General features: G+C 74.2%; 107 protein-coding genes, 4 tRNA genes, 1 pseudogene and 1 riboswitch (2 of these 113 only partly in view). Of the genes and pseudogenes, 17 read left to right on the top strand and 95 right to left on the bottom strand.

All coding sequences use genetic code 11. The features are described from left to right. From ASF47_RS04985 to ASF47_RS04820, 34 genes are all read right to left on the bottom strand, one after another. Window positions 1-243 carry the 5' portion of a quinone-dependent dihydroorotate dehydrogenase gene (locus ASF47_RS04985; RefSeq protein ID WP_235558629.1) on the bottom strand. Its footprint begins 828 nt before the window's first position, so 243 of the gene's 1071 nt are visible here — the first part of the coding sequence; it begins with the start codon at window positions 241-243; the stop codon falls past the left edge of the window. 10 nt (window positions 244-253) lie between these two features. Continuing rightward, window positions 254-3595 carry a carbamoyl-phosphate synthase large subunit gene (carB, locus tag ASF47_RS04980; protein WP_056862790.1) on the bottom strand — a complete coding sequence of 1114 codons (3342 nt, stop codon included), beginning with the start codon at window positions 3593-3595 and terminating at the stop codon, window positions 254-256. A gap of 1 nt (window position 3596) precedes the next feature. After that, complete coding sequence (carA, locus tag ASF47_RS04975) at window positions 3597-4781, bottom strand: glutamine-hydrolyzing carbamoyl-phosphate synthase small subunit (protein WP_056862789.1); 1185 nt, start codon at window positions 4779-4781, stop codon at window positions 3597-3599. A gap of 131 nt (window positions 4782-4912) precedes the next feature. After that, window positions 4913-7714 (bottom strand): ATP-dependent helicase HrpB, encoded by a 2802-nt coding sequence (hrpB, locus tag ASF47_RS04970; RefSeq protein ID WP_056862996.1) that lies wholly within the window; start codon window positions 7712-7714, stop codon window positions 4913-4915. Between the two features lie 1054 nt (window positions 7715-8768). Further along, entirely contained in the window at window positions 8769-10082 is a 1314-nt protein-coding gene (locus ASF47_RS04965; RefSeq protein ID WP_056862788.1) for a dihydroorotase, read from the bottom strand. Next, window positions 10079-11107, bottom strand: a complete 1029-nt coding sequence (locus ASF47_RS04960; protein ID WP_056862787.1) for an aspartate carbamoyltransferase catalytic subunit — start codon at window positions 11105-11107, stop codon at window positions 10079-10081. Before ASF47_RS04960 ends, ASF47_RS04965 begins: the two co-directional genes overlap by 4 nt. Beyond that, window positions 11104-11742 carry a bifunctional pyr operon transcriptional regulator/uracil phosphoribosyltransferase PyrR gene (gene pyrR, locus ASF47_RS04955; RefSeq protein WP_056862786.1) on the bottom strand — a complete coding sequence of 213 codons (639 nt, stop codon included), beginning with the start codon at window positions 11740-11742 and terminating at the stop codon, window positions 11104-11106. Before pyrR ends, ASF47_RS04960 begins: the two co-directional genes overlap by 4 nt. 155 nt (window positions 11743-11897) lie before the next feature. Beyond that, window positions 11898-12914: an NADPH:quinone reductase gene (locus ASF47_RS04950; protein ID WP_056862785.1), complete on the bottom strand. Its 1017-nt coding sequence runs from the start codon at window positions 12912-12914 to the stop codon at window positions 11898-11900. A gap of 93 nt (window positions 12915-13007) precedes the next feature. After that, on the bottom strand, window positions 13008-14471 hold the full coding sequence (locus ASF47_RS04945) for a MinD/ParA family ATP-binding protein (protein WP_235558628.1): 1464 nt from the start codon (window positions 14469-14471) through the stop codon (window positions 13008-13010). A gap of 126 nt (window positions 14472-14597) precedes the next feature. Next, window positions 14598-14807, bottom strand: a complete 210-nt coding sequence (locus ASF47_RS04940) for an I78 family peptidase inhibitor (protein ID WP_056862784.1) — start codon at window positions 14805-14807, stop codon at window positions 14598-14600. A 58-nt stretch (window positions 14808-14865) separates the two neighbouring features. After that, a complete protein-coding gene (locus ASF47_RS04935; RefSeq protein ID WP_082499979.1) occupies window positions 14866-15684 on the bottom strand; it encodes a DUF1206 domain-containing protein in 819 nt (272 codons plus the stop codon). A gap of 102 nt (window positions 15685-15786) precedes the next feature. Beyond that, complete coding sequence (locus tag ASF47_RS04930) at window positions 15787-17172, bottom strand: dihydrolipoyl dehydrogenase family protein (protein ID WP_056862782.1); 1386 nt, start codon at window positions 17170-17172, stop codon at window positions 15787-15789. An 87-nt stretch (window positions 17173-17259) separates the two neighbouring features. After that, on the bottom strand, window positions 17260-17667 hold the full coding sequence (nusB, locus tag ASF47_RS04925; protein WP_056862781.1) for a transcription antitermination factor NusB: 408 nt from the start codon (window positions 17665-17667) through the stop codon (window positions 17260-17262). Next, window positions 17667-18230: an elongation factor P gene (gene efp / locus ASF47_RS04920; RefSeq protein WP_056862780.1), complete on the bottom strand. Its 564-nt coding sequence runs from the start codon at window positions 18228-18230 to the stop codon at window positions 17667-17669. Before efp ends, nusB begins: the two co-directional genes overlap by 1 nt. A 116-nt stretch (window positions 18231-18346) precedes the next feature. After that, a complete protein-coding gene (locus tag ASF47_RS04915) occupies window positions 18347-18784 on the bottom strand; it encodes a type II 3-dehydroquinate dehydratase (protein WP_056862779.1) in 438 nt (145 codons plus the stop codon). Further along, complete coding sequence (gene aroB / locus ASF47_RS04910; protein ID WP_165699024.1) at window positions 18781-19896, bottom strand: 3-dehydroquinate synthase; 1116 nt, start codon at window positions 19894-19896, stop codon at window positions 18781-18783. Before aroB ends, ASF47_RS04915 begins: the two co-directional genes overlap by 4 nt. A 71-nt stretch (window positions 19897-19967) precedes the next feature. After that, a complete protein-coding gene (locus ASF47_RS04905) occupies window positions 19968-20489 on the bottom strand; it encodes a shikimate kinase (protein WP_308196067.1) in 522 nt (173 codons plus the stop codon). Next, entirely contained in the window at window positions 20486-21664 is a 1179-nt protein-coding gene (gene aroC / locus ASF47_RS04900) for a chorismate synthase (protein WP_200918943.1), read from the bottom strand. The genes ASF47_RS04905 and aroC overlap by 4 nt, the downstream gene beginning before the upstream one ends. Before the next feature lie 79 nt (window positions 21665-21743). Beyond that, complete coding sequence (locus tag ASF47_RS04895) at window positions 21744-22511, bottom strand: prepilin peptidase (RefSeq protein ID WP_056862778.1); 768 nt, start codon at window positions 22509-22511, stop codon at window positions 21744-21746. Next, window positions 22508-23347 (bottom strand): shikimate dehydrogenase, encoded by an 840-nt coding sequence (locus tag ASF47_RS04890; RefSeq protein WP_056862777.1) that lies wholly within the window; start codon window positions 23345-23347, stop codon window positions 22508-22510. The genes ASF47_RS04895 and ASF47_RS04890 overlap by 4 nt, the downstream gene beginning before the upstream one ends. 10 nt (window positions 23348-23357) lie before the next feature. Next, window positions 23358-24614 (bottom strand): endolytic transglycosylase MltG, encoded by a 1257-nt coding sequence (mltG, locus tag ASF47_RS04885; RefSeq protein WP_056862776.1) that lies wholly within the window; start codon window positions 24612-24614, stop codon window positions 23358-23360. Beyond that, complete coding sequence (gene ruvX / locus ASF47_RS04880) at window positions 24607-25101, bottom strand: Holliday junction resolvase RuvX (protein ID WP_056862775.1); 495 nt, start codon at window positions 25099-25101, stop codon at window positions 24607-24609. The genes mltG and ruvX overlap by 8 nt, the downstream gene beginning before the upstream one ends. Window positions 25102-25104: 3 nt before the next feature. Further along, window positions 25105-27777 (bottom strand): alanine--tRNA ligase, encoded by a 2673-nt coding sequence (gene alaS, locus ASF47_RS04875; protein WP_056862774.1) that lies wholly within the window; start codon window positions 27775-27777, stop codon window positions 25105-25107. Beyond that, entirely contained in the window at window positions 27777-28157 is a 381-nt protein-coding gene (locus ASF47_RS04870; protein ID WP_200918942.1) for a DUF6167 family protein, read from the bottom strand. Before ASF47_RS04870 ends, alaS begins: the two co-directional genes overlap by 1 nt. 10 nt (window positions 28158-28167) lie before the next feature. Further along, complete coding sequence (locus tag ASF47_RS04865) at window positions 28168-28728, bottom strand: hypothetical protein (RefSeq protein ID WP_056862773.1); 561 nt, start codon at window positions 28726-28728, stop codon at window positions 28168-28170. Window positions 28729-28750: 22 nt separating this feature from the next. Next, on the bottom strand, window positions 28751-30127 hold the full coding sequence (locus tag ASF47_RS04860) for a replication-associated recombination protein A (RefSeq protein ID WP_406603383.1): 1377 nt from the start codon (window positions 30125-30127) through the stop codon (window positions 28751-28753). Beyond that, window positions 30114-31337, bottom strand: a complete 1224-nt coding sequence (locus tag ASF47_RS04855; RefSeq protein WP_056862772.1) for an ABC transporter ATP-binding protein — start codon at window positions 31335-31337, stop codon at window positions 30114-30116. The genes ASF47_RS04860 and ASF47_RS04855 overlap by 14 nt, the downstream gene beginning before the upstream one ends. After that, window positions 31337-32434, bottom strand: coding sequence for an ABC transporter ATP-binding protein (locus ASF47_RS04850; RefSeq protein WP_056862771.1), 1098 nt, complete (start codon window positions 32432-32434; stop codon window positions 31337-31339). Before ASF47_RS04850 ends, ASF47_RS04855 begins: the two co-directional genes overlap by 1 nt. 11 nt (window positions 32435-32445) lie before the next feature. Then, on the bottom strand, window positions 32446-33468 hold the full coding sequence (locus tag ASF47_RS04845) for an ABC transporter permease (RefSeq protein ID WP_228943334.1): 1023 nt from the start codon (window positions 33466-33468) through the stop codon (window positions 32446-32448). A gap of 267 nt (window positions 33469-33735) precedes the next feature. Further along, window positions 33736-35499, bottom strand: a complete 1764-nt coding sequence (locus ASF47_RS04840; protein ID WP_056862770.1) for an ABC transporter substrate-binding protein — start codon at window positions 35497-35499, stop codon at window positions 33736-33738. 88 nt (window positions 35500-35587) lie between these two features. Then, window positions 35588-36619, bottom strand: a complete 1032-nt coding sequence (locus tag ASF47_RS04835) for an ABC transporter permease (RefSeq protein WP_056862769.1) — start codon at window positions 36617-36619, stop codon at window positions 35588-35590. 158 nt (window positions 36620-36777) lie between these two features. Then, entirely contained in the window at window positions 36778-38568 is a 1791-nt protein-coding gene (gene aspS / locus ASF47_RS04830; protein WP_056862768.1) for an aspartate--tRNA ligase, read from the bottom strand. After that, window positions 38565-39926, bottom strand: a complete 1362-nt coding sequence (gene hisS, locus ASF47_RS04825; RefSeq protein ID WP_056862767.1) for a histidine--tRNA ligase — start codon at window positions 39924-39926, stop codon at window positions 38565-38567. Before hisS ends, aspS begins: the two co-directional genes overlap by 4 nt. Before the next feature lie 5 nt (window positions 39927-39931). Continuing rightward, window positions 39932-40660, bottom strand: coding sequence for an MBL fold metallo-hydrolase (locus ASF47_RS04820; protein WP_056862766.1), 729 nt, complete (start codon window positions 40658-40660; stop codon window positions 39932-39934). A 141-nt stretch (window positions 40661-40801) separates the two neighbouring features. On the opposite strand from ASF47_RS04820, the gene ASF47_RS04815 reads away from it, so the two are divergent. After that, complete coding sequence (locus ASF47_RS04815; RefSeq protein ID WP_056862765.1) at window positions 40802-42031, top strand: DUF349 domain-containing protein; 1230 nt, start codon at window positions 40802-40804, stop codon at window positions 42029-42031. A gap of 123 nt (window positions 42032-42154) precedes the next feature. On the opposite strand, the gene ASF47_RS04810 is transcribed toward ASF47_RS04815, so the two are convergent. The 19 genes from ASF47_RS04810 to ASF47_RS04720 form a co-directional block, all read right to left on the bottom strand. Beyond that, window positions 42155-44404, bottom strand: a complete 2250-nt coding sequence (locus ASF47_RS04810) for a RelA/SpoT family protein (RefSeq protein ID WP_056862989.1) — start codon at window positions 44402-44404, stop codon at window positions 42155-42157. Window positions 44405-44674: 270 nt separating this feature from the next. Beyond that, window positions 44675-45235, bottom strand: coding sequence for an adenine phosphoribosyltransferase (locus ASF47_RS04805; protein WP_056862764.1), 561 nt, complete (start codon window positions 45233-45235; stop codon window positions 44675-44677). Continuing rightward, window positions 45232-46494: a protein translocase subunit SecF gene (gene secF / locus ASF47_RS04800; protein WP_056862763.1), complete on the bottom strand. Its 1263-nt coding sequence runs from the start codon at window positions 46492-46494 to the stop codon at window positions 45232-45234. Before secF ends, ASF47_RS04805 begins: the two co-directional genes overlap by 4 nt. After that, the gene (secD, locus tag ASF47_RS04795) at window positions 46494-48353 is read right to left on the bottom strand and encodes a protein translocase subunit SecD (protein ID WP_056862762.1); all 1860 of its coding nucleotides are present in this window, start codon (window positions 48351-48353) and stop codon (window positions 46494-46496) included. The genes secF and secD overlap by 1 nt, the downstream gene beginning before the upstream one ends. Before the next feature lies 1 nt (window position 48354). Beyond that, entirely contained in the window at window positions 48355-48684 is a 330-nt protein-coding gene (yajC, locus tag ASF47_RS04790; protein WP_056862761.1) for a preprotein translocase subunit YajC, read from the bottom strand. A gap of 204 nt (window positions 48685-48888) precedes the next feature. Beyond that, entirely contained in the window at window positions 48889-49905 is a 1017-nt protein-coding gene (gene ruvB, locus ASF47_RS04785) for a Holliday junction branch migration DNA helicase RuvB (protein WP_227489176.1), read from the bottom strand. A 49-nt stretch (window positions 49906-49954) separates the two neighbouring features. Further along, on the bottom strand, window positions 49955-50551 hold the full coding sequence (ruvA, locus tag ASF47_RS04780; RefSeq protein ID WP_056862759.1) for a Holliday junction branch migration protein RuvA: 597 nt from the start codon (window positions 50549-50551) through the stop codon (window positions 49955-49957). Beyond that, a complete protein-coding gene (ruvC, locus tag ASF47_RS04775) occupies window positions 50548-51183 on the bottom strand; it encodes a crossover junction endodeoxyribonuclease RuvC (protein WP_056862758.1) in 636 nt (211 codons plus the stop codon). The genes ruvA and ruvC overlap by 4 nt, the downstream gene beginning before the upstream one ends. A gap of 152 nt (window positions 51184-51335) precedes the next feature. Beyond that, window positions 51336-52103: a YebC/PmpR family DNA-binding transcriptional regulator gene (locus ASF47_RS04770; protein ID WP_056862757.1), complete on the bottom strand. Its 768-nt coding sequence runs from the start codon at window positions 52101-52103 to the stop codon at window positions 51336-51338. 81 nt (window positions 52104-52184) lie between these two features. Continuing rightward, window positions 52185-52784: a pyridoxal 5'-phosphate synthase glutaminase subunit PdxT gene (gene pdxT, locus ASF47_RS04765; protein ID WP_056862756.1), complete on the bottom strand. Its 600-nt coding sequence runs from the start codon at window positions 52782-52784 to the stop codon at window positions 52185-52187. Window positions 52785-52845: 61 nt separating this feature from the next. Further along, window positions 52846-53691, bottom strand: a complete 846-nt coding sequence (locus ASF47_RS04760; RefSeq protein WP_056862755.1) for a hypothetical protein — start codon at window positions 53689-53691, stop codon at window positions 52846-52848. Further along, the gene (locus ASF47_RS04755; RefSeq protein WP_056862754.1) at window positions 53688-54329 is read right to left on the bottom strand and encodes a TasA family protein; all 642 of its coding nucleotides are present in this window, start codon (window positions 54327-54329) and stop codon (window positions 53688-53690) included. Before ASF47_RS04755 ends, ASF47_RS04760 begins: the two co-directional genes overlap by 4 nt. Further along, on the bottom strand, window positions 54322-54948 hold the full coding sequence (locus tag ASF47_RS04750; protein WP_056862753.1) for a hypothetical protein: 627 nt from the start codon (window positions 54946-54948) through the stop codon (window positions 54322-54324). Before ASF47_RS04750 ends, ASF47_RS04755 begins: the two co-directional genes overlap by 8 nt. Before the next feature lie 175 nt (window positions 54949-55123). Beyond that, entirely contained in the window at window positions 55124-55717 is a 594-nt protein-coding gene (locus tag ASF47_RS04745) for a signal peptidase I (RefSeq protein WP_056862752.1), read from the bottom strand. Then, window positions 55717-56310, bottom strand: a complete 594-nt coding sequence (locus ASF47_RS04740; RefSeq protein WP_156697726.1) for an alternate-type signal peptide domain-containing protein — start codon at window positions 56308-56310, stop codon at window positions 55717-55719. The genes ASF47_RS04745 and ASF47_RS04740 overlap by 1 nt, the downstream gene beginning before the upstream one ends. Window positions 56311-56471: 161 nt before the next feature. Continuing rightward, window positions 56472-56918 (bottom strand): hypothetical protein, encoded by a 447-nt coding sequence (locus ASF47_RS04735; RefSeq protein WP_056862750.1) that lies wholly within the window; start codon window positions 56916-56918, stop codon window positions 56472-56474. Next, on the bottom strand, window positions 56915-57523 hold the full coding sequence (locus ASF47_RS04730) for a SipW-dependent-type signal peptide-containing protein (RefSeq protein WP_156697725.1): 609 nt from the start codon (window positions 57521-57523) through the stop codon (window positions 56915-56917). Before ASF47_RS04730 ends, ASF47_RS04735 begins: the two co-directional genes overlap by 4 nt. Then, complete coding sequence (locus ASF47_RS04725; RefSeq protein ID WP_056862748.1) at window positions 57516-58118, bottom strand: signal peptidase I; 603 nt, start codon at window positions 58116-58118, stop codon at window positions 57516-57518. Before ASF47_RS04725 ends, ASF47_RS04730 begins: the two co-directional genes overlap by 8 nt. 4 nt (window positions 58119-58122) lie before the next feature. After that, window positions 58123-58656, bottom strand: a complete 534-nt coding sequence (locus ASF47_RS04720) for an alternate-type signal peptide domain-containing protein (protein WP_056862747.1) — start codon at window positions 58654-58656, stop codon at window positions 58123-58125. A gap of 250 nt (window positions 58657-58906) precedes the next feature. On the opposite strand from ASF47_RS04720, the gene ASF47_RS04715 reads away from it, so the two are divergent. Next, window positions 58907-59791, top strand: coding sequence for a hypothetical protein (locus tag ASF47_RS04715; protein WP_056862746.1), 885 nt, complete (start codon window positions 58907-58909; stop codon window positions 59789-59791). Window positions 59792-59869: 78 nt separating this feature from the next. Here the strand turns inward: ASF47_RS04715 and pdxS are convergent, their stop codons facing one another. Genes pdxS through ASF47_RS04690 form a run of 5 tightly spaced genes read right to left on the bottom strand, consistent with a single transcriptional unit; the run spans window position 59870 to window position 63637 of the window. Continuing rightward, a complete protein-coding gene (gene pdxS, locus ASF47_RS04710) occupies window positions 59870-60784 on the bottom strand; it encodes a pyridoxal 5'-phosphate synthase lyase subunit PdxS (protein ID WP_056862745.1) in 915 nt (304 codons plus the stop codon). A 52-nt stretch (window positions 60785-60836) separates the two neighbouring features. Then, on the bottom strand, window positions 60837-61445 hold the full coding sequence (gene pgsA, locus ASF47_RS04705) for a phosphatidylinositol phosphate synthase (RefSeq protein ID WP_056862744.1): 609 nt from the start codon (window positions 61443-61445) through the stop codon (window positions 60837-60839). A 12-nt stretch (window positions 61446-61457) separates the two neighbouring features. Beyond that, on the bottom strand, window positions 61458-62294 hold the full coding sequence (locus tag ASF47_RS04700) for an inositol monophosphatase family protein (RefSeq protein WP_056862743.1): 837 nt from the start codon (window positions 62292-62294) through the stop codon (window positions 61458-61460). A gap of 3 nt (window positions 62295-62297) precedes the next feature. Further along, window positions 62298-62855, bottom strand: a complete 558-nt coding sequence (locus tag ASF47_RS04695) for an HIT family protein (protein WP_056862742.1) — start codon at window positions 62853-62855, stop codon at window positions 62298-62300. Further along, entirely contained in the window at window positions 62852-63637 is a 786-nt protein-coding gene (locus tag ASF47_RS04690; RefSeq protein ID WP_156697724.1) for a TetR/AcrR family transcriptional regulator, read from the bottom strand. The genes ASF47_RS04695 and ASF47_RS04690 overlap by 4 nt, the downstream gene beginning before the upstream one ends. A 128-nt stretch (window positions 63638-63765) precedes the next feature. Between ASF47_RS04690 and ASF47_RS21545 the strand changes: the two genes are divergently transcribed. Beyond that, window positions 63766-63903 carry a hypothetical protein gene (locus ASF47_RS21545; protein ID WP_165699018.1) on the top strand — a complete coding sequence of 46 codons (138 nt, stop codon included), beginning with the start codon at window positions 63766-63768 and terminating at the stop codon, window positions 63901-63903. A 64-nt stretch (window positions 63904-63967) separates the two neighbouring features. Here ASF47_RS21545 and ASF47_RS04685 read toward each other — a convergent pair whose 3' ends face one another. The 5 genes and pseudogenes from ASF47_RS04685 to ASF47_RS04665 form a co-directional block, all read right to left on the bottom strand. After that, window positions 63968-65701 (bottom strand): FAD-dependent oxidoreductase, encoded by a 1734-nt coding sequence (locus tag ASF47_RS04685; protein ID WP_056862741.1) that lies wholly within the window; start codon window positions 65699-65701, stop codon window positions 63968-63970. Between the two features lie 76 nt (window positions 65702-65777). Then, complete coding sequence (locus ASF47_RS04680; protein ID WP_056862740.1) at window positions 65778-66815, bottom strand: AurF N-oxygenase family protein; 1038 nt, start codon at window positions 66813-66815, stop codon at window positions 65778-65780. A 189-nt stretch (window positions 66816-67004) separates the two neighbouring features. After that, window positions 67005-68093, bottom strand: coding sequence for a hypothetical protein (locus tag ASF47_RS04675; RefSeq protein WP_056862739.1), 1089 nt, complete (start codon window positions 68091-68093; stop codon window positions 67005-67007). A 10-nt stretch (window positions 68094-68103) separates the two neighbouring features. Continuing rightward, window positions 68104-70098 (bottom strand): threonine--tRNA ligase, encoded by a 1995-nt coding sequence (gene thrS / locus ASF47_RS04670; protein WP_056862738.1) that lies wholly within the window; start codon window positions 70096-70098, stop codon window positions 68104-68106. 204 nt (window positions 70099-70302) lie between these two features. Continuing rightward, window positions 70303-71043 (bottom strand): annotated as a pseudogene (locus ASF47_RS04665) (NADPH-dependent F420 reductase); the annotation flags it as partial. 146 nt (window positions 71044-71189) lie between these two features. Then, window positions 71190-71252, top strand: a riboswitch (guanidine-III (ykkC-III) riboswitch). Window positions 71253-71263: 11 nt separating this feature from the next. Between ASF47_RS04665 and ASF47_RS04660 the strand changes: the two are divergent. After that, window positions 71264-71578: a DMT family transporter gene (locus tag ASF47_RS04660; RefSeq protein WP_056862736.1), complete on the top strand. Its 315-nt coding sequence runs from the start codon at window positions 71264-71266 to the stop codon at window positions 71576-71578. 429 nt (window positions 71579-72007) lie between these two features. Here ASF47_RS04660 and ASF47_RS04655 read toward each other — a convergent pair. Both ASF47_RS04655 and ASF47_RS04650 read right to left on the bottom strand, forming a co-directional pair. After that, window positions 72008-72082: transfer RNA gene (locus tag ASF47_RS04655), tRNA-Val, on the bottom strand. A gap of 88 nt (window positions 72083-72170) precedes the next feature. Next, window positions 72171-73010 carry an aminotransferase class IV gene (locus tag ASF47_RS04650; RefSeq protein WP_056862735.1) on the bottom strand — a complete coding sequence of 280 codons (840 nt, stop codon included), beginning with the start codon at window positions 73008-73010 and terminating at the stop codon, window positions 72171-72173. Window positions 73011-73204: 194 nt separating this feature from the next. Here ASF47_RS04650 and ASF47_RS04645 point away from each other — a divergent pair. The 3 genes from ASF47_RS04645 (at window position 73205) to ASF47_RS04635 (ending at window position 73457) form a co-directional block, all read left to right on the top strand. Next, a tRNA-Gly gene (locus ASF47_RS04645) sits at window positions 73205-73277 on the top strand. A gap of 33 nt (window positions 73278-73310) precedes the next feature. Then, a tRNA-Cys gene (locus ASF47_RS04640) sits at window positions 73311-73381 on the top strand. A gap of 1 nt (window position 73382) precedes the next feature. Continuing rightward, window positions 73383-73457: transfer RNA gene (locus ASF47_RS04635), tRNA-Val, on the top strand. Between the two features lie 106 nt (window positions 73458-73563). Here ASF47_RS04635 and ASF47_RS04630 read toward each other — a convergent pair. The 5 genes from ASF47_RS04630 to ASF47_RS04610 form a co-directional block, all read right to left on the bottom strand. Then, a complete protein-coding gene (locus tag ASF47_RS04630; protein ID WP_156697723.1) occupies window positions 73564-73848 on the bottom strand; it encodes a hypothetical protein in 285 nt (94 codons plus the stop codon). 111 nt (window positions 73849-73959) lie between these two features. After that, entirely contained in the window at window positions 73960-74292 is a 333-nt protein-coding gene (locus tag ASF47_RS20955) for a hypothetical protein (RefSeq protein ID WP_156697722.1), read from the bottom strand. A gap of 67 nt (window positions 74293-74359) precedes the next feature. Continuing rightward, a complete protein-coding gene (locus tag ASF47_RS04620; protein WP_056862988.1) occupies window positions 74360-75418 on the bottom strand; it encodes a potassium channel family protein in 1059 nt (352 codons plus the stop codon). Window positions 75419-75469: 51 nt separating this feature from the next. Further along, on the bottom strand, window positions 75470-76657 hold the full coding sequence (locus ASF47_RS04615) for a YihY/virulence factor BrkB family protein (RefSeq protein WP_235558627.1): 1188 nt from the start codon (window positions 76655-76657) through the stop codon (window positions 75470-75472). Window positions 76658-76810: 153 nt separating this feature from the next. Next, a complete protein-coding gene (locus ASF47_RS04610; protein WP_056862732.1) occupies window positions 76811-78208 on the bottom strand; it encodes a cation:dicarboxylate symporter family transporter in 1398 nt (465 codons plus the stop codon). Between the two features lie 191 nt (window positions 78209-78399). Here ASF47_RS04610 and ASF47_RS04605 point away from each other — a divergent pair, with 191 nt between their 5' ends. Further along, window positions 78400-80151 carry an ATP-binding protein gene (locus ASF47_RS04605; protein ID WP_235558626.1) on the top strand — a complete coding sequence of 584 codons (1752 nt, stop codon included), beginning with the start codon at window positions 78400-78402 and terminating at the stop codon, window positions 80149-80151. Next, on the top strand, window positions 80148-80858 hold the full coding sequence (locus ASF47_RS04600) for a response regulator (protein WP_056862731.1): 711 nt from the start codon (window positions 80148-80150) through the stop codon (window positions 80856-80858). Before ASF47_RS04605 ends, ASF47_RS04600 begins: the two co-directional genes overlap by 4 nt. Before the next feature lie 16 nt (window positions 80859-80874). Here the strand turns inward: ASF47_RS04600 and ASF47_RS04595 are convergent, their stop codons facing one another. The 3 genes from ASF47_RS04595 to ASF47_RS04585 form a co-directional block, all read right to left on the bottom strand. Then, a complete protein-coding gene (locus tag ASF47_RS04595; protein WP_056862730.1) occupies window positions 80875-81702 on the bottom strand; it encodes a hypothetical protein in 828 nt (275 codons plus the stop codon). 72 nt (window positions 81703-81774) lie between these two features. Beyond that, a complete protein-coding gene (locus tag ASF47_RS04590; RefSeq protein WP_056862729.1) occupies window positions 81775-82251 on the bottom strand; it encodes a hypothetical protein in 477 nt (158 codons plus the stop codon). A gap of 87 nt (window positions 82252-82338) precedes the next feature. Further along, complete coding sequence (locus tag ASF47_RS04585) at window positions 82339-83781, bottom strand: glycine hydroxymethyltransferase (RefSeq protein ID WP_056862728.1); 1443 nt, start codon at window positions 83779-83781, stop codon at window positions 82339-82341. 440 nt (window positions 83782-84221) lie between these two features. Here ASF47_RS04585 and ASF47_RS04580 point away from each other — a divergent pair, with 440 nt between their 5' ends. The 4 genes from ASF47_RS04580 to ASF47_RS04565 all read left to right on the top strand — a co-directional run bounded on the left by ASF47_RS04580 (window position 84222) and on the right by ASF47_RS04565 (window position 87778). Next, entirely contained in the window at window positions 84222-85955 is a 1734-nt protein-coding gene (locus ASF47_RS04580; RefSeq protein ID WP_056862727.1) for a nitrite/sulfite reductase, read from the top strand. Then, on the top strand, window positions 85952-86149 hold the full coding sequence (locus ASF47_RS04575; RefSeq protein WP_056862726.1) for a hypothetical protein: 198 nt from the start codon (window positions 85952-85954) through the stop codon (window positions 86147-86149). The genes ASF47_RS04580 and ASF47_RS04575 overlap by 4 nt, the downstream gene beginning before the upstream one ends. Then, window positions 86146-86892, top strand: a complete 747-nt coding sequence (locus ASF47_RS04570) for a phosphoadenylyl-sulfate reductase (RefSeq protein WP_056862725.1) — start codon at window positions 86146-86148, stop codon at window positions 86890-86892. Before ASF47_RS04575 ends, ASF47_RS04570 begins: the two co-directional genes overlap by 4 nt. A 142-nt stretch (window positions 86893-87034) precedes the next feature. Continuing rightward, entirely contained in the window at window positions 87035-87778 is a 744-nt protein-coding gene (locus tag ASF47_RS04565; protein WP_056862724.1) for a sirohydrochlorin chelatase, read from the top strand. A gap of 79 nt (window positions 87779-87857) precedes the next feature. Here the strand turns inward: ASF47_RS04565 and ASF47_RS04560 are convergent, their stop codons facing one another. From ASF47_RS04560 to ASF47_RS04500, 13 genes are all read right to left on the bottom strand, one after another. Beyond that, on the bottom strand, window positions 87858-88277 hold the full coding sequence (locus ASF47_RS04560) for a DUF3037 domain-containing protein (protein WP_235558625.1): 420 nt from the start codon (window positions 88275-88277) through the stop codon (window positions 87858-87860). Next, window positions 88274-89116, bottom strand: a complete 843-nt coding sequence (locus tag ASF47_RS04555; protein ID WP_235558623.1) for a HipA family kinase — start codon at window positions 89114-89116, stop codon at window positions 88274-88276. Before ASF47_RS04555 ends, ASF47_RS04560 begins: the two co-directional genes overlap by 4 nt. Beyond that, window positions 89113-89985: a PPK2 family polyphosphate kinase gene (locus ASF47_RS04550; protein WP_056862723.1), complete on the bottom strand. Its 873-nt coding sequence runs from the start codon at window positions 89983-89985 to the stop codon at window positions 89113-89115. Before ASF47_RS04550 ends, ASF47_RS04555 begins: the two co-directional genes overlap by 4 nt. Continuing rightward, window positions 89982-90476 (bottom strand): phosphoribosyltransferase, encoded by a 495-nt coding sequence (locus ASF47_RS04545; RefSeq protein WP_056862722.1) that lies wholly within the window; start codon window positions 90474-90476, stop codon window positions 89982-89984. The genes ASF47_RS04550 and ASF47_RS04545 overlap by 4 nt, the downstream gene beginning before the upstream one ends. Before the next feature lie 170 nt (window positions 90477-90646). Further along, the gene (locus ASF47_RS20540) at window positions 90647-91504 is read right to left on the bottom strand and encodes a regulatory protein RecX (RefSeq protein ID WP_082499975.1); all 858 of its coding nucleotides are present in this window, start codon (window positions 91502-91504) and stop codon (window positions 90647-90649) included. Window positions 91505-91506: 2 nt separating this feature from the next. Then, window positions 91507-92553: a recombinase RecA gene (gene recA / locus ASF47_RS04535; protein WP_056862721.1), complete on the bottom strand. Its 1047-nt coding sequence runs from the start codon at window positions 92551-92553 to the stop codon at window positions 91507-91509. 243 nt (window positions 92554-92796) lie between these two features. Next, a complete protein-coding gene (locus tag ASF47_RS04530; protein ID WP_235558622.1) occupies window positions 92797-94068 on the bottom strand; it encodes a sensor histidine kinase in 1272 nt (423 codons plus the stop codon). Then, window positions 94065-94748 carry a response regulator transcription factor gene (locus ASF47_RS04525; RefSeq protein ID WP_056862719.1) on the bottom strand — a complete coding sequence of 228 codons (684 nt, stop codon included), beginning with the start codon at window positions 94746-94748 and terminating at the stop codon, window positions 94065-94067. Before ASF47_RS04525 ends, ASF47_RS04530 begins: the two co-directional genes overlap by 4 nt. 2 nt (window positions 94749-94750) lie before the next feature. Continuing rightward, window positions 94751-95260 carry a hypothetical protein gene (locus ASF47_RS04520; RefSeq protein WP_056862718.1) on the bottom strand — a complete coding sequence of 170 codons (510 nt, stop codon included), beginning with the start codon at window positions 95258-95260 and terminating at the stop codon, window positions 94751-94753. After that, entirely contained in the window at window positions 95257-96465 is a 1209-nt protein-coding gene (locus tag ASF47_RS04515; RefSeq protein ID WP_056862985.1) for a molybdopterin-dependent oxidoreductase, read from the bottom strand. Before ASF47_RS04515 ends, ASF47_RS04520 begins: the two co-directional genes overlap by 4 nt. A 63-nt stretch (window positions 96466-96528) precedes the next feature. Further along, window positions 96529-97263, bottom strand: a complete 735-nt coding sequence (locus tag ASF47_RS04510) for a class I SAM-dependent methyltransferase (protein WP_056862717.1) — start codon at window positions 97261-97263, stop codon at window positions 96529-96531. Then, entirely contained in the window at window positions 97260-97970 is a 711-nt protein-coding gene (locus ASF47_RS04505) for a TIGR04282 family arsenosugar biosynthesis glycosyltransferase (RefSeq protein WP_235558620.1), read from the bottom strand. Before ASF47_RS04505 ends, ASF47_RS04510 begins: the two co-directional genes overlap by 4 nt. After that, a complete protein-coding gene (locus ASF47_RS04500) occupies window positions 97967-98623 on the bottom strand; it encodes a glycosyltransferase family 2 protein (protein ID WP_327138650.1) in 657 nt (218 codons plus the stop codon). The genes ASF47_RS04505 and ASF47_RS04500 overlap by 4 nt, the downstream gene beginning before the upstream one ends. A gap of 254 nt (window positions 98624-98877) precedes the next feature. Here ASF47_RS04500 and ASF47_RS04495 point away from each other — a divergent pair, with 254 nt between their 5' ends. Continuing rightward, on the top strand, window positions 98878-100287 hold the full coding sequence (locus tag ASF47_RS04495; RefSeq protein WP_235558619.1) for a hypothetical protein: 1410 nt from the start codon (window positions 98878-98880) through the stop codon (window positions 100285-100287). A gap of 64 nt (window positions 100288-100351) precedes the next feature. Here ASF47_RS04495 and ASF47_RS04490 read toward each other — a convergent pair whose 3' ends face one another. The 6 genes from ASF47_RS04490 to ASF47_RS04465 all read right to left on the bottom strand — a co-directional run bounded on the left by ASF47_RS04490 (window position 100352) and on the right by ASF47_RS04465 (window position 105242). Next, window positions 100352-101407, bottom strand: a complete 1056-nt coding sequence (locus tag ASF47_RS04490; RefSeq protein ID WP_056862715.1) for an NAD-dependent epimerase/dehydratase family protein — start codon at window positions 101405-101407, stop codon at window positions 100352-100354. Beyond that, the gene (locus ASF47_RS04485; protein WP_056862714.1) at window positions 101404-102237 is read right to left on the bottom strand and encodes an S-methyl-5'-thioadenosine phosphorylase; all 834 of its coding nucleotides are present in this window, start codon (window positions 102235-102237) and stop codon (window positions 101404-101406) included. Before ASF47_RS04485 ends, ASF47_RS04490 begins: the two co-directional genes overlap by 4 nt. A 152-nt stretch (window positions 102238-102389) precedes the next feature. After that, window positions 102390-102584, bottom strand: a complete 195-nt coding sequence (locus tag ASF47_RS04480) for a DUF3046 domain-containing protein (protein ID WP_056862982.1) — start codon at window positions 102582-102584, stop codon at window positions 102390-102392. A gap of 68 nt (window positions 102585-102652) precedes the next feature. Further along, the gene (locus ASF47_RS04475; RefSeq protein WP_056862713.1) at window positions 102653-103465 is read right to left on the bottom strand and encodes an ABC transporter permease; all 813 of its coding nucleotides are present in this window, start codon (window positions 103463-103465) and stop codon (window positions 102653-102655) included. Further along, entirely contained in the window at window positions 103465-104298 is an 834-nt protein-coding gene (locus ASF47_RS04470; RefSeq protein ID WP_082499974.1) for an ABC transporter permease, read from the bottom strand. The genes ASF47_RS04475 and ASF47_RS04470 overlap by 1 nt, the downstream gene beginning before the upstream one ends. Then, window positions 104298-105242: an ABC transporter ATP-binding protein gene (locus tag ASF47_RS04465; protein ID WP_442937556.1), complete on the bottom strand. Its 945-nt coding sequence runs from the start codon at window positions 105240-105242 to the stop codon at window positions 104298-104300. The genes ASF47_RS04470 and ASF47_RS04465 overlap by 1 nt, the downstream gene beginning before the upstream one ends. 170 nt (window positions 105243-105412) lie before the next feature. Here ASF47_RS04465 and ASF47_RS04460 point away from each other — a divergent pair, with 170 nt between their 5' ends. Together ASF47_RS04460 and ASF47_RS04455 are read left to right on the top strand one after the other, a co-directional pair. Further along, window positions 105413-110209, top strand: coding sequence for an Lhr family ATP-dependent helicase (locus ASF47_RS04460; protein ID WP_056862712.1), 4797 nt, complete (start codon window positions 105413-105415; stop codon window positions 110207-110209). Beyond that, a complete protein-coding gene (locus ASF47_RS04455; RefSeq protein WP_056862711.1) occupies window positions 110202-111014 on the top strand; it encodes a DNA-formamidopyrimidine glycosylase family protein in 813 nt (270 codons plus the stop codon). Before ASF47_RS04460 ends, ASF47_RS04455 begins: the two co-directional genes overlap by 8 nt. Before the next feature lie 34 nt (window positions 111015-111048). On the opposite strand, the gene ASF47_RS04450 is transcribed toward ASF47_RS04455, so the two are convergent. Continuing rightward, window positions 111049-111351, bottom strand: a complete 303-nt coding sequence (locus ASF47_RS04450) for a helix-turn-helix domain-containing protein (protein ID WP_056862710.1) — start codon at window positions 111349-111351, stop codon at window positions 111049-111051. A gap of 55 nt (window positions 111352-111406) precedes the next feature. Beyond that, a complete protein-coding gene (locus ASF47_RS04445) occupies window positions 111407-111979 on the bottom strand; it encodes a CinA family protein (RefSeq protein WP_082499973.1) in 573 nt (190 codons plus the stop codon). Between the two features lie 82 nt (window positions 111980-112061). On the opposite strand from ASF47_RS04445, the gene ASF47_RS04440 reads away from it, so the two are divergent. Further along, a complete protein-coding gene (locus ASF47_RS04440) occupies window positions 112062-113840 on the top strand; it encodes a glycoside hydrolase family 15 protein (RefSeq protein ID WP_056862709.1) in 1779 nt (592 codons plus the stop codon). A gap of 104 nt (window positions 113841-113944) precedes the next feature. Here ASF47_RS04440 and ASF47_RS04435 read toward each other — a convergent pair whose 3' ends face one another. Then, a protein-coding gene (locus ASF47_RS04435) for an ExeM/NucH family extracellular endonuclease (RefSeq protein WP_082499972.1) crosses the window boundary here: on the bottom strand, window positions 113945-114042 show its 3' end. The gene runs 2755 nt beyond the window's last position; only the last 98 of its 2853 coding nucleotides appear in the window; its start codon lies off the right edge, out of view; its stop codon occupies window positions 113945-113947.

Here is a 114042-nt window from a genome sequence, read left to right as displayed (position 1 = left end):
CTCGACGTGGCCGAAGCCGAGGCCCGCGAGGGCGTCGACGCCCACGGCGTTCTTGTCGAAGCCGGCCGCCAGGCCGAGGGCGTTGGGGAACTCCAGGCCCATCGCCCGCACCGGAGCGCCCGGCGACGGGAGCCGGGAGAGCAGCGGCGCCCCGGCACGGATGCCGGCGAAGCCGAGGTGGTGGGCCCGCTCGGGGTCGATGCGCGTCGCGAGGTGGTCGAAGAGCAGCGCGTAGGGCTTCACCACGGGGGCCTCACCGGCCCCGCTGCGACTCGTGCTGGGTGACCTGGGCCCACTCCTGCAGGCTGCGCACCCCGATGTCGCCGCGGCGCATCGCCTCGATGCCCTGCACGGCCGCGCCGAGGCCCTGGACCGTGGTGATGCACGGGACGTTGGCCATGACGGCGGCGGTGCGGATCTCGTAGCCGTCGAGGCGGGCCTGACCGCCCCCGCCGGCGCCGTAGGGGGTGTTGACGATGAGCTGGATCTCACCGTCGTGGATGAGCTGGACGGTGGTCTTCTCCCCCTGCGGGCCCGGGCCCTCGAAGTGCTTGCGCACGACGGTGCAGGCCACGCCGTTGCGGCGCAGCACCTCGGCGGTGCCCTGGGTGGCGAGGATCTCGAAGCCGAGGTCGGCGAGCACCTTGACCGGGAAGATCATGGAGCGCTTGTCGCGGTTGGCCATCGAGACGAAGACCTTGCCCTCGGTGGGCAGCGGGCCGAAGGCCGCGGCCTGCGACTTGGAGAAGGCCGTGCCGAAGTCGCGGTCGAGGCCCATCACCTCGCCGGTGGACTTCATCTCCGGGCCGAGCACGGTGTCGACCTGGGAGCCGTCGGCGGTGCGGAAGCGGTTGAAGGGCATGACCGCCTCCTTGACCGCGATGGGCTGGTCGGGCGGCAGGCTGCCGCCGTCGCCCTCGGAGCGCAGCACGCCGGCGGCGCGCAGCGAGGCCACGCTCTCGCCGAGCATGATGCGCGCGGCGGCCTTGGCCAGCGGGGTCGAGGTCGCCTTCGACACGAAGGGCACGGTGCGCGAGGCGCGCGGGTTGGCCTCGAGGACGTAGAGGATGTCGGAGCCCAGCGCGAACTGGATGTTGAGCAGGCCGCGCACGCCCACGCCGGCGGCGATGGCCTCGGTGGCCTCGCGGATGCGGGCCACCTCGTGCTCGCCGAGGGTGATCGGGGGCAGCGCGCAGGAGGAGTCGCCGGAGTGGATGCCGGCCTCCTCGATGTGCTCCATGACGCCGCCGAGGTAGAGCTCGGTGCCGTCGTAGAGCGCGTCGACGTCGATCTCGACGGCGTCGTCGAGGAAGCGGTCGACCAGCACGGGCGCGGCGCGGCTGATGAGGCCGGCCGCGACGTACTTCTCCAGGTAGGCCTGGAGCGACTCGTCGCCGTAGACGATCTCCATGCCGCGCCCGCCGAGCACGTAGGAGGGCCGCACGAGCACGGGGTAGCCGATCTCGGCGGCGATGCGCTGGGCCTCCGGGAAGGAGGTGGCGGTGCCGTGCTTCGGGGCCACCAGACCGGCCTCGGCGAGCACCCGCCCGAAGGCGCCGCGCTCCTCGGCCAGGTCGATGGCGTCGGGCGAGGTGCCGACGATCGGCACGCCCGCGGCGGCCAGGCCCTGGGCCAGGCCGAGCGGGGTCTGGCCGCCGAGCTGGCAGATGACGCCGGCGACGGGACCCGCGGCCATCTCGGCGTGGACGACCTCGAGCACGTCCTCGAGCGTGAGCGGCTCGAAGTAGAGCCGGTCGGAGGTGTCGTAGTCGGTGGAGACCGTCTCGGGGTTGCAGTTGACCATGACGGTGTCGTAGCCGGCCTCGGAGAGCGCCAGCGAGGCGTGCACGCAGGAGTAGTCGAACTCGATGCCCTGACCGATGCGGTTGGGCCCGGAGCCGAGGATGACCACGGCCTCGCGCTCGCGCGGCAGCACCTCGGTCTCCTCGTCGTAGGAGGAGTAGTGGTAGGGCGTGGCCGCCGCGAACTCCGCGGCGCAGGTGTCGACGGTCTTGTAGACCGGGCGGATGCCCAGCGCGTGGCGCACGCCGCGCACGACGTCGGCGCTCATGCCGCGGATCTTGCCGATCTGGGCGTCGGAGAAGCCGTGCCGCTTGGCCCGGCGCAGCAGGGCCGGGGTGAGCTCCTCGGCCGCGGTGACCTCGACGGCGACCTCGTTGATGAGGGCGAGCTGGTCGACGAACCACGGGTCGATGCCGGTGGCCTCGAAGATCTCCTCGGGCGTCGCGCCGGCGCGGATGGCGTCCATGACCTTGCGCAGACGACCGTCGTGGGGGGTCGCGATGACCTCGAGCAGCGCGGCCTTGTCGAGCTCGACGTGCTCCTGGTGCCAGTCGAAGACGGCGTCGGTGGACTCCAGGGAGCGCAGCGCCTTCTGCAGCGACTCGGTGAAGCTGCGCCCGATCGCCATCGCCTCGCCCACCGACTTCATGTGGGTGGTCAGGGCCGGGTCGGCGCCGGGGAACTTCTCGAAGGCGAAGCGCGGCACCTTGGTGACGACGTAGTCGAGGGTGGGCTCGAAGGAGGCCGGGGTGCTGGTGCCGTCGGGGCGGGTGGTGATGTCGTTGGGGATCTCGTCGAGGGTGTAGCCGATGGCCACCTTCGCGGCGATCTTGGCGATCGGGTAGCCGGTGGCCTTGGAGGCCAGGGCGCTGGAGCGCGAGACGCGGGGGTTCATCTCGATGACGACGAGCCGTCCGTCGCGCGGGTTGACGGCGTACTGGATGTTGCAGCCGCCGGTGTCGACGCCGACCTCGCGGATGATGCCGATGGCCATGTCGCGCATGTGCTGGTACTCGCGGTCGGTGAGCGTCATCGCCGGCGCGACCGTGATGGAGTCGCCGGTGTGCACGCCCATCGGGTCGAGGTTCTCGATGGAGCAGATGATGACCACGTTGTCGGCGGTGTCGCGCATGACCTCGAGCTCGTACTCCTTCCAGCCGAGGATCGACTCCTCGAGGAGCACCTCGGTGGTCGGGCTGGCGGCGAGGCCGGAGCCGGCGATGCGACGCAGGTCGGACTCGTCGAAGGCGATGCCCGAGCCGGTGCCGCCCATGGTGAAGGAGGGCCGCACGACGATGGGGTAGCCGAAGCGCTCGACCGCGGCGAAGCAGTCGTCCATCGTGTGGCAGATCATCGAGCCCGCCACCTCGCCGCCGAGGTCCTCGACGATCCTCTTGAACACCTGGCGGTTCTCGCCGCGGTCGATGGCCTCGATGGAGGCGCCGATGAGCTCGACGTCGTACTTCTCCAGCACCCCGGCGGCGTCGAGCGCCATCGCGGCGTTGAGCGCGGTCTGGCCCCCGAGGGTCGCCAGCAGGGCGTCGGGACGCTCCTTGGCGATGACTTTCTCGACGAACTCCGGGGTGATCGGCTCGACGTAGGTGGCGTCGGCGAACTCCGGGTCGGTCATGATCGTCGCAGGGTTGGAGTTGACCAGGACGACGCGGATGCCCTCGTCCTTGAGCACCCGGCAGGCCTGGGTGCCGGAGTAGTCGAACTCGCAGGCCTGGCCGATGATGATCGGCCCGGAGCCGATGACCAGGACGCTCGTGATGTCCTCGCGCTTGGGCATGTCAGTTGCCTCCCGTGCTCGCGGCGGTGGCGGACCCGGCGGCGGGCCGGCCCCGGGACTGCATGAGGTCGACGAAGCGGTCGAAGAGGTACGCCGCGTCGTGCGGGCCGGCCGCGGCCTCGGGGTGGTACTGCACCGAGAAGCCGAGCAGGTCGCCGTCGGGCGAGCGCAGCTCGAGGCCCTCGACGACGTCGTCGTTGAGGCACACGTGGCTCACCGAGGCCGGGCCCCAGCGGGTCGCGAACGCCTCGTCGTGGCCCACGCCCTCGGGCCAGGCCACGGCGAAGCCGTGGTTGTGGGCGGTGACCTCGACCTTGCCGGTGGTGCGGTCCATCACGGGCTGGTTGATGCCGCGGTGGCCGTAGACCAGCTTGAAGGTGCCCAGGCCCAGGGCCCGCCCGAAGAGCTGGTTGCCGAAGCAGATCCCGAAGTACGGCACGCCCGCGTCGAGCGCGGCCTGCAGCAGCTCGACCTGGCGGGTGGTGGCCGCCGGGTCGCCGGGGCCGTTGGAGTAGAAGAGCCCGTCGGGGCTCACCGCGAGCACGTCCTCGAGGGTCGAGGTCGCCGGCAGCACGTGCACCTCGATGCCGCGCTCGGCCATGCGGTGGGGGGTCATCGTCTTGATGCCGAGGTCGAGGGCGGCGACCCTCAGCCGGCACTCGCCGACCGCGGGCACGACGTAGGCCTCGGTCGTCGAGACCTCGCCGGCCAGCTCGCTGCCGGCCATCTCGCCCGAGGCGCGCACGCGCTCGAGCAGGGCGGCGGGGTCGCTCTCGGTGGTGGAGATGCCCACGCGCATCGCCCCCCGCTCACGCAGGTGGCGGGTCAGGGCGCGGGTGTCGACGCCGGAGATGCCGACGACGCCCTGGGCGGCCAGCTCCTCGTCGAGGGTGCGGCGGCTGCGCCAGCTGCTCGGCACGCGGGCGGGGTCGCGCACGACGTAGCCCGCGACCCAGATGCGGCGGGACTCGGGGTCCTCGTCGTTGACGCCGGTGTTGCCCACGTGAGGGGCGGTCATCACGACGACCTGGCGGTGGTAGGACGGGTCGGTGAGCGTCTCCTGGTAGCCGGTCATGCCGGTGTTGAAGACGGCCTCGCCGAAGGTCTCGCCCTCGGCTCCGAAGGCCTCGCCGTGGAACGTGCGGCCGTCCTCGAGGACGAGCACCGCGGGGGCATGCGTGGGCACGCCGTACCTCCTTCTCCGCCTCACGGGACGGATCGTTAAAGGATGTTCGAGCGGCGCCGAGCCTAGCAGCGGACGGCCCGTGCCCCGGGCCGGTGTCCGGGCCGTGGCGCGTCCCCCGGCTCCGGGCCGGGTCAGCGGCGCCGACCCGTGCCGCGGGTGGCGGGCGCGCTCCAGGGGTCGTCGGGCCAGGCGTGCTTCGGGTAGCGCCCGCGCAGCTCGGCGCGCACGGCGGGATAGCCGGTGGCCCAGAAGGACGCAAGGTCGGCGGTGATTGCGACCGGGCGACGGGCCGGGGAGAGCAGGTGCACCAGCACGGGCACCCGCCCGTCGGCCACCCGTGGGGTCTCGGCCCACCCGAAGGCCTCCTGCACGCGCACGGCGAGCACCGGCTGGTCCCCCTCGTAGTCCAGGCGCACCGCCGACCCGCTGGGCACCGTGAGCCGCTCGGGCGCCAGCTCGTCGAGACGCCCGGCCTGCGGCCACGGCAGCAGCCGGCGCAGCGCGCCCAGGACGTCGACGCGGGCCAGGTCGCGTGCCGTGCGCACGCGGGCCAGCTCCGGGCCCAGCCAGGACTCCGCGGACTCCAGCAGCGCGGCGTCGGAGACGTCGGGCCACGGCTCCCCCACCGCGGTGCGCAGGAAGGCCAGTCGTCGGCGCAGGGCGTGCGCTGCCTCCGACCAGGGCAGGGCCGCGAGACCGTCGCGGCGCAGCCCGTCGCGCACCGCGGCCGCCACGAGCTCGGCGGGCGGCCGGGCCAGGGTGCTGCTGGCCAGCTCGACGGCCCCGAGCCGGGTCACCCGGCGGGCCCGCAGCCGACCCTGCTCCCAGCGCACGTCGTCCTCCTCGCGCCACACCGGCGCGGCCGCCTCGAGCGCCAGGTCCTCGTCGAGCGGGGCCGCGGAGCGGACGGTGGCGTCGCGCTGGCCCGGGCGGCGGTCGACGCCCGCCACCGCGAGCCACTCCAGCCCGCGCAGGGCCGACTCGCCCCGGCCCAGCACCGCCCCGGTGCCGCCGACCATGACGTAGGCCTCCGAGCCGGCCCGCTTGCGGGCGATCCGGTCGGGGTGGGCCAGGGCGACGACCGCGCCCACGGCGAGGTCGTCGGTCAGCGACGGGGCCGCGGCGCCGCCACCGTGGTCGGCGGGCAGGGAGGCCCGCAGCCGCTCGGCTGTGGTGCGCCACGCGGCCGAGGCCGGGCCGCCCCGGCGTACGCCACGCAGCGCTGCGACCAGGTCGCCGCCGGGGGCCCGGACGTCGTCGGCCAGGAGGGCCACCACCTCGGCGGCCCGGCGGGCCCCCACCACCGCGGCGCCGTCGAGCAGGGCCCGCGCGAGCCGGGGGTCGGCGGGCACCCCGGCGATCGCGCGCCCACGAGCGGTGACGGCTCCGGCGTCGTCGACGGCGCCGAGGCCGGCGAGGGTGGCGCGGGCCAGCGCGAGCGGACCGGGCGGGGGCGGGTCGAGGAGGGCGAGGCCGGCGCCGTCGGGGACGCCCCACACGGCGAGCTCCAGGGCGAGGGCCGTGAGGTCGGCGGTGAGGATCTCCGGCTGCGGGTGGGCCTCGAGGTGGGCGTGCTCGGCCTCCGACCAGCAGCGCAGCACCGCCCCGGCGGCCTCGCGGCCGGCGCGTCCGGCCCGCTGCTCGGCGCCGGCGCGGCTCACCCGCACCGTGACCAGGCCGGCCAGACCGCGCGCGTGGTCGGTGCGCGGCTCGCGCGACAGCCCGGCGTCGACCACCACGCGCACCCCCGGCACCGTGAGCGACGACTCCGCGACCGCGGTCGACACGACGACGCGGCGGCGCTCCCCCGGGCTCAGCGCCCGGTCCTGCTCGACGGCCGGCAGGCGACCGTGCAGCGGACGGACGTCGACCCCGGCCGCGGCAGCCGCGGCCGCGAGCCGGCGCACGACGCCGTCGACCTCCGCGACGCCCGGCACGAAGACCAGCACGTCGCCCGGGTGCTCGACGAGCGCGAGGCGGGTCGTCGCGGCCACGTGGTCGAGGAAGGCCGGGGTCACCCCGCGGTCGTCGGCGCGGCGCACGGCGGGCGGTGGCGGGCACCAGCGGCGCTGCACCGGGTGGAGCGCGCCGGGCACGTCCACCACCGGCACGGCGGTGCTGACGGCGCCGGGCGACCCCGCACCTGCGCCGCGCGGGGCGCCCTCGTCGTTGGCGGCGCCGCCGTCGTCGGCGCTGCTCTCGCTGCTGTCGCTGTCGTCGCTGTCGTCGCTGTCGTCGGTGTCGTCGCCGGGACCCTGGTGCGACGGCACAGCGCCCGTGCCGTCGGACTCGTCCGTGGGGTGGTGGGCCTCGGGGTGGTGGGCCTCGGGGTGGTGGGCCTCGCGGTGGTGGGCCTCGCGGTGGTGGGCCTCGCGGTGGTGGGCCTCGGGGCCGAGGAGCGCGGCCGTGCGGGTCGCCTCGACGGTCGCGGACATCGCCACGAGCAGCAGGTCCTCGCGCAGGTTCTGCCGGACGTCGACGAGCAGGGCGAGCGTCAGGTCACCGTCGAGGTGGCGCTCGTGCACCTCGTCGAGCACCACCGCACCGACCCCGGGCAGGTCGGGGTCGCGCTGGAGCCGCCGCAGCAGCACCCCGGTGGTGACCACCTCGACCCGCGTGGCGGGTCCGGCGCGTCGCTCGCCCCGCACCGTGTAGCCGACCGTCTCCCCCACGGGCTCACCGAGCAGGTGGGCCAGACGCCGGGCCGCGGCGCGTGCGGCGATGCGGCGCGGCTGGGTCACCACGACGCGACCGCCCCCGCCGCCCAGGAGGTCGGCGACCAGCGGCGGCACCAGGGTGGTCTTGCCGGTGCCGGGCGGCGCCTGCACCACCGCGGCGCCGTGGTCCTCCAGCGCGACGCGCAGCGCGGGCAGCCCCGCGACCACCGGGAGGTCTGGCGGGTGGGCCAGCAGTCGCCGGATCGGGTCGCTCACCGGCACAGTGTCTCGTGCCGCGCGAGCGGGACGGGCCTCCCGTCGCTCAGGCCCTCCCCGCGAGGGCCGCGCTCGGGTCGACCGCACGCTCGGCCGATCCGCGACGGCAGCCACGCCGGCTCCGCCGCACGAGGGGCCGCAGCGGTCGCGAGAGGCGGCGGCCAGCAGCCCGCGGCACGAGACCGCGTTCTGGTTGATCGAACGTTCGATCAACCCGCGCGCCGACCGGCGCCCGCTCCGCCGCACGCTCGGCCGATCCGCGACGGCAGCGGCGCCAGCTCCGCCGCACGAGGGGCCGCAGCGGTCGCGAGAGGCGGCGGCCAGCACCCCCGCGGCGGCAGACCACGTTCTGGTTGAACGAACGTTCGATCAACCCGCGCGCCGACCGGCGCCCGCTCCGCCGCACGCTCGGCCGCACTGCGACGGCAGCCACGCCGGCTCCGCCGCACGAGGGGCCGCAGCGGTCGCGAGAGGCGGCGGCCACCGGCTTCGCGGCACGAGACCACGTCCTGGTTGAACGAACGTTCGATCAACCCGCGCGCCGACAGGCGCCCGCTCCGCCGCACGCTCGGCCGCACTGCGACGGCAGCCACGCCGGCTTCCCCGCACGAGGGGCCGCAGCGGTCGCGAGAGGCGGCGGCCAGCAGCTTCGCGGCACGAGACCACGTCCCGGTTGAACGAACGTTCGATCAACCCGCGCGCCGACCGGCGCCCGCTCCGCCGCTCCCTCGGCCGATCCGCGACGGCAGCCACGCCGGCTCCCCCGCACGAGGAGCCGCAGCGGTCGCGAGAGGCGGCGGCCAGCGGCTTCGCGGCACGAGACCACGTCCTGGTTGAACGAACGTTCGATCAACCCGCGCGCCGACCAGCGCCGGCTTCACCACACGCCCCCGAGGCCCCAGAGGCGCCGAGGCACCACGCTCCGGTGACACGGACGTTCGACCACCGCACCGCGGCAGGGGTCGAGGCGCACCGCCGCCCGCCCGGGCGCCCGGGCGCCCCGGGCGCCCCGACGCGCTCGACCGGCCGGGGCCCTGCGTGCGGCCCGGCCGGCTCAGACCAGGGCGCCGTCGAGCACGGTCGGGGTGCCGCGCAGGAACGTCGCCACGACCCGGCCGGGCAGCTCCATGCCGCGGTAGGGGGTGTTGCGCGACAGCGACGCCGATGTCGCGGGGTCGACGACGCGACGTACGGCGGGGTCGTAGAGCACGACGTTGGCCGGGGCGCCGACCGCGAGGGGCTGACCGTGCTCGGCGAGCCGCCCGATCCGCGCGGGCGCGGCCGACATGCGCTCGGCGACGCCGGCCCAGTCGAGCAGCCCGGTGTCGACCATCGTCTCCTGCACGATCGACAGCGCGGTCTCGAGGCCCAGCATGCCGAAGGCCGCCGCGGCCCACTCGCAGTCCTTGTCCTCGTGGGGGTGCGGGGCGTGGTCGGTGGCCACGACGTCGATCGTGCCGTCGGCCAGTCCGGCGCGCAGCGCCTCGACGTCGGCCGCGGTGCGCAGCGGCGGGTTGACCTTGTAGATCGGGTCGTAGGTCGCGGCGAGCTCGTCGGTGAGGAGCAGGTGGTGGGGGCACACCTCGGCGGTGACCTCCCAGCCGCCCTCGCGCGCGGCGCGGGCCTTGGCCTCGCGCACGATCTGCACCGACCCGGCGGTCGACACGTGGCACACGTGCAGCCGCGAGCCGACGTGGGCGGCCAGCAGGCAGTCGCGGGCGATGATCGCCTCCTCGGCCACCGCCGGCCAACCGGTGAGGCCGAGGCGGCCCGAGAGCTCGCCCTCGTTCATCTGCGCCCCCTCGGTCAGGCGCGGCTCCTGGGCGTGCTGGGCGACGACGCCGTCGAAGGCCTTGACGTACTCCAGCGCGCGCCGCATCAGCACCGCGTCGCTCACGCACCGGCCGTCGTCGGAGAAGACCCGCACCCGGGCGGCGGAGTCGGCCATCGCGCCGAGCTCGGCCAGCCGCTCGCCGGCCAGCCCGACGGTGACCGCGCCGACCGGGAAGACGTCGCAGTGACCGGCCTCGCGGCCCAGGCGCCACACCTGCTCGACGACGCCGGCGGTGTCGGCGACCGGCTCGGTGTTGGCCATGGCGTGCACGGCGGTGAAGCCGCCCATCGCCGCTGCACGGGTGCCGGTGTCGACGGTCTCGGCGTCCTCCCGGCCCGGCTCGCGCAGGTGGGTGTGCAGGTCGACCAGTCCGGGCAGCGCGAGGAGGCCGGTGGCGTCGACCACCGTCGCGCCGTCGGCCCCGGGGCCGGCGGCCAGGTCGGGGCCGACCGCGGCCACCACGCCGTCGGCGAGCAGCAGGTCGGTGGTCTCGCCGCCGAGGATCGAGGCGTTGCGGAGCAGGTACGTCGTCACGCGGGTGCGCTTTCTGTCGGGAGGAGCGGGGCGTCGGCGGTCCCGAGGCTGCCGGGGCCGCCCGGGAGGCCGGCGGGTCCGTCGGCGGAGAGGTCGGCGCCGCTGAGGAGGAGGTAGAGCACCGCCATCCGCACGGCCACGCCGTTGGTGACCTGCTCGACGATGACCGAGCGCGGGGAGTCGGCGACGTCGGCGGTGATCTCCATGCCGCGCACCATCGGACCGGGGTGCATCACGATGGCGTGGTCCTGCAGCGTGGCCATCCGGCGACCGTCGAGGCCGTAGCGGCGCGAGTACTCGCGCGGGGTCGGGAAGAAGCCCCCGCTCATCCGCTCGCGCTGCACGCGCAGCATCATCACGGCGTCGGCTTTCGGCAGCACCGCGTCGAGGTCGTAGGACGTCTCGACCGGCCACGAGCCGACGCCCACCGGCATCAGCGTCGGGGGCGCCACGAGCGTGACCTCGGCGCCGAGGGTCTGCAGCAGCAGCGCGTTGGAGCGCGCGACCCGGCTGTGCAGGACGTCGCCCACGATGGCCACCCGCCGCCCGTCGAGCCCGCCGCCGTCGGCCGCGCCGAGGTGGCGGGTGAGGGTGAAGGCGTCGAGGAGCGCCTGGGTGGGGTGCTCGTGGGTGCCGTCGCCGGCGTTGACCACGCTGGAGCGGACCCAGCCCGAGTGGGCGAGGCGGTGGGGTGCACCACTGGCGCCGTGACGCACCACCACGGCGTCGGCCCCCATCGCCTCCAGCGTCAGTGCGGTGTCCTTGAGGCTCTCGCCCTTGGACACGCTGGAGCCCTTGGCGGCGAAGTTGATGACGTCGGCGCTGAGGCGCTTGGCCGCGGCCTCGAAGGAGATGCGGGTGCGGGTGGAGTCCTCGAAGAAGAGGTTGACCACGGTGCGCCCGCGCAGGGCGGGGAGCTTCTTGATCGGCCGGTCGGCCAGCGAGCGGAGCTCGGCCGCCGTGCGGAGCACCAGCTCCGCGTCGTCACGGGTCAGGTCGGCCGCGCTGAGCAGGTGCCGCTTCACGCCCCCACCCCCGCGCCGCCGGTCCGGTCGCCGGACTCGTCGCCGGTCTGGTCGCCCAGGCCGGGGGGCGGCCCGGTGATGGTGACCGCGTCGAGGTCGTCGACGCCCTCGAGCCTCACGCTGACGCGCTCGACCAGCGAGGTGGGCAGGTTCTTGCCCACGAAGTCGGCCCGGATGGGCAGCTCGCGATGACCGCGGTCGACGAGCACGGCCAGCCGCACCGCGCGCGGGCGGCCGATGTCGCCGAGGGCGTCGAGCGCCGCGCGGATGGTGCGCCCGGAGAAGAGCACGTCGTCGACCAGCACCACGGTGCGCCCGTCGATGCCGCCGGGCGGGATCTGGGTGGGGAGCAGCGCGCGGGCCGGCTTGAGGCGCAGGTCGTCGCGGTACATCGTGACGTCGAGCGAGCCCACCGGCACCTCGGTGCCCTCGACCGCGGCGAGACGCTCGGCGATGCGCTGCGCCAGCGGCACGCCGCGGCTCGGGATGCCCAGCAGGACGAGGTCGGCGCCGCCCTTGTTGCGCTCGAGGATCTCGTGGGAGATCCGGGTCAGTGCCCGGGCGATGTCACGGGCGTCGAGGACGACGCGGCCTCCGGCCGTCGGGTCGTCGGGTGCTGCAGGCTGGGCGCACACGGTGCCGCCGGACCTCCTTCTCCGCCTCACGGGACGGCTCGTTAAAGGATGTCGATCGGCGCCGACCCTAGCAGCCGCCGGGTCCGACGCCGCGACGTCGGACCCGGCGGCCGGCAGGTGCTCCAGGGCGCCAGGGCTCCGGGCCCCGGGCGGGCTCAGGCCTCGGCGATGTCGAGCAGGACCTTGCCGACGGCGCCGCCCTCGACGGCGTCGTGCGCGGCGCCCGTCTCCTCCAACGGGTAGTGGTGCAGCGGCACGCCGGCCTCCGCACCCACGCGCAGGGCACCGGCGGACACGGCCGCGGTGACGTCCTCGGCGGCGGCCTGCACGAGGTCGGCGCCCAGGGTGTAGAGCAGCAGGCCCTGCAGGCGCAGGTTCTTGGCGAAGGTGGCCCGCACCGGCACGGTCGCCTCGGCCCCGCCGTTGTCGGCGTAGTAGGCCAGGGTGCCGCGGTTGCGGAGCACCTCGACGTCGAGGCCGACGTTCTGCGCCAGGGCCACCTCCACGACCAGGTCGACGCCCTCGGGCGCGACCGCACGGATCTCGGCGGCGGCGTCGGAGGTGCGGTAGTTGACGATGTGGTGGGCTCCGGCCGCGCGGGCCAGGTCGGCCTTCTCGTCACCGCTGACCGTGGTGACCACGGTGGCGCCGGCCCAGACGGCCAGCTGGATCGCGGCGTTGCCGACCGCACCGGCCCCGCCGGCGACCAGCACGGTCTGTCCGGCCATCGAGCCCGGTGCCAGACGCGCGGTGGTCTCCCCCGCGGTGAGCGCCCGGTGGGCGGTGACCGCGGGGACGCCGAGGGAGGCACCGAGGTCGAAGGACGCGCCCTCGGGCAGCGGCACGACGCGCTCGGCGAGCTGCACGGTGTGCTGGGTCGACGTACCGAGGCCGCGACCCGACTGGGCCAGGACCAGCCAGACCCGGTCGCCGACGGCGTGAGTGGTGACGCCCTCACCGACGGCGTCGACGACGCCAGCACCGTCCTGACCAGGGGCGACCTCGGTGAAGTCGCCGTTCATGCCGTTGGCGCGGAACTTCCAGTCCGTGGGGTTGACCCCCGCCCGCACCAGGCGGACCCGGACCTCGCCGGGCCCGGGCTCGGGAAGGTCGCGCTCGACGACCTCGAGGACGGAGGAGGGACCGGGCTTGCTGTAGACGACTGCTCGCATGGAGGGCGTAGCGCCCCGGGCCTGGGACTTGTTCCCGTGGAGGGCCTCAGGCCCCCGCCGGGCCCTCGCGGCCGGTGGCGGTGTCCGCCGGGCTCACAGGGTCGCGGCCATGCCGGCGCAGGCGGTGAGCCAGGCGCGCCGGGTCTCCTGGGACAACCGGGCGTAGGGCACGACGGAGCCGGAGACGAGCGCGGGGTCGTAGGGCACGCGGTAGACCGCGCGGGTGCGCTGCTCGTAGACGTCGACGAGGTCGCGCGCCAAGGCCGCGTCGACCTTCGGGGAGGGGTCGGAGAGCACGGTCACCGTCTTGTGCTTGAGGTCGGGGTGACCGGCGTCCTGGAGGGCGTCGAGCATCCACAGCCCGCTGTAGCCGGTGTCCTCCCGCACGGTGCTGGTGACCACCAGCAGGTCGGCGGCCGCGGCTGCGGCGAGCCAGTTCTCGGCGCGCATGTTGTTGCCGGTGTCGACGAGCAGGATCCGGTAGAAGCGCTCGAGCAGCCCGTGGACGGCGGCGAAGTCGTCGGCGCGGATCGTGCCGGTGACGTCGGCCCGCTCGTCGGAGGCCAGCACGTCGAAGTGGGCGTCGCCCTGGGTGCGGACGTAGGACCCCAGGTCGCCGATGCGCGACTGCGCGACGTCGTCGAAGCGGCCGAGGTCGCCGAGCAGCTCGCGGGTGGTGTTGCGGTGGTGGCCGCGGGTGCCCCGGATGCCCAGCGTGCCCCGGGTCTCGTTGTTGTCCCAGGCCACGACTCCCCCGCCCCGCACGGTGCCGAAGGTGTAGCCCGCCGCCAGCACGCCGGTGGTCTTGGCGGCCCCGCCCTTGGGGTTGACGAAGGCGATGGTGCGCGGGCCCGAGAGCTCGCGCTGCACCGCGGCGCGGTCGCGCTCGTGGGCTGCCTCCGCGCGGCCCATGGCCGGGCTGAGGAGTCCGCCGCTCCACCGGCGCACCCGTCCGCGCCAGCCCCACGTGGCCGGCCCGTGGTCGGCGACGTCGGCGCGGCGGTCGAGGAAGTCGGTGGCCGACATGAAGCGTCGCGGCTGCGCCGGTGCGCCGCCGGCGCCCGCCTCGCCCGCGGTGGCCGGCGGGGCGGTCGGCGCGACCGTCGGCGCCGGGCCGGCCTGCGGGCCGGCGGGCGGGCCAGCGGGCGGGGAGGACGGTGGCGGGGCCGGCGAGGTGGCGAGGGGGGCCGGTGGTGGCGAGGTCGGCGTCCACTGCGGCGGACCCACGGCGGGCGGGGGGCAGGCAGGCGGTCGGTCGGCGTCCCTCACCGGGCCGGCCGACGGGTCGGACGGAGTGGCCAGGGGGTCGGCCAGGGGGTCGGCCACGGGGTCGGTCAGGGGGTCCCCCAGGGGGTCGGCCAAGTGGTCGGTGACCGGGGCGCCGTCGCCCGGGGGCGGCCCGCTGCGGTCGGAGGCCGGCGCACGGTCGGCGGCGTGGGCCGCGAGGTCCTCCGGCCGGTGGAGCCGGTCGCTGGCGTCGGCGGACTCGGGGCGCGACCGGGGAGGGGGTTCGGGCTGGATCGCGGGCCGGGGGTCGTGCGGCTGCGGCTGCGTCATGGGTCCTCCGAGAGACGGTGCGGCGTGCCGGTCTCCTTCCCACCACCCGCCCGTGTCACACCCGCTCGTGCCGCGGGCGCCGGCGCCCTGGCCGTGATGCCTGGCCGTGATGCCTGGCCGTGATGTCTAGCCGAGGGTGACCTCGACGACCACGTCGTCCGCGTCGAGGAGCAGGTTGACCCGGTCGGGGCGGAAGTCGAGGGTGCGCATCGTGCCCGGGCGCAGCAGGCGGTGGGGGCGTCCGGCGGCGTCGAGCTCGCTGACGGCGTCGGTGGCGGTGAGGCCGACGAGCCCGGTCGGCGGGGTCGGGTCGACCGGCGGGGGCGTGGAGGTCATCGCCCCAGCATGCCCGGTGCGGCGACCGGGTCGGCCCGACCCCGTGGTCCCGGCGACGTCAGCGTGAGAGGTGACGCGCGCGGGCGAAGCAGAAGAGCCCGTAGCAGCCGATGCCGACGGCGATGACGCCGAGCATCACGGGGCCGTAGGGCTGCTGCAGCACCTTGTGGAGGGCCTGGTCGAGCCCGCCGGACTTCTTGGCCTGGTGGGTGTAGGCGGCGTAGAGGAAGAGCCCGCCGACGATGCCGATGGCGACGCCCTTGGCGGCGTAGCCGGCCTTGCCGAACCAGATGTAGGCCGTCCCGGCCTCACCGCTCTTGCCCTCCGCGGTGAGGTGCTCGCGGAACTTCTCGGTCCAGGCACGCACGATCTGACCCACGCCGTAGGCGATGACGAGCACGCCGGCGAGGCCGACCATGAACTGCCCACCCGACATGTTCATCACCGTGGCGGTGGTGTCGTCGGAGCCGCCCTTGGAGCCCGATCCGGTGGCGACCTGGACGGCGCTCCACCCGATCACGGCGTAGATGACGCCCTTGAGCACCGAGGAGGCCCGCTTGAGCCAGAGGTCCTTGCCCTCCTCGCCGCGGTGCCCCCCGACGGCCTCGAGGACGCGCCACACGACGAGCAGCAGCATGCCGATCGCGATCAGCCAGATCGCCAGCTCACCGAAGGGCTCGTCGGTCAGCTGCTGCAGCGCGCCCGTGCTCGACGCCGAGCCGCTCTGGTCGCCCAGCGCGAGCTGGAGCGCGATCCAGGCGATCATCAGGTGCACCACGCCGTAGGCGACGAGCCCCGCCCGCACCGCGTGGTCGAGCCAGTCGCTCGACTCGGCCCGGTCGGTGGCGTCGCCCGCCTTGCGCGTCATCTCTCCCATGGGGGGTGAACCTAGACCCTCCAGGGCCCTCCGCGCCCGGGTCCTGGGCCACCTGTGAGGGTGAAGCCTCCCCGCCCCCGGACCCGGGGCGCCCGCGTCGGCTCAGGACAGGTCGCCCAGGGCGGTCTCGACGGCGCGGTGGAAGGTCGGGTAGGCGTAGATCATCGTGCGCATCACCTCGACCGGCACCTCGGCGTGCACCGCCAGTGCGAGCAGGCCGAGGATCTCCCCACCGGCAGGGCCCATGGCGGTGGCCCCCACCAGCACGCCGCGGTCGGCGTCCTCGACCACCTTGACCAGCCCCCGGCCGCCCGGGCCGTGGGTGAAGCCGCGCGAGGACTGCTCGAGCGGCGCGCTGCCCGTGCGCACGCGCAGGCCGGCGTCGCGGGCCTGCTGCTCGGTGAGGCCCACGCCGCCGACCTCGGGATCGGTGAAGGTGGTGTGGGGCACGGCGTGGTAGCGGGCCGCCGGGCCCTCCTCGCCGGTGATGTCGCGGGTCGCGATCGCCGACTGGTACATCGACACGTGGGTGAAGGCCCCGTGGCCGGTGATGTCGCCGATGGCCCACAGCCGGTCCCCCGCCCGCAGGCGCTCGTCGACCTCGACGGTGCGGGCGGTGGGGTCGAGGCCGACCGTCTCCAGGCCCAGGTCGTCGAGGTTGGGGGTGCGACCGGCCGCCACGAGCAGCTTGTCGGCCACCAGGCGCTCGCCCTCCTGCCCGTCGAGGGCGAGGGTGAAGGCACCGTCGGCGTAGGAGACCGAGGTGGTCTCGACACCGGTCATCACCCGGATGCCCTCGGCGGCGAAGACCTCCTCCAGCAGCCGCCCGGCCTCGGGCTCGTCACCGGGCACGAGACGCTCGCCGTGCTGCACGATCGTCACGCGCACCCCGAAGCGGGCGAGCACCTGGGCCATCTCGCAGCCGATCGGCCCCCCGCCGAGCACGACGGCCGAGCCCGGGAGCTCGGTGAGGCGCACGACGTCACGGTTGGTCCAGTACGGCGTGCCCGCGAGCCCGTCGATCGGCAGCTCCGCGGGGCGGGTGCCGGTGTTGAGCACGACGCCGCGCTGCGCGACGTAGGTGGTGCGGCCGCCGGCGGGAGCCTCGACGACCACCCGACCGGTGCCGTCGAGGCGGCCGACGCCGTGCACCACCGTGGCGCCGGCGTCGACGAGCCGGTCCACCGCGACCTGGTCGTCCCAGCCGGTGGTGGCCTCGGTGTCGATGCGGCGGGCCACCGGCGACCACGACGGCACGACGGTCGCGTCGCCGGCCAGCTCGCCGACGCGGTGGGCCTCGGCGAGCGCGTCGGAGGCGCGCACCATCATCTTGGTGGGGATGCAGCCGTAGTAGGGGCACTCGCCGCCGACGAGGTGCTTGTCGACGGCCACGACCCGCAGCCCCGCCTGCGCCGCACCCGTGGCGAGGGCCTCGCCCCCGGGGCCGAGGCCGATGACGACGAGGTCGACGCTCACTTCTTCGCTCATGGCGCCAGCCTGCCCGCCCGGGCGGGCCCACGGATCACCCGATCGTGGGACCCGGGCGGGGGCGGCCGCCGAGGGCGGTCATGGCGCTCAGACCAGGGAGGCCTTGTCGCGCATGACCGCGCCCAGGACACCGTTGACGAAGGACGGCGACTCGTCGGTCGACAGGTCGCGCACCAGGGCCATGGCCTCGGAGACGGCGACCGGGTCGGGCACGTCGTCGGCCCACAGCAGCTCGAAGACGCCCAGGCGCAGCACGTTGCGGTCGACGGCCGGCATCCGGTCGAGGGTCCAGCCCTCGGAGTAGGTCGCGAGCAGCTCGTCGATGCGCGCCTGGTGCTCGACCACGCCGCGCACCAGCTCACCGGTGTAGGCGTGCTGCGGGCCCTCGCCGTCGGCGACGGCGCGCTCGAGGTGCTCCAGGGGAGCCTCGCTGCGCATCTCGGCGGCGAAGAGCACGTCCAGCGCCCGCTTGCGGGCCTTGGAGCGGGCCGCCATCAGGACTTGACGCGACCGAGGTAGGAGGAGTCGCGGGTGTCGACCTTGACCTTCTCGCCCTGGTTGATGAAGAGCGGCACCTGGATCTCGTGGCCGGTCTCGAGCGTGGCCGGCTTGGTGCGGCCGGTGGCGCTGTCACCGGCCAGGCCGGGCTCGGTGAAGGTGATGACGAGCTCGACCGAGGCGGGGAGCTCGACGAAGAGCACGCGGCCCTCGTTGGTGGCCACGATGGCCTCCTGGTTCTCCAGGAGGAAGTTCGCGCCGTCGCCGAGGATCTCCGGGGCGACCTCGAGCTGGTCGTAGGTGGCGACGTCCATGAAGACGAACGAGGTGCCGTCGTTGTAGAGGTACTGCATGGTGCGGCGGTCGACGGTCGCGGTCTCGACCTTGGTGCCGGCGTTGAAGGTCTTGTCGACGTTCTTGCCCGACTCGACGTTGCGCAGCTTGGTGCGCACGAAGGCGGGGCCCTTGCCGGGCTTCACGTGCTGGAACTCGACGACAGCCCAGAGCTGACCGTCGATGTTGAGAACCATGCCGTTCTTGAGGTCGTTGGTCGATGCCATCTGCGCGGTTCAGCCTCACTGCGTCGGGGAGTCGGAGCGTCGCCCGAGGCGTCTCGGACGAACGCCTGAGTCTACCGGGCGCGGGCCGCAGCCCCGCACTCGGCGGTGGGGGCCGGTCAGCCGGCGCTGCTGCGCGCGACGACCTCGAGCGCCACGCGGTAGCCGTCGACCCCGAGGCCCTTGACCACCTCGACGGCGTGCGGGGTCACCACCGAGTGGTGACGGAACTCCTCGGGCCGCGCGTGGGGGTCGGAGATGTGCACCTCCACCAGGGGTGCGGTCAGCTGGGCGCAGGCGTCGTAGACGGCGTAGGAGTAGTGCGTCCACGCCGCGGCGTTGAGCACCACCGGGTGGCCGTCGTCGGCCGCGGCGTTGAGCCAGTCGACCATCACGCCCTCGTGGTTGGTCTGGCGCACCTCGACCTCGAGCCCGAGGTCGCGGCCCCACCCGACGCACAGCACGGCGAGCTCGGCGTGGGTGGTCGAGCCGTAGATCTCCGGCTGACGCTTGCCGAGCCGGCCGAGGTTGGGCCCGTTGAGCACGAGGACGCTCATGCGCCCTCCCCCGCGGAGCCCGTGCTCCCCGCGTCGGTCGTGACGGCGGCGAAGGCCGCGCGCAGGTCGGCGTCGGAGGGCCCGGCGAGCACGCGCGGTCGCGCGACATCGTCGAGCACCACGAAGCGCAGCTGGTCGCCGCGCGTCTTCTTGTCCACCCGCATCGTGGCCAGCAGGTCGTCGTACGCCGCCCCGGCGTAGCCGGTGGGCAGGCCCACCCGGGCGAGCACGCTGCGGTGCCGCTTGACGACGGCCGCAGGGAGACTGCCCGCCCGGTGCGCCAGCTCGGCGACGAACACGCAGCCGATCGCCACGGCCTCGCCGTGACGAATGGCGTAGCCCTCGGCGCGCTCGATGGCGTGGCCCAGGGTGTGGCCGTAGTTGAGCACCTCGCGACCGGGGTGGCCGTCGGCCCCGCCGGTCTCGCGCAGGTCGGCCACCACGACGTCGACCTTGACGCGGATGGCGCGCTCGACGAGCTCTCGCAGCACCGGCGAGCCCGCGACCAGGTCGGCGGGGTCGGTGGCCTCCACCAGGTCCAGGATGACCGGGTCGGCCACGAAGCCGCACTTGACGACCTCGCCGAGCCCTGCGACGAGCTCCTCGCGGGGCAGCCCCTCGAGCAGGGCCAGGTCGCACAGCACGCCGGCGGGCTCGTGGAAGGCGCCGACGAGGTTCTTGCCCGCCGCGGTGTTGATGCCGGTCTTGCCGCCCACGGCGGCGTCGACCATCGCCAGCAGCGTGGTCGGCACGTGCACGACCCGCACGCCGCGCAGCCAGCTGGCCGCGACGAAGCCGCCCAGGTCGGTGGTGGCGCCACCGCCGAAGGTGACGACGGCGTCGGAGCGGGTGAAGCCCGCCGCGCCGAGCGCCTCCCAGACGTCGACCAGCACGCCGGCGGTCTTGGCGGCCTCGCCCTCGGGCAGGCCCAGCGCCAGGACGTCGTGGTGGGGCCGCAGCGCGTCAACGACGGGCTGGGCGAGCTCGCCGAGGGCTCCGGCGTAGAGGAACGCCACGCGCTGCACGCCGGGGCCGAGCAGGTCGTGGAGGCGGTCGGTGACCCGGTGGCCCACCACCACGTCGTAGGGCGAGGCGCCGCCGACGTGCAGCACCGTCGCGTCGGCCGGTCGCGTCGGGTCGGCCGGTCGCGTCGGGTCGTCGGTCGGGCCGTCGGTCGGGTCGGTCACGGCAGGAGCTCCTCGATGGCGTCGGCGACCTGGTCGGGGGTGCGGGCGTCGGTGTCGACGACGTGGGTGGCGACCGCCTCGTAGACGGGCGTGCGCTCCTCGAGCAGCTGCTTCATGCGGCCGCGCACGTTGCCCATGAGCATGGGTCGGGCGACCCCGAGGCCGACGCGGGAGGCCGCGTCGGCGAGCCCCACGCGCAGGAAGACGACCACGTGGCCGGCGAGCAGGGCGCGGGTGTCCTCGCGCAGCACCGCTCCCCCGCCGAGGGCCAGCACGCCGGGGTGCTCGGCGAGCGCGGCGGCGACGGCCGCGGCCTCGAGGTCGCGGAAGTGCTGCTCCCCGTCGTCGACGAAGATGTCGGAGATCGCGCGCTGCTCGGCGGCCTCGACGTCACGGTCGGTGTCGCGGACACCGACGCCCCACCGGGCGCCCAGCAGGTCGGCGACGGTGGTCTTGCCCGCGCCCATGGGCCCCACGAGCACGACGCGGGGACGGACGGCGGGGCTGCCTGCGCTCACCGGTAGGTCAGCGCGTCGAGGTAGGTCTCGACGTTGCGCCGGGTCTCCGACAGCGCGTCGCCGCCGAACTTCTCCAGCAGCGCCTCGGCCACGACGAGGGCGACCATGGCCTCCGCGACGATGCCGGCGGCCGGCACGGCGCAGACGTCGGAGCGCTGGTGGTGGGCCACCGCCTCCTCGCCGGTGGCGACGTCGACGGTGCGCAGCGCGCGGGGCACGGTGGCGATCGGCTTCATGGCCGCGCGCACGCGCAGCACCTCGCCGGTGGTCATGCCGCCCTCGGTGCCCCCGGAGCGGCCGCTCGTACGGCGGATGCCCTCGGGCGTGGGCACGATCTCGTCGTGGGCCAGCGACCCGGGGGTGGCGGCCAGGGCGAAGCCGTCGCCGACCTCGACGCCCTTGATGGCCTGGATGCCCATGAGCGCTCCGGCCAGGCGCGAGTCGAGGCGCCGGTCCCAGTGGACGTGGGACCCCAGGCCCGGCGGGAGCCCGTGCACGACCACCTCGACGACGCCGCCGAGGGTGTCGCCGTCCTTGTGGGCCTGGTCGATGCGCGCCACCATCGCCTCGCTGGTCGCGGGGTCGAGGCAGCGCACGGGGTCGGCGTCGAGGCGGTCTAGGTCGCCCTCGCCCGGCCACAGCCCGTCGGGGGCGCGCACGCCGCCGAGCTCGATGACGTGGGAGAGGATGGTGGCGCCGCAGGCCTGGGCCAGGAAGTTGCTGGCCACGCGGCCGAGCGCGACCCGGGCGGCGGTCTCGCGGGCCGAGGCCCGCTCCAGGATCGGGCGGGCGTCGGGGAAGTCGTACTTCTGCATGCCCGCCAGGTCGGCGTGACCGGGACGGGGCCGGGTGAGCGGCGCGTTGCGGGCCAGCGAGGCCAGCTCCTCGGCATCGACCGGGTCGGCCGACATGACCTTCTCCCACTTGGGCCACTCGGTGTTGCCGACGATGATCGCGACCGGTCCGCCCTGGGTCTCCCCGTGGCGCACGCCACCGGTGATCGTCACCTGGTCCTGCTCGAACTTCATCCGCGCGCCGCGGCCGTAGCCGAGACGGCGGCGGGCCAGGGAGTCGGCGATGTCGTCGCTCGTGACCTGGACGTGGGCGGGGAGCCCCTCCAGGACGGCGACCAGGGAGGGGCCGTGGGACTCGCCCGCGGTGAGCCAACGCAGCATGACGGCAGTCTCCCACGGCGCCGCGCTGGGCCGACGACCCCCGTCGCGTCCCGAGACCGGCCCCCGCAGCGCTCCCGCGTCAGCGCAGCAGGGAGTCGATCACGGCGGGTCCGGTCAGCACGCCGATCAGCGCGCCCACCACCATGAACGGGCCGAAGGGGTAGGCGGCCTTGAGCAGGGCCCGGTCGCGACGCACGAGGGCGAGCACGAGTCCCGGCAGGCCGAAGACGAGGAAGCCGGCGTAGACGCCGACGACGAGCTCGGCGACGCCGAGGCGGCCGAGCACGAGCCCGAGCAGCGCGGCCAGGCGCACGTCGCCGAAGCCCATGCCGGCGGAGTGCACGGCCCACAGCAGCCAGTAGAGGGACCGCGCCACGAGCAGGCCGACGCCCGCGCGCAGCACCGCGTCGTGCTCGCCGGTGACCGCCCACTCCCCCAGCGCGAGCAGCACCAGCGCCCCGGTCGCCGGGAGCACGAGGCGCGAGGGCAGCAGGCGGGTGTGGCCGTCGACGTAGGCCAGGGCCACGCACAGCGGCACGACCGGCAGCGCGTAGGCCAGGGCCCACGCGGTGTCCTCGGTCAGCCCGTCACCGAGCACGGCCCGGGCGACCAGGCCGCCGGCCATGGCGGAGACGAGGGCCACCCACGGGCCCAGGTGGGGACGTGCCGCGAGGTCGACGTAGAGAGGCTTGGGCGGCTCGGCGGGCTCGGTGGGAGGACCGGTGGGCGCCGCGGGGGCGGGGGGCTCGGGCAGCGCCCGGATCAGCGCGGGCACGCCCAGCCCGGCGAGACCGCAGCCGAGGACGGCGAGGGCCACGACGAGGAGCTCGGCGGCGGCGTCGCTCACGCCGGTGCCCGCGCGGCGAGCGCGGCTGCGCCCGCGGCGCGCATGACGTCGACGGGGCCGAGGCGTCCGGTCATGAACTCGACCTGGAGGGCGGCCTGGTGCACCAGCAGGTCGAGGCCGGCCACCAGTACCGTGCCGTCGGCGGTGGCCGCGGCCGCGGCGAGGGGCGTCGGCCACGGGTCGTAGACGACCTCGAAGACGACCGGCGTACGGGCCCAGCGCAGCACCAGGTCGGGGGTCTGGGCGGCCGCGGGCACGGTGGAGACCACCAGCTCGGCGGGGCCGACCTCCTCGGCCGGTGTGGCGAGGGGCAGCACCCTCACGTGGGCCCCGCCGGGGTGGCGGCGGATCGCGTCGACCGTCTCGGCGGCGCGCTCCGGGGTGCGCGCGAGCACCACGACCTCGCGGGCGCCCAGCTCGCAGGCGGCGAGCCCGGTGGAGGCGGCCGTGGCGCCCCCGCCGAGCACGACGGCCCGTGTCACCTCGCCGTCCCACCGCTCGCGCACCGCCGCGACGGCGCCGGGGAGGTCGGTGTTGTCGGCGCGCAGTCGGGGCTCGTCGACCAGCAGGGTGTTGGCGGCGCCGACCAGCCGGGCCCGCTCGGTGACCTCGCCGCGGGCGCCGACGGCCAGGGCCATCACCTCGCGCTTGAGCGGCATGGTGAGCGACAGCCCGCGCCACGAGTCGTCGAGGCCCGCGAGCACCTCCGGCAGCGTGCCGGAGACGACGCGCACGGCCTCGTAGGTCCAGCCCAGGCCGAGCGCGGCGTAGGCCGCCCGGTGCAGGACGGGCGAGAGCGAGTGACCGACGGGGTCGCCGACGACGGCGCAGCGCATCCGGGACGCCTCAGCAGCGGTCGGACTGGGTGGCGCAGTACTCGTCGAACTCCGCCTCGTAGACCAGGAACTCGTCGTAGGTGTCGGCGAACTTGGTCTCCCCGGTGCGCAGGTCGACCGTGACGTAGTAGAGCCAGTCGCCCTCGGCCGGCGCGGCGGCCGCCGCGATGGCGGCGTCGCCGGGCGCCTCGATCGGGGTCGGCGGCAGGCCGGGCTGCTCGTAGGTGTTGTAGGGCGAGTCGGCCACCGACGCGATCTCGTCGGTGGTGAGGCGGGCGATGCCCGACTCCCCGAGGGCGTAGTTGACCGTGGCGTCGATCTGCAGCAGACCGGCGGTCTCGTCGTTGTCGGGGCTGAGCCGGTTGTAGATGACCCGCGCCACCTTGGGCATGTCGTCGCCGCGGCCCTCGGCCTCGACGAGGCTGGCGATGGTCATCAGCTCCTGGGGGCTGATGCCGAGCCGCTCGGCCGAGGCCTCGAGGTCGGCGTCGTCGGCGGCCTGGCGCCACCGGGTGAGCATCGCCTGCACCATGCCCTCGGCGTCCTCGCGCGGCGCGAAGGCGTAGGTCGAGGGGAAGAGGTAGCCCTCGGGGTTGCCCTCGGCGTAGTCGGGCAGCCCGAGGTCGGCGAGCAGGCGTCGGTCGTCGAGCACGGCCTCGAGCTGGGCGGTGGTGACCTCGGTCTGCTCGGCCAGGATCGCGACGATGTCGACGACGCGCAGGCCCTCGGGGATGGTGACGGAGTCGGTGATGACGTTGGCCGGGTCGACGAGCACGTCGATGGCGTCGGCCGAGGACATCTCCTCCTTGAGCCGGTAGAAGCCGGCCTGGATGGCCGCGGAGTCGGGGTCGTCGGTGGCCGCGCCGACGCAGGCGTCCACCGAGGCCACGACGCCCTGGTCCTTGAGGTTGCGACAGATCTGGGTGGAGCTGTCGCCGGAGGCGACCTCGAACTGCACGCGCCCCGAGCCGGGGCCCTCGAAGTCCTCCGGGTCGCTGAACTGGTCGGCGATGAAGCTGCTCGCCCGGTCGTAGACCAGGTAGCCGCCGCCCACCAGCACGGCCAGCGCCACCAGCACCGCGAGGCAGCCGGGCAGCCGGCTGCGCTTCTTGCGACGGCGCCCGCCGAGGTCGGGGGCGCTGCTCAGCGGCAACGGGGAGTCGTCGTGCTCGGGCTGCTCGGGGTACGCCGCTGCGTGGGCCGCACCGTCGTCCGGGGCCGCGTCCCTGGGGGCGCCGTCCGCGGGGTCGCGGTCGTGCTCACTCATGCTGCTCCTCGACGTCGTCACCGAGGAGCTCGCCGGGAGGGTTCCCGGTGGCGCGCTCGGTGTCCAGTGCGTGCTGCAAGATCAGCACCGCCGCGGCCTGGTCGACCACGGACCGCTGCTTGGGGCCCTTGCGGACGCCCCCTGGGCTGCCGCGCAGCATAGCCTCCGCCGACACGGTGGTGAGCCGCTCGTCGACCAGCCTCACCCGCACCGGGGCCACACGGCGGGCCAGCGTCGCCGCCCACGCCCGGGTCTTGGCCGCGGCCGGACCCTCCCCGCCCGACAGCGACCGCGGCAGGCCGGCGACCACCTCGAGCACCTCGGAGTCCTCGCCGATCTCGGCGAGGATGGCCGCGAGGCGGGCCAGGTCGCCCCGGCCCCGCTTGACCGTCTCCACCGGCGTGGCCAGGAAGCCGGTCGGGTCGCTGCGGGCGACACCGATCCGGGCGTCGCCCGGGTCGATGCCGAGCCTGACTCCGTGGCGCACGGCTCAGGCCCCTGCCGTGCGGCCGACCTCGGCGACGACCAGGTCGAGGGCCTCGTCGACGCGGGAGGCGTCGGTGCCGCCGCCCTGCGCGACGTCGGCCTTGCCCCCGCCCTTGCCCCCGACCAGCGGACCGACGGCGCGGACCAGGTCGTTGGCGGAGAGGCCTCGTTCGCGCGCGGCGTCGTTGGTGGCGGCGACGACGGCGACCTTGTCGTCGACGACACCGATCACGACCACCACGCCGGGCTCGCCCTGGGGCAGCCGGCCGCGCACGTCCATGGCCAGGGTGCGCGCGTCGCCGCCCCCGGCGCCGTCGACCCGGTGGGCCACGACGTGCACCGGCCCGACCTGCCTGGCCTGCGCGGCGATGGTCTCGCCGCCGGCGAGGAGCTGGGCGAGCCGGGCCTTCTCGACCTCCTTCTCGGCGGCGCGCAGCCGCTCGACGAGGTCGCCGACACGTCCGACCAGGTCGTCGGGCCGGGTCTTGAGCAGGGTGGTCAGCTGGCCGACGACGTCGCGCTCGCGCGCGAGGTAGTCGAAGCCCTCGATGCCGGTGTGGGCCTCGATGCGGCGGTTGCCCGAGCCCACCGACGCCTCACCGGTCACCACGATCGTGCCGATCTGGGAGGAGTGGTCGACGTGGGTGCCGCCGCACAGCTCGCGCGACCAGGGGCCGCCGATCTCGACGACGCGGACCTTGGTGTTGTCGTAGGTCTCGCCGAAGAGCGCGATGGCGCCCCAGTCCTTGGCCTCGGGCAGGGTCATGTACTGCCAGCCCACGGGCAGGTCGGCGCGCAGCGCGGCGTTGGAGACCTGCTCGATCTCTCGCACCTGGTCGGGGTCGAGCGCGGTGGTCCAGCCGAAGTCGAGGCGCAGGTAGCCCGGGCGGTTGTAGGAGCCCGACTGCAGCGCCGAGGGGCCGAGCACCTCGCGCAGCGCGGCGTGGACCACGTGCGTGCCGGAGTGCGCCTGCCGCGCGCCGGTGCGCCAGGCGGGGTCGACGCGGGCGTGGAGGGTGGCGTCCTGCACCAGCTCGCCCTCGAGCACCCGCACCTGGTGGACGACGAGGCCGCGCACCGGGCGCTGGACGTCGAGCACCTCGAGCCGCGCGCCGTCGGCCACGAGCCGGCCGGCGTCGGCGACCTGCCCTCCCGACTCGGCGTAGAAGGGCGTGCGGTCGAGCACGACCTCGCCGACCTCGCCCTCGCGCAGCACCGGCACGCCGACGCCGCCGGCGAGCACCGCCAGCACGCGCGACTCGGTCTCGAGGGTCTCGTAGGCCAGCCACTCCGTGGGGCCGTGACCGTCGAGGATCCCGCGGTAGACCCCGGTGTCGGCGTGCTGGCCCTTCTTGGAGCGCGCGTCGTCCTTGGCGCGCTGGCGCTGCTCGCCCATGAGGGCGCGGAAGCCCTCCTCGTCGACGCTCAGCCCAGCCTCGGAGGCCATCTCCAGCGTCAGGTCGATCGGGAAGCCGTAGGTGTCGTGCAGCGCGAAGGCCTGGTCACCGGCCAGGCGGGTGCCACCGGCCTGCTTCACCTGGCCCGCGGCCAGGTCGAAGATGTGGGTGCCGGCCTGGAGGGTCTTGCGGAAGGCCTCCTCCTCGGCGAAGGCCACCCGGGAGATGCGGTCCCAGTCGGTGTGGAGGTCGGTGTAGGTCTCGCCCATCTTGTCGCGGCTGACCGGCATCAGCTCGGGCAGCGCCGGGTCCTCGTAGCCCAGCAGCCGCATCGAGCGCACGGCCCGCCGCAGCAGCCGGCGCAGCACGTAGCCGCGGGCCTCGTTGCCCGGGGTCACGCCGTCGCCGATGAGCATCATGCCGCTGCGCACGTGGTCGGCCACGACCCGGAAGCGCACGTCGTCGACCGGGTCGGCACCGTAGCGGCGCCCGGTGAGCTGCTCGGCCATCCGGATCACGGGGAACATGACGTCGATCTCGTACATGTTCTCGACGCCCTGGGTCATGAACGCTACGCGCTCGAGGCCCATGCCGGTGTCGATGTTCTTCTTCGGCAGCGAGCCCGCGATGTCGAAGTCCTCCTTCGAGCGCACCGCGGAGAGCTCGTCCTGCATGAAGACCAGGTTCCAGAACTCCAGGTAGCGGTCCTCGGCGGAGAAGTCGCCGTCGGCGCCGTAGGCGGGGCCGCGGTCGATGAGGATCTCCGAGCACGGGCCGCCGGGGCCGGGCACGCCCATCGACCAGTAGTTCTCCGACTTGCCCAGCCGCGCGATCCGGTCGTCGGGCAGTCCGGTGATCTTGCGCCACAGCGCGACGGCCTCGGGGTCGTCGACGTAGACGCTGGGGTAGAGCCTGGCCTCGTCGAAGCCCCAGCCGCCGTCGGACTGGGGCTTGGTGACCAGGTCCCAGGCCAGCTCGATGGCCCGCTCCTTGAAGTAGTCGCCGAAGGAGAAGTTGCCGCACATCTCGAAGAACGTGCCGTGGCGGGTGGTCTTGCCGACGTCCTCGATGTCGGGGGTGCGCACACACTTCTGCACGCTGGTCGCCTTGTCGTAGGGCGGGGTCTCCTGGCCGAGGAAGTACGGCTTGAAGGGCACCATGCCGGCGTTGACGAAGAGCAGGTTGGGGTCGTCGAGCAGCAGCGACGCCGACGGGACGGGGGTGTGGCCCGCGCGCTCGAAGTGCGCGAGGAACCTCCGGCGAATCTCCGCGGTCTCCATCAGCTGCCTTCCTGTCCTGGGTGGTGCCGGTCCGCGCTGGTCGCGCGGGCGGCGGTGTCGGTGCTCGGGTCTGTGGCGGTGCTCGTGCCGGTGCCGGTGCCGGTGGGGGTGCCGGCCGCCGGGTCCGCGACGGGCGGTGGGGCGCTGAGCTCCGGGCGGGCGGAGCCCTGGAGCGCCCCGCCCACCCGGGCCCGCACGGCGGGCTCGGCGTCGGCGCGGCCCTGGGCGACCTCGTCGCGCAGGATCCGGGCCCCGACCACGGCGGCGCCGACCCGGTCGCGCATCCCGTCGACCGTGAGGGCCTCGGCCACGCGGCGCCCCCGCACCATGGCCCACACGCCGGCGCCGGCCCCTGCGGCGAACCACAGCCCCCGGCTCATCCCGCCCGCCTCACGCCGCGGGCTCCCGCGAGAGGTCGAGGCCGGCGCGCTGCCGGGCCTGCGCGGCGCGGCGCGCCTCCCGCTGGTCGGTGCGGCGCTGCTTGCGGGCGCGCTTGACCTCGCGGCGCATCTCCAGCCGCACCCGGTGTCGCACCTCGGGGCCGAGGGCGCGACGCACGCCGGCGGCCAACGAGGCGGCCTGCACGACCGACTCGCGCAGCACGAGGTCGGCGAAGAGGGGCGCGTCGGGACGGGCGGCCGGCGACGTGCCGTCGGCCCGTGCCGTGGTCTCGTCGACCACGTCGTCGGCGCCGAGGTGGGTGATGACGAACTCCTCCTCCGCCGCCCGCGCCCGCGCCGGGGCGTCGAGCGCGACGAGACGGCGCTCCAGGACCTCGAGGCGCTCGCGCAGCTGCGCGGTCGCCGCCCTCGCCTCCGCCTCGGCCCGCTCCGCGGAGCGTCGTACGCCGCGCAGCGCCAGGCCGGTCGCGACCAGGGCGGCGAGCAACAGCACGCCCAGAGCGAGGACCACCGCCAGCGCCCACCCCGGCGTGCTCCACTGCTGCGTCATGGTGACCGACCCTATCGCGGGGTCAGCGGCCACGAGCGCGGCCCCGCACCAGCCGCTTGATGCGCTCCCAGCGCTCCTTCACGGCGGCCTCGGCGCCGTGGTCGGTGGGCTGGTAGTAGCTGGCGTCGGCCACGACGTCGGGGGCGTACTGCTGCTCGGCGATGCCGAACGGGGCGTCGTGGGCGTAGACGTAGGACGTGCCGTGGCCCAGCTTCTTGGCGCCTCCGTAGTGGGCGTCGCGCAGGTGCGAGGGCACGGGCCCGATCCTGCCCGCCTTCACGTCGGCGCTCGCGGCGGCGATCGCGGTGGTGACGGCGTTGGACTTCGGGGCCACCGCCAGCGCGATCGTGGCGTGGGCGAGGTTGAGACCCGCCTCGGGCATGCCGATGAGCTGCACGGCCTGGGCGGCGGCCACCGCGGTGGTCAGCGCGGTCGGGTCGGCCAGGCCGATGTCCTCGCTGGCCAGGATGACCAGGCGCCGGGCGATGAAGCGCGGGTCCTCCCCCGCCTCCATCATCCGCGCCAGGTAGTGCAGCGCGGCGTCGGCGTCCGACCCGCGCACCGACTTGATGAAGGCGCTGGTGACGTCGTAGTGCTGGTCGCCCTGGCGGTCATAGCGCACCGCGGCCCGGTCGACCGCGGTCTCGGCCGTCGCGAGGTCGACGACGCTCGTGCCCCGGGCGGCGGCGGCGCCGGTGGCCGCCTCGAGGTAGGTCAGCGAGCGCCGGGCGTCGCCGCCGGCGAGCCGCACGAGGTGGTCGAGGGCGTCGTCGTCGACGGTGAAGCGCCCGCCCAGCCCCCGCTCGTCGGTGAGCGCGCTGCCCATGACCCCGCGCACGTCGTCGTCGCTCAGCGACTCCAGGCGCAGCAGCAGGCTGCGCGAGAGCAGCGGCGAGATGACGCTGAAGAAGGGGTTCTCCGTGGTCGCGGCGACCAGCGAGACCCAGCGGTTCTCCACCCCGGGCAGCAGGGCGTCCTGCTGGGCCTTGCTGAAGCGGTGCACCTCGTCGACGAAGAGCACCGTCTCCGCGCCGCCTCGGGCCAGCTCGGCGCGCGCGGCGTCGATGGCCGCGCGCACCTCCTTGACCCCGGCCGAGACCGCCGAGACCTCGACGAAGCGGCGGTCGGTGGACTGGCTGACGATGGAGGCGATCGTCGTCTTGCCCGTGCCGGGCGGCCCCCAGAGCAGCAGCGACAGGGAGCGCTGGTCGTCGATCAGCTGGCGCAGCGGCGACCCGGGCTCGCGCAGCTGCTGCTGGCCGACCAGCTCGTCGAGCGTGCGCGGGCGCATCCGCACCGCCAGCGGCGCGGCCATGCCCTGCTGGGCCGACAGCGAGCCGCCGCCCCCTCGGGGAGGGGACGGCGGACCGGTGTCGAAGAGGCCCTCAGGCTCGGCCAAAAGTCCTGGTGTCCAGGTCGAACCAGGTGTCGTCGTAGCCCGGCTTGTCGGTGAGGTCGGGGCTGGGGCTCGCCCCGGGGTCGGGGTTGCCCTGGTGGTCGACGCCCAGCATGCCCGCGGTGAGCGGCTCGTTGGGGTGCTGGCCCAGCGCGCCCGGGAAGTGGCAGGCGACCTTGTGCTTCTTGCCGATCTGCAGCAGCGGCGGCTCGAGGCGCGCGCAGATGTCCTGCGCGATGGGGCAGCGGGTGCGGAAGCGGCAGCCCGAGGGAGGGTTGATCGGGCTCGGCACGTCGCCCTCGAGCTGGATCCGCTCGCGGCGACCCCCGATCGCGGCCTGCTTCACGTCGGGCACCGCGGAGAGCAGCGCCTGGGTGTAGGGGTGGCGCGGCTGGTTGTAGATGCTGTCGCGGTCGCCGATCTCCACGATCTTGCCGAGGTACATCACGGCGACCTCGGGGCAGAAGTGGCGCACGATGGCCAGGTCGTGGGCGATGAAGAGGAACGCCACCCCGAACTCGCGCTGGATGTCCTGGAGCAGGTTGATGACCTGGGCCTGGATCGACACGTCGAGGGCCGAGACCGGCTCGTCGGCCACCAGCAGCTTCGGGTTCAGGGTCAGCGCACGGGCGATGCCGATGCGCTGGCGCTGGCCGCCGGAGAACTCGTTGGGGAAGCGGTTGTAGTGCTCGGGGTTGAGGCCGACGATCTCGAGGAGCTCCTTGACCCGCGGCAGCACCTGCTTCTCGGGCACCACGTTGTGGATGCGCAGCGGGGTGCCGATGATCGAGCCGACGGTGTGGCGGGGGTTCAGCGAGGTGTAGGGGTCCTGGAAGATCATCTGGATCTCGCGGCGCAGCGGCTTGAGCTTGCGCTCGGGCACCGAGGCGATGTCCTCGCCCTCGAAGCGGATGTGGCCCGCGGTCGGCTCGTAGAGCCGGGTGATGAGGCGACCGGTGGTCGACTTGCCGCAGCCCGACTCCCCCACCAGGCCCAGCGAGCCGCCGGCCTTGACCTCGAAGGAGACACCGTCGACGGCCTGGACGTCGCCGACCTTGCGGTGGATGAGCCCGGAGGACTTCACCGGGAAGTACATCTTGAGGTTCTCGACCGACAGCAGCGTGCGGGCGTCCTCGGGGTTCTCCGACGCCGCGTGCGCCGCGACGGGCTCGGGACGGGTGGCGAGCTGGTCGCCGTTCTCCGTGGTGGACATCAACGCTCCTCGTCGACGAGATCAGGCGCGATCTCAGGCAGGATCTCGGTCTGGTAGATGGCCTCGGGGTCGGCGAGGTGGCACCGCTTGAGGTGGCCCATCGACCGGTTGCCGGGCACCAGCTCGGGCAACGTGGTGGTGCACAGGTCGCCGGGCACCTTGTCGCGGTGGGTGCACCGCGGGTGGAACGCGCAGCCGGTGGGAGGGTTCAGCAGGCTCGGCGGGTTGCCCGGGATCGGGATCAGCTTGGCGGAGGTGTCGCCCACGACGTCGGGCACGCTGGACAGCAGCCCCCAGGTGTAGGGCATCTCGGGGTGGGTGAGGATCTCCTTGGTCGGGCCGTACTCCACGCCCCGACCGGCGTACATCACCAGGGTGTCGTCGGTCATCTCTGCCACCACGCCGAGGTCGTGGGTGATGATGATGACCGCGGAGTTGAACTCGCGCTGGAGGTCCTGGAGCAGGTCGAGGATCTGCGCCTGCACGGTCACGTCGAGGGCCGTGGTCGGCTCGTCGGCGATCAGCAGCGACGGGTCGTTGACCAGGCCCATCGCGATCATCGCCCGCTGGCGCATACCGCCGGAGAACTGGTGGGGGTAGGAGTCGACGCGCTGGTCGGGCTGCGGGATGCCGACGCGGTCGAGCATCTCGACGGCCCGCTTGCGCGCGACCTTCTTGCTGACGTCGTGGTGCACGCGGTAGGCCTCGACGATCTGGGCGCCGACCGTGTAGTAGGGGTGCAGCGCCGAGAGCGGGTCCTGGAAGATCATCGAGACCTCCCGACCGCGCAGACCACGCATCTCCTTCTCGCTGAGCTGCAGCACGTCCGTGCCGCCGACGCGGATCTGACCGCTCACCTGCGCGTTGGAGCCGTGGAAGAGGCCCATGATGGCCGAGCTCGACACCGACTTGCCGGAGCCCGACTCCCCCACGATGCCGAGGGTCTTCCCGCGCTCGACGGAGTAGCTGAGGCCGTCGACGGCCTTGACGACGCCGTCGCTGGTCGGGAAGTGGACCTTGAGGTCCTCGACCACCAGCAGCGGCTCGCCCGCCCCCGCCGGGCGGGGTGCCGGACCGGTCTGGGTCGTGGCAGACATCGAGGTGCTCCTTATCCGAGCCGGACGCGGGGGTCGATGACCGCGTACAGCATGTCGACGATGATGTTGGCGGTGATCACGATGGCGGCGACCAGCAGCACGATCCCCACGATGAGCGGGAGGTCGAAGCGGGCGATCGCGGTCACCGACAGCTTGCCGACACCGTTGTAGTTGAAGACCGACTCCGTGATGATCGCACCACCGAGCAGGCCGGCGAGGTCGAGCCCCGACAGGGTCACCAGCGGCGTGAGCACGGCCCGCAGGGTGTGCTTGCCGATGACCGTGCGCTGGGGCAGCCCCTTGGCCCGGGCGGTGCGGATGTAGTCCTCGGTCTGGGTCTCGAGCACGAAGGCCCGGGTGATGCGGATGTAGCCGGCCATGTAGACCAGGGCCAAGGTGATCGCCGGGAGCATCAGCGAGGAGGCCCAGGCGAACACGCCCCCGTCGGCGATCGAGGTGTAGGCGGGTTTGTCCACCAACCCCCATCGGATCGCGACGTAGGTCAGGAAGATCTGCCCGACGAAGAACGTGGGGAAGGCGAAGGCGATCAGCGAGACCGCCACGATGCCGCGGTCGAGCACGCGCCCCTTGAACAGTGCGGCGACCACGCCGAGGAGGACGCCTCCGATGATCCAGATGACGAAGGCCGCGAGCGCCAGTGACACCGAGACCGGGAGCTTGTCGGTGATGAGGTCCCGCACGTTCTCGCCGTAGCCGGTGGAGTAGCCCAGGCAGGGGGCGTCGCACTCGGTGACCAGCTCCGGGGCGGCCTCGCGCAGGGCCTCGTCGTCGGGGAACTCGCGACCCACGACGACGCCCTCGGCGAACTTGGCCCACTGGGTCGTGATCGGCTCGTCGTAGCCGAGCGCCGCCTTGGTCTGCTCGAGCTGCTGGGCCGTGCACTTCTGCCCGCACGCGTAGCGCTCAGGGGTGCTGGAGCTGGCGTAGAACAGGAGGAAGGTGACCATGCTCATCACGACGAGCAGCAGCGCACCGCTGAACAGGCGTCGAAGGGCGTAAGCGAACACGTTCACCTCAGGAGTTCTCGTCGGTACGCGACGCGGCGGTGACCGCGTCGTGCGAGGGGCCGGGCGGTGGCCCGGCACGCGGCAGGAGTGCCGCCTCGCGGGACCGTGCGGCCCCGCCCCCTGATGGGGGGTGGGACCGCACGGTCGGTGCGTGTCGTCGACACGCGGTGCTGCGGGTGGTGCCGTCACCCGGGAGCGGCGGCGGCGGTGCTGCGGTGGTGCTGCGGTGGTGCTGCGGTGGTGCTGCGGTGGTGCCTGCTCAGGGAGCAGGGGTCACTGCGCGTCCTCGGCCACGGCGATGACGCCGAGGTCGGGGTAGCCGCTCGTGGACACCGAGTTCACGTAGTTCTCGATGCCCGAACCGCGCAGGTAGTAGAAGTTGGTGGTGTCGAGCGGGATGTAGGCGACGTCGTCGGCGAGGAGCTGGTCCAGCTGGCCCCACAGCTCGTTGGCGGCGTCGAGGTCGGTCTCGGCGAGCGCCTCGTCGATGAGGGCGTTGGCCTCGTCGCTGTCGTAGTTGCCGTAGTCCTGGCCGTTGGAGTTGGCGGTCAGGTTGATGCGGCTGTCGAACAGCGGCGGCAGGACCGTCGAGATCGAGGGCCAGTCAGCACCCCAGCCGCCCCAGATCAGGTCGGACTCGGAGTCGGGCTTCTGGATGGTCTCGTAGTACGGGCCCGAGGGGTCCAGACCGTCGAGGGTGACGTCGAACCCCGCCTGGTCGTAGGTCTCCTTGAGCGCGGCGAACGCGTTCTGGGAGGCCTCCGAGCCGATCGGGTAGGTCAGGGTGATCGGGTACGGCGTGTCGACGCCGGCCTCCTCGAGCAGCGCCTGGGCGCCCTCGATGTCACCGCCCTCCTCGGAGCCGAAGGTGTCGAGGGGCTGGTGGCCCGGCACGTCGGGGCTGACGATGGTCAGCGCCGGCGACGAGGCGTTCTCCCCGCCGAGGGCGCCGATGTAGGCCGCGCGGTTGGTCGCGAGGGCGAGGGCCTGGCGGACCTTGACGTCCTCGATCTGGTTGAAGTTCGGCACCAGGTAGTTGGTGAACGGCGACTGGATGTTGACAGCGCGCTCGGCGACGTCGCCAGTGATCTCGGGGTACTGCGCCGCCGTGACGTTGGTGGCCGCGATCGCGGTGGTGTCCTCGCCCTGGTCGGCGATGAGGCGCTCGATGATCGTCTCCGGCTCGATGCCGACCTCGAAGGTGATCTCGTCGAAGTTCGCCTGGCGGTTGGTGTCCTCCTCGCCGTCCCACTCGGGGTTGCGCACGAAGGTGCCGCCGGAGTCCTCGTCCCACTCGCCGTCGAGCATGTAGGGGCCGCTGGAGAAGGGCACCAGGTCGGAGCGGTCGCCCTTGTCCTGGTCCTCGCGCACCGGGTCGAAGGCGCGCAGCGAGGCGATGGCCAGCGGGAAGTCCGGCCACGGCTTCTTGAACTTGTAGGTGATGGTGTTGCCGTCGCAGGAGACCGCCTGGTCGAAGAGCTCCTGGCCCTCACCGGTGTAGGGGCCCTTGTACTGCGAGGAGCCGTCGTCGGCGGTGGGGACGTCGAGGTAGCCGATGATGTAGTTCGGGCCGCCGGTGATGACGTCGGTGGCGAAGGTGCGCGACGCGCCGTAGGCGAAGTCCTCACACGTGATCGGCTCGCCGTCCTGCCAGACCGGGCCGTCCTTCAGCGTGAACTGCCACTCGGTGGCGTCCTCGTTGGAGGTGCCCGTGTCGGTGGCGAGGTCGGCGATCGGGGTGGTGCCCTCGGTGGCGTCGGTCGTGCCGCTGGGGAACTGCACCCAGCTGCGGTAGACCAGGCGGCCCAGGTTCGAGATGTCACGACCGACGTAGACGCGCTGGGGGTCGAGGTGCTCGGTGACCGACGTCTGCAGGTAGGTGATGGCGCCACCCTTGGTGGCCTCGGTCACCTCCTGGTTCGACTGGTCGCTGACGTCGTCGCCGCCGCCACCGCTGCCGCCGCCACAAGCGGCGAGGCTGGCCGCGACGACCGCGGACGACGCCAGGGCGACGAAACGCTTCGGGGTCCTACCCATGTGATTTCTCCTTGTGTTCTCGCCGGGGTCGGCGCGTCTTTCCTGCGGAAAGTCCTGGGGCGGGCTCGCACCCGCCGGGGAGGTCGGCTCAGCGACCGGCCTTCGGGTCGAGCGCGTCGCGCGCGCCGTCGCCGAGGAGGTTGAACGAGATGACGATGGCGGCGATGAAGATCGCGGGGGCGAAGAAGAAGATGGGGTCGGTGCTGGCGTAGAGGAGTGCGCCGCGCAGCACGTTGCCCAGGGTCGGCGTCGGCGCCTGGATGCCCACCCCGAGGTAGCTGAGGGCGGCCTCGGCCGAGACGTAGGCCGGCATCAGCAGCGTGAAGTAGACGAGGATCGGGGCCCAGAGGTTGGGCAGGATCTCCTTGAAGTAGATCCGCCGGCGCGAGGCGCCCATGAGGCGGGCCGCGTCGACGAACTCCCGCTCGCGGATCGACAGCACCTGCCCGCGGATGAGTCGCGCCACCGGCGGCCAGCCGAAGGCCGAGAGCACCAGCACGATGTAGAGACCGTTGACGAAGGCTCCGTCGGGGCCGTTCGGCACACCGATGTCGCGCATCCGGTCCACGACCACGCCCGAGAGCGCGAGGAGCATGAGCGTGCTGGGGAAGGACAGCGTGAGGTCGATGAAACGACCGATGACACCGTCGACCACGCCGCCGGTGAACCCCGCGATGATCCCCAGCACGGTGCCGATCATCACGGTGATGATGGCCCCGGAGACGGCGATCGTCATCGAGAGCGTCATGCCCAGGAGGATCCGGGAGAGCAGGTCGCGTCCCGTGCCCGGCTCGACACCGAGGGGGTGCGACAGCGACACCCCGCCCGCGGGGCCGATGGGCAGGCCACCGCTGATCAGGTCGACCAGGTCGGGGTTGAAGTCCTGCGGCTTGAGGACACCGATCCACACCAGGATCGGCGTCGCGATGGCGGTGACCGTGAAGAGCACGACGACGAGGAAGGCCGCCATCGACAGCTTGTCCTTGCGGAAGCGGGCCCAGGCCAGCTTGGCCGGCGAGCGGCCCTCCACCGCGACCCGGCCCTCGGCCTGGTCGTCTCCCTGGGGCTCGTGGAACTCCGAGTCGCCGGGCTGCTCCACGCTCGATGCCGTCAGGCTCACCGAGTCACCTCTCCACTACGAACACTGGACACGGTGCAGGGCCGGAGCCCTGCGCCGCGAGCGACTCTATGTGCTCGGTGCCCCACCGACGGTCAACCGCGAGTAACGATCTGGTCTCGGCAGTCGAGACGGCTCGCCGGTGGGGCGCGTCCGGTGGATCAGGCCTGGGCCGGGACGTCCTTCGTGGGCGGGCCGTCGACACCGGCCTCCTTGCGCTGCTCGGCGGTGATGGACGCAGGCGCCGCGGTGAGCGGGTCGAAGCCGCCGCCGGACTTCGGGAAGGCGATGACGTCGCGGATGGAGTCCGACCCGGCGAGCATCGCGCAGATGCGGTCCATGCCCACGGCGATGCCGCCGTGCGGCGGGGCGCCGTACTTGAAGGCGTCGAGCAGGAAGCCGAACTTCTCCTGGGCCTCCTCCTCGCTGAGGCCCATGACGGCGAAGACCCGCTTCTGGACGTCCTCGCGGTGGATACGGATCGACCCGCCGCCGAGCTCGTTGCCGTTGCAGACGATGTCGTAGGCGTAGGCCAGCGCGCTGCCGGGGTCGGTGTCGAAGGTGTCGGCGAACTCCGGCTTCGGGCCGGTGAACGCGTGGTGCACCGCCGTCCAGGCACCCGCGCCCACGGCGACGTCGCCGCTGGCCACCGCGTCGGAGGCCGGCTCGAACATCGGGGCGTCGACGACCCAGGTGAAGGCGAAGGCGCTCTCGTCGATGAGGCCCCCGCGGCGGCCGATCTCGAGGCGGGCGGCGCCGAGGAGCGCCCGGCTGGGCTTGGGTGCGCCGGCGGCGAAGAAGATGCAGTCGCCGGGCGCGGCGCCGACGTGGGCGGCCAGGCCGGCCTTCTCCTCGTCGGTGATGTTCTTCGAGACCGGGCCGGTCAGCGAGCCGTCGTCCTGCACCAGCACGTAGGCCAGGCCCTTGGCACCGCGCTGCTTGGCCCAGTCCTGCCAGGCGTCGAGCTTCTTGCGGGGCTGGCTCGCCCCGCCCGGCATGACCACGGCACCGACGTAGGGCGCCTGGAAGACGCGGAACGGCGTGTCGGCGAAGTAGTCGGTGCACTCCACCAGCTCCAGGCCCATGCGCAGGTCGGGCTTGTCGGAGCCGTAGCGTCGCATCGCGTCGGCGTAGGTCATGCGCGGGATCGGTCGCGGGATGTCGACGTCGATGAGCTTCCACATGGCGGCCAGCACGTCCTCCATGAGGGCGATGACGTCCTCCTGGTCGACGAAGCTCATCTCGATGTCGAGCTGGGTGAACTCCGGCTGGCGGTCGGCGCGGAAGTCCTCGTCGCGGTAGCAGCGCGCGATCTGGAAGTAGCGCTCCATGCCGGCGACCATCAGCAGCTGCTTGAACAGCTGCGGGCTCTGCGGCAGGGCGTACCAGCTGCCGGGCTGCAGGCGGGCGGGCACCAGGAAGTCGCGGGCGCCCTCGGGGGTGCTGCGGGTCAGGGTCGGGGTCTCGACCTCGACGAAGCCCTGCGCGTCGAGCACGTCGCGGGCGGCCTTGTTGACCTTGCTGCGCAGGCGCAGGGCGGCGGCGGGGCCGGCGCGGCGCAGGTCGAGGTAGCGGTGGCGCAGTCGCGCCTCCTCCCCCACGTCGCCCGAGCCGTGGCCGGTGTCGTCGATGGGGAAGGGCAGCGGGGCCGCGGCGTTGAGCACCTCGAGGTCGGAGACGATCACCTCGATCTCGCCGGTCGGCAGACCGGGGTTGGCGTTGCCCTCGGGGCGCGCGGCGACCTCGCCGGTCACCTTGAGGCAGAACTCGCTGCGCAGGCTGTGGGCGACGTCCTCGTCGCGCACGACGACCTGGACCACGCCGCTGGCCTCGCGCAGGTCGAGGAAGGCCACGCCGCCGTGATCGCGTCGGCGGGCCACCCACCCGGCGAGGGTGACGGTCTGGCCGACGTGCTCGGCGCGCAGGGCGCCGGCGTCATGGGTGCGGATCACTTCGTCATCTCCTGTGGGTCGTGCGAGGTCACCTGCGGTCGCAGGTCCTCGTGGGGCGGGGTCCAGGCGGCGGGGTCGGCCGTCACCTGCTCCCCGGATCGGATGTCCTTGACCTCGTGGCCGCCCTCGGCGGTGGTGAACCACACGAAGGGGATGCCACGGCGCTCGGCGTAGCGGATCTGCTTGCCGAACTTCTGCGGGCTGGGCGAGACCTCGCAGGCGACGTCGCGCGCGCGCAGGGCGTCGGCGACGGCCTCGCTCGCGGCGCGCGCCTCCGGGGCGTCGTCGACCAGGGCGACCAGCACGGCGCTGGGCACCGAGCGGTCGGCCACCAGGCCGGTGCGCGAGATCAGCGGCACCAGCACCCGGCTGACGCCCAGCGAGATGCCCACGCCGGGGTAGGTGGTGCGGCCGTCGGTGGCCAGGGCGTCGTAGCGACCGCCGGAGCAGATCGAGCCGAGCGCCTCGTGGCCGCGCATGCGGGTCTCGAAGACCGTGCCGGTGTAGTAGTCGAGGCCGCGCGCGATCCTCAGGTCGGCGACCACCTCGACACGGGGGCCGACCAGGCCCGCGCAGCCCTCGACGACGGCCGCCAGCTCGGTGAGACCCTCCTCCAGCAGCGGGTGCTCGACGCCGAGCTCGCGCACCTGCTGCACGAAGGAGGTGTCGGTGCTGGAGATCTCCGCGATGGCCAGGCAGCGACGGGCGAGGTCTGCGTCGAGCCCGCCCTCGACGAGCAGGGCGGCCACGGCCTCGGGCGGCTGCTTGTCGAGCTTGTCGACCGCCGTCATGGCCGGGGCGGGGTCGTCGAGGCCCAGGCCGAGGAAGTAGCCCTCGAGGAGCTTGCGGTTGTTGACCTGGAGCCGGAAGCCGGGCAGGAAGTCGATGCGGCGCAGCGCGTCGAGCATCACCCGGGCGACCTCGACGTCGTGGTGGAACGACAACGTGTCGCGCCCGACCACGTCGATGTCGGCCTGCGTGAACTCGCGGTAGCGGCCGTCCTGGGGGCGCTCACCGCGCCACACCTTCTGCACCTGGTAGCGGCGGAAGGGGAACTCCAGCCTGCCGGCGTTCTCGACGACGTAGCGCGCGAAGGGCACGGTGAGGTCGAAGTGGAGGCCCAGGCCGGCGTCCTTGCCGCCCTCCTGCTCCTGCAGGCGACGCAGCACGTAGACCTCCTTGGAGGTCTCGCCCTTGGTCAGCAGCTGGTCGAGCGGCTCGACCGCGCGGGTCTCGATGCCGGCGAAGCCGTGCAGCTCGAAGACGTGGCGCAGGGTGTCGACCACCTGCTGCTCGACGACGCGCTGGGCAGGCAGCAGCTCGGGGAACCCGCTGAGCGGGCGGATCTTGGCGTTCATCGGCTCTAGAGACCTCGGGTGACGCGGGCCGGGCCGTCGGTGTCGCCGTCGGCCAGGTCCAGCAGGTAGGGGTTGGTGGCGCGCTCGCGCCCGATGGAGGTCTGCTCGCCGTGACCGGGGAGCACGACCACGTCGTCGGCCAGTGGCAGCACCTTGCTGGCGAGGCTGCGCAGCATGGTCGGGTGGTCGCCGCCGGGCAGGTCGGTGCGACCGATCGAGCCCGCGAAGAGCAGGTCGCCGGAGAACATGACCTCGGAGACGTCGGGCTGCCCCGCCGCGGCGGCGTACGGCGTGCGGAAGGTGACCGATCCGGCGGTGTGGCCCGGGGTGTGGTCGACGACGAAGCGCAGGCCCGCGAGCTCGAGGTGCTGGTCGTCGGCGAGCTCGCGCACGTCGTCGGGCTCGGCCCACTCGTAGGACTGCCCGAGCAGCATCCGGCTGGTCTCGGGCGACATGCCGGCCATCGGGTCGCTCAGCAGGTGGCGGTCGGCCGGGTGGATCCAGGCGGTGGCGTCGTAGCCGCCGGCGACCGGGGCCACGCACCACATGTGGTCGAGGTGGCCGTGGGTGACCAGGACCGAGACCGGCTTGAGGCGGTGCTCGCGCACGACCTCGGCGACGCCGTCGGCGGCGTCCTTGCCGGGGTCGACCACGACGCACTCCGCCCCGGGCCCGGTGGCCACGACGTAGCAGTTCGTGCCCCAGGGGCCTGCGGGGAATCCGGCGATCAGCACGCCCTCACCCTAGCGAGGCTCCCGGGCCCTCGTCGCACCGGTTTGGCGGGCGCCTCGGCCCCCGCGGCCACGGTCTGACTAGCATGGGGCCTCGCGTCCACCGAGTGACCACCGAGTGACACCGAGACCGAGGGAACCGCAGTGACGAGCGAGCAGTGGGGCCGCGTCGACGACGACGGCACCGTCTACGTGAAGACCGCCGACGGGGAGCGCTCCGTGGGGCAGTACCCCGAGGGCACGCCCGAGGAGGCGCTGACCTTCTTCACCGAGCGCTTCGCCGCGCTGACCTTCGAGGTGGAGCTGCTCGAGCAGCGCATCAAGTCGGGGGTGATGTCGCCCGAGGAGGCGACGGAGTCCCTCGGCAAGGTGCGTGCGCAGGTCACCGACGCCAACGCCGTCGGCGACCTCGCCTCCCTCGAGGCCAGGCTCGACGCGCTCGCCCCGGTGCTCGAGCAGCAGCGCGAGGCCCGGCGCGCCGAGAAGGCGCAGCGCTCCGCGGAGTCGAAGGCGGCCAAGGAGAAGCTGGTCGCGGAGGCCGAGAAGCTCGCCGAGGGCACCGACTGGCGCAACGGCGCCAACCGCCTGCGCGACCTGCTCGAGCAGTGGAAGGCGCTCCCCCGCATCGACCGCGCCTCCGACGACGCCCTGTGGCGCCGCTTCTCCACCGCCCGCACGGCCTACACACGCCGCCGCAAGAGCCACTTCGCCGAGCAGAACGAGAAGCGCGAGTCGGCGCGCGTGGTCAAGGAGCGGCTGGCCACCGAGGCCGAGGCGCTCGCCGACTCCACCGACTGGGGCCCGACGTCGGGCCGCTACCGCGACCTGATGCGCGACTGGAAGGCCGCCGGCCCCGCGCCCAAGGACGCCGACGACGCGCTGTGGAAGCGCTTCCGCGGCGCCCAGGACACCTTCTTCGGCGCGCGTGACGCCGCCAACGCCGCGCTCGACCAGGAGTTCGCCGGCAACGCCGTCGTCAAGGAGCAGATCCTCGTCGAGGCCGAGGCGCTCGTGCCGGTCACCGACCTCGACGCCGCCAAGCGCACCTTCCGCGACCTCGCCGACCGGTGGGACGCCGCCGGCAAGGTGCCGCGCGACCGGATGAAGGAGCTCGAGGGCCGCATGCGCGCGGTCGAGCAGGCCATCCGCGGGGTCGAGGACGACCAGTGGAAGCGCTCCGACCCCGAGAAGTCGGCCCGCGCCTCCGACATGGTCGCCAAGCTCGAGTCGGCCATCGCCCAGGTCGAGGCCGACCTGGAGAAGGCCCGCGAGAAGGGCGACCAGAAGAAGGTCGCCGACCTCGAAGACAACCTGGCCTCGCGCCGGCAGTTCCTCGACATGGCCCGCCGGGCCAGCGCCGACTTCTCCGGCTGACCTCGGTCGGCCCCGGCTGAGCGCGGGGGCCGACGCGTCCTACTGACCGTTGAGACCTCTACCTGACCGTCATGACTGTCAGGTAGAGGTCTCAACGGTCGGTAATAGGTCGACCGGCGCGGACTACTGGGTGACGCGGTAGGCGTCGAAGACGCCGGGGACCCCGCGCACGGCGCGCAGCACCGTGTCGAGGTGCTTGGTCTCGGCCATCTCGAAGGTGAACCGGCTCTTGGCCACGCGGTCGCGCGTGGTGGAGAGGTTGGCCGAGAGGATGTTCACGTGTGCGTCGGAGAGCGCCATCGTGATGTCGGAGAGCAGCCGGGCCCGGTCGAGGGCCTCGACCTGGATGTTGACCAGGAAGGTCGACTTGGAGTCCGGCGCCCACTCGACCTCGAGCAGCCGCTCGGGCTGCGACTGCAGCGAGCTGGCGTTGGTGCAGTCCTGGCGGTGGACCGAGACTCCCCCGCCCTTGGTGACGAAGCCGAGGATCGCGTCGGGCGGCACCGGCGTGCAGCACTTGGCGAGCTTGACCCAGACGTCGGGCGCGCCCTTGACCACCACACCGGCGTCCCCGGCCCCGGCGACCTTGCTGCGACCGCGCCGGCCCGTGATCGTCACGGCCTCGGCGAGGTCCTCCTGCGCGCCCTCGCTGCCGCCGTGCAGGTCGATGACGCGGCGTACGACGGCCTGGGCCGAGAGGTTGCCCTCGCCGACCGCGGCGTAGAGCGCGGAGACGTCGCTGATCTTGAAGTGCTCGGCGGCCAGGGTGAGCGACTCGTGGGACAGCAGCCGCTTGAGGGGCAGCCCCTCCTTGCGCATCAGCTTGGCGATCTGCTCCTTGCCCTGCTCGATCGCCTCCTCGCGCCGCTCCTTGGTGAACCACTGGCGGATCTTGGAGCGGGCGCGCGGCGACTTCACGAAGGTCAGCCAGTCGCGCGAGGGACCGGCGTTGACCGACTTGGAGGTGAAGACCTCCACGACGTCGCCGTTCTCCAGCGTCGACTCCAGCGGCACCAGCCGGCCGTTGACCCGCGCGCCGATGGTGTGGTGGCCGACCTCGGTGTGCACGGCGTAGGCGAAGTCGACCGGGGTGGCCCCCGAGGGCAGTGCGATCACGTCGCCGCGCGGGGTGAAGACGTAGGTCTCGGCGCGGTTGATCTCGAAGCGCAGCGACTCCAGGAACTCGCCCGGGTCCTCGACCTCGCTCTGCCAGTCGAGCAGCTGGCGCACCCAGGTCATGTCGCCGCCGGTCTGGCCGGGCTCGGCGCGACGGTCGGTGTCGAGGCCGGCGCGGCCGTCCTCCTTGTACTTCCAGTGCGCGGCCACGCCGTACTCGGCGCGGCGGTGCTGGGAGAAGGTGCGGATCTGCATCTCGACGGGCTTGCCCTGCGGACCGATCACCGTGGTGTGCAGCGACTGGTACATGTTGAACTTCGGCATCGCGACGTAGTCCTTGAAGCGCCCCAGCACGGGGTTCCACCGGGAGTGGAGCACGCCGAGGACGGCGTAGCAGTCGCGGTCCTCCTCGACCAGCACGCGGATGCCGACGAGGTCGTAGATGTCGGAGAACTCCCGACCGCCCAGGATCATCTTCTGGTAGATCGAGTAGTAGTGCTTCGGGCGCCCGGTGACCTTCGCCTTGACCTTCGCCTCGCGCAGGTCGGCCTCGACCTGGTTGATGACCTCGGCCATGAACTGGTCGCGCGAGGGCGCACGCTCCGCGACCATCCGCACGATCTCGTCGTAGATCTTGGGGTGCAGCGTGGCGAACGCGAGGTCCTCCAGCTCCCACTTGATGGTGTTCATGCCCAGCCGGTGGGCCAGCGGGGCGTAGATGTCGAGGGTCTCGCGGGCCTTGCGCTCCTGGGTCTCCTGGCGCACGAAGCGCAGGGTGCGCATGTTGTGCAGCCGGTCGGCCAGCTTGATGACCAGCACCCGGATGTCGCGCGACATCGAGACGATCATCTTGCGGATGGTCTCGGCCTCGGCGGTCTCGCCGTAGCGGACCTTGTCGAGCTTGGTCACCCCGTCGACGAGGAGCGCGACCTCCTCGCCGAAGTCCTTGGTCAGCTGCTCGAGGGTGTAGTCGGTGTCCTCGACGGTGTCGTGCAGCAGGGCCGCGGCCAGCGTCGGCTCGGTCATGCCGATGCCCGCCAGGATGGTCGTCACCGCGAGCGGGTGGGTGATGTAGGGGTCGCCGCTCTTGCGCATCTGCGAGCCGTGGTGGTGCTCGGCGGTGGCGTAGGCCCGCTCGAGCAGCGCGAGGTCGGCCTTCGGGTGGTTGGCGCGTACGGCGCGGAACAGCGGGTCGAGCACGGGGTTGGTGCCGCTCTGGCCGCTGCGCGTGCCCATCCGGGCCAGCCGGGAGCGCATGCTGCGTGACGACGGCGCCTCGACCTGGCGGTGGTCGGCGACGCGGTCGGGGCGCCGCGGGGGCGTGCGGGTCGGCTGGCGCGGCGCGCCCGGGCGGTCGACCGGCGTGCCGGGCTCGACGCGGGGCGCAGGGCCGGACGAGGACGGGGCGGAGGCGGCCTCCGGCGCGGCGCCCGGGGAGGAGTCGGCGGGGCCGGGCGCACCGGACCCGGTCTGCGGGGCCGTGCGCTCCTCGGTCACCTGGTCAGTCTAGTCCGTGGCCGGGCCGGGTCAGACCGTCATCAGCGTGGTCACCGGCAGCTCGCCGAGCGCCTCGCGCCAGGGCAGGAAGGACAGGTCCATCAGCACCGCCACGCCGACGACGCTGCCGCCGCACTGCTCGACCAGCTGCTGGGTCGCGCGCGCCGTGCCGCCGGTGGCGAGCACGTCGTCGACGAGCAGGACGCGGTCGCCGGGGGCGATGGCGTCGCGGTGGATCTCCAGCGTGGCCTCGCCGTACTCCAGGGAGTAGGAGACGCCGTGGGTCTCGCGGGGCAGCTTGCCCTCCTTGCGCACCGGGACGAAGCCGGCACCGAGGGAGAGCGCCACCGGCGCGGCCAGGATGAAGCCCCGCGCCTCCATGCCGACGACCTTGTCCACCACGCTGTCGGCGCCGGAGCGCCCGGCCGAGGCCAGCGCGGCCACCACGGCGCTGAGGCCGTCGTGGTCGGCGAGCAGCGGGGTGATGTCCTTGAACACCACGCCCGGCTCGGGGTAGTCGGCCACGTCGAGGATCAACCGGGCCAGGGCGTCACGGGCGGGGGCGAGCGGGTCCTCGCCGGGCGAGGTCACTTCTTGCCGCGCTTGGATCGGGTCTGGCGCGAGGGCTGCTGCCGACCGGCGGCGCGGGAGTCGGCGACCGGACCCCGCGACGGGGGCACCACCCGACCGCGTCCCACCGCCTCCGAGGCCCGCGGGGGTGCGGTGCGCGGGGCGTTGCCGGCGATCTGCGGCCGGTCGCGGTCGACGACAGGGCGGTCGGCCGGGTCGGCGCCCGGCTCGTCCTCGACCGGCATGTCCTCGGCGAAGCTCGGCACGGTGGCGTAGGGGTCGGCCATGGCCCGGGCCCGGGCCTTGGCGCGCTTCTCCTCGAGCTTGACCTCGGTCTCCGAGGACTTCATGTGCACCAGCAGGCGGGGCGCCAGGAAGATCGAGGAGTACACACCCACCGCCATGCCGACGAACTGCGACAGCGCCAGGTCCTGCAGCGAGCTCGCACCCAGCTGCACGGTGCTGACGTAGAGGATCGCGCCGATCGGGATGAGCGCGACGATCGCGGTGTTGATCGACCGGACCAGCGTCTGGTTGACCGCCAGGTTGGCGGCCTCGGCGTAGGTGTAGCGGGTGCGGCGCAGCTCGGCCGACGTCGTGTTCTCGCGGACCTTGTCGAAGACGACGACGGTGTCGTAGAGCGAGAAGCCGAGGATCGCCAGCAGACCGGTGACAGCCGACGGTGTCACGGGGAAGCCGGAGAGGGCGTAGATGCCGATCGTGATGGCGATGTCGTGGAAGAGCGCGACGAGCGCGGCCACCGACATCTTCCACTCGCGGAAGTAGGCCCAGATGAAGAGCACCACGAGGATGAGGAAGATGACCACGCCGAGCACGGCGCGCTGGGCGACCTGCTGGCCCCAGCTCGGGCCGATCTCGGTCTGGGAGATCGCGTCACCCGACGCGCCGGTGACGTCGTCGATGATCTGCAGGATCGCGTCGTTGTCGGCGTTGGAGAGGTTCTCGGTCTGCACGATGAGCGCGTCGCGGCTCGAGGTCGTTACCGTGGGCGTGCCCGCGGCCTCGATCCCGGAGTCGGCGATCTCCTGGCGCAGCTCGTCGGCGGTGTCCTGGGTCGCGGAGCTCGCAGCGACGTCGACGTCGAACTGCGTGCCGCCGGTGAACTCCACGCCGAAGTTGAGGCCCTTGAGCAGAACGATGGCGATCGCCGCGGCCACGAGCAGCACCGAGACGAGGTACCAGGGGCCGCGCTTGTTGACGAAGTCGATCGACTTCCGACCGCCGTAGAGGTCGTTGCCGAGCCGTGAGAACGTGCCCATCAGGCCTTGCCTCCTGCCGTGGCCGGGACCCGGTCCATGCCCAGGGTCTCGGGGCTGAGGCCGGAGAGCCGACCGCCGCCGTTGAAGAACGAGTAGCGCGCGAGGTAGGACACCATCGGCTTGGTGAACCAGAACAGCACCGCGAGGTCGATCAGCGTCGAGAGGCCCAGCGCGAAGCCGAAGCCCTTCACGACGCCGGTCGCGAAGATGTAGAGGACCGCCGCGGAGAGCAGCGAGACCACGTTGGCGGCCAGCCGGGTGACCCGGGCGCGCTGCCAGCCCGACTCGACCGCGACCCGCATCGACTTGCCCTCCCGCATCTCGTCGCGGATGCGCTCGAAGAAGATGATGAAGGAGTCGGCGGTGACACCGACCGCGATGATGAGACCGGCGATGCCGGGCAGGGTCAGCGTGAAGCCCGCGCCGGCGCCCAGGAGCAGGACCATGGCGTAGGTGATGGCCGCCGCGACGGCGAGCGAGCCGACGACCACTAGGCCCAGGCCGCGGTAGTAGACCAGGCAGTAGAGCATCACCAGGAGCAGGCCGGCCGCGCCGGCGTAGATGCCCGCGCTGAGCTGGCTGCCCGCGAGCGAGGGGCCGATCGTCTCGACCGAGGTGTCGCCGAAGGCGATCGGCAGCGAGCCGTACTTCAGGCTCGTGGCCAGGCTGTCGGCCTCCTCCTCGCCGAAGTCGCCGGTGATCTGGGCCTCGCCGTTGAGGATGGGGGTGTCGATGGTGGGCGCGGAGATCACGCCGCCGTCGAGCACGATGGCGAAGGGGCGCTCCTGGCCGGCCAGGGCCTGGGAGACCTCGCCGAAGGTGTCGGTGCCCTCGCCGTTGAACGACAGGGTGACCGCCCAGCCGACCTGGCCCTGCGGGATGCCCGCGGCGGCGTCGGTGAGGTCGGTGCCCTCGATGATCGAGCTCGACAGCAGGTAGGGGATGCCCTCGTCGTCGCAGGTGATGAGCGGCGTGGCCGGGTCGTCGGGCATGGCCTGGCCGGTGCCCTCGGCGGGACACTGGTACGCCGTGAACGCCTCGGCGCACGCCGGGGTGGGGCTGTTGATCCAGGCCAGCGGGTCGGCCAGGGTCTCGTCGTCGGCGGCTGCCGCCAGGCAGCTGTCGATCGCGGCCTGGCCGCCGGCGGCGGCGCCCGGGCCGGCGCTGCCCGAGGGCGAGGCGCTGCCGGAGGGCTCGGCCGAGGGGCTGGTGCTCGCACCGTCGCCGGCCTGGCCGCTGGGCTGGTCGCTGGGCTGGCCGCTGGGGCTGGGCGAGGCCGTGCCGGAGGTGAGCAGGTCGCGCTGGGCGAAGCCGGGAGCGGGGCGGTTGTTGCCGCTCTGACCGGCGCCGTCCTGCTGGCCGCCCTGCTGCTGGCCGTTCTGCTGACCGTTCTGGGTGCCGCCCTGCTGGCCACCCTGCTGGCCACCGGGGGTGGTGGCGCCGGGCACCTGCGTGCCGGGGTCGGTGCTCACCTGGCCGGTCGCGCCGCAGGCGGTGCCGAGCAGCGGGGAGCACGCGACGAGACGGAAGCGGAGCTGGGCCGTGCGCTGCACGGTCTCCTCGAGGTCGCTCTGGTCCTCGCCGGGGATCTCGACGGTGATGTTGCCGCTCGAGGTCGTGACCTCGCCCTCGGAGACGCCGGAGCCGTTGACGCGGTCGTCGATGATCTGGCGGGCCTCCTCCAGGTTCTCCTGCGAGGGGTCGCCGTCGGGGATCAGGACGATGCGGGTGCCGCCCTGGAGGTCCAGGCCCAGGGCCGGCTTCCAGGTGCCGGCCAGCGCGGTGAGCCCGTAGAGGATCGCCACGCCGAGGAAGAACACCACCAGGGTGCGGCCCGGACGGGTCGAGGGGCGCGCCACGTCAGCGCTCCTCGGTCTCGGCGCGGCCCTCGCCGAGGGCCGGCCCGTCGGTCGGGTCCTCGAGCGGGTCGTGGGCGGGGATGATCGAGCCGATCGCCCCTCGCACCACGCGGATCACGACGCCGTCGGCGATCTCGACCCCGACGTGCTCGTCGGTGATCTCGCGGACCTCGCCGAAGACGCCCGAGGTCAGCATCACCCGGTCGCCGACGGTGAGGGAGCCCTGCATGCGCACGAGCTCCTTCTGGCGCCGGGTCTGCGGCCGGATGATCAGCAGCCAGAACACCAGCGCGATCAGGATGATCGGCAGCAGGTTGACGAGCGTCGACACGACAAGACCTCTCGAGCAGGGAGTGGGTGCAGGGCCGCGGGACCCCGGAGGAGTCCCGGGGGCGACCGACGGCAAAGTGTAGCCGTGGCCCAGGCCACGTCGTGCACCACCGTGCCCGGCGGGGCGCGCACCGCCACACCCTCTCGGACCAGGTCGTGCGGGCCCGGCGCGCGGCGGCGGCGTGGCCACGCGGCGCGCGACCGCTCAGTCGTCGAAGAGCGCCGTGTCGGCCACCGCGGCGGGTGCGGCCAGGCCGAGGTGGTGCCAGGCCGCGCGGGTGGCGATGCGCCCGCGGGGGGTCCGGGCCAGGAAGCCGTTGCGCACCAGGAAGGGCTCGGCGACCTCCTCGACGGTCTCGCGCTCCTCCCCCACGGCCACGGCGAGGGTGGAGACCCCCACGGGGCCGCCGCCGAAGCGGCGGCACAGCGCGTCGAGCACGGCCCGGTCGAGCCGGTCGAGGCCGAGCTCGTCGACCTCGTAGAGATCGAGCGCCGCGCGCGCCACGTCGAGGGTGACGACGCCGTCGGCGCGGACCTGCGCGAAGTCGCGCACCCGGCGCAGCAGGCGGTTGGCGATGCGCGGGGTGCCGCGCGAGCGCGAGGCGATCTCGCTGGAGCCGTCGGGGCGCAGCTCGACCCCGAGCAGGCCCGCCGAGCGGTGCACGATGCGGTCGAGCTCGTGGGGCTCGTAGTACTCGAGGTGGGCGGTGAAGCCGAAGCGGTCACGCAGCGGGCCGGGCAGCAGCCCGGCACGGGTGGTCGCGCCGACGAGGGTGAAGGGCGGGATCTCGAGCGGGATGGCGGTGGCGCCGGGCCCCTTGCCGATGACGACGTCGACGCGGAAGTCCTCCATCGCCATGTAGAGCATCTCCTCCGCCGGGCGCGACATCCGATGGATCTCGTCGACGAAGAGGACCTCGCCCTCGTTCATCCCCGACAGGATCGCGGCCAGGTCGCCGGCGTGGGTGATGGCCGGGCCGCTGGTCAGGCGCAGCGGTGCGGTCATCTCGTGGGCGATGATCATGGCCAGCGTGGTCTTGCCGAGACCCGGCGGGCCCGACAGCAGCACGTGGTCGGGCGAGCGCCCGCGCATCCGCGCCGCCTCCAGCACCAGGCCCAGCTGGTCGCGCACCCGGGCCTGCCCGACGACCTCGTCGAGGCTGCGCGGTCGCAGCGCGGCCTCGACCGCACGCTCGTCGCCCTCGGCCTCGGCGGCGGTCAGGGACCCGAAGTAGGCGTCCTCGGCGGCCGCGAGGTCCTCCTCGCGCACGTCAGGCCCTGCTCAGCGAGCGCAGCGCAGCGCGCAGGAGCGCCGCGACGTCGGGCACCGGCCCCGCCTCGGGGGCCACGGCGTCAACGGCCTTCTCGGCGTCCTTCGCCGACCAGCCCAGACCGACCAGACCGGTCGCCACCTGCTCACGCCACGGCTCGGCCGAGGCGGCGGCCGGCGCCGAGCGACCGCCGACGGGCGCGCCGAGGCGGTCCTTGAGCTCCAGGATGATCCGCTGCGCGCCCTTCTGCCCGATGCCGGGCACGCGCGTGAGGGTCTTGACGTCCTCGGCCGAGACTGCGCGGCGCAGGTCGTCGGGCGCGAGCACGGCCAGCACCGCCTGGGCCAGCTTGGGACCGACGCCGGAGGCGGTCTGCACGAGTTCGAAGCAGGCCTTCTCGTCGTCGTCGAGGAAGCCGAAGAGCGTCAGGGAGTCCTCGCGCACCACCATGCTGGTGGGCAGGGTCGCCGGCTGCCCCACGCGCAGCGACGCCAGGGTGCCGGGGGCGCAGAGCAGCTCGAGCCCCACGCCGCCCACCTCGAGGACGGCGCTGGACAGGCCCACCGTGGCCACCTGGCCGTGCACGAACGCGATCACCTGCTGCTCCTCCCGGCCGCGACCTCGGCGGCCTGCTCCAACGCGCGCCTGCGCGCCTGCTGCTGGACGGCCCGCTGGGCCCTGACCTGGGCGTCGACCTGCGCCTGCCGGTGGGCGCGCGCGCCGCTGGCCCCGACGGCGGCGTCGATGCGCTGCTGGGCCCCGCCGCGCCAGATGTGGGTGATGGCCAGGGCCAGGGCGTCGGCCGCGTCGGCCGGCTTCGGCGGCGCGTCGAGGCGCAGGATCCGGGTCACCATCGCCCCGACCTGCTGCTTGTCGGCGCGACCGTTGCCCGAGACCGCGGCCTTGACCTCGCTGGGGGTGTGCAGCGCGATCGGCAGCCCGCGTCGCGCCGCGCACACCATGGCGATCCCGCTGGCCTGCGCCGTGCCCATCACCGTGCTCACGTCGGAGCGGGCGAAGACCCGCTCCACCGCGACGGCGTCGGGTGAGAACTCGTCGAGCCAGGCGTCCACGCCCTTCTCGATGGTGACCAGGCGCTCCGCGACCGGCAGGTGCGAGGAGGTCCGCACCACGTTGACGTCGACGAGGGTCAGCGGGCGGCCCACCGACCCCTCCACCACCCCGAGGCCGCAGCGGGTCAGGCCGGGGTCGATCCCGAGCACCCGCATCGCGCCTCCTGGTCCTCGCACCGGGCCTCGGTGGGCCGGCGTCGTGTCGAACATGTGTTCGCAGGCAACGCTACCCACCACGACCGGCCTGGGCCGCGGCGACACGCGGGCCGGGGCCCAGCCTCGGGAGCAGCCTCGGGAGCGGCCTCGGGTCAGGCGTCCTCGAGCTGGGCCATGACGTCGTCGGCCACGTCGAAGTTGGCGTAGAGGTTCTGCACGTCGTCGAGGTCCTCCAGGACGTCGACGAGGCGGAACATCTTGGCCGCGGCGTCCTTGTCGAGCGCGACCTGCATGTCGGGCACGAAGGAGGCGTCGGCGGAGTCGTAGTCGATGCCGGCGCTCTGCAGCGCGGTGCGCACCGCCACCAGGTCGGTGGGCTCGGAGACGACCTCGAAGGCCTCCCCCAGGTCGTTGACGGCGTCGGCGCCGGCCTCGAGGGTCGCCTCGAGCACGTCGTCCTCGGAGACGGTCTTCCCCTCCTGCTGCGCGGGCACCACGACGACGCCCTTGCGGTGGAAGAGGAAGGACACCGAGCCCGGGTCGGCCAGCGAGCCGCCGTTGCGGGTCATGGCGGTGCGGACCTCCATGGCGGCGCGGTTCTTGTTGTCGGTGAGGCACTCGATGAGCATCGCGACGCCGGAGGGGCCGTAGCCCTCGTACATGATCGTCTGGTAGTCGGCGCCGCCGGTCTCCGCACCGGAGCCGCGCTTGACCGCGCGGTCGATGTTGTCGTTGGGCACCGAGGACTTCTTGGCCTTCTGGATGGCGTCGTAGAGCGTCGGGTTGCCGGTGGGGTCACCGCCGCCCATGCGGGCCGCGACCTCGATGTTCTTGATCAGCTTGGCGAACATCTTGCCGCGCTTGGCGTCGATCGCGGCCTTCTTGTGCTTGGTGGTCGCCCACTTGGAGTGCCCCGACATGCGTTCCCTCTTCCCGTCCGTCCACGCCCTGCTCCCGGCGCACCGGGGCGGTCGTGCTTGTCGAAGTGCTGCGCCGGCCGGTCAGCGCTCCCGGACCAGGTCGAGGAACAACCCATGGATGCGGGTGTCCTCGCCGACCTCGGGGTGGAACGAGGTGGCCATGAGCGGGCCCTGCCGGACCGCGACGATCCTACCCACGGCCGGACCGTGCGCCACACGCGCGAGCACCTCGACGTCGTCGTCGACGGCCTCGACCCAGGGCGCGCGGATGAAGACGGCGTGCACCGGGGAGTCGAGGCCGGCCACGTCGAGCGGGCCCTCGAAGGAGTCGACCTGGCGCCCGAAGGCGTTGCGGCGCACCGTGACGTGCAGCCCGCCGAGGGTCTCCTGCCCGGGCGCGGCGTCCTCGACGCGGTCGGCCAGCATGATCATCCCCGCGCAGGTGCCGAGCACCGGCAGGCCCTCGGCGATCCGCTCGCGCAGCGGTCCGAGCAGGTCGAAGACCCTCGCCAGGCGGATCATCGTGGTCGACTCGCCGCCCGGCACGACCAGCGCGTCGACGGCGGCCAGCTCCGCCGCGCGGCGTACGCCGGTCGCCTCGGCCCCCAGCGCCCGCAGCGCGCGGACGTGGTCGACGACGTCGCCCTGGAGGGCGAGGACTCCGATGCGGGGTGACGGCACCGGGCGATCGTAGGGCCGGGCCCGGATCCCCGCGCGGGCAGGTGGGAGCGCGCGGGGCGGGTCAGGTGGTGGAGAAGGTGCTGGTCGCGGTGGTCGCGTTGCCGGCGGCGTCGACGGCACGGACGGTGAGGGTGAAGGCCGCCGCGCCGAACGTGTTGGGGTAGGCGGTCTCGGGCGAGCCCGGCACCCGCCAGGCCGTGCCGCCGACCAGCGTGGCCGGCTGCTGGCCGAGCAGGCAGGTGGCCGAGGCCCACGCCGACCCGTTCCAGCACACCGTGCTCGCACCCAGGCCCGTGCCGCTGCGCCGCTCCAGGCGGTAGGTGACCGCGGTGGTGGCGACGTTGTCCGACGTGGAGCCGCAGGCCACCCCGCCCGCCGGGCAGCCGGCGGCGACCTTGGTCGAGAACGAGCTGGACGAGGAGGACGTGCCGGTGGTCGGGAAGCCCACGGCGAGCGCGGGGGCGACGGTGTCGGAGGAGCCGGCCACCGGCACCGCGACCCGGTCCGACTCCTTGCTCCAGGCGGCGCCGACGGTGGCGACGAGGGAGTAGTACGTGGTGGCGAGCAGCGGCGCGCCCGCGTCGGAGCAGGTCGTGGTGGGCGCCGTGGTGGCGCAGGCCTGCACGCTGGTGCCGCCCGTGGCCGCGCTCCAGCGCAGCACCCGGTAGGTGCCGGCCGTGCCGGTGCCCGCCGGTGTGGCCGCCCAGCTCAGGGTCACCGCTCCCGCCAGCGAGCGGGCGCCCACGGGCGCTCCGGGCTTGGCGATCGCCCCACTGGTGAGCTCCCCGCTGGTCGCGGCGGCCGAGTCGGAGAAGGCGGCCAGGGTCGTGGGGGTCCTCGACCCGAGGGTCGTGCCGACACCCAGCCCCAGCAGGAGCGCGAGCACCACGAGCGCTGCGCGGCTCACGCGGCGACCTGGGTGGCGGCGAGCGCGACGGAGACGGTGCTCGGGGTGGTCTTGGACTGGAAGGTGTCGGCGGTCTCGAAGGGGAGGCTCACCTTCACGCACAGCGTCAGGGAGGCGGCGACGTCGAGCCGGGTCGCCGTGGTGGGCGACAGCGGCGTGCCGCCGGAGCACCCCTCGGTGCGGGGGTAGGTCGCGTCGTCGCCGGTCTGCGTCGACCCGGCGAGCACCTCGACCACCAGCGGCGTGGCCAGGTCGCCCGCCTTGGTGGCGCTGGCGCGGAAGGTGAAGGGCGCGTCGCCGGCGTTGCGCACGGTGAGCGTCGCGGCGACGCTCTCGCCCGGCACCATCGTGGCGAGCGCGAGGTTGGTGGCGGCGTAGGCGGTGGGGTTGCCCTGGGCGCCGTCGACGGTGAGGTCGAGGCGCCCCGTGGTGAAGGAGCCGCTGGCCACGGTGTCGGTGTCGCTCCAGAAGGCGAAGGTGCCCTGGCTGCCGGCGCCCAGCACCAGTCCCCCGGCCAGTGCCAGTGCCGCCCAGCCCTTGGTGGCCCGGCCGCGCCGCGGCACCACCGCCCGACGGCGGCCCGTGGGGCGGGTGAGCGCGGGCCGGGACGGCCGCTGGGTCCTGCGGTGCTCAGCCACGGAGCACCACCGTGTCGTCGCGGAAGCCGTTGACGTCCTGGGTCAGGCGGAGCTCGAGGGACACGCGCGATCCCCGGCCCTGGGTGCGGTTGCCGGCGGTGTAGGCCAGGGCGGCGACGACCCGCACGTGCACCAGCCGGCCCGGGCGCAGGTGGTAGGCGAGCACGACCGGGGCGGTGCGCCGCAGCGACCCCTCCACCCGGGCGAGGCTCCGCGTGAGGTCGCGGCTGGGAGCACCGCGACGCGCACGACCCGCCACCCGCACGCTGAACCGGTCTGCGCTCAGCAGCGGCCTCGCGCCGCGCGAGGCCACGGTGAGGGTCAGGTCGGCCGGCGCCGGGCCGTCGTTGCGCACCCAGAAGTCCCCCGCGCGCCGCTCCCCCGGCACCCAGCGGGCCCCGCGACCCCACACGGGGCCGTCCCAGGCCGAGGTGAAGGCGCGGTCGCGCGACACGGCGAGGTACGACGACACGTCGGTGTCGCGCAGCGCCGACTCCTCGGCCCGGCTCGCACCCGCCCCGGGCGGCCCGGCTGCCGGGCGCATCGCGACGGTGCTCACCGGCAGCGCGACCAGGACGGCGGCGACGAGCACCGTGCGGAGGCGACGGGCGTGCGACACGGTGGCTCCTCTCCTGGGTCGGTCGGGCGGGCGGTCGAACGGACGGGCGGGCGGCGGCGCATCCGCGGACGATCGCGGTGTGCGGTGCAGGTCAGGCGGTGCAGGTCAGGCGGTGCAGGTCAGGCGGTGCAGGTCAGGCGGTGCAGGTCAGGCGGTGCAGGTCAGGCGGTGCAGGTCAGGCGGTCCGCAGGTGGGTCGGGCGCGGGCGGCGACCCCGCTCGCGGGCGGCTCCGGCGAACATGGCGCCGGCGTAGGCGAGCAGCCCGCCGCCGACGACCCACACCGCGACCTGGCGCTGGTGGCCGGTGAGCAGCGCGTTGACGCGGCCGAGGTGCGGCACGGCGTACCAGACCTGGCCGCGCAGCTGCGCGGCCTCGACGGGCTCGGCGTCGGGCACCGGGTTGGCGTCGCCCTGGGTGGTGAGCAGCCGCCGGCCGGTCAGGTCGTAGGCCACGTCGACGACGCGGTGGGTCACGACCTCGGGCCGTCCGGACTCCAGCTGGAAGGTCACCGGCGTGCCCGGGCCGACGTCGTCGGCGTCGACGGGCCTCACCACGACGAGGGTCCCCGGCGGGTAGGTCGGGGCCATCGACCCGGTGAGCACCGTGTAGGGCGTCGCCCCGACCACCCGGGGCACGACGACCCCGGCCGCGACGACCGCCGCGACCGCGAGCAGCACGGTCCAGGCGGCGACCTGCCCCGCCCAGCCCAGCGCTGTGCCGCGGCTGCGGCTGCGGCTGCGGCTGCGGCTGCGGCTGCGGCTGCGCATCAGGCCGGGTTGGGGTTGTCCTGCACCAGGGACACCGTGAGCGCGTCGACCGCGGCGATGAGGTTCTGGGTGTCGTTGGCGTTCTTGGTGGTCGCGTCGCCGTACGGGAAGGAGACCGTGATGGCCGCGCTCAGCGTGTCGTTGTTGTTCGAGGGGGTCAGCTTGCCCGCGGTGAACCCGCTGGTGGTGGTGTAGGTCGCGGCGGCGGTGGCGTCGAGGGTGGACGTGCCCGGGTCGGACGACGTCTTGCGGACGGGGATCACCGCGGGGAGGGTCGGCGTCGCCGACAGGTTGTCGCCCTTGGCGAGCACCGTGAAGGTGCAGGTCTTCGTGATCTTGTCCCCCGGGACGATGGCGGTCACCACGGATCCCGCCTTGGCGTTGCCGGGGGCGTAGGTCCAGCTCGTCGCGCACGTGCCGTTGGTCAGCTTGATCTCGCCGCTGGCGAAGGACCCGGGCTGCACGACGTCGTTGTCGGTCCAGTAGGCCAGCGAGCCGGCGCCCCCGAGCAGCAGCACGGCGGCGGTGGACGCCGCGAGGGCACCCTTGGTGGTCTTGTTCATGAGGGGCTCCGGTCGGTGGGTGGCGGGCAAGACACCTCCTCAACGGACCCTCGCAGCCGGGGTCATGGCCGCCGGACGGAGATGGTCACGACGGGTCAGGGGTTCTGCCCGACCGGCGCCGCACCGGCCCGGACGGACTACTCACCGGCTTCCGTGCGGGCCAGGACGGGACCCGGGTGCGGTGGCGCGGGTCAGCCGCAGAGACTCACGACGACGAAGGTGTAGGTGCGGGTGGTCGAGGGCACCGAGGACCAGGTCACCGACGGGTAGGCGACGTGGGCCCGCACCCAGGCCGTGCCCCCGTTGAGCAGGCCCGCCAGGTCCACCGAGGTGCCGGTCGTGGTCACCGACCCGGCTCCGCCGTCGTAGGACACCGTGTAGCTGGTCGCACCCGCCACCGCGGACCAGGTGAACCGCACGCTGCCGAGGCCCAGACCGGTGCAGGTGAACGTGGCCGGCGCCGGCACGGTGGCTGCGCCCAGGGTGGTGCCGATGACGCCGACGGTGTCGGTCCAGGGGGCGGCCTGCGCCGGCGCCGGGTGCAGGCAGGCGGCGAGCGCCAGCGCCGCCAGCGTGGCGTGCGCCGCGGCGCGGGCCCGGCCGTGCGGGCGTGGACCGCCCCGGTGCCGCGGGGTCACGACAGGTCCGAGGAGGCCGTGAAGGTGAGGGTCACCGCCGTCGTGGCGCCCTGCAGGCCGCTGGCCGCCGTGCCGGGCAGGGTCAGCTGCACGCAGACCTTCTCCGTGGTGGCGGGGGCCAGGGTGCGACCGGTCCCGACCAGCGCCCCGCCCAGCGTGGAGCCCGCGCCGGCCAGGGCGGTGCCGGCGCAGGTGGTGGCCGGGGCGCTGCCCGAGACCACGGTGTCGCCGGTCACCGTGACCGCCAGCGCCGCGGCCAGGCCCTTGCCGTCGGCGTTGGTCGCGGTCGACGTGGCGGTCCAGCGCAGCGGGGCGGTGCCCGCGTTGCGCACGGTGAGCACCGCCGCGACGCTGCCCCCGGGCACCATCGCCCCCACCGACAGCGAGGTGTAGCCGGTCACGGCGTTGCTGCCGTCGACGGTCAGGTCGATGCTCCCCGCGGTGACGGTGGCGCCGCTGACCGGCACCTCGTCGGTCCACGCCGCCCACGTGCCGGTGGTCGCGACGCAGGCCACGACCGCGAGACCGAGCGCCGCCCGCACCCGCAGCGACCGCAGCGGCCGGGGCACCCCGCCGCGGGCGGGGGTCGCGCGGTGGCTAGGCATCGGCGCGCTCGCGGGGGTGCTCGACCGAGGCCCGGTGCCGCCCCGGTGCGACGGGGGTGCGCCGCGACGACGCGGCGCGGTGCTCCCGCACCGCCCGGGCGTACGCCGAGGCGGCGTAGGACAGCAGCAGGCCGGCCAGGACGAGGCCGGCCAGCCGCCGCTGCTCCCCGTTGAGCAGCCGCCCGACGTGGCCGAGGTGCGGCACGGCGTACCAGAGCCGTCCGCGCACCTGCTCGGGCCGCACGGCGACGGGGTCGGCGACGTCGTTGGCGTCGCCCCGGGTGGTGAAGCGCAGCTCGCCCGCCCCGTCGACCCCGACGGCCACGATGCGGTGGGTGACGACGGCGGGCTCGTCGCTGCGCAGCTGGTAGGTGACGACGTCGCCGGTGCGCAGCGCGCCGGTCTCGGCCGGCTGCACCACGACCAGGGTGCCCGGCGGCAGCCCGGGCCGCATCGAGCCGGTGAGCACGGTGTAGGCCGAGCCGCCCGCGAGACGCGGCACGACCAGCCCCACGGTCAGCGCTGCGAGCGCGAGCAGCGTCGCCGCCCAGGCCGCGACCCGGGCGACGCAACGGACCCACGTCAGGACGCGCACGGCCTCAGCCGGAGTGGTCCTGGGTCGCGGTGACCGTGATGTCCTCGAGCGTCGCCTGCAGCCCGGCGGTCGGCACGTTGCTGGCGTTGTCGGACCCCAGCGGGAAGGACACCGTCACCACCGCGGTGACGACGTCACCGTCCTGCACCGCCACCCCGCCGGCCTCCGGGTCGACGGGGACGCCGCCGACGGTGTAGGCGGTGGAGACCACGAGGTCGTCGACCAGCGCGTTGGTCTCGGTCACGACGGGGTCGGAGGTCTCGAAGGTCGCCGACAGGTGCTCACCCGCGGCGTCGAGGGTGAAGGTGCAGCGGTGGCTGAGCTCGTCGCCCGGCACGATCAGCTGGGTCGTGAACGCAGCGCCCCCGTCGAGCTCCCACGGATCGCAGACCGGGTCGGTGAGGTCGAGGTAGCCGCTCGTGGAGCCGGTGCCGGGGAGGTCCTCGGCATCGGTCCACACCGCGAGCGTGCCGGCGCCCCCGAGCAGCAGCACGACGCCTGCGCCCGCGGCGAGTGATCCCTTGACGATGGTGCGCACGTCGACGCCCTCCTGGCTCCGGCAGCGCCCTGGCGGCAGCCGGCTCCCCGTGCCCATCGGTCGGCGCGGCGCCCGTCGGAGGCTTCCCGCGCGTCGATGACCCGTCCGTCCACCCGGTCCACCCGGTCGGGGCCGGGCATGGCCCGGACGGGCCCGCCCGTCGGTGCGCGGTGCGGGTCGTGGCATGGCCCGGACGGGCCCGCCCGTCCCTGCGCCGCCGGGGGCGTACGCCGCGTGGCAGGCTGACGCCATGACCCGGGCCAGCGTCGTCGTCGCGGCGCTGCTCCTCGCCCCCGTCCTCGGGCTCGGCGCCTGCACCGACCCCGGCGCTCCGCGCCGGGCCGCCTCCCTCCCGGCGGACCCGTCGGTCGCCACCGCCCCCGAAGACACCGACGCATCCACCGCCGGGTCCGACGCCGGGTCCACCGCCGGGTCCGACGCCGGGTCCACCGCCGGGTCCGACGCCGGGTCCGCCGCGGGCGACGCGACGGCGGGCCCCGGTGCGCCCGGCGGCGGCACGGCCGCGGAGTCGGCGTACCTGGCGTGGCTGGGGGCGCTCGCGGCGCGCGACGCCGCCGGGGCCTGCGCGCGGCAGGCGCCCGAGCTGACGATCGAGCTGCGCAGCAGGGCGATCCTGCTGGGTCGTGCCGGCCTCGGCGACCCCTGCACCGGCTTCGTCGGCGTGCTGTGGGACGAGCCGACCGAGACCCTCGCAACCGACGTCGCCGGTCTCGAGGTCACCTCGGCCACCGCGGAGCGGACCGTGCTGGCGGTCGACCTGCCCGGCCGCGACCAGACGGTGACGATGACCTACGACGACGCGCGGTGGCGGGTGCTCGCCACCGTGGCCCGCGGCGGCGGGGCCGTCGACGACGCCGTCACCGCGCGGTGGGTCGCGGCGTGGTGCGACCTCGACGTCGGGTCGCCGTCGGGCGTCGTGGTGGACCTCATGGGCGAGCCGTCGGGCCGCTACACCGTCGCCGACGGCGGCGAGCCGCAGCTCTACTGGGCGGCCGCGCCCTACGACTTCCGCGCCTACCTCGACACCACGGGCCGGGTGCTCGACCTGGTCGGCGACTACGACGCCCTCACGGCCCGTGACCGGGCGCGGCTGCCCTGCCCCGAGCTGCGCTGAGCCCTGCGGTGACCGGCGGCCGAGCCGACGCCGGGCCGCACGACCCGCCGCCCCGTCAGGGCGCGGCGGGCCCGGACGTCACCAGCCGCGCTCGGCCAGGCGGTGCGGCTGCGGGATCTCGTCGACGTTGAGGCCGACCATCGCCTCGCCCAGGCCGCGCGAGACCTTGGCGACCACGTCGGGGTCGTCGTAGAAGGTCGTGGCCTTGACGATGGCCTCGGCGCGCTGCTGGGGGTTGCCGGACTTGAAGATGCCCGAGCCCACGAAGACGCCCTCGGCGCCGAGCTGCATCATCATCGCGGCGTCGGCCGGGGTGGCGATGCCGCCGGCGGTGAAGAGCACCACGGGCAGCGAGCCGCGCTCGGCGACCTCCTTGACCAGGTCGTAGGGCGCCTGGAGCTCCTTGGCGGCGACGTAGAGCTCGTCGGGCAGCAGCGAGGAGAGCCGGCGGATCTCGCCACCGATGGTGCGCATGTGCATGACGGCGTTGGAGACATCGCCCGTGCCGGCCTCGCCCTTGGAGCGGATCATGGCCGCGCCCTCGGCGATGCGGCGCAGGGCCTCGCCCAGGTTGGTGGCGCCGCAGACGAAGGGGGCGGTGAACTGCCACTTGTCGATGTGGTTGGCGTAGTCGGCCGGGGTCAGCACCTCGGACTCGTCGATGTAGTCGACCCCGAGGCTCTGCAGCACCTGCGCCTCGGCGAAGTGGCCGATGCGGGCCTTGGCCATGACGGGGATCGAGACGGTCTCGATGATCGAGTCGATCATGTCGGGGTCGCTCATCCGGCTCACGCCGCCCTGGGCGCGGATGTCGGCGGGCACCCGCTCGAGCGCCATGACGGCCACGGCGCCGGCGTCCTCGGCGATCTTCGCCTGCTCGGCGGTGACGACGTCCATGATCACGCCGCCCTTGAGCATGTCGGCCATGCCGCGCTTGACGCGGGTGGTGCCGGTGCCGGTGGTCTCGGACGGGGTGCCAGCGGTGTCAGCCATGGGTCGAATTCTACGGCCGTTTACCTGCCCGACCCATTCGACGAGAGGGTCCTCACACCTCGGCGAGCGCCTGCTGGCGCACGACCCAGATCCGCTGCACCACGGTGACCGTGCTGGCCACGGCGAGGGCCCACAGCACGACGTGCAGCAGGATCGGGGCGTCGAAGATCGCGCTCAGCCCGGTCATCACCAGGATGGCCACGAGACGGTCGGCGCGCTCGGCGATGCCGACCTTCGCGGTGAAGCCGAGGCCCTCGGCCTTGGCGCGGGCGTAGGAGGTCACCGCCCCCATGAGGAGGCAGACCAGGCACAGCACGAGGTAGAGCGTGCTGTCGCCCGGGCCCGCGAAGTAGAGCGAGAGCCCAATAAAGATGGCGCCGTCGCCGATGCGGTCGAGCGTGGAGTCGAGGAAGGCGCCGAACTTGCTGCTCTTGCCCTGCGACCGGGCCATGTAGCCGTCGATGAGGTCGCTGAAGACGAAGGCGGTCGCCACCAGCACACCGGTGAGCAGCATACCCTGGGGGAAGAAGACGAGGGCGCCGGCGCTGAGCCCGAGGGTGCCGACGAGGGTCACCACGTCGGCGCTCACCCCGAGGCGGATCAGGATGTGGGCGACGGGGGCGATGACCTTCGTCCAGAAGGCGCGGAAACGTTCCATCATGGCGGGAGCAGGCTAGCGGCCCGGCGCCGCGGCGCCGGCACCCGCCTCGGCCAGGCGCTCGCAGACCTCGGCCACCGCGCTCGGAGCGCCGGCGACGTACCAGCGCCGGCCCGCGGCCTCGACGAGGCGCGCGACGCCCCCGACCCCGCGCAGGAGCGCCTCGCCGGGCAGCCGGTCCCAGTCGGGCACCGAGTGCTGCACGACCACGTCGACGACGCCGCTAGCGGCCAGCGCGGCGTCCATCGACCCCGACCCGAGCATCCGCACCGTCGCCGCGGGCGCCAGGGCGTGGCCCCAGGCCAGGCCGGCCGGGGTCGCATGGCTCGGGGGGTGGCGGTAGGTCGCCACGCAGGCCTGGTCGAGGGTGCGGTCGACCACCGGGTCGAGCGCCACGCCGTCGCGGGTGCTCGGCAGGGCCGGGCCGCCGACCCAGGTCGTGTCGTCGTGGGGGTGGTGCACCGCCCCCAGCAGGGCGGCGTCGAGGCGCGAGGGGTCGCCCTCGACCAGGGCCAGGGCCGAGCACCACCCGGTGAGACCGCGCACGAAGTTGTAGGTGCCGTCGACGGGGTCGACCACCCAGGTGCGGCCGCTGCGCGAGACCCGCTCGGCGCCCTCCTCCCCCAGCACGCCGTCGTCGGGGCGCAGCGCGGCGAGCCGCTCGAGCACCAGCCGCTCCGCGGCGTGGTCGGCCGCGGTGACGACGTCGGAGACCGACGTCTTGCGGGTCGTGTCGAGGGCTCCGGCGCCGCGCATGCGCAGCGCCAGGCGCCCCGCGTCGCGCACGAGCGCGACGGCCAGCTCTACGTCGGCGGGGTCGGGACGCCGGTCGCGCGGCGCGGGAGGGGCCACGGCTCAGGAGGGCCAGGCGTCGGTGAGCAGCGCGCGGGTCTGGCCGAGCAGCTCGGGCAGGGTCTTGGTGCGCCCGATGATCGGCATGAAGTTCTGGTCGCCGGGCCAGCGCGGCACGACGTGCTGGTGCAGGTGGGCCGCGATGCCGGCCCCGGCGATCTCGCCCTGGTTCATGCCGATGTTGAAGCCGCCCGCCCCGGAGACCGAGCGCACCACGCGCATGGCGGTGCGGGTCAGGTCGGCGATCTCCGCGGCCTCCTCGTCGGTGGTCTCGGTGTAGTCGGCGATGTGGCGGTAGGGACACACCATGAGGTGGCCCGGCGCGTAGGGGTAGAGGTTGAGCAGCACGAAGCTCAGCCGGCCGCGGTGCACCACGAGACTGTCCTCGTCGGGCAGCGAGGGGATCCGGCAGAAGGGGCACTCCCCCGACGTCGCGTCGGCCGGCTTGTTCTCCCCGCGGATGTAGGCCATCCGGTGGGGTGTCCATAGCCGGTCGAGGCCGTCGGGCTCGCCGATGCCGTCCTGCACCAGGACCGCCTCGCCCTCGGCTCCGCCGTTCACCGGGGGCCCTCGACCCGGGCGGGCGGGAGGTCGACGAGGTCGCTGGTCTCGACCCTCGCCGCCGCGTCGACGGCGGCGGAGGCCTGCTCGAGCAGCTGCTCGATGGGCTGGTCGGAGCGCAGCTCCAGCCCCAGGCTCCGGGCGTGGCCCTGGAGGATGAACCACACCGAGTCGGTCGTCAGCGCGACCAGCAGCGGGGCGGGCGGGGTCTGCTCGGGCTTGGCCATCCAGCGGCGCACGGCGCCGAAGACCGCCCCCACCAGGCCGAAGACGAGCGGGTCGAGGGCGGCGCGCTCGTCCTCGCTGACCTCGAGGTCGAGCAGGTCGACCGCGGTGGTGATCACCTCGACCACCTGGGCGGCGATCCGCTCGATGCCCTGCTGGAGCGGGCCGGAGCCGTCGAGGGAGGTGTCCTGCTCGGCCACGTGGTGCAGCGCGGGGTGGGTGGTGGCCCAGTCGACGTAGGTGCGCACGACGCGGCCGACGATCTCGGGGATGGTGCCGTCGAGGGTGACGGCGGGCAGCAGCTCGGCGGCCAGCCCCTCGACGATCGCGGTCTGCACGGCCCGGTCGAGGTCGGCGCGGTCGGCGAAGTGGCGGTAGATGACGGTGCGGCTGAGGCCGGCCTGCTCGGCGTACTGCTGCACGTGGACCTCGGCGCCGGGCTCACCGGCCTCGATCACCGCGAGGGCGGCGTCGATGATCTGCTGGCGCCGCTCCTGGTTGTGGCGGTCCCAGCGCGCCTGGCGCCCGTCGGGGCGGCCGCGCTCGGTCGACGCCATCCCCACCCCGTCCTGTGCGCCCGTCGGCGCGTCGCTGTCGCTGTCGCTGTGCTGACAACCCTAACCCGTGGCACCGGCGTACTGTCGATCGCACGGGGCCATCCAGGCCCTCCACCAGAGGAACCGCCATGAGCGACAAGTCCCCGCGCCAAGCCCTGTCGAAGAAGTCCGGGAAGTCCCTCAAGGAGAAGCGCGGAGCCAAGCGCGACAAGGCGGCCGACGCCGCGACGAGCGGGGTGGAGAAGCTCACCGACCGCAAGCGCTGAGCCCAGCGCCGACCGCGCGCCCGGGTTCGGCCGGGCTCGGTCGGGCTCGGCCGGGCTCGCGCGCTCAGGCCCTGCCCGCGGTCCGTACGCCGAGCAGGGTCCTCCGGCGCGGCCGGGCGTCCGCCGCCTGCGCCGCGATCCGGTGCATCTCCGCGACGTCGACGACCTTGGTCCGGGGGCGCCCCGCGGCGGCACCGCGGCGGCGCTCCTCGGCGTCGATCGCGCGCCACCCGGCGAGGTCGACCACCGCGACACCGCGCTCCCGCAGCACCCGGGCCAGGTCGTCCCGGTGCGACCGCGGCCCCCCGACGGACCCGTCGGACGCCGCGACGAGGCCGGCGTCGAGGTCGTCGAGCAGGGTCGACACCGTCTCCTGGGCGTCGGCCTTGTTGGTGCCGATGAAGCCGCTGGGGCCGCGCTTGGCCCAGCCGGCGACGTAGACGCCGGGGACGACCCGTCCGGCGGTGTGCGGCACGGTGCCGGTGGCGGCGTCGTGGGGCAGGCCGTCGACGGGCTCGCCGTGGTAGCCCACCGAGCGCAGCACCAGCCCGACGGGCAGCACCTCGGTCTCGCCGGTGGACCGCGCGCGCAGCACCCCGGCGGCGTCGGCGACCAGCTCGTTGCGCACCAGCTCGATCCCGCCCACCCGCCCGTCGGGCCCGGCGAGCAGCCGCGTCGGCGAGGTGAGGAAGCGCAGCACGATCGTGCGCAGCGCCGGGTCGGGGGTGCGGGAGGCGAGCTCGGCGAGCACCTGGCGGCGCAGGTCGCCCTCGACCCCTGGTGCGTCGCCCTGGCTCAGGGCCGCACCCCGGATGTCGACCACGACGTTGACGCCGCGCAGCGCGGCCAGGCCGACCAGCTCGGGCAGGGTGAAGGCCGCCTGGTCGGGGCCGCGGCGCCCGAGCACGACCACCTCGCGCACCCCGCTGCCGGCGAGCACCGCCCACGGCACCCGGGCGAGGTCGGTGCCGGCCAGCTCGTCGGGATCGGCGGTCAGCACCCGGGCGACGTCGAGGGCGACGTTGCCGTTGCCCACCACCACAGCGCGCTCGTGGCCGAGGTCGACCGCGAGGTCCTGCTTGTCGGGGTGGCCGTTGTACCAGCCGACGAGGTCGGTGGCCGACAGCGATCCGGGCAGGTCCTCCCCCGGCACGCCCAGCGCGTTGTCGCTGGCCGCGCCGACGGCGTAGACGACGGCGTCGTAGTGCGCCACCAGCTCGGCGTGGGTGACCGCGGCCCCCGGGCCCTCACCGACCTCCACGCCCAGCAGGTACCGGAAACCGGGCTCGGCCTCGATGGCGGCGAAGAGGGTGGTGGCCCGCTTGGTGTGCTGGTGGTCGGGCGCGACGCCGGCGCGCACGAGGCCGTAGGGGGTGGGCAGCCGGTCGAGCACGTCGACGCGCGTCTCCGGGTGGCGCAGCAGCTCGTCGGCGACGTAGAGCCCCGCGGGCCCCGCGCCGACGACGGCCACGCGCACCGGCCGCGGCCGCTTCATCCGGCGCTGCTCGGCCACCACCGCCAGGGGCGTGCGGTCGGCGTGGGGGAAGACGTCGAAGTAGGCGGCGTTGATGTCGAGGAACGGCAGCTCCGCCTCGCTCAGCCTGGTGTGCGGCTTGATCGCGTCGACGGGGCACGCCGTCGCGCACGCCCCGCAGTCGACGCAGGAGTCGGCGTCGACGTAGAGCATCTCGGCCGTCGCGAAGCCGGGCTCGCCCGGGGCGGGGTGGATGCAGTTGACCGGGCAGGCCACGACGCACGAGGCGTCGCTGCAGCACGACTGGGTGACGACGTAGGGCACGGGAGGGGTCCGCTCGGTCGGGTGCCGGCCGGGGTCGGCCGGGGTCGGCTGGGCTGGGGCGGGGCTCGGTGGCGGCTCAGGCGGCGGCCGAGGCGACCTCGCTGCGGAAGCGGCTGGGGCGGCCGTCGATCCCCATCCAGCGCCAGACCAGGCGCGAGACGCGGTTCATCATCCCGGTCTCCTCGGCGAGCATGCGCACGTCGCCGAAGAGGTCGCGCAGGAACTTCCGCGACTCGGGCTCGCGCCAGTAGAGGTCCTTGACCACCTGGCGCGGGATGCCGAGGTCGCGCTGCATCCGGCGACTGGGCACGAGGATCTCGTCGCACAGCACCCGCATCACGACCGGCACCAGCACCGACAGCACCGCGCGCTGGCGGCGGGTGAGCTTGGGCGCCTGGTGCTCGAGGTACTGGTGGGCGAAGCCGATGTGGCGGGCCTCCTCGGCGACGTGGATCTGCATGATCCGCTGGAGCAGCGGGTGCATGTCGTCGCCCGCGCGCAGCACCGACTTCTGCACGTGGTCGATCGGCTCCTCGCCGGCGAGCACGCCGTAGAAGAAGCCGAACGGCACCCAGCGCGCGGCCAGCGGCAGGAAGGGGCCGGCCATCCGGAAGAGCAGGCGCCCGCCGGGGACGTCCTGGCCCGAGCGGTTGACGAACTCCTGGAACATCTGGGTGTGGTGGCACTCCTCGGTCGCCTCGTGGGTGGAGTAGCGGAACTCCGCCGAGCGGTTCGGGAGGTTGAAGGCGAAGTTCATCAGGCCGCTGATGAGGATCTGCTCGAACTGCAGGCCGACCTTGCAGATGTTGGCCTGGCGGTAGATGCCGACGCGGATCTGCTCCTCCAGCGGCAGCGAGCGGTACCAGTCGGTGCCACCGAGCACGTCGACGCGGGGCAGGACCCAGCGCGGGTCGTCGAGACGGATGGCGTGGTCGGGGTCGTCCCAGGAGATGTCGAGGAAGGCGTCGAAGTGCTGGTGCACCGAGGCCTCGGAGAGCGTGCGGAGCCGGTGCTCGTAGGCCTGCGTGCGCTCGGCGCGCGCCGCCGCGTCGTCGGCGGAGGCCGTCGCACGGGCGGGGGCGGCGGTGTCGTGGAGCGTGGGGGTCGCGGTCATCTCGCACCTCGTCGTGGCGTCGTCGTCGTGGCCGGAGCCCCGCTGCTGCGGGGCTCGTGCGGCAGTCCCACGGACGTTAGTGCGACACCATGTCGGTGTAAATAGTGAGCGCGACACCACGTCACACTTACCCGTCGGTAACCACCGGAGGGGTGAGGGCGCCACGTCGTCGCGTCGGGCGCCGGCGCGTCAGTAGCGGTGGAACCAGCGACCCAGGTCGAGGTGCACGTCGCCGCAGGTGACGTTCTGGTCGCGGGAGGCCTCCACCCACTGGCCCATCACCGGCTCACCGCCCTGGATCACCCAGTCGTCGCCGCAGCGCGAGGCGGCCTCGGCGCGCGAGGTCTGGCCGGCGGCGCGCCACTCGGGCAGGCCGAGCTCCAGGGGGCCGACGACCTGCTCCCACAGCAGCGGGGTGGAGTACACCCCGATCCGGTAGCCGGCGTCGGTGTAGCCGCGGGCGACGCCCTGCACCACCGCGGCGTTGGCGGTGGGGTCGCTGCTCCACTCGAAGTCGGGCACCGGCTCGACGTCGATCCAGACCACCGGGGTCTCCAGGCCGGCGGCGCGCATCGACGCGACGTTGTAGCGCGCCTGCTGGTAGCCGGTGTTGGCCAGCCGCCCCAGCCGCGAGCCGGCCGGGTAGGGGCCGTCGGCGCCGTGGGTCCCCTGCTCGGCGGCGCTGGGGAAGGACGACACGGCGTAGGCCGAGACCAGCAGGTCGCGCTCGCGCGACTCGGCCACCTGGTCGGCCAGGCACGGGTTGGCCACGAAGCCGGGGCCGTTGGTCAGCCCGATCACGACGTAGCGCGCCTCCGGCAGCGGCGGGGGCAGCCCCAGCGTGCGCTTCTCGGGGATGCCGAGGCCCCGGGGGCACTGCGGCCAGCTGATGTCGCCGCCGAGCACCGGCCCGTCGAAGGCCGGGATGCGGCCCTCCTGCGCCCGGGCCTCACCCTCGGCGAGCGCCGCGAGGTCCTCGAGGTCCTGCGGGTCGGGCGCGTCGGGGTCGACGCGGCCGCCGGCGGCGCCGGGGTCCTGCGGCGAGGCCGAGCGCGGCGGCTCCACCAGCGGTGGCTCGCCCGCGGCCACGCGTTGCTCGGCCTGCTCGCGCGGTGCGACGTCGCCGCCCGAGCCACCGGCCCCGCCCGCGCAGGCGCTCAACGCCAGGAGCGCGGCCAGCGCCGTGGGCGCCGCGGCCGACCGGACGGCCGTGCGGCCCGACGTACGCCGGCCCCGGGCGGCCCGCTCCCCCACGACCCGGCCCCAGACGCGCGCCACGACGCCCGCCTCAGACCTGCTCGCGCGACTCCACGGCGGCCGCGACGCGCGCGATCGCCTCCTCGAGGGGCACGCCGTTGTCCTGGCGGCCGTCGCGGTAGCGGAAGGAGACGGCGTCCGCGGCGAGGTCGTCGTCGCCGGCGATCATCATGAACGGCACCTTCTGCAGCTGGGCGTTGCGGATCTTCTTCTGCATCCGGTCGTCGGAGTCGTCGACCTCGACGCGCAGGCCCTGGGTGCGCATGCGGCGGGCCACGTCGTGCAGGTAGTCGGCGTGGCGCTCCGCGATGGGGATGGCCTGCACCTGCACGGGGGCCAGCCACGGGGGGAAGGCGCCGGCGTAGTGCTCGACGAGCACGCCGAGGAAGCGCTCGATGGAGCCGAACTTCGCGGAGTGGATCATCACCGGCTGCTGGCGCGAGCCGTCGGGGGCGACGTAGGTGAGGTTGAAGCGGTCGGGCGAGGGCTGGTTGAAGTCGTACTGCACCGTGCCCATCTGCCAGGTGCGGCCGATGGCGTCCTTGGCCTGCACCGAGACCTTGGGGCCGTAGAACGCGGCGCCGCCCGGGTCGGGCACGAGCTCGAGGCCCGACACGGTGGCGACCTGCTCGAGCACGGCGGTGGCCGCGGCCCAGTCCTCGTCGGAGCCGACGAACTTGTCGGGCTTCGAGTCGTCGCGCGTCGACAGCTCGAGGTAGAAGTCGTCGAGGCCGAAGTCGCGCAGCACGCTGAGCATGAAGTCGAGCAGGTGCTTGACCTCGCCCGGCGCCTGCTCGGGGGTGCAGTAGGAGTGGGAGTCGTCCTGGGCGAAGCCGCGCACGCGGGTCAGGCCGTGCACGACGCCGGACTTCTCGTGGCGGTAGACCGAGCCGAACTCGAAGAGCCGCAGCGGCAGCTCGCGGTAGGAGCGCTGGCGGGCGTCGAAGATCAGGTTGTGCATCGGGCAGTTCATCGCCTTGAGGCGGTAGTCCATGCCGTCGACGTCGAGCGCGGGGAACATGCCCTCGCCGTAGTAGGGCAGGTGGCCCGAGGTGTGGAAGAGCCCCTCCTTGGCGATGTGGGGGGTGCCGACGTACTCGAAGCCCTCCTCGATGTGGCGCAGGCGGACGTAGTCCTCCATCTCGCGCTTGATCACGCCGCCGCGCGGGTGGAAGACGGGCAGGCCCGAGCCGATCTCGTCGGGGAACGAGAAGAGGTCGAGCTCGCGGCCGAGCTTGCGGTGGTCGCGGCGCTCGGCCTCCTCGAGGCGGTGCAGGTGCTCCTCGAGGGCCTCCTTGGTCTCCCAGGCGGTGCCGTAGATGCGCTGGAGCTGCTTGTTCTTCTCGTCGCCGCGCCAGTAGGCGGCCGCCGAGCGCATCAGCTTGAAGGCGGGGATGCGCTTGGTGGTCGGCAGGTGCGGGCCGCGGCACAGGTCCGACCACGCCACGTCGCCGTTGCGGCGCACGTTGTCGTAGATCGTCAGCTCGCCGGCGCCGACCTCGACGCTGGCGCCCTCGGCGGCGTCGTCGCTGCGCCCGGAGCCCTTGAGCCCGATCAGCTCGATCTTGTAGGGCTCCTTGGCCAGCTCGCTGATCGCGTCGGCGTCGGTGGTGACGCGGCGGTCGAAGCGCTGGCCCTCCTTCACGATCTTGCGCATCGCGGTCTCGATCTTGGCGAGGTCCTCGGGCACGAAGGGGGTCTCGACGTCGAAGTCGTAGTAGAAGCCGTCGGTGACCGGCGGGCCGATGCCGAGCTTGGCCTCGGGGAAGAGCTGCTGCACGGCCTGGGCCATGACGTGCGCGGTGGAGTGGCGCAGGATGTCGCGGCCGTCGGCGGAGTCGATGGCCACGCCCTCGACCTCGTCGCCCTCGCTCAGCGGGTGGGAGAGGTCCTTGAGCTCGCCCCCGACCCGGGCGGCGATGACCGAGGTGTCGTCGGTGAACAGCTCCCAGGCCTTGGTGCCCGCAGTGACCTCCCGCACCTCACGCTCACCGGCGTGGACGAGGGCGATCTTGAGGTCGGGCACGGGGGTCTCCTGACGGTGGGGCGGCGCCACCGGCCACGGGCCGGCGGGCGGCTCGGACGAGCCGGGTCAAGGGTAACGACAGCGCGGCCCGCACGGCTCCCGGGTTTGTCCGGGGCCGTGCGGGCCGCGCTCGTCGTACGCCGCCTCCGCCCGCGCACCGGCCGGCGTCGGGGCGTGGCGGGTGGCGCGCGTAGTGCGGGAGGGTCAGTCCATGTCGCGGTAGCGCTTCGCCGCGTCGAGCTGCTGGACGAGGAACGCCTCGTCGACGCGGCGACCGCCCTCGGGGTCGAAGCCGCGCTCGCCGGCGTAGAGATCGGCGTAGGCCGCGGTGTCGCGCTGGAAGCGCCACCCCTCGCTGAGCGGGCCGGCGTCGTGGGCGTCGTAGCCGAGGCTGTCGAGCACCTCGGTCACCGCCCGCTTGGCCGCGGCGTCGTCGCCGGCGATGGCCAGCACGCTGCGCTCGGGGTCGCCCGAGGGGCGGGCGAGGCGCAGCAGGTGCTCGAAGTAGATGTTGTTGAAGGTCTTCACGACCTGCGACTCCGGCAGGTGGGCCTGGAGCATCTCGGCGGTCGTGGTCGACTCGTCGTCGAGCTCGGCGATGTGGCCGTCGCGCTCGGGGTAGTAGTTGTTGGTGTCGATGACGACCTTGCCGCGCAGCGGCTCGACCGGCACCTCGCGGTAGTTCTTGAGCGGGATGGTCACGACGACGACGTCGCCGGCCTCCGCCGCCTCGGTCGCGGTCGCCGCGCGGGCGTGCTCGCCCAGCTCGGCCACGAGGTCGGAGAGCGTCTCCGGCCCGCGGCTGTTGCTGACGACGACGTCGTGTCCGGCACGCACCGCGAGTCGCGCGACGGTGCTGCCGATGTTGCCTGCTCCGATGAGTCCGATGGTGGTCATGCTGGCTCCAACCCCGCCCGCCCGGCGCTGATTCCGTGGCCGTCGCCACGCCGATGCCGTGCCGACGCGGTGCCGACGCTCTGCCGACGCGTGGACGGACGCGTGGACGGGGGCGTGGGCGGGTCAGTGGGCGGGGACGTCGGCGGGCGCGGGGGCGGACCGCCTTGGGCCAGCGACGCGGGCGTGCCACGATGGCCGCGCCAGACCGGCACCCGGACGAGGCGCGTCGTACCCGGCCAGCGACAAGACGATGCCCAAGGAGCTCCCCATGTCCTGGATCGTCCTCGTCGTCTCCGGTGTCCTGGAGGCCGTGTGGGCCACCGCCCTCGACCGCAGCGAGGGGTTCACCCGCCTCGGCCCCGCGGCCGTCTTCCTCGTGGCCGCCGCCGCCAGCATGGCCGGCCTCTCCTGGGCCCTGCGCGAGCTGCCCGTCGGCACCGCCTACGCCGTGTGGGTCGGCATCGGCGCCGCCACCACCGCCGGCTGGGCCATGGCCACCGGCGCCGAGCCGGTCTCCGTCGTGCGCGTGCTGCTCCTGCTCGGCATCGTCGGCTGCGTCGCCGGTCTCAAGCTCACCCACTGAGGTCGGTGGCCGGCCCCGCGGGTTTCGCCAGCCGGCTGGCGAAACCCGCACCTGTCGGCCCACGCACGGGGCGACAAGTGCGGGTCCGGGCCGACCGGTGCGACGCGTGGGGCTGGTGGGACCGCACCCGGGCGACCCGGACGCGGCCCGTCCCGGCGGTCGACCCGCGCGACCGCCCGCGGCGGACGTCCTCCCCCGCCCGGAGCACGTCGCGCCGTCGACAGGACGCACGCACCGGGGACGCCGGGGCGTAACCGCTTGCGCGGCGCCTCGTTGGACCCGTGCCGGTGACCGGGGGGACTCACCAGCGGCCGGAGCGGCGGGACACACCTCGCCGCTCCGGCCCACGCGGCGCCGGACGGGCCTGACCGCGAGAGGTCCAGGAACGCCGCGAGGCCGGCCCCGTGGGGACCGGCCTCGTGCGTGATCTGGTGGGCGATACTGGGTTCGAACCAGTGACCTCTTCGGTGTGAACGAAGCGCGCTACCACTGCGCCAATCGCCCGCGGTGATGCGGCGGAAACGATAACCCATCCCGCGCCGACCCACACATCGGGGCCCATGCGGGCCCGCCCCTGGGGCCTTGCGACCGCTCAGTCGCCCGGTGTGCGGGCCGCCTCGAGCATGCTCGTCTCGCGCTCGCCCCAGGCCTTCTGCGCCGCGCGGGTCACCGGCCCCGGGGCGGGCAGGGCGACGTCGTCCCAGCGCACGACCGGCTGCACGTCGCGGGTGGTCGACACGAGGAACACCTCACTGGCCCCGCGCACGACGTCGATCGGCTCGTCCACCTCCCGCCCGCCGAACCACTCCAGCACCAGCGCGCGTGTGACCCCGGCGAGGCAGCCGCTGCCCAGCGTCGGGGTGCGCAGCTCGCCGTCGACGACGTAGAAGACGTTGGAGCCCGTGCCCTCGCACAGGTGGCCGGCCAGGTTGGCCACCACGGCCTCGTCGGCGCCGCGCCGGTGCGCCTCGGCGAGGGCCACCACGTTCTCGGCGTACGACGTGGTCTTCAGCCCGGCCAGCGCGCCGCGCTCGTTGCGCGGCCACGGCACGGTCGCCACGGCCACCTGCGCGGCCGCCGGCGGCATCGGCGCCGCCACGACGACGACGGTGGGCGCCGCGTCGCCGCGACCCGACCCCAGCGGGGCCGGTCCCCCGGTGACGGTGATGCGCAGGCGACCCAGCGCGAGGTGCTCCTCGGCCAGGACCGCCGCGACGCCCCGGCGCACCAGGTCGAGGTCGACCGGCGGCAGCCCGAGGCCGGCGGCGCTCGTGCGCAGGCGCTCGAGGTGGCGCGTCAGCGCGAAGGGACGCCCGTCGACGACCTTGACCGCCTCGAAGACCCCGTCGCCCACGGTGAGGCCGTGGTCGGTGACCCCGACGGCGGGGGCGGTGGGGTCGGGCAGGAGGTGACCGTCGATCCAGGCGCGCATGGCCGCCACTCTAGGAGGGCGCGGGCACCCCGCGACACGGGCCGACGAGGGGCCGGTGAGGGGCCGGCGGGGGCTCCCGGGGCCCCGTGACGACCGCCGGACATGCCCCCGCAACACGCCCGACACCCGGATTTGGCACGCCTCAGGCGTTGGGTTACTGTTTCACCGCACGCCGACGGGAACGTCGGAAGCAAGCGGACATAGCTCAGTTGGTAGAGCGCAACCTTGCCAAGGTTGAGGTCGCGAGTTCGAGTCTCGTTGTCCGCTCGGAGAGGTCTCTCTCTTGGTTTGACCTCCAGCGGTGGAGTGGCCGAGAGGCGAGGCAACGGACTGCAAATCCGTCTACACGGGTTCAAATCCCGTCTCCACCTCGGGCGATTGGCGCAGCGGTAGCGCGCTTCCTTGACACGGAAGAGGTCACTGGTTCAAACCCAGTATCGCCCACCACAGCACAGCAGCAGATCAGGCCCCGTTTCCCGCCAGGGAGACGGGGCCTTCGTCATGCCCCCGGGGTCCTCGGACCGGCGCGGCCCGCGAGGACGCGCGACGCCGCTCACCGGGTCGCTGCGTCGAGCCAGAACGGCAGGAACGCGCCGACGACGGCCAGCAGGAGGCCCAGGGCCCGCCATCCCCGTCTTTGACGGACCCAGCCGAGCAGGAGCAGCCCGCCGGCCACGGGCAGCACGAGGCCGAGCAGCGCCCACCGGTTGTCGGCCAGGACCACGACGGTCAGCTGGAGCACCGTGAGCAGCCCGCAGACGACGGCGGCGGAGGTGACGCGCAGCGTGCCGGAGGGACTGACCAGCCACACGCGACGGCAGGCCTCCACGAGGGGCACACGCGGCGCGGGCAGGGACGACGGCTCGGGAGGCGCGGGCAGACTGCAGCCTGGCAGACGGCGGCGACACCACGCAGGGGGCCCGGCACGCCACGGAGGGGCCCGGCAGCCTCAGCGGGGGCTGAGCAGGCGCGCGGGCACCCACTGCTGCACCAGCACCCACACCCCGGGCGCCCGGCGCTCGGGGCGTACGACGAGCCCCTCCCAGCCGGCCGCGCCGCGCCGCCACTCCACGAGCATCCCGGGCCGGGTGACACCGTCGACGTCGACGGCTCCGGAGACCCAGCAGTGGCGCACGGGGCAGTCCTCGACTCCCCCGGCCGTGCCGTGCAGCGCCGAGACGCCCAGCGAGGGCTGGCTCGGGCCGCCGGAGGACCCGGGCGGACGTCGGCCGGGGCGTCCCGGGGGCGCCTCGCCCCGCCGTTGCCGCGCTCCGCTGCTCACCACCCCATCGTCCCACACGATCGAACACCTGTTCGACGCACGGGAGGGTCGGGTGGCCGGGGACGGGTCAGTCCTCGGTGGCGAACTCCTCGTTGTGGGTGCCGGGGCGCGGCGCCCACGGCAGCTCCTTGGCCGGACGCACCACCACGAGCCGGTCGCCGCGGGCCAGCCGGGTCACCACCGGGTCGAAGTAGCGGTAGACCTTCTCGTCGCGCACGACGGCGATGACCTGGTCGGGCAGCGACTGCGGCTGCTTGCCGACCTCGTTGACCAGCAGGTCGCGCTCGGCGACCTCGAGGCCGTCGCCGTAGGTCAGCAGGTCCTCCATCACCGAGCCGAGCGTCGGCGACATCGACGACAGGCCCAGCAGGCGGCCCACGGCGTCGGAGGAGGTGATGACGGAGTCGGCGCCCGACTGCTTCATCAGCGGTGCGTTCTCCTGCTCGCGCACGGCCGCGACGATCCAGGCGTCGGGGTTGAGCTGGCGCACGGTGAGGGTGGCCAGCACGTTGGAGTCGTCGCGGTCGGTGGTGATGATGACCTGCTCGGCGGTGGCGCAGCCGGCGCGGCGCAGCACCTCGCGACGCGTGGCGTCCCCGGTGACGACCGCGAGCCCGTCGGCGTGGGCGTCCTGGAGCGCCGCGGGGCTGGGGTCGACCACCACCACGCTCTCGCGGTCGAGGCCGTTGTTGATCAGCGTGTCGACCGCGCTGCGGCCCTTGGTGCCGTAACCGATGACGACGACGTGCTTGAGCATGCGCTTCCTCCACCGGGAGACCCGGAACAGCTCGCGGCCCTGCGAGGCGAGGACCTCGAGGGTGGTGCCGATCAGCAGCACCAGGAAGGCGATGCGGGCCGGGGTGATGACGAACGCGTTGACCATGCGCGCGGTCTCCGAGACCGGCGCGATGTCGCCGTAGCCGGTCGTGCTGAGGGTGACGGTCGTGTAGTAGATCGCGTCCTTGAAGTCGACGGCGTAGTTCGACCCGGGGTCGTTGCCGTCGCGGTAGCCCTCGCGGTCGAAGTAGACCAGCAGCACCGTGCCGACCAGGATCGCGGTGGCCAGCAGCAGGCGTCGCCCCAGCTCCCACAGCGGGCTGCGCTGGCGGTCGGGCAGCGAGATCATCCCGCGCTTGCCGCCCGCGGTGGGCTCGGGTACGTCGGGCACGCGCCGAATCTAGTCGACCCGGCCCGCGCCGCCGCCGACCCGCCCCGGCTCGGGGACCGCGGACCCGCGCCGCACCGCACGCAGCGGCTGGGTGGGAGGCGGCTCGTGGCCGGTCGGCGGCGCCGGGGGCGCTGCCGAGGGGCGTGCCGCGGGTGCTGCCGCGGGTGGCACCGGACCGACGTCAGGACGGGTGGCCGGGTCGGTGGCGGGGCGTGCGTCCGGCTCCCCGTCGTCGGCGCGCTCGCGGGTCAGCCGCTGGCGCAGGCGGGCGACCAGCTCGGTGCGGGCCCGGGAGGTGGTCGACTGGGGGAATACGGTGTCGAAGGCGGCGTTGACGGCGGCCCCGATGAGCACGGCGATGGCGACGAGGTAGAGCCACAGCAGCACCGCGATCGGTGCGGCGAGCGGGCCGTAGATCGAGCGGGAGTCCGACGCCGTGACGGTCAGCACCCACCGCAGGGCGTAGGACCCGGCGATCCAGGCCACGAGGGAGAAGACGGCGCCGGGCAGGTTGAAGCTCCAGTTGGTCCGCACGGGCACCGAGACGTGGTAGAGCGTGGCCAGGAAGCAGATGCACAGCACCAGCACCAGCGGCCAGTAGAAGTGCATGAGCACCTCGGCGCGCTCGGGCAGCCAGCGACCGACCAGGCTCGGCCCGGCGACGACCAGCGGGAGCGAGACGACGCCGGTGATCATGGCCAGGACGTAGAGCACGAAGGACAGTGCGCGGGTCTTGACGATCCCGCGGTGGCCGCCCAGGCCGTGCATGATCGTGATGGTGTCGACGAAGACGTTGAGCGCCCGCGAGCCCGACCAGAGCGCGAGCACGAAGCCCAGCGAGACCACGTCGAAGCGGCCGCCGCGCAGGACGTCGTCGATGGTGGGCTCGATGACGTCGCGCACTGCGCCCTCGGTCAGCGCGCGCGAGGAGACCTCGAGGATGGCCGCGCGCACGTCGGCGACCTGGGCGGCGGAGAACTGCTCGGAGACGTAGCCGATCGCCCCCGCCAGGGCGAAGACCAGGGGCGGCACGGAGACGACGGCGAAGAACGCCGCCTCGGCGGCCAGGCCGGTCACCCGGAAGCGCAGGCAGGCGCCCACGGTGGCGACCACCAGCCGCCACAGCGTCTCGGCCGCGCGCCGCCCCCACGCGAGGAGCGGCGACCCCTCGGCGGACTGGGGGGTGGGGGTGGCCATGGTCGGTACGGTATCGCCCGCCGGACCCCGATCCGGGCACCCCGAGCGCGCGCTGCGGGAGCGGTCGCGGTGGGTGGCACACGACGCAGCGGACCCCCGTCGCGGGTGCGACGGGGGTCCGGTGGTCGAGCGGTGGTCGAGCGGAGGTGCGGGTCAGACCGACTGCGTGGGGCGCACCGGGCCGGCGGGCCCGGCGGGGGCCACCTCGGCCTGGTCGAGGTGGGCGTCGTCGCCGTGGTCGTCGATCATCGTGGTCTCGTCGAAGGGGTCCTGCCCGCTCAGCACGCGGTCGAGCTGGGGCCGGTCGAGGCCGCCGGTCCAGTGGCCGATGAGGATCGTGGCGATGGCGTTGCCCGAGAAGTTGGTGACCGCGCGGGCCTCCGACATGAAGCGGTCGATGCCCACGATGAGGCCGACGCCGTCGACGAGCTCGGGGCGGTGCGAGGACAGGCCGCCGGCCAGCGTGGCCATGCCGGCGCCGGTGACGCCGGCGGCGCCCTTGGAGGCGATCATCATGAAGAACAGCAGCGAGATCTGCTCGCCGATCGACAGCGGGTCGCCGAGGGCCTCGGCGATGAAGAGCGAGGCCATCGTGAGGTAGATGGCGGTGCCGTCGAGGTTGAAGGAGTAGCCGGTGGGCACGACCACGCCGACGGTGGGCTTGTCGACGCCGGCGTGCTCCATCTTGGCGATCAGGCGCGGCAGGGCCGACTCGGAGGAGGAGGTCGACACGATGAGCAGGAACTCGCGGCCGAGGTACTTGAAGAGGCTGAACACGCTGACGCCGGTGGCGACCTTGAGCAGCGTGCCGAGCACCAGGAAGACGAAGAGCGCGCAGGTGATGTAGAAGCCGATCATCAGCACCGCCAGCGACTTGAGCGCACCGACACCGGTCTCGCCGACGACGGCGGCGATGGCCCCGAAGGCGCCCACGGGGGCGGCCCACATGATCATGGCCAGCACGCGGAAGACCAGGCGCTGCACGTGCTCGATGCCGCGCAGGATCGGGGCGCCGCTGCGGCCCATGCGCTGCAGGGCGAAGCCGATGAGCAGCGCGACGAGCAGGGTCTGGAGCACCTCGCCGGAGGTCAGCGAGGACAGCATCGAGTCGGGGATGATCCCGACGAGGAAGTCGGCGGTGCTGCTGTGGGCGCCGGCGGCCTGCTCCTGGCCGGCCGAGGCGGCCGACTCGTCGAGCTGGAGGCCGTCGCCGGGCTTGAGGATGTTGCCGACGACCATGCCGATGGCCAGGGCGAAGGTCGACATCGTGATGAAGTAGCCGAGCGCGAGGCCGCCGACCTTGCCGACGCGGGCGGCGCTGGCCACCGAGCCGACGCCGAGCACGATCGTGCAGAAGATGACCGGCTGGATCATCATCTTGATCAGGGCCACGAAGCCGGTGCCGAGCGGCTTGAGCTCCTTGGCGAAGTCGGGCGCGACGATGCCGACCAGGATGCCGAGGGCGACCGCCACGATGACGGCGATGTAGAGGTAGTGCGTGCGGTTGCGCGGTGCCGTGCGGCCCGGCTTCGCGGTGGTGCTGCTGCTCATGGGTTCCTCCGTGTCTCGTCCGGGCCCGTGCCCGACCCGAGCACGCTCGCACCGCTTGTGACCGTGGTCACCGTTGTGGTCGTTGAGTTCGCGGACGCCGACGTCCGCTCCGCGGGCACCGGCCCGACGGGCGCTGAACGGGCGGCGGGCGCTGGACGGGCGGCGGCGCGCCGGTGGGGCACAATGCGCAGGTGCGGAGGTCGGAGCGGCGGGACGGGTCGGTCGCCCGCCAGGTGCTGCTGCTCCAGGTGCTGGTGGTCGTGGTCCTGGTGGTGGCGTCGCTGGCGCTCGCGACGTACGACGCCCGGCGCGACGCCCGGGTGGCCGCCACCGACCGCGCGGTCGGCGTGGCCCGCGCCGTGGCCGACTCCCCCGCCCTGGTCGCGGCGCTGCGCACCGAGGACCCCGCGGTGCGCATCCAGCCCTACGCCGAGGAGGTCCGCCGCGACACCGACGTCGACTTCGTCACCGTGATGGCCCTCGACCGGACCCGCTACAGCCATCCCGACCCCGCGCTCATCGGCCGGCCCTTCGTGGGCGACCTGGGCGACGCGCCGCAGGGCGGGATCCTCACCCAGCGGTACACCGGGACCCTCGGGCCCTCGATGCGCGCCGTGGTGCCGGTGCTCGACGACACCGGCACGGTGGTCGCGCTGGTCTCGGTCGGCATCACCGTGCAGGCCATCGACCAGGCCCTGGGCGACGACCTCGTGCTGATCGCGGTCTCCGCCGCGGCCGTGCTCGCGGTGGGCCTGCTCGGCGCGTGGCTGGTGAGCCGCAGGCTGCGCCGCCAGACCCACGGCCTGGGCGAGCGCGAGATCACCCGGATGTACGAGTACTACTCCGCGGTGCTGCACGCCGTGCGGGAGGGGCTGCTGCTCATCGACGCCGACGGGCGGGTCCAGCTGGTCAACGACGAGGCCCGACGGCTGCTCGGCCTGCCCGAGCCGGTCGCCGAGGGCCGCCGCGAGCGCGACGAGGTCGTGGGGCGCTCGGTGCACGACCTCGGGCTGGCCCCCGGCCTCGTCGCGGCCGCCCTGGGGCGCACCGCGGAGTCCGACGACCTCTACCTCGCCGGTGACCGCATGCTCGTGGTCTCCTCGGCCCCCGCGTCGTGGGACGGCCACGAGGTCGGCTCGGTGGTCTCGCTGCGCGACCACACCGAGCTGCGCTCGGTCACCGGCGAGCTCGACGCCGTGCGCGGGCTCACCGAGTCGCTGCGCTCGCAGAACCACGAGGCCGCCAACCGGCTTCACACCGTGGTGTCGCTCATCGAGATGGGTCGCCCCGAGGAGGCCGTCGACTTCGCCACCGAGGAGCTCCAGGTCGCCCAGCTGCTGGCCGACCGGGTCGTGGGCGCCACCGGCGACCCCGTGGTGGCCGCCCTCCTGCTCGGCAAGACCTCCGAGGCCGTCGAGCGCGGCATCGAGCTGGTCATCACCGGCGAGGTCCGCGACGGCTCCGAGGTGCCGGCCCGCGACCTCGTCACGGTGCTCGGCAACCTCGTCGACAACGCCTTCGACGCCGTGACCTCGCGCCCCGAGCGCCGGGTGCACGTCGACCTGCGCACCGACCCCAGCACCAACCCCAGCACCGACCCCAGCACCGGCCTGGGCGGGCGGCAGCGGGAGCCCGACGGCGGCCGGCTGCTGGTCACCGTCGGCGACTCCGGGCCCGGGCTCGACCCCGACTCCGCGGCCCGGGTGCTCGAGCGCGGCTGGTCGACCAAGGCCAGCGCCGGGCACGGCCGCGGTCTCGGTCTCGCCCTGGTCTCCCAGGTGGCCCGCCGCCACCACGGCGAGGTCACCGTGGGCGTCTCCGCCCTCGGCGGGGCGGAGTTCGACGTCGTGCTGCGCCTGGGCTCCACCGCCCCGCCGCCGGCCGGGGCTGCTCCCGGCCCTGCTCCCGCCGCCGCTCCCGGCACCGCGGAGGCGACCCCGTGAGTGGCCCCGCGGCCGAGGTGCGCGTGCTGGTGGTCGAGGACGAGGCGCGGGCGGCCGAGGCGCACACGGCGTACGTCGGGCGCGTGCCGGGCTTCGCCGTGGCCGGCACCGCGCGCTCGGCCGGCGACGCCGCCCGGCTGCTGGAGCAGGCGCGCACCGAGGGCCGTGCAGTCGACCTGGTGCTGCTCGACCTGCACCTGCCCGACGGCCACGGGCTGGGCCTGCTGCAGCGCATGCGCGCCTCGGGCCACCTGTGCGACGTCATCGCGGTCACCTCGGCGCGTGACACCGAGGTCGTGCGGCACGCCGTGGCGCAGGGCGTCGTGCTCTACCTGCTCAAGCCCTTCACCTTCCCCACCTTCCGCGCCAAGCTCGAGCAGTACGCCGCCTACCGCGACCGGCTCGCGGCCTCCTCGGCGGAGATGGCCCAGGACGAGGTCGACCGCATGCTGGGCAGCCTGCGCTCCCCCGCCGCCGCGACCGTGCTGCCCAAGGGGATGAGCGCGGAGACCCTGCGCGAGGTGACCGCGGCGCTGCGCGACGCCGAGAGCCCCCGGTCGGCCTCGGAGGTGGCCGAGGCCGTCGGGGCCTCCCGCGTGACCGTGCGGCGCTACCTCGAGCACCTCGCCGACTCCGAGCTCGCCGAGCGGCAGCCGCGCTACGGGCGCGGAGGCCGCCCCGAGCTGGAGTACCGCTGGCGGCGCTGAGCACGCCGCCCCGACCTCAGAGCAGGCTCGAGGACGCCGACCCGAGCAGCACGGTGAGCAGGAAGGCCCACCCTCCGGTGAACCGCCCGTCGCGCCCGGACCCCACGGGCTGGTCACCGGTCGCGGACCGCCCGGGACCGCCCAGCAGCAGGTACGCCGCCAGCCCCAGCGGCGGCAGGGTGAGCAGGATCCACCACCACGCCCACCGGGTCGCCCGACGCGGCTCGGGGCCGCAGGCCAGGAGCAGCACCGTCAGCACGAGCAGCACGAGAGCGGCGCCGGCCAGGGTGCCCCCGGTGCGGAAGCCCGCCAGGCGCACCTGCGTGTGCCACGTCGCCTGCGACGCCTCGACACGCTCCACGACCAGCCCAGGGGCGGAGCCGGCGCCGAGGCCGGTCAGGGCCGCGCCGACGTCCGGGACCACCGGGGGCGACCCGTCGCCGGCGCGCAGGCCGCGCCCGGCCGAGCCCCGAGGACCCAGCGGGGTGCCGTCGGGCGAGGCGCGCAGGGGTCGGCGCTCCACGACCTCGGTCGAGCGGCGCAGGAGCCCGTCGCGCCAGAGGACCTCCACGGTCGCGGTGCCGCGTGCACCCGCGGGCAGACCGCCGACCACCTCCACGCGGTCGACCTCGCCCGCGCGCACCGCCTGGGTCAGCTCGGCCCACCCGGTGTCGCGCACGCCGGTCAGGACGACGGTGGCCAGCACCCCGACCCAGGCCGCACCGAGGAGCACGCGCCAGGCCTGCCACCGCTGGGGCACGAGGCCACGGCCCGGGAGCGTGCTGCGCGGGCGCTCCGGGTCGTCGTCGACGGCGTCCGTCGCGGCCGGGGGGGTGGGGTCCACGGCAGGACACTAGACGCCGCGGCGCCCCCGCCGTGGCACGCGCCGGGCCGGGCTCGCCGCGGAGGGGTCGGGTCAGAGCTCCCCGGCGGGCACGCGGGCCAGGCTGACGCCGCCGGCGGCGACGTCGGCGGCGAGGCGCTCCGGGGTCAGGGCACCGCTGGGGTCGATCGCGGCCTCGGTGACCAGCACGGTGACCTCGCCGGCCGCCAGCACGCGCGCCGACCAGGCCGGGTCGTGGTGCGGCACCGGCACCCGCGTGACGCCGACGCCCTCGCTGATCGTCACGACCAGCTCGGCGCTCCGGTCGTCGACCAGGCGCAGCACGCACCCGTTGGCGGCGCGGGCGCGCAGGTCCTCGGGGTCGCGCAGCGCGGCGAAGCCGCGGCGGGCGAAGAGGGCCCGCAGCGCGTCACGCACCCGGTCGCCGTCGACCACCGCGACCGGCGGCAGCTGCACGTGCAGCACGTCGGGGTCGCTGGTCACCGCCCACTGGTAGGTGGGCGCCGGCTGGTCGGGGTGGGGCTGCTCGGGGTGGGTCGGCTCCGTCACCGCTCCAGGCTGCCACGGTCCCGGTGTACGACCACGGCCGGCACCCCTCGCGGGGTGCCGGCCGTGGTCGGGTGCGGGTGGGAGGTCTCAGGAGAGCTCGAGGCCGGGGTAGAGCGGGTGCTTGTCGAGCAGCTCGGCCGAGGCGTCCTTGACCTTGGCGGCGACGCCGTCGGCCAGGACGTAGGAGGCCTTGGAGGGGCCGCCGGCCTTGGTCGTGCCGGGCTGGGTGTTCTCCAGGACCATCGTGATCAGCTCCGCGACGGTGTCGAACTCGTCGTGACCGAAGCCGCGGGTGGTCAGCGCCGGGGTGCCCAGGCGGATACCGGAGGTGTACCAGGCTCCGTTGGGGTCGCCGGGCACCGAGTTGCGGTTGGTGACGACGCCGGCGTCGAGCAGCGCCGACTCGGCCTGACGGCCGGTGAGGCCGTAGGAGGAGACGTCGAGCAGCACGAGGTGGTTGTCGGTGCCGCCGGTGACCAGGGTGGCGCCGCGGCCCAGGAAGCCCTCGGCGAGCGACTGGGCGTTGTCGGCGACCTGCTGGGCGTAGGTGCGGAACGCCGGCTGGCGGGCCTCGGCGAACGCGACGGCCTTGGCCGCCATCACGTGCGAGAGCGGGCCACCGAGCACCATCGGGCAGCCGCGGTCCACCGAGGGGGCGTACTCCTCGGTGGCCAGCACGATGCCGCCGCGCGGGCCGCGCAGCGACTTGTGGGTGGTGCTGGTGACGACGTGGGCGTGCGGCACCGGGTCCTCGTCGCCGGTGAAGACCTTGCCGGCCACGAGCCCGGCGAAGTGGGCCATGTCGACCATGAGGGTGGCGCCGACCTCGTCGGCGATCTCGCGGACCTTGGCGAAGTTCACCCGGCGCGGGTAGGCGGAGTAACCCGCGACGAGCACGAGCGGCTTGAACTCGCGCGCCTTGGCGGCCAGCGCGTCGTAGTCGAGCAGGCCGGTCTCGGGGTCGGTGCCGTACTGCTGCTGGTGGAACATCTTGCCGCTGATGTTGGGCCGGAAGCCGTGGGTCAGGTGGCCGCCGGCGTCGAGCGACATGCCCAGCAGGCGCTGGTCGCCCAGCCGGCGGCGCAGGGTCTCCCACTGCTCGTCGGTCAGGTCGTTGACGTTGCGCGCACCCAGCTCGGCCAGGGCCGGCGACTCCACGCGGTGGGCCAGGATCGACCAGAAGGCCACGAGGTTGGCGTCGATCCCGGAGTGCGGCTGCACGTAGGCGTACTCGGCGCCGAACAGCTCGCGGGCGTGCTCGGCGGCCAGCGTCTCGACGGTGTCGACGTTCTGGCAGCCGGCGTAGAAGCGGTGCCCGACCGTGCCCTCGGCGTACTTGTCGCTGAACCAGGTGCCCATCGTCATCAGCACGGCGGGCGAGGCGTAGTTCTCGCTCGCGATGAGCTTGAGCGAGGCGCGCTGGTCGGCGAGCTCCTGCCGCGTCGCCTCCGCGATGCGGGGCTCCACCGAGGCGATCAGCTCGAGGGCTTGGGAGTAGACGCTGCTGGTGAGGTCGGGCGTGGACGACATGACCCTCAGCCTACGCGGCCGGCACGGTCGGGCGGATGGTCGCGAACAGGTCACGGTGGTGTGACATGGGACGCACGACCCCGTGGCGGGCCGCGGTCCCGCGGTGGGTCGTCTCACCATGCGGATCAAGATCTCACATCATGGGATTTCGCCTTGTGGGCGGACGGTCCGAGGACTGAGACTCCTTGACATGATCTCCGCTGCCACGTCCGCCTTCCTCGTGGTCCGACGCCACGTGGACCTCGGGCGCACCCGCAGCTCCATGTGTCGACCTCACTGACCCGCGTCGCGCCCACCCGGCGACACCCGACGCACCGCCCGCACGAACCGACCGCGGGCGCCCGGTCTTCCGAGGTCGCAGCGAACCCCGACGACGTGGTTCCGACCCGTGAAGAGTCGCGCGCTCACCGCCGAGACACGCACCCGAGGAACCCCACCCCATGACTGAGCAGCTCTCCACCGAGCAGGCCGCCCCCCGCCCCGCCCGTCCGCGCCCCAAGCGCGGTGAGGGTCAGTGGGCCCTGGGCTACATGGAACCGCTGAACAAGAACGAGCAGTCCAAGAAGGACGACAACCCGCTCAACGTGCGGGCGCGCATCCTCAACATCTACTCCAAGCGCGGCTTCGCCTCCATCGACCCCGCCGACCTGCGCGGCCGCTTCCGCTGGATGGGCCTCTACACCCAGCGCGCGCCGGGCTTCGACGGCGGCAAGACCGCCACCCTGGCCGAGGAGGAGCTCGACGACGAGTTCTTCATGATGCGCGTGCGCTCCGACGGCGCCCTGCTGCCCCCGGCCACGGTGCGGGCGCTCGGCACGATCGGGCAGGACTTCGCCCGCGACACCGCCGACGTGACCGACCGCGAGAACATCCAGTACCACTGGATCCGCGTCGAGGACGTCCCCACCATCTGGGAGCGCCTCGAGGAGGCCGGGCTCAGCACCCTCGAGGCCTGCGGCGACTCCCCGCGCCCCTTCCTCGGCTCGCCCGTCGCCGGCGTGGCCGCCGACGAGATCATCGACGGCACCTCGGCGCTGGAGGAGATCAAGCGCCGCTACATCGGCGACCCGGCCTTCTCGAACTTCCCCCGCAAGTTCAAGACCGCCCTGACCGGCCACCCCTCCCACGACGTCTCCCCCGAGACCAACGACATCGCCTTCGTCGGCACGGTGCACCCCGAGCACGGCCCCGGCTTCGACGTCTGGGTCGGCGGCGGGCTCTCGACCAACCCCATGCTCGCCCAGAAGCTCGGCGTGTGGGTGCCCCTCGACGAGGTGCCCGACGTCTGGGAGGGCGTCGCTTCGATCTTCCGCGACTACGGCTACCGCCGGCTGCGCTCGCGGGCGCGGCTGAAGTTCCTCGTCGCCGACTGGGGCGTCGAGCGCTTCCGCGAGGTCCTCGAGACAGAGTACCTGGGGCGCGAGCTCGTCTCCTGCGAGTCCCCGGCCTCGCCGGTGGGCCACCGCGACCACATCGGCGTGCACGACCAGACCGACGGGCGAAAGTACGTCGGCGTCGCGCCGACCGCCGGCCGGGTGTCGGGCACGCTGCTGGTCGGCCTGGCCGACGCGATGGAGCACCACGGCGTGGAGGGTGCGCGGCTCACGCCGTACCAGAAGATCGTGCTGATCGGCGTGCCCGCCGACGCCGTCGACGCCCTGCTCGACGACCTCGACGAGCTCGGGCTCTCGGGCCGGCCCTCGGGCTGGCGGCGCAACACGATGGCCTGCACCGGCATCGAGTTCTGCAAGCTCGCCATCGTCGACACCAAGGACCGCGCCCGCGACCTGGTCGCCGAGCTGGAGCAGCGTTTCCCCGACCTCGACGCACTGGTGCCCGACGGCATCACCGTCAACGTCAACGGCTGCCCCAACGCCTGCGCCCGCACCCAGGTCGCCGACATCGGGCTCAAGGGCCAGCTGGTCATGCACGAGGGCCAGCAGGTCGAGGGCTTCCAGGTCCACCTCGGCGGCGCCACCGGGCTGCAGGCCAACTTCGGCCGCAAGCTGCGCGCCCACAAGGTCACCAGCGCCGGGCTCGGCGACTACGTCGCCACCCTGGTCGTCAACTACCTCGCCGACCGCACGGGCACCGAGGAGTCCTTCACGACGTGGGTCGCCCGCGCCGACGAGGAGCTCCTCAAGGGCGACAAGACCCTCGAGCCGGCCTCATGAGCGGGCGCGGCATCCCCTTCCACTGCCCCTACTGCGGTGACGAGGACCTGCGTCCGCACGAGGTCGTCTCGCAGGACGGTCAGATCAGCTCCCCCCACGGCAGCTGGGAATGCCGCTCCTGCCTGCGCGCCTTCTCCCTGAGGATGCTCGGCCTGATCCGGCCGGACGCCACGACCCAGGGAGCCGCCACATGACCGCCGCCACCACCCTCACGGCGCGCGCGAACCGAGCCATCGAGACCGCGGGCCGCTCGCCCGAGGAGCTGCGCGACCTCGTGTCCCACTGGGGCGCCGAGCTCGAGCTCGCCCCGGCCGAGGACATCATCGAGTGGGCCGCCGCCACCTTCGGGGAGCGCTTCTGCGTGACCTCCTCGATGGGCGACGCCGTGCTGTCGCACCTGGCCTCCAAGGTCGTGCCCGGCATCGACGTGGTCTTCCTCGACACCGGGTACCACTTCGCCGAGACCATCGGCACCCGCGACGCCGTCGAGGCGACGATGCCGGTCAACCTGCTGACCATCACCCCCGTCCAGAGCGTGGCCGAGCAGGACGCGGAGTACGGCAAGGACCTCTACAAGACCGACCCCGACCTGTGCTGCAAGCTGCGCAAGGTCGAGCCGCTGGCCCGCTCGCTCGCGGGCTACGACGCCTGGGCCACCGGCCTGCGCCGCGCCGAGACCCGCAACCGGGTCATCGCGCCGGTCATCGGCTGGGACGCCAAGAAGGGCAAGGTCAAGGTCTCCCCCATCGCCCGCTGGAGCGACGAGCAGGTCGAGACCTACATCGCCGACAACGGGATCCTCGTGAACCCGCTCGTCTACGACGGCTACCCCTCGATCGGCTGCGCCCCCTGCACCCGTCGTGTCGCCCCCGGCGAGGACGCCCGCAGCGGCCGCTGGGCCGGCACCAACAAGACCGAGTGCGGCATCCACATGTGACCTCCGCCCCCGGCCCCACCCGCACCACTCGAGGACCGCTCCACACCCACCGCACGGCAGCAGCACCACACCCACCAGCAGCGCCGCTGGGCCCGGGACCCCCGCCCCACCGAGATCACCACGACAAGGGAGGCCACCTCCGATGGCAGCTCCGGCACTGATCGCCCTGGCCCACGGCACCCGCGACGCGCGCTCCTCCGCGACCATCACCGCACTGGTCGACGAGGTGCGCGCGATGCGCCCCGACCTCAAGGTCGAGCGCGCGTTCCTCGAGTCGGCCCGGCCCGCGTTCCAGACCGTCGTCGACCGGCTCGTCAAGGCCGGGCACGAGGAGATCGTGGTCGTGCCGCTGCTGCTGACCGAGGGCCAGCTCCTCGCCGCCGACGTGCCCTCCGCCGTGGCCGCGGCCGCCGCGCGGCACCCGGGGCTGCAGATCCGCTCGACGGCCATCCTGGGCCTGGAGCCGTGCTTCCTCGAGGTGCTCGACGTGCGGCTGCGCGAGGCGCTGCGCCAGTCGCGGGTGCGCGAGCTCGACGCCCTCGTGCTGGCCGCGTCGGGCTCCACCGACCCGCTGGCCAACCAGGCCGTCGCCCGCCTCGCCCGGCTGTGGGGGGCCCACCACCGCCTGCCCGTCACCGCGGCCTTCGCCTCGGTCTCCCCGCCGGCCACCGGCGAGGCCGTGCGCGCCTTCCGCGGCGAGGGCCGTCGCCACATCGCGGTGGCCTCGCTCTTCCTCTCCCCCGGCTGCGCCACCGACCGCTCCGCCGAGCTGGCCCTCGAGGCCGGCGCGGTGGCGGTCTCCGAGCCGCTGGGCGCGCACCCCGAGGTCGCCCGCACGGTGCTGGCCCGCTACGCCGTCGGCGCCGTCGAGCTCGTCCCGGTCTGATCCCGGGCCGTCACCGTGGTGGGGCCCGGGCCTCGGCGCCCCGGGGCGCTCAGCACACCGGGGCTCAGCACACCGGGGCTCAGGTCACCAGGCAGGCGAGCAGGCGCCGCAGCTCGGCAGCGGGGTCGGCGGTCAGTCCGCCGTGCACCGGACCGGGCTGCACCACCGTGCTCTTGGGTGCCTTGAGGAACCCGAAGCGCTGTCCCACCGGGTGTCGCGAGGCCGCACCCCCGCGCTCGTCCCCGGCGCTGACGGCCTCGGCGAAGCGCAGCGAGGCGCAGACCTGGTCGACGTCGAGCCCCGCGCTGAAGGCGGTCAGGCGCTCGCGGTCGCAGTGCCACGCCGTGCCCAGGAAGTCGCCGGCCTGGCAGTAGAGCACCACGCCCACGTTGAGGAACTCCTCGCGGTCGGCGCGCGGCACGCAGCGCAGCACGACGTACTGGTAGGCCATCAGCGGGCGCGTCGGGGTGCCGGCGGAACCGGCCGGCACGCCGCTCACGCGTCGGCCCCCGGCAGCCACTGGCGGGTGCCGAGCCGGGCGGTGAGGAAGGCGACGTACGCCGCGCGCAGCGCCGCGGGTGTCTCGGCGCCGGGCACGGGCTGGAGCCAGGCGTCGGGCACGCGCTCGAGCACGCCGGGCAGGACCTCGGGCGTCAGCACCTCGCTGATCGCCGCGTCGACGGCGCCGAGGCCGCCGACGTGGGCGCCGAGCACGTGGTCGGAGACGTCCCAGCGCTGGGCGGCGAAGCGGGCCGGGTCGGTGACGCCGCCGCCCCAGGCGTGGTGGAAGTACAGCGAGGCGCCGTGGTCGATGACCCAGAGGTCGTCGTGCCAGACCAGGAGGTTGGGGTTGCGCCAGCTGCGGTCGACGTTGGCGCAGAACGCGTCGAGCCACAGCACCCGGGCCGCCTCCTCGGCCACCGCCGCCGCGCCGCCGCCCGGCGTCGTGGCCGCCCGCTCGCCGTCGTAGCCGAAGGAGCCGGGCAGGAAGTCGACTCCCAGGTTGAGCCCCACCGACGCGACCAGCAGGTCCTGGACCTCCTCGTCGGCCTCGTAGCGCGCGATCTCCGCGTCGAGCTCGAGAGCGACCAGCCGCGGGGTGCGCAGCCCGACCAGACGGGCCAGCTCGGCGACCACGACCTCGGCGACCAGGACGCGCACGCCCTGGCCCGCGCCGCGGAACTTGCACACGTAGGTGCCCAGGTCGTCGGCCTCCACGATCCCCGGCAGGCTGCCGCCCTCGCGCAGCGGGGTGACGTAGCGCGTGACGGCCACGGTGGGCAGCGGGCCGTCGTCTACGGCGCGGTCGGCGGCACCGGACGGGTGGTCGGGGCTCACGCCGCGCTCCCCTCCGGGCCGGGGTCGGGATCCGGGTCGGCCTCGTGCAGCAGGCGCCGTCGCTGCTCCGCGACGTCGTAGCGCGCCGGGGGCCAGGTGGGCGCGAGGCCCTCCAGGGCGTCGAGGAGCAGGCGCCCGACCGCGAGGTTGCGATACCACTTGCGGTCGCTGGGCACGACGTGCCACGGGGCGACCTCGGTGTTGGTGCGCTCCAGGGCCGTCTCGTAGGCAGCGCGGTAGGCCGGCCAGAGCTGGCGGTCGTCGATGTCCCCGGGGGTGAACTTCCAGTGCTTGTCGGGTCGGTCGAGGCGCTCCAGCAGCCGCTCGCGCTGGGTGTCGGCGCTGATGTGGAGCATGCACTTGACCACGGTCGTGCCAGCGGCCAGCAGGTCGGCCTCGAAGTCGTTGATGGCGGCGTAGCGACGCTCGACCTCCTCGAGGGGGGCCAGGCCCCTGACCCGTGCGGCGAGGACGTCCTCGTAATGGGAGCGGTCGAAGACGCCGATCAGCCCCGGGCCGGGCAGCGCGCGACGGATGCGCCACAGGAAGTCGTGCTCCCGCTCCTGCGCCGTGGGGGCCTTGAAGGACGTGATCCGCAACCCCTGGGGGTCGACGAGCCCCAGGGTGTGCCGCAGGACCCCGCCCTTGCCCGAGGTGTCCATGCCCTGCAGCACCAGCAGGACGCTGCGGGGGTGCTCCGTGGTGTGCTCGGAGAAGAGCCGCTCCTGCAGCTCGCCCAGCCGCGGGCCGAGCTCGGCCAGCGCGACCTTGCCGGCGGTCTTGCCGTGCGCGAAGTCGGGCGTGGCGTCGGTGGGCAGGCTGCGCAGGTCCACCGGGCCCGTCGGCAGCCGCAGCAGCGAGGCGCTCACGCGTCGACCACGGTGGAGCGGGTCACCAGCGGCGGCTGCGTGGACCACGGGAAGTTGATCCAGCGCGTCGTGCGGCGCCAGGCGTAGTCGGGCTTCACCACGCTCTGCGGCTTCTCGTAGACCACCGCCGAGCGGGCCTCGGCCACGTGGTCGGCGCAGAAGGCCAGCACCGACTCCAGGGTCCGTCCGCTGTCGGCGACGTCGTCGGCGATGAGCACCTTGAGGCCCGACAGGTCGACGGCCGCAGGCGTGGGGGGCAGCATGATCGGCACGTCGAGGCGCTGGTCGACGCCGGTGTAGAACTCGACGTTGACCGCCGAGAGGTTCTTGACGTCGAGGGCGTAGCCCAACCCCATGGCCAGGCCCAGACCGCCCCGGGCGATGGCCAGCACGAGGTCGGGCTCGTAGCCGTCGTCGACCACCTGCTGGGCCAGGTCGCGCACCGCGGTGCCGAAGAGGTCGTAGGTCAGGATCTCGCGCTCGTCGGCCACCCGGTCATTGTGGCGGGAGGCCGGCCGCAGCGTCGAGCGGGGGGCGTGGCGAGGGCGGGCGGGGCGCGTTCCTCGACCACGGTGTGGCGAGTAGGTGGTTCCAGACGCTCGCTGGCGGTCGCTCCTCAACCACCGGTGGCTAGTGGGCTCGCTCCTCAACCACCGTCGCGTCAGTCGAGGGGGTCGGGCTCGTCGCGACCGGAGGCGGCGAGCTCCTGCTTGACCACGGAGAAGGCCAGGCCCGAGCCGTAGCCCTTGCGCGCCAGCATGCCGACGAGACGGCGGGTCGCGGTGACGTCGTCGACGCGCGAGAGCGAGCGCAGCTTCTTGCGCACCAGCTCTCGCGCGGCCTGCTCCTCGTCGTCGGGGTCGATCTCGTCGAGGACCGTGCGGGCGACCTCGTCGTCGACGCCCTTGCGTCGCAGCTCCTGGCTCAGGGCGCGGCGTGCCAGGGACTTGCTGCCACCCCCGCCGGCGCCGCGGGAGGAGACCCAGAGCCGCGCGAAGGCCTCGTCGTCGATGAGGCCGACCTCCTCGAAGCGGTCGAGGAGCGCCGTGGCGATCTCGTCGGGCACCTCGCGCTGCGCGAGCTTGTCGCCGAGCTCCTTGCGGCTGCGGGCACGGCCCGTGAGCTGGTCGAGCAGGATCGTGCGGGCCACCGACTCCGGGTCGGCCTCGGGCCCCAGCGCGGCGCGGTCGGGGGGCGGCTGACCCGCCGACGAGCGGCTGCGACCCTGCCGCCGGCCCTCGGACCCGCCGCGGGCCCGGGAGCCCCTGCGACCCGAGGACCTCGCCTCCCCGAACGGACGCGAGGCCCCGTCGGCCCCGGCCGCGTCATCGGGCCCGCCGGACCGCGCGGTCCGCTCGGCGCGCTGGGTCCAGGCGTCGACGCCCGCCGAGACGTCGCCACGCCAGGACGAGGAGACCGCCGGCTCACCGAGGTCGGACTCGGTCGCGTCGACCCCGGCCCACGACGGGGCGGGCCGGGGGTCGACGTCGCGGTCGACCGGTCGCTGCGACCGGGTCACGATCAGAAGTCGTCGACGCCGACCGGGTCACCGGGCAGCGAGACCTCGGCGTCGACGGTGGGGCCGACCCCGAGCTTCTCGAGGATCTTCTTCTCCAGCTCGTTGGCCAGGTCGGGGTTGTCGCGCAGGAAGGTGCGGGCGTTCTCCTTGCCCTGGCCCAGCTGGTCGCCGTCGTAGGTGTACCAGGCGCCGGCCTTGCGGACCAGGCCCGCCTCGACGCCGACGTCGATCAGGCCACCCTCGCGGCTGATGCCCTTGCCGTACATGATGTCGAACTCGGCCTGCTTGAAGGGCGGGGCGACCTTGTTCTTGACGACCTTGACGCGGGTGCGGTTGCCGACCATGTCGGTGCCGTCCTTCAGCGTCTCGATGCGGCGCACGTCGAGGCGCACCGAGGAGTAGAACTTCAGCGCGCGACCACCGGTCGTGGTCTCCGGTGAGCCGAACATGACGCCGATCTTCTCGCGCAGCTGGTTGATGAAGATCGCGGTGGTCTTGGAGTTGTTGAGCGCACCGGTCATCTTGCGCAGCGCCTGGCTCATCAGGCGGGCCTGGAGGCCGACGTGGCTGTCGCCCATCTCGCCCTCGATCTCGGCGCGGGGCACGAGCGCGGCCACGGAGTCGATGACGATCAGGTCGAGCGCGCCCGAGCGGATCAGCATGTCGGCGATCTCGAGGGCCTGCTCACCGGAGTCGGGCTGGGAGACCAGCAGGGCGTCGGTGTCGACGCCGAGGGCCTTGGCGTAGTCGGGGTCGAGGGCGTGCTCGGCGTCGATGAAGGCGACGATGCCGCCGTTGCGCTGGGCGCTGGCCACCGCGTGGAGGGCGACCGTCGTCTTTCCGGAGGACTCCGGGCCGTAGATCTCCACCACGCGACCGCGCGGCAGGCCGCCGAGGCCGAGGGCGACGTCGAGGGCGATCGACCCGGTGGGGATCACCTCGAGGGGCGCGCGGGTCTCGTCGCCGAGGCGCATCACCGAGCCCTTGCCGAACTGCTTCTCGATCGAGGCGAGCGCTACGTCGAGGGCCTTGTCGCGGTCTCCAGCCATGATGTCTCCGTCCTGGGGCGGAGGGCGCTCGGCCCTCCACGGTGTGGTCTGTGGTGTCGTGCAACGTCTGTGCCGGGAACGCTAGAGGAGCCCGCCGACAGTCGGGGAACGGTGACCCGGGACTGTGGAGAACGCCGATCTGCGCGCCGTCCCCTGCACGGTAGCCCGAACACGTGTTCGACCCCAGTCGACACGCCGCGCCGCGGCGGAGCCCGGTCGACGCCGTGCTCGTCGGACCGACGGTCAGGAGAGCGGGGCGGGGGCCGGGAGCACCGCGTCGAGCGGCCCGGGGCCGTCGACGGGCAGCACGACCCGGAAGCGGCAGCCGGTCGGCCGGTCCCCCTGGTCGACTCCCTGCTCGGTGACGTCCTCGGCGTGCACGGTGCCGCGGTGGGCCTCCACGATGCCCTTGACGATGGCCAGGCCCAGCCCGGCCCCACGACCGGTGACGTCGTCAGGGGTGCGCGAGGGCTCGGCCTGCCAGGCCACGTCGAAGACCCGGGCGAGGTCGACGGCCCCGATGCCGCCGCAGCCGTCGGTCACGACGAGCTCCACGCAGTCGCCCCCCGCACCGCCCCCCGCACCGCCCCCCGCACCGCCCCCCGCGCCGTCCCCCGCGGCGGCGCGCACCCCGGCGGCGTGGCCCGTGCCCTCGACGTGCACCGTGCCCCCGGGCGGGGTGTGGCGCACGGCGTTCATCACCAGGTTGGAGACCACGCGCGAGAGCCCCGAGGGGTCGGCGACGAGCTCGAGACCGCCGGGCACCGCTCCCCCGAGCCTGACGCCACGGGCCCGCGCCACCGGGTCGGCGGCGGCGATCGCGTCGCTGACGACGTCGCCCAGCACCACGGCCTCGGGGGCCAGCCGCAGCACGCCGGCGTGGATGCGGGAGAGCTCGAAGAGGTCGTCGACCATGCGGACCATGCGGTCGACCTCGACCCGGATCTGGCGGTGGTAGCGCTCGGGGTCGGGGGTCATGCCGTCCTCGAGCGCCTCGGTCATCGCCCGCATGCCGGCCAACGGGGTGCGCAGGTCGTGGGAGACCCAGGAGACCAGCTCGCGGCGCGAGTCCTCCAGGCGCGCCTCGCGCCCACGGGCCTCCTCGAGCCGGGCGTGCGCGGTGGCGAGCTCCTCGGACAGCGCGCGGAACTCCGAGGGCCCGCGGGCCCCGCCGACGTACGGCGAGCCGGAGCCCACCCGCCGCACCTCCTCGCGCAGCGACAGCGACCAGCGGGTGATCGCCCGCGAGAGGGCGAGCGCGACCGCCAGCGCGACCACCGTGGCGGCGCCGGCCACGAGCGTGACGACCTCGACGTCGTCGTCGCTGATGAACATGCGCTGGGAGGCCGCGAGCACCCCGGCGAGCACCGCGGCCACCGGCACGACCGCGGCGAGGCCGAGCTGCCAGCGGATCGACAGCCGGCGCACGAGCCAGGCCAGCAGCAGCCCGACGACGCCCACGACGACGGCCGCGACCGCCGCCACGAGGACGACCTGCGCCTGCTCGTCGTTCACGACGCCTCCCACCGGTAGCCCACGCCCCACACCGTCAGCAGCCGCCGTGGGTGGGTGGGGTCCTGCTCGACCTTCTCGCGCAGGCGGCGCACGTGCACGGTCACGGTGGAGCGGTCGCCGACCGACCAGCCCCACACCTCCTGCAGCAGGTCGTCGCGGTTGACCGCGACGCCGGGGTGGCTGAGGAACCACCACAGCAGGTCGAACTCCCGGGCGGTCAGGGCCAGCTCGCGGCCCGCCCGGGTGACCGTGTGACGTGCGGCGTCGACCTCGAGGTCGCCGTCGACCACGACCCGCGGACCGACGACCTCGGCCGGCTCCGACGTACGCCGGAGCACCGAGTCGACCCGCAGGGCCAGCTCGCGCGGGCTGAAGGGCTTGCTGACGTAGTCGTCGGCGCCGTGCTCGAGGCCGGCGACACGGTCGCCCTCCTCGCCGAGGGCGGTGAGCATCACCACCGGCACGTCGCCGCCGCGCCGCAGCCGACGGCACACCTCGAGCCCGTCGATCCCGGGCAGCATCAGGTCGAGCACCACGAGGTCGGCCGGGCGGGAGCCCATCAGCTCCAGCGCCGCCTCGCCGTCGCCGGCCTCGACGACCTCGTGGCCGTGGGCGCGCAGGTAGGACACGACGACCTCGCGGACGGTGAGGTCGTCGTCGACGACGAGCACGAGGGCCACGCTCAGCGACCGGTGGGGCCGGGTTGGTCGGACGGGTCGGACGGGCGGGACGGGTCGGCCGTGACCGGGCCGGCGGCGTGCTGCGCGCGTCGCCGCAGCAGGCCGGTCACGACGACCCCGAGCAGCACGAGCCCGGCGACGGCGAGCCAGCCGGCGGTGTAGTCGCGGTCGAGCAGCGTGGGGTTGTCGGCGCGCTCGCCGAAGCGGCCCAGCACGGGCACGGCGAGCAGGGTCAGGCTGCCCAGCAGGACGAGACCCACCGTGGTGGGGGCACGGAAGGGGCGTGGCACGACGCGCGCGCCCACCACGACGAGCACGAGGACGAGCGGGGCGAGCACGGCGTCGTGGAGGACCACGCCGGAGGCGGCCCACAGCAGCGCGTCGAGCACCTGGGCGGGCTCGGCGCGCGACCACAGCAGCCATGCGCCGTACAGCCCCAGGGCCACGCCCGCGGCGCCGAGCGCCAGGCGCAGGCCGAGCGGGGTCGGTGCTCCCCCGGTCGGGGCGCTCACGCGAGCACCTCCAGCGACGTGACCCACTTGGTCTGGAGCACCCCGGGGCGGTTGGGGGCGATGATCCGGCAGGGGAAGCCGTGGTCGAGGCTCAGCGTCTCGCCGTTGAGCTGCAGGGCCAGCAGCGTGCGGTCGTCCTCGGCGAAGGAGGCCTGGAGCGCGGTGGTGCCGAAGGCGCCGGCCCGCTGCAGCGAGGTCACCCGCAGGTCGCTGTCGGCGGGGGCCTCGACCAGGGCGAGCAGGTCGGCGACCCGCACCCCGGTCCAGGTGGCGTCGGCCGACCAGCCCTCGACGCAGGCGATCGGGAGGTCGACGGTGTGCTGGGTCATCGCCAGCAGGTCCTCGCGGGCGAGCTCGACGGTGCGCGAGCCGTGGGCCACCGTGAGGCGGAAGGAGTCGCCGACGTCGTCGCTGGTGACCTGCGCGGCCGCGGCGGAGCGGTTGACCGGCAGCCCCTGCGGGCCGTCACCGGTGCGCACGGCGAGCACGGAGACCGTGCGCAGCAGCGGCACCGTGCTGCCCGCGGTGGCGAGCACGGCCAGGCCGGCCGCCGCCCAGGTCGTGCGCAGCAGGCCGCGCCGGGAGAGCCCGCCGCTGCGCTCGGTCGGCCGGTCGGTCCCCGGCCCGTCGGTGCGGGGCCGGTCGGTGCGGGACCGGTCGAGGGTGGTGTCGTCGACGTCGGCGCCCAGCGCGGCGCGGATGACCGGCAGCTTGACCGCGACGTGCACGACCAGCGAGCCGATCGCGACCCACGCCACGGCGTAGTGGGTGGAGCGGAAGGAGAAGGCCCAGGGGTACCACTGGGCGGAGTTCATGAGGCCGGTGACGAGCAGGAAGACCGCCGAGCCGACGAGCGCGAGGATCGAGGCCCGCTCGAGGGCGGTGACGGCCAACGCGCGCACCCCGCGGCCCGGCCGGGCGAAGAGCCGCGGGAAGACGGTCCACAGCTTCACCAGCAGCAGCGGCACGGCGGCGGTGCCGGTGACGACGTGGAGGCCCTGGGTGACGCGGTAGCCCCAGGAGGGCGAGGCCGGGAACGGCACCGGGTGGTCGACGTTCTGCGCGTAGTGGCTGACCAGCCCGGTGAGGAAGCAGACGGTGAAACAGACGCCCAGCCACAGGCCGACGCGGGCGGCGACGGTGGGACTGCGCAGCTCGGAGCGGAAGCTGTCCTCGCTCGGCAGGCGCTCGGCCAGCCGGCTCATCACCGCCACGTCGTCACGTCCCCGTCCGGGTGCGGGCGGGGGGTCCTGCGCTGGGGCTCGTCATCACGTGGTCGGCTCCTCGGGGTGGTGGTCCCGAGAGACGTCCTGCAGGTGGCGGACCCCGCTCGCGGGGGCTGCGGAGCCCGCGGCGACGGGGGCGAGCTGCTCCTCGAGCACGGCGCACCAGCGTCCGGCGAAGGGCTCGCACGCGCTGACGCCCCAGCCCGCGGCCTCGGCCACGGGGGCGATGTCGTCGACGCCGAGCACCGACCAGCGGAAGGGCCGGCTGCGTACGTCGTCGCCCTCGATGCTGGCCCACGTGGTCGTCATCGGGACCCCCGGCGGCGCCAGCTCGACCACGACCCGACCGCGCGGGTCGAGCACCTCGCGCACGCGCCGCAGCAGCCGCACGGGGTCTCCCCCGATGCCGACGTTGCCGTCGGCGAGCAGCGCCGACTCCCAGCGCCCCTCGCCGGGGATCGACTCGAAGACGTCGCGCAGGATCGCCGAGGCGCCGCGCTGTCGGGTCTGCTCGACGGCCTCGTGGACCACGTCGATGCCGAGCACGACGTGGCCGCGCGCGGCCAGGCCCGCGGAGAGCCGGCCCGGTCCGCAGCCGATGTCGATGGTGGGGCCCACGCACCACGCGAGCAGCGCGTGGTCGGCCTCGTCGGCCTCGCGGGTCCAGTCCGCCACCGGGAGCGGCGACGGCTCGGGGCCCAGGCCCACCACGCGGCACGGCATGCCCCGCAGGGCGTGGGTGAAGACGGCGGAGAAGGACTCGTCACGCACGCTCACGAGGCCACCTCCGGGCTCCAGGCCGCGGCGAAGCGGCCACCGGGCACGAGGGCGACGACCGCGTCGGCGTCGGCCACCGTGTCGATGTCGCGCAGCACCGCGGTCGTGGCGACGGCCAGGCCGGCCGCCTCGAGCGCCGCGCGGGTGTCGTCGTGGGTGGTGGGCGTCGACATCGGCACGCCGCGCAGGGCCGCGGCGGCGCGGGGGTCGCGCAGGGCGAGCACCCACCAGCCGCCGTCCTCGGCCGGGCCGAGCACGGCGTCGTGGTCGGCCAGCGGTGCCGCCGCGCCGAGCAGCAGATCGGGCGTGACCTGCGGGGTGTCCATGCCGACCTGCACCACCGGGCCGGGGCCGGCGGCGGCCACGTCGGCGTGGGCGCGCACGAGTCGCTCGTCGAAGCCGTCGCCGACCTGCGGGGTGACCTGCCAGCCGTGCAGGTGGCGGCGGATGCGCTCGCCGTGCACGGCGTCAAGCAGCTCGCCGTCGAGGGAGAGGTGGCAGCGGTCGGGGCCCACCGCGTCGGTGCAGGCCACGAGGGTGTCGAGCAGGGAGGCGGCGGCGATCTCCGCGGCCAGGTCCATGCCGATGTCGGCGCCGAGGCGGGTCTTGACCCGCCCCGCGACCGGTGCCTTGGCCACGACCAGCATCCGCGGCGCCGCGGCCGGGTCGGCGCCTGCGGCGTACGGGGTGGGGGTGGTGCTGCTCATGCGAGGGCCTTCCAGAAGTCGCGCGCCGTGCGGACGGTGCCCTTGACCGACCCCGACACCTTCGAGCGGGTGCCGGCGGCGCGGGGGTGGTAGCCGACGTCGCGCTCGGAGACCCGCCACCCGGCGACGGTGACCTTCTGCAGCAGCTCGACGGGGTAGCCGAAGCGGCGGTCCTCGACACCGAGGTCGAGCAGGTCCTGACGCCGCGAGACCCGCATCGGGGCGATGTCGTGGGCCTGCATCGCGATCCGGCGGCGCAGCCAGGCCACGATCAGCGCGTTGCCGGCGCGGGCGTGCCACGGCCACACACCGCGCTGCACGGGGCGGCGCCGGCCCACGGCGAAGTCGGCGCGGCCCGAGGCGACGTCGTCGAGCAGCGGCAGAAGCTCGGCGGGGTCGAAGGAGCCGTCGCCGTCCATGAAGGCGACGTAGTCGTGGGTGGCGGCGAGGAGCCCGGCGTGCACGGCCGAGCCGTAGCCGGGCACGCTCTCGTGCACGACCCGGGCGCCGAGCCGCTCGGCGACCGCGGCCGTGCCGTCGACCGATCCGTTGTCGACGACGATCACCGAGAAGCGGGCGGGCACCCGCGGGATCAGGTCGCCCAGGGCAGGCGCCTCGTCCTTGCAGGGGAGGACGAGGTCGCAGACGGGCACGTCGTCAACGGTAGGTGGCATCGTGGCGGTGAACCCTTACGAAGAGGTGACGCCGGTCGGTCCGGCCGCCCCATCGAACCGCACCGGGTGCTCGGGGGTGTTCACCCGGGAGGCCAGACGTTCGCGCGTCGTTCCCCCGGCCGTTCCCGCAGCGTGCGCCGCGTGTCGTGCGCGAGCGCGCGCGGGACCGCGGCACCGCGCGGGCCCGGGTCGTCGCTGTCGGGCGCCACCGGTGGGCTGGTTAGGGTCTGGGCATGGCGACCAGCCCCCCTGTGACCGACCCGCCCCCGGCCCCGGCGGGAGCGGCGCCGGTCGAGGACCGCTCCGGCGCCCGCGCCGCCGCCTGGGGCCTCGGCGTCACCGTCGTGCTGGTGGCGCTCGCGATCGTCGTGCCCCGCGTCCTCGACTGGGAGACCTGGACGCGCGCGCCACGCTCCTACACCGACCTCGCGGTGCCGCCGCTGCACGGGTTCTGGGACCCCAAGCTGCTCGGCCCCGGCACCGTGCCGGCGCTGCTGGTCGCGCTCGTGGGGTGGCGCTGGTTCGCCGGGTGGGCCGAGACCCTCCCGTGGCGGCGTCTGCTGCTCGTGTCGTACGTCGTGGCGCTGGCCTGGATGGTCTCGCTGGCCCTGGTCGACGGCAGCTCGGGCCTGTCCCGGGTGCTGGGCAGCGACGTGGAGTACCTCCCCACCGCCCGGGAGGTCGACGGGATCGGCACCCTGCTCCGGGAGTACGTCGGACGCATCTCCTACTCCTCCCCCGACAACTGGCCCACCCACGTCGCCGGCCACCCGCCGCTGGCGCTGCTGTTCTTCGTCGGGCTGGTGCGGGTCGGTCTGGGCGGCGACCTGGCGGCCGGGATCGTGGTGACCGTGCTCGCCGCGACCACGGCGCTGGCGGTGATGACCACGCTGCGCGCGCTGGGTCACGAGGCCCTCGCCCGGCGGGCCGCTCCCTTCCTCGTGCTCGCCCCGGCGGCGGTCTTCATGGCCGTCTCCGCCGACGCCCTCTTCGGCGCGCTGGGCGCCTGGGGCCTGGCCTGCCTGGCGCTCGGGGCCCGCCACGCCTCGCGCCGCGGCCTGCTGGCGTGGTCGACGCTGGCGGGCCTGCTGCTCGGCGCCATGGTGATGACGTCCTACGGCCTGCCGCTGCTCGGCCTCACCGCGCTGGCGGTGCTGGCCCTGGCCCGCTCCTGGCTGCCGCTGCCGGTCGCCGCGGGCGCCGCGCTCGTGGTGGTGCTCGGCTTCGCCGCGGGCGGCTTCGCGTGGTGGGAGGCCTACCCCGTGCTCCACGACCGCTACTGGGAGGGCATCGCCGCCGACCGGCCGGCGTCGTACTGGCTGTGGGGCAACCTCGCGGCCCTCGTGCTCAGCGCTGGTCCCCTGCTCGGCTCGGCGCTGGCCGTGGCCGGCCTCAGGGCGCGCCGGCTGGGGCGCGCCGTGCTCGCCTCGCCGCTGCTGCTCGTGCTCAGCGCCGCCCTGGCCGTGGCCGTCGCCGACGCCTCACGGATGAGCAAGGCCGAGGTCGAGCGGATCTGGGTGCCGTTCGTGCCGTGGATGATGATCGGCGCGGCCTTCCTCCCCGAGCGCTGGCGGCGCTGGGGGCTGGGCCTGCAGCTGGTCGCAGCGCTGCTGCTGCAGCACCTCATGTACACCAGCTGGTAGCACAGCCCAGCCCAGCCCAGCCCGGTCGGGGCGGCTGCGGCACCCGGCCGCCCCGAACCGTGCCTCAGGCGCGCAGCGGCGCGGTGGCGAAGGCGGGCAGGCCCTCCTCGGGGGCGATGGCCGCGGCGAAGCCGAGCTCGGCGCGGGCGCGCTCGGGAGAGGCGACGATGTGGCGCACGTCGCCGAGCCGGAAGCCGCCGGTGACCTCGGGGGCGATCTCCGCGCCGCCGTCGGCGCCGGTGCCGGTGGCGACGAGCTCGGCGACCTGCTTGATGCCCACCGGTCGCCCGGAGGCGACGTTGTAGGCGGCGTAGTGCCCCGTCGGGGCGGCCACGACGGCGCGCAGCGCGGCGACGTTGGCCTGCGCGACGTCGCTGACGTGCACGAAGTCGCGCATCTGCGCGCCGTCCTCGTAGACCTTCGGTGCCTCGCCACGCTCGAGGGAGGACCGGAACATCGCCGCCACCCCCGAGTACGGCGTGTCGCGCGGCATGCCCGGGCCGTAGACGTTGTGGTAGCGCAGCGCCACCGCGGCGGCGTCGGCCTGGCGCACCCACGCCGAGGTGTAGTGCTCCTGGGCCAGCTTGCTGGCGGCGTAGCTGGAGCGCGGGTCGAGGCGGGCGTCCTCGTCGACCAGGGCCCAGCCGAGCGGTCCGCCGCATACGGGGCAGTGGTTGTCGAAGTCGCCGGACTCCAGCGCCCCGACGGTGCGCGGCCCCGGGGCCTGGTCGCCGTGCTCGGGGCAGGTGTAGCGGCCCTCGCCGTAGACGACCATGCTCGAGGCGAGCACCATCCGGTCGACGCGCGCCTCGTGCATGGCCGCGAGCAGCACCGCCGTGCCGTAGTCGTTGTGCGAGGCGTAGGCCGGCAGGTCGGCCACCTTCACCCCGGCCCCCACGACGGCCGCCTGGTGGCAGACCGCGTCGACGCCGTCGAGCAGCGCGCTCACCGCGTCGGCGTCGCGCACGTCGACGTGGTGGGTGCCCGCGGGCGGGCGGGCCTCGCCGTGGGCCATGTCGAGCATCCAGTCGACGCGCACCACCTCGTCGCCGTCGGCCTCCAGGGCCTCGGCCACCGCGGCGCCGATGAAGCCGGCCGAGCCGGTCAGCAGGACCTTCACGCGCCCGCCTCCTCGCCCTGCTCGCCCGCGCCGGCGGGGGTCGGGATGCCGTAGGACAGCTCCATGCCCTCGGCCCAGGTGGAGCAGGTGCACCCGTCGGGGTCGGGGAGGCTCTCGATGGTGCGGGTGAGCACGCCCTTGAGCCGCTCGAGGTTGGCCTGGAAGAGCGCGAAGACCTCCTCCTGACCGACGCCCTGGCCGGCCTCGACGCCGGCGTCCATGTCGGTGACCAGCGCGATAGCGGTGTAGCACTGCTGCATCTCACGGGCCAGCGGCGCCTCGGGGTGGCCGGTCATGTTGATGAGCGACCAGCCCTGGGCGGCGTAGTGCTGCGACTCGGCGCGGGTGGAGAAGCGGGGGCCCTCGATGACCACCATCGTGCCGCCGGCCTTGATCTCCGGGTCGGCACCGGCCACGGCCGCGCCGAGCCGCTCGCAGTAGGGGTCGGCGTAGGGCAGGTGGACCGCCCCGCTCTCGACGTAGGACGGGATGCGGCGGTGCGTGCGGTCGACCAGCTGGTCGGGCACGACGATGTCGCCGGGCGCGACCTCCTCGCGCAGCCCACCGACGGCGCAGGGCGCGAGCACCTGGCGCACGCCCAGCGAGCGCAGCGCCCAGAGGTTGGCGCGGTAGGGGATGGCGTGGGGCGGGTAGTCGTGGTGGTCGCCGTGGCGCGGCAGGAAGGCCACCCGGCGCCCCGCCACGGTGCCGACCGAGATGGTCGCCGAGGGCAGGCCGTAGGGGGTCTCGACGCTGACCTGCTCGGGGTCGTCAAGGAAGGAGTAGAAGCCGGTGCCGCCGATCACGGCGACGTCTGCGGTCGCGTTCATGGCCGCAACTGTGCCAGCCCTCACCCCGGCCCTCACCGGGGGTGCTGGTCGACGTGCTCGAGGTCGCTGCTCGGGTCGCTGCCCGGGGTCGCTGCCCGGGGTCGCTGCCCGGGGTCGCTGCTCGGGGTCGCTGCTCTGTGTCGGTGCCCGGGTCAGCGCTCGGAGGCCGGCAGGGCCAGTGCGCTCCACACCGCGGCCCAGACCTGCTTGGGCGGCACCCCGGCGTCGAGGGCCTCCTGGGCCGTGCGGTCGCCCAGCTCGCTCATGACGAAGAAGCTCGCCCACGACCGCGACGACGCCGTGCCCAGGGCGTGGTCGAGGCGCTCCCAGAACTCGGTGTGCCGCATGGCGCCCATGATGCCTCGCGCCGCCGACGGCGCCCGACCGAGGGTGGCCCGAGGACGACCACCCGCGGTCAGGTGAGGAGCAGCCGGTCGAGGCGGCGGCGCACGACGAGGAGTCCGGCGACCCCCATGACCACGAGGTAGACCACCGAGACCGCCGAGGCCCAGGAGACCGTGCCCGTGGTCAGCTCGCGGCACAGGACGACGCCGCGGTAGAGCGGGGTGCACTCCACGACCCAGCGCAGCCAGGTGGGGAAGGCCGTGACCGGGAAGAAGGTCGCGGAGAACAGGAACATCGGCAGCGTCGCCAGGGTGACCAGCTCGAAGTCCTGCCAGGAGCGCATGAAGGTGGTCAGCGCCATGCACACCCCGCCGAAGGCCAGCCCGATGAGCAGCGCGGCGGGCACGACGAGCACCGCCCACCACGACGACACCAGGCCCATCAGCAGCATGACGACCAGGAAGCCCGCGGAGTAGATGCCGCCGCGCAGCAGCGACCAGCTCAGCTCGCCGCGGGCGATGTCCATGGTGGTCAGCGGCGTGGCGAGCATCTGGTCGAAGAGCTTGTTGTACTTGAGCTTGAAGAAGAAGTTGAAGGTGGCGTCGAGGATCGTGCCGTTCATGGCCGAGGCCGCGAGCATGCCGGGGGCGACGAAGGCGGCGTACTCGATCGTGCGGCCGTCGACCTCGAAGCCCGTGACGAGCTGGCCGACGCCCACGCCGATCGAGAACAGGTAGAAGACCGGCTCCAGGAAGCCGGTGAGGAAGATGTACCAGGCGCGGCGGTAGGCCAGGAAGTTGCGGTAGAGCAGCAGCGCGGTGGCCTCGCGGGCCCCGAGGGGCGAGGCGGCCTGGCGCGCGACGGCGGCGGTGACGGCGCTCATCAGGAGATCAGCCTCCGCTGCAGGCGCCGGGCGGCCCAGCGCCAGCCGAGCGCGGCCAGGACCACCAGGTAGGCGACGTGGACCAGCGCGGCGGAGACGTCGACCCGGCCCAGCGCGAGCATCCGCGTCAGGTCGACGCCGTGCCACAGGGGGGTGATGGTGGCCAGCAGCTCGAGCGGCGCGTCGAGGTTGGCCACCGGGAAGAAGGCCCCGGAGAACAGGAAGAGCGGGATCATGCCGAGGCGGAAGATGAGGTTGAAGGCGCTCTCGTCCTTGGCGCCCGCGGCGTAGGCGTAGACCGGGGTGGCGAAGGCCAGGCCCACCAGCAGCTGCACCAGGAAGGCCAGCAGCACTCCCCCGACGCTGCTGAAGACCCCGAAGGGCGCCATCACCGCGAGGAACACCGCGGAGGTGAGCGCCACGCGGAAGAGCACGAAGGCCAGGTGCGCCAGCATGATGTCGCCCACGCGCAGCGGCGCCGCGATCATGCCGAAGTAGACCTTGTGCCACTTGACCATGTCCATGACGGGGTAGGTGGTCTCCCCGATCACCGTGGTCATCGCCTGGGCCGCCACCAGGCCGGGCGCCACGAAGGCGAGATAGCTGGTGGCGCCCTCGAGCTCGGCGGGGTCGCCCTCGATGAAGCCGCCGAGCAGCACGCCCATGGCCACGACGTAGAGCAGCGGGGTGACGAAGGAGGAGACGATCGTGCCCTTCCACGTGCGGCGGTAGACCGTCAGCCAGTAGTCGAGCAGCCGCAGCGCGCCGGCCAGGGTGCTGGCGGGCGCGGTGGCCCGGGTCGGGTCGGGGGCCCCGGAGGAGGTGGCGGCCATCAGTCGACCAGGGTCCGGCCGGTGAGGCGGAGGAAGACGTCCTCCAGCGTGGAGCGGCGCACCAGCGTGGCGACCGGCACCAGCCCGCGCTCGTGCACCCTGGCCACGGTCTCCTCGCCGTCGTGGGAGTAGAGCAGGAGCCGGTCGGGCAGCACCTCGACCCGGTCGGCGAGGTCCTCCACCTGGCGGGCGACGACCTCGTGGGTGTCGCCCTCCTGGGCCACGCCGAAGCGGAGCTCGGCCACCTCGCGGGTCGAGTGCTCGGCGATCAGGTCGAGCGGGGAGCCCTCGGCGACGATGAGCCCCTTGTCCATCACCACGAGCCGGTCGGTCAGCTGCTCGGCCTCGTCCATGTAGTGGGTCGTGAGGACCAGGGTGACCCCCTGCTGCTTGAGGCGGAACAGCCGGTCCCACACGACGTGGCGGGCCTGGGGGTCCAGGCCGGTGGTCGGCTCGTCGAGCAGCAGGACCTCGGGCCGGTTGATCAGCGAGCGGGCGATGGTCAGGCGTCGCTTCATGCCCCCGGAGAGGTCCTCGACCATCGAGCCGGCCTTCTCGGTCAGCTGCACGAACTCCAGCAGCTCGTCGACGCGGGCACGGACCTCCTTGCGCGGCAGGCCGAAGTAGCGGCCGTAGACGAAGAGGTTCTCCCGCACCGTCAGCTCGGTGTCGAGGGTGTCCTCCTGCGGGCAGACACCGATGCGGGCGCGGATCTCAGGACCGTCGACGGCCGGGTCGAGACCGAGGATGCGCAGCTCACCGCCGCTGATGGGCGACACGGCGGCCACCATGCGCATGGTCGAGGACTTGCCGGCGCCGTTGGGCCCCAGGAAGCCGAAGGCCTCACCCCGGCGCACGTCGACGTCGATGCCGCGCACGGCCTCGACGTCGCCGAACCCCTTGCGCAGGCCCTGGGCCCAGATCATCGAGTCGGTCGCCGTCACCCGAGCACCCTAGGCCCGACCGCCGACAGCACGCCTCCGCTTTCCCTCCCCACCCGCCGCCGCGCCGGAGGGGCCGTGCCGGACATCTCCGCGGCGCGCAGCGAGTGGCCCGAGCGGGCCCAGCCGTCGGGGGGAGCCCGGCTGTCGGCGGCGTCGGCGACACTGGCCCGGTGACCCCTCCCACCCCCGCTGCCGCGCCGCCGCCCGCCGACGCGCTGGCGCGCTTCAGCGAGCCGACGCGCACGTGGTTCGCCGCGGCGTTCGCGGAGCCCACCCCGGCGCAGGCCGGCGCGTGGGAGGCGATCGGCGCGGGCCGGCACGCCCTGGTGGTGGCGCCCACCGGGTCGGGCAAGACCCTGTCGGCCTTCCTGTGGTCGCTCGACCGGCTGCTGTCGACCCCTCCGCCGGAGGACAAGCAGCGCCGCTGCCGGGTGCTCTACGTCTCCCCGCTGAAGGCGCTGGCCGTGGACGTCGAGCGCAACCTGCGCTCCCCGCTCACGGGCATCCGGCACACCGCCGACCGGCTCGGGGCCGAGGTGGCCGACGTGCGGGTCGGCGTGCGCTCCGGGGACACGAGCGCGGCCGACCGCCGCAAGCTCACCACCGCTCCGCCCGACATCATGATCACGACGCCCGAGTCGCTCTTCCTGATGCTCACCTCCCAGGCCCGCGAGTCGCTGCGCGGCGTGGAGACGGTCATCGTCGACGAGGTCCACGCCGTGGCCGGCGGCAAGCGCGGCGCCCACCTCGCCCTCACCCTCGAGCGCCTCGACGCCCTGCTGGAGCGGCCGGCCCAGCGGGTCGGGCTGTCGGCCACCGTGCGGCCGCTGGAGGAGGTCGCGCGCTACCTCGGCGGCTCCGCCCCCGTCGAGATCGTGGCGCCGCCCTCGCGCAAGCAGTGGGAGCTGAGCGTCGTCGTGCCCGTGGAGGACATGACCGCCCCGGGTGGCTACGACGAGGAGGACGCCGACGGCGAGGGCTCGGCCACCCGGGCGGCCTCGATCTGGCCCCATGTCGAGGAGCGCGTCGTCGACCTCATCGAGTCGCACCGCTCGACCATCGTCTTCGCCAACTCCCGGCGGCTCTCCGAGCGCCTCACCTCGCGGCTCAACGAGATCGCCAACGAGCGCGCCGGCGTCGAGCCCGAGGCCGGGGACCTCGTGCCCGTGCCCGCCGGCGCCCACGACCACGACGGCGACCCCCTGGGTGACGGCGCCGGTCACGGGGGCGACCAGCCCGACGACCAGCCCGACGACCAGCCCGACGACCTGCCCGACAGCGGACGGGCCGTCCCGTCGCGCCCGCCGGCCCAGGTCATGGCCCAGTCCGGGTCCTCCGGCGGCAGCCCCGAGGGCGCGGTCGTCATCGCCAAGGCCCACCACGGGTCGGTCTCGAAGGAGCAGCGCGCGCTGATCGAGGACGACCTCAAGCGCGGCCGCCTGCCCGCAGTGGTCGCCACCAGCAGCCTCGAGCTCGGCATCGACATGGGGGCGGTCGACCTGGTCGTGCAGATCGAGTCGCCTCCCTCGGTCGCCAGCGCCCTGCAGCGCGTGGGCCGTGCGGGCCACCAGGTCGGCGAGGTGTCGCGGGGGGTGCTCTTCCCCAAGCACCGTGGCGACCTCGCCCAGACCGCTGTGGCCGTGCAGCGCATGCGCGCCGGCGCCATCGAGTCGCTGCGGGTGCCGACCAACCCCCTCGACGTGCTGGCCCAGCAGGTCGTGGCCATCACCGCGCTCGAGGCATGGGACGCCGACGAGCTCTTCGCCCTGGTGCGCCGCTCGGCGCCGTTCACCGCCCTGCCCCGCTCGGCCTACGACGCCACCCTCGACCTGCTCAGCGGCCGCTACCCCTCCGACGAGTTCGCCGAGCTGCGCCCGCGCATCGTCTGGGACCGCGTCACCGGAGAGCTCACCGGCCGGCCCGGCGCGCAACGCCTCGCGGTGACCAGCGGCGGCACCATCCCCGACCGCGGCCTCTTCGGGGTCTTCCTGGTGGGCGGCGAGGGCCCGGGGCGGCGCGTCGGCGAGCTCGACGAGGAGATGGTCTACGAGTCGCGCGTCGGCGACGTCTTCGCCCTCGGCGCCACCAGCTGGCGCATCGAGGACATCACCCACGACCGGGTCCTCGTCACCCCGGCTCCCGGCATCCCGGGCCGGCTGCCCTTCTGGAAGGGCGACAGCCTGGGCCGCCCCGCCGAGCTGGGCCAGGCCATCGGTGCCTTCACCCGGGAGCTGGCCGCCCTGCCCCGCCCCGCGGCCGAGGCCAAGGTGCGCGAGGAGGGGCTCGACGAGTGGGCCGCGGGCAACCTCGTCTCCTACCTCCACGAGCAGCTGGAGGCCACCAACACCCTGCCCAGTGACCGCACCCTGCTGGTCGAGCGCTTCCGCGACGAGCTCGGTGACTGGCGCCTGGTGCTCCACTCGCCCTACGGCACCCCCGTGCACGCCCCGTGGGCCCTCGCGCTCAACGCACGCCTGCGCGAGCGCTACGGCGTCGACGGCCAGGCCGTGGCCTCCGACGACGGCATCGTCATCCGCATCCCCGACACCGACGCCGAGCCGCCCGGCGCGGAGCTGGTGGTCTTCGAGCCCGACGAGGTCGACGACCTGGTCACCCAGGAGGTCGGCGGCTCGGCGCTCTTCGCCTCCCGCTTCCGCGAGTGCGCCGCCCGGGCCCTGCTGCTGCCCCGGCGCGACCCCGGTCGCCGCTCCCCGCTGTGGCAGCAGCGCCAGCGCTCGGCGGCGCTGCTGGAGGTCGCCTCCAAGTACCCGTCGTTCCCGATCGTGCTCGAGGCCGTGCGCGAGTGCCTCCAGGACGTCTACGACCTCCCGTCCCTGATCGGCCTCATGCGACGGGTGGAGCAGCGCGAGGTGCAGGTGGTCGACGTCGCCACCCCGTCACCCTCGCCCTTCGCCCGCAGCCTCCTCTTCGGCTACGTCGCGCAGTTCGTCTACGAGGGCGACTCCCCCATCGCCGAGCGCCGCGCCGCAGCCCTCTCGCTCGACCAGGGCCTGCTCGCCGAGCTGCTGGGCCGCGCCGAGCTGCGCGAGCTGCTCGACCCCGAGGTGCTCGAGGAGGTCGCCGCCGAGCTCCAGCGGCTGACCGAGGAGCGACGGGCCCGCGACGCCGAGGGCGTGGCCGACCTGCTGCGCCTCCTCGGGCCGCTGAGCACCGACGAGATCACCGCGCGCAGCGTGCCCGACGCCGACGTCACCGGGTGGCTGGCCGCGCTCGCGCAGAGCCGTCGCGTGGTCGAGCTGCGGATGGCCGGCGACGAGCGCTGGTCGGCGATCGAGGACGTCGGTCGCCTGCGTGACGGTCTGGGCACCCCCGTGCCCCCGGGCACGCCCGAGGCCTTCACCGACCCCGTCGACGACCCGCTGGGCGACCTGGTCGCACGCTTCGCGCGCACCCACGGACCCTTCACCACCGACGACGTCGCCGCGCGCCTGGGCCTCGGCACGGCGGTCGTGCGCCACACCCTGCAGCGCCTCGCCGCCTCGGGCCGGGTGCTGGAGGGCGAGTTCCGACCGCACGGCTCGGGCAGCGAGTGGTGCGAGGCCGAGGTGCTGCGCCGGCTGCGCCGCCGCTCGCTGGCCCGGCTGCGCAAGGAGGTCGAGCCCGTCGACCCCGAGGCGCTGGGCCGCTTCCTGCCGGCCTGGCAGCACGTGTGGGCCGCCTCCACCAGCGGTCGCGGCGGCCTGCGCGGCGTCGACGGGGTGCTGGCCGCCGTCGACCAGCTCGCCGGCTGTGCCGTGCCCGCCTCGGCGCTGGAGCCGCTGGTGCTCTCGGCGCGGGTGCGCGACTACGAGCCCTCCTACCTCGACGAGCTCACCGCCTCCGGGGAGGTCGTCTGGTCGGGTCATGGCGCGCTGCCGGGCTCCGACGGCTGGGTGTCGCTCCACCTCGCCGACCAGGCCCCGCTGACGCTGCCCGCCCACGAGCCCTTCGACCACAGCGAGCTGCACCAGGCCCTCCTCGACTCCCTCGAGGGCGGCGGCGCGTGGTTCTTCCGCCAGCTCGTGCAGCAGGTGCAGGCCACCGGCCAGAGCGCCACCGACCAGGCCGTCTCGGCGGCGCTGTGGGACCTGGTGTGGTCGGGGCGGGTCAGCAACGACACCCTCACCCCGCTGCGCGCGCTGACCCGCGGTGGCTCCTCGGCCCACCGCAGCAAGCGCCCGCCGCCGCGGCTGCGGATGTCGTCGACCACCGGCGGGCGCGGCGGCGCCCGACCCGCGCCCCGCACCGGCCCTCCCGAGACCGCCGGCCGCTGGGCGCTGCTGCCCGACGTCGACGCCGACCCGACCCGCCGCGCCCACGCCAGCGCCGAGCACCTGCTGGAGCGTCACGGCGTGGTGATCCGCGGTGCCGTGATGAGCGAGCGCGTCGCCGGCGGCTTCGCCGCGGTCTACAAGGTGCTCTCGGCCTTCGAGGACTCCGGTCGCTGCCGGCGGGGCTACTTCGTCAGCGGCCTGGGCGCAGCGCAGTTCGGCACCGCGGGCTCCATCGACCGGCTGCGGACCTTCTCCGAGGCCGCCGAGGGATCCGGCGACGCCAAGCCCCTCGCGGTCGCCCTCGCCGCCACCGATCCCGCCAACCCCTACGGCGCGGCCCTGCCCTGGCCCGCGCGACCCTCGACCAGCGAGGCCGCCGAGGGCGAGAAGGGCCACCGTCCCGGCCGCAAGGCCGGCGGGCTGGTGGTGCTCGTCGACGGGGAGCTCACCCTCTACGTCGAGCGCGGCGGCCGCACCCTGCTCACCTGGACCGACGACGTCGACCGGCTCACCCTCGGCGCCCAGTCGCTCGCCGACGCCGCCCGGGCCGGGGCGCTGGGCCGGATGACGGTGGAGAAGGCCGACGGTGCCCCGCTGCTGGGCGGCGGCACGACCCCGCTGCGCGAGGCGCTGCAGTCGGCCGGCTTCCTGGCCACCCCGCGCGGGCTGCAGCTGAGGAGCCGGGGTGCCTGAGGGCGACACCGTCTTCCGCGCCGCCCGGCTGCTCGACCGCTCGCTCTCGGGCCGGGTGCTCGTGCGCACCGACTTCCGGGTGCCGCAGCACGCCACCACCGACCTGTCCGGGGGCAGCGTGCGGGCGACGGTCTCGCGCGGCAAGCACCTGCTCACGCGCATCGAGCACCCGACCGGCCGCTGGACCCTCCACACCCACCTCAAGATGGAGGGCGCCTGGCGGGTGCTGGACTCCGGGGCGCGCTGGCCCCGCCCGGCCCACCAGGCACGCGTCGTGCTCGACGTGGGTCCGCGCCACGCGGTCGGTTTCTCCCTGGGGATCGTGGAGCTGCTCCCCACCGCCGACGAGGACTCCGTCGTGGGCCACCTCGGACCCGACCTGCTCGGCCCCGACTGGGACGAGGACGAGGCACTGCGCCGGCTGCACGAGGACGACGCCCGCGAGGTCGGCGACGCGCTGCGCGACCAGACCAGGCTGGCGGGCCTGGGCAACATGTACGTCGCCGAGCTGTGCTTCGTTTCCGGCGTGCACCCCCGCGTGCCGGTCGGCGAGGTGCGCGACCTGCCGCGCATGGTGCGCCGTGGGCGCCAGATGCTCGACCTCAACAAGGAGCGGGCGGTCCAGTCCACCACCGGCGACCTGCGCGAGCGCCGGCGCACGTGGGTCTACCGGCAGGGCCACGCGCCGTGCCGGCGCTGCGGCACGAGGGTGGAGGTCGACGTGCAGGGCCCGGCCGGCCGCGAGCGCGCGATCTACTTCTGCCCGTCGTGCCAGCCCGAGCCCGCGGGACCCGGCCGGCCCTGAGCGACGGCCCGACGCGCTCCGGGGCCGCGTCGGGTCAGGCGGCGGAGGCGACGACGGGGCCGGCGGCGCGCGGCACCGGGAGCGGTGTGGCCGCGGTGGCGGCCTCCTCCAGGGCGACGGCGTCGGAGACCGAGCGGAGCACCAGCGAGAGCGGCACGTCGAGGGCCTGGCACAGCGAGAACAGCAGCTCGGAAGAGGCTTCCTTCTGGCCGCGCTCGATCTCGGAGATGTAGCCCAGGCTGACCCTGGCCTGCTCGGAGACCTCGCGCAGGGTCATGCCCCGTTGCATCCGCTGCGCGCGGAGCACGTCGCCGAGCAGGCGGCGGAAGAGCACCATGCGGGCCTCCGTGGGTTGTCCGGGTCGATCTCCGGGTGGATCAAGGATGCCAACGCTACCGGAGAGGGTTCTGTTCCACCCGGAGGTCCCCGGGGTCGGTGTCGTCGTGGGGCTCCCCGGGACCGCCGGCCTCCTGGTCGAGGTGCACCAGCAGGCCGAGCAGCGCCTCGCGACACGTGCTCTCCTGGATCTGCGCGCGCGTGCCCGCGAGCTCCAGCGACAGCACCGAGGTGACCTCGGGGCCGGCCACGCCGACGAAGACCGTGCCCACCGGGCGCCCCTCCTGCGGGTCGGGCCCCGCCACCCCCGTCGTGGCCAGGGCGTACGTCGCGCCTGCGACCCGGCGGGCGCCCCCCGCCATCGCGGCGGCGCAGTCGGCCGAGACGACGCCGTGCTCGTCGACCAGCTCCTGGGGCACGCCCAGCAGCGAGACCTTGAGGTCGGTGGCGTAGGTGACCGCCCCGCCGCGGTAGACCGCCGACGCACCCGGCACGGCGGTGAGCGCCGCCGCCAGCCGGCCGCCGGTGAGCGACTCGGCGGTGGCGACGGTCGCTCCCTCGGCGCGCAGCCGGTCGACCAGTCGGGAGGCGACCGCGGTGAGGTCGTCGGAGGCGGGGCGTCGCAGCATGCCCCGACCCTGCCACAGCGGGTACGGCGTCGTGCCGGTCGGGCGAGGGCCGGGCGAGGGCACCGCCCGTAGGCTCCCCGGCATGCCGCTGCCCATCGAGGACTACGCCCTGATCGGCGACCGGCGCACCGCGGCGCTGGTCGGGACCGACGGCTCGGTCGACTGGCTCTGCCTACCCCGCTTCGACTCCCCCGCCTGCCTGGCCGCCCTGCTCGGCACGCCGGAGCACGGCCACTGGCAGCTGGTGCCGACGGTGCCCTACGCCACCGAGCGGCGCTACCTCGGCTCCTCGGCGATGCTGGAGACGACCTTCACCACGGCCGCGGGCGTGGTGACCCTGACCGACGTGATGCCCCGCGGCGACGAGCGGGCCGACCTGGTGCGCCGCCTGGCCTGCGTGAGTGGCACGGTGCCGATGCGCCACGAGTGGCGGCTGCGCCCCGACTACGGCCGGATCCGGCCGTGGGTGCGTCGCGAGTGCCTCGGCGGCGAGGACGTCATCACCGCGGTGGCCGGCCCCGACAAGCTCGTGCTGCGCGGGCCCCGGCTCCCGGTGGCGATCGACCACACCCACGCCGACGAGTTCAGCCTCGCCGCCGGGGAGGAGCTGTCCTTCGCGATGGTGTGGCTGCCCTCGCACGTCGAGCCCGGTCACCTGGGCGACCTCGACGCGCGGGTGGCCGAGACGGTGGCCGAGGACGAGGCGTGGGCGCAGGTCTGCCGCCAGGACCTCCCCCACCCCGAGGCCGTGCGCCGCTCGCTGCTCACGCTGCGGCTGATGACCCACGAGGTGACGGGGGGCATCGTCGCGGCGCCCACGACCTCGCTGCCCGAGGAGTTCGGCGGCGAGCGCAACTGGGACTACCGCTTCTGCTGGCTGCGCGACGCCGCGCTCACGCTCGCCTCGCTGCTGCAGGCCGGCTACACCGACGAGGCCGCGGCCTGGCGCGACTGGCTGCTGCGCGCGGTGGCCGGCGACCCCGAGGACCTGCAGGTGATGTACGCCGTGGACGGCTCCCGCCGGCTGCCCGAGTCGGAGCTCGACCACCTGCCGGGCTACGCCGGCTCCCGCCCCGTGAGGATCGGCAACGGCGCCGTCGGCCAGCGCCAGCACGACGTGCTGGGCGAGGTGATGGACGCCCTCGCGCTGGTGCGCGAGCACCTCGGCGACGACGACCCCAACGCCTGGGCGCTGCAGCGGGCCCTGGTCGACGACCTGGTCACCCGCTGGCGCGATCCCGACCACGGCATCTGGGAGATCCGCGGGGAGCCGCGCCACTTCACCCACTCGCGCGCCATGGTGTGGGTCGCCTTCGACCGGGCCGTGCGGGCGGTCGAGGAGCGGGGTCTGCCCGGCGACGTCGACCGGTGGCGCCGCGAGCGCGACGCCGCCCGCGACCTGGTGCTCGGCGAGGGGTGGGACCCCGAGCGGGGCACCTTCGTGCAGCACCCCGGCACCCGCGAGGTCGACGCCTCGCTGCTGGTGCTGGCCACGATCGGGCTGCTGCCCGGCGACGACCCGCGCCTGGCCGGCACCGTCCGTGCCGTCGAGGAGGACCTGCTGCGTGACGGGCTCGTGCTGCGCTACCGCACCGCCAGCGGGGTCGACGGGCTCTCCGGCGACGAGCACCCCTTCCTGGCGTGCTCGTTCTGGCTGGCCTCGGCCTACGCCGTGGTCGGCCGCCTCGACGACGCGCGCGCCCTGCTCGGGCGGCTGGTCGGGCTGTCCACCGACGTCGGCCTCCTCGCCGAGGAGTACGACCCGGGGGCCGAGCGCATGGTCGGCAACTTCCCCCAGGCCTTCAGCCACCTGGCCCTCGTGCAGGCGGCGTTCCACCTCGCCGCGGCCGAGCGCCGCTGACGGCGTCTCGCGCTGCGAGGGTCCCGACGCAGGACGGGGCCCTGCCGGTCGGCAGGGCCCCGTCGGTGCTGGTGCGGGTGGTGCGGGTCGTGCGGGTCAGGCGGTCACTTCACGACCTTGATCGTGGAGGTCCCGCCGACGGTCGTGCCGTTCTTGCTCCACTCGACCTGGAGCGTCTTGGTGCCGACCCGGTCGAAGGGCG

Origin of the sequence: Nocardioides sp. Leaf285, from assembly GCF_001422955.1 — a bacterium.
GTDB lineage: Bacteria > Actinomycetota > Actinomycetes > Propionibacteriales > Nocardioidaceae > Nocardioides > Nocardioides kribbensis.
The sequence above is the reverse complement of the archived record's forward strand: the minus strand, read 5'-3'. Positions and strand labels throughout refer to the sequence as shown.

Coding starts and splice junctions, on each gene's coding strand:
- carB (WP_056862790.1), bottom strand. CDS start 3,595: ATGCCCAAGCGCGAGGACATCACGAGCGTCCTGGTCATCGGCTCCGGG.
- ASF47_RS04950 (WP_056862785.1), bottom strand. CDS start 12,914: ATGCGAGCAGTCGTCTACAGCAAGCCCGGTCCCTCCTCCGTCCTCGAG.
- ASF47_RS04945 (WP_235558628.1), bottom strand. CDS start 14,471: ATGACGCAGCCGCAGCCGCACGACCCCCGGCCCGCGATCCAGCCCGAA.
- ASF47_RS04940 (WP_056862784.1), bottom strand. CDS start 14,807: ATGACCTCCACGCCCCCGCCGGTCGACCCGACCCCGCCGACCGGGCTC.
- ASF47_RS04935 (WP_082499979.1), bottom strand. CDS start 15,684: ATGGGAGAGATGACGCGCAAGGCGGGCGACGCCACCGACCGGGCCGAG.
- ASF47_RS04930 (WP_056862782.1), bottom strand. CDS start 17,172: ATGAGCGAAGAAGTGAGCGTCGACCTCGTCGTCATCGGCCTCGGCCCC.
- nusB (WP_056862781.1), bottom strand. CDS start 17,667: ATGGCGGCCCGCTCCAAGGCCCGCAAGCGGGCGCTGGACGTGCTCTTC.
- efp (WP_056862780.1), bottom strand. CDS start 18,230: ATGGCATCGACCAACGACCTCAAGAACGGCATGGTTCTCAACATCGAC.
- ASF47_RS04915 (WP_056862779.1), bottom strand. CDS start 18,784: ATGAGCGTCCTCGTGCTCAACGGGCCCAACCTCGGCCGGCTCGGCAAG.
- aroC (WP_200918943.1), bottom strand. CDS start 21,664: ATGCTGCGTTGGCTCACCGCGGGCGAGTCCCACGGCCCCTCCCTGGTC.
- ASF47_RS04890 (WP_056862777.1), bottom strand. CDS start 23,347: ATGCGCTGCGCCGTCGTCGGCGACCCCGTCGGTCACTCGCTCTCGCCC.
- mltG (WP_056862776.1), bottom strand. CDS start 24,614: ATGAGTGAGCACGACCGCGACCCCGCGGACGGCGCCCCCAGGGACGCG.
- alaS (WP_056862774.1), bottom strand. CDS start 27,777: ATGGAGACCGCGGAGATTCGCCGGAGGTTCCTCGCGCACTTCGAGCGC.
- ASF47_RS04870 (WP_200918942.1), bottom strand. CDS start 28,157: ATGAGCCGGGGGCTGTGGTTCGCCGCAGGGGCCGGCGCCGGCGTGTGG.
- ASF47_RS04865 (WP_056862773.1), bottom strand. CDS start 28,728: ATGACGCAGCAGTGGAGCACGCCGGGGTGGGCGCTGGCGGTGGTCCTC.
- ASF47_RS04855 (WP_056862772.1), bottom strand. CDS start 31,337: ATGTCCACCACGGAGAACGGCGACCAGCTCGCCACCCGTCCCGAGCCC.
- ASF47_RS04850 (WP_056862771.1), bottom strand. CDS start 32,434: ATGTCTGCCACGACCCAGACCGGTCCGGCACCCCGCCCGGCGGGGGCG.
- ASF47_RS04840 (WP_056862770.1), bottom strand. CDS start 35,499: ATGGGTAGGACCCCGAAGCGTTTCGTCGCCCTGGCGTCGTCCGCGGTC.
- hisS (WP_056862767.1), bottom strand. CDS start 39,926: ATGAACGCCAAGATCCGCCCGCTCAGCGGGTTCCCCGAGCTGCTGCCT.
- ASF47_RS04810 (WP_056862989.1), bottom strand. CDS start 44,404: ATGCGCTCCCGGCTGGCCCGGATGGGCACGCGCAGCGGCCAGAGCGGC.
- secF (WP_056862763.1), bottom strand. CDS start 46,494: ATGGGCACGTTCTCACGGCTCGGCAACGACCTCTACGGCGGTCGGAAG.
- ruvC (WP_056862758.1), bottom strand. CDS start 51,183: ATGCGGGTGCTCGGGATCGACCCCGGCCTGACCCGCTGCGGCCTCGGG.
- ASF47_RS04770 (WP_056862757.1), bottom strand. CDS start 52,103: ATGTCGGGGCACTCCAAGTGGGCGACCACCAAGCACAAGAAGGCCGCG.
- ASF47_RS04745 (WP_056862752.1), bottom strand. CDS start 55,717: ATGCGCAGCCGCAGCCGCAGCCGCAGCCGCAGCCGCAGCCGCAGCCGC.
- ASF47_RS04730 (WP_156697725.1), bottom strand. CDS start 57,523: ATGCCTAGCCACCGCGCGACCCCCGCCCGCGGCGGGGTGCCCCGGCCG.
- ASF47_RS04715 (WP_056862746.1), top strand. CDS start 58,907: ATGACCCGGGCCAGCGTCGTCGTCGCGGCGCTGCTCCTCGCCCCCGTC.
- pdxS (WP_056862745.1), bottom strand. CDS start 60,784: ATGGCTGACACCGCTGGCACCCCGTCCGAGACCACCGGCACCGGCACC.
- pgsA (WP_056862744.1), bottom strand. CDS start 61,445: ATGATGGAACGTTTCCGCGCCTTCTGGACGAAGGTCATCGCCCCCGTC.
- ASF47_RS04690 (WP_156697724.1), bottom strand. CDS start 63,637: ATGGCGTCGACCGAGCGCGGCCGCCCCGACGGGCGCCAGGCGCGCTGG.
- ASF47_RS21545 (WP_165699018.1), top strand. CDS start 63,766: ATGAGCGACAAGTCCCCGCGCCAAGCCCTGTCGAAGAAGTCCGGGAAG.
- ASF47_RS04680 (WP_056862740.1), bottom strand. CDS start 66,815: ATGACCGCGACCCCCACGCTCCACGACACCGCCGCCCCCGCCCGTGCG.
- ASF47_RS04660 (WP_056862736.1), top strand. CDS start 71,264: ATGTCCTGGATCGTCCTCGTCGTCTCCGGTGTCCTGGAGGCCGTGTGG.
- ASF47_RS04650 (WP_056862735.1), bottom strand. CDS start 73,010: ATGCGCGCCTGGATCGACGGTCACCTCCTGCCCGACCCCACCGCCCCC.
- ASF47_RS04620 (WP_056862988.1), bottom strand. CDS start 75,418: ATGATCTCGCTGCCCGACCGCCAGCGCAGCCCGCTGTGGGAGCTGGGG.
- ASF47_RS04615 (WP_235558627.1), bottom strand. CDS start 76,657: ATGGCCACCCCCACCCCCCAGTCCGCCGAGGGGTCGCCGCTCCTCGCG.
- ASF47_RS04610 (WP_056862732.1), bottom strand. CDS start 78,208: ATGAGCAGCAGCACCACCGCGAAGCCGGGCCGCACGGCACCGCGCAAC.
- ASF47_RS04585 (WP_056862728.1), bottom strand. CDS start 83,781: ATGTCGTCCACGCCCGACCTCACCAGCAGCGTCTACTCCCAAGCCCTC.
- ASF47_RS04580 (WP_056862727.1), top strand. CDS start 84,222: ATGACTGAGCAGCTCTCCACCGAGCAGGCCGCCCCCCGCCCCGCCCGT.
- ASF47_RS04575 (WP_056862726.1), top strand. CDS start 85,952: ATGAGCGGGCGCGGCATCCCCTTCCACTGCCCCTACTGCGGTGACGAG.
- ASF47_RS04570 (WP_056862725.1), top strand. CDS start 86,146: ATGACCGCCGCCACCACCCTCACGGCGCGCGCGAACCGAGCCATCGAG.
- ASF47_RS04565 (WP_056862724.1), top strand. CDS start 87,035: ATGGCAGCTCCGGCACTGATCGCCCTGGCCCACGGCACCCGCGACGCG.
- recA (WP_056862721.1), bottom strand. CDS start 92,553: ATGGCTGGAGACCGCGACAAGGCCCTCGACGTAGCGCTCGCCTCGATC.
- ASF47_RS04515 (WP_056862985.1), bottom strand. CDS start 96,465: ATGAGCCGGCTGGCCGAGCGCCTGCCGAGCGAGGACAGCTTCCGCTCC.
- ASF47_RS04505 (WP_235558620.1), bottom strand. CDS start 97,970: ATGAGCAGCACCACCCCCACCCCGTACGCCGCAGGCGCCGACCCGGCC.
- ASF47_RS04495 (WP_235558619.1), top strand. CDS start 98,878: ATGGCGACCAGCCCCCCTGTGACCGACCCGCCCCCGGCCCCGGCGGGA.
- ASF47_RS04485 (WP_056862714.1), bottom strand. CDS start 102,237: ATGAACGCGACCGCAGACGTCGCCGTGATCGGCGGCACCGGCTTCTAC.
- ASF47_RS04480 (WP_056862982.1), bottom strand. CDS start 102,584: ATGCGGCACACCGAGTTCTGGGAGCGCCTCGACCACGCCCTGGGCACG.
- ASF47_RS04475 (WP_056862713.1), bottom strand. CDS start 103,465: ATGAGCGCCGTCACCGCCGCCGTCGCGCGCCAGGCCGCCTCGCCCCTC.
- ASF47_RS04470 (WP_082499974.1), bottom strand. CDS start 104,298: ATGGCCGCCACCTCCTCCGGGGCCCCCGACCCGACCCGGGCCACCGCG.
- ASF47_RS04450 (WP_056862710.1), bottom strand. CDS start 111,351: ATGGTGCTCTTCCGCCGCCTGCTCGGCGACGTGCTCCGCGCGCAGCGG.
- ASF47_RS04445 (WP_082499973.1), bottom strand. CDS start 111,979: ATGCTGCGACGCCCCGCCTCCGACGACCTCACCGCGGTCGCCTCCCGA.
- ASF47_RS04440 (WP_056862709.1), top strand. CDS start 112,062: ATGCCGCTGCCCATCGAGGACTACGCCCTGATCGGCGACCGGCGCACC.